Origin of the sequence: Vibrio crassostreae 9ZC13 (assembly GCF_000272045.2) — a bacterium.
Lineage (GTDB): Bacteria > Pseudomonadota > Gammaproteobacteria > Enterobacterales > Vibrionaceae > Vibrio > Vibrio crassostreae_C.
This window is the reverse complement of record NZ_AJYZ02000019.1, coordinates 1-115,343: the sequence shown is the minus strand read 5'-3', so window position 1 is coordinate 115,343 and position 115,343 is coordinate 1. Positions and strand designations below refer to the sequence as shown.

Here is a 115,343-nt window from a genome sequence, read left to right as displayed (position 1 = left end):
TTAGTGATCACTAACCTGACCCACTTTCCACCTTTCCCTTCACAAAAATGAATCAAAAAAAAGCCGCGCTATAAAAGCGCGGCACCTTGGGCTCGGTTAAAGGGGGGGTTCTTTTTTTAGTATTTTACATTCTCTATTTTTGTTATTCGGTTGCTTCGCTATTCCTGTGCTTTCAGTTTTAGACGCATCGCGTGCAGTACTGGCTCGGTGTAACCGCTCGGCTGAGCACAGCCTTCGAATACCAACTGACACGCCGCTGAAAATGCAATGCTGTTTTCAAAGTCAGGCGCCATATTACGGTAGCTCGGGTCGCCAGCGTTTTGCTCATCCACCACTGCGGCCATGCGCTTCATGGTTTTCATTACTTGGGCTTCATTACAAATCCCATGACGTAACCAGTTCGCAATGTGTTGGCTCGAAATACGCAGCGTCGCTCGGTCTTCCATTAACCCTACATCGTTAATATCAGGTACCTTCGAACAACCAACGCCTTGGTCAATCCAACGAACCACATAACCCAAAATACCTTGGGTGTTGTTATCCAGTTCACTTTGAATATCTTGCGCGGTAAGCTTTTGATCGCCCAGTAACGGGATAGTAAGAATATCATCGACATTGGCTCTCACTCGCTCACGAAGCTCTTTCTGACGGCTTGGTACACTCACCTTATGATAGTGCAGCGCGTGCAAAGTCGCGGCGGTTGGAGAAGGAACCCAAGCGGTATTGGCACCCGCTTGTGGATGTCCGATTTTCGCGTCCATCATCTTCGCCATATTATCCGGCTCTGGCCACATACCTTTACCAATCTGGGCTTTACCTTGCAGGCCACAAGCTAAGCCAAGATCAACGTTTTGATCTTCGTATGCGCCAATCCAAGTCATGGTTTTCAGCTGTGTTTTAGGAGCAAAAGGCCCCGCTTCCATACTGGTGTGAATCTCATCACCCGTTCGGTCTAAGAAACCTGTGTTGATAAACACAACACGATCTTTAGCTGCACGAATACATTCTTTAAGGTTAACCGAAGTACGACGCTCTTCGTCCATGATGCCGACTTTTATCGTGAATCGATCTAGCCCTAATGCATCTTCAATACGGCCAAACAATTCATTAGTAAAGGCGACTTCTTCAGGGCCATGCATCTTAGGTTTTACGATGTTGATACTGTTCGCAGTCGAGTTTTGGTACGCGCTGTTGCCTTTTAAATCATGCATCGCAATTAACGAAGTGATCATGCCATCCATAATGCCTTCAGGCACTTCATTACCTTCGGCATCAATAATCGCAGGGTTAGTCATCAAGTGGCCGACATTACGGATGAACAACATGCTGCGGCCTTTTAGTGAAATCTCACCACCCGTCACGCTGGTGTATTGGCGATCGGGATTAAGGTTACGAACAATGGTTTTGCCGTTTTTCTCTAGTGATTCTTGTAGATCACCTTTCATCAAACCTAACCAGTTACGGTAAGCCAATGCTTTGTCTTCACCATCAACTGCAGCAACCGAGTCTTCGCAATCCATAATGGTTGTTAGAGCGGCTTCGACTAATACATCTTTAATTCCCGCCACATCGACGCTACCAATCGGTGCGCTCGGGTCAATTTGAATTTCGATGTGCAGATTATTGTGTTTAAGAAGAATGCACGAAGGGGAACTTGCGTCACCTTGATAGCCAATGAACTGGTCGCTATCAATGAGAGTGACTTCTTCGCCGTTATCGAGTGTCGCTATTAATTTATTGCCGATGCTAGCGTTACTGATGCTGTATTTGGTGACGTCTTTATGGGAGACGCCGTTTAATGGCGCTGCGTCATCAAGGAACTCGCGAGCATAAGTCACTACTTTAGCGCCACGGGCTGGGTTAAAGCTTCCGCCCTTTTCCGCGCCATCACTTTCACTGATCACGTCCGTTCCGTAGAGCGCATCATATAGGCTGCCCCAACGCGCATTGGCTGCGTTAAGTGCAAAACGTGCGTTCATGATTGGCACCACAAGCTGCGGCCCTGCTTGTGTTGCGATCTCAGGCTCTACGCTCGCTGTCGTCACTTGAAAGTCATCGCCTTCAGGAACCAAATAACCGATCTGCTGTAAGAACTGTTTGTACTCCACAGGATCTAGCGTTTGCCCAGCACGCTCTTGGTGCCAAACGTCAATTTGATGTTGAAGATCTTCACGCTTGATAAGCAATGCGCGATTTTTTGGAGCCAAATCTTCAAGGATGGTTGCAAATGATTGCCAAAAGTCTTCAGCGACAATGCCTGTTCCAGGAATCACCTGCTCATTAATTAATTGGTAGAGGGTGCTATCAATGTTCAAGCTTCCCTGTTGAATACGACTGCTCATAAAATCTCTCTCAAACTAATTTATGGCTACTCAATAAATTTTCGTGACTAGCTCAAATTTACTTTACTGACTTAAACTTACTTAACGGACATGAATTTAGCTAATTTATGCCGGTTATATTGGATATTCATATAAAAAATACCCTAAAAACTGTGTTATTCCGTTACTCCACTCTCGATTTCGTTAGCGACACTTTTAATCAAACGACGCATCCACTGGTGGTCTGGATTGGTTTGTAACAATGGACTCCACGCCATCTTCACCTCAAAGGGTTCAATCGCAAATGGCGCAGGCTTGATCAACAATCTAGGGTTATTGCGCTGCAGTTGAGCGGCTTTGGTAGGAATAGTCAGGATCAGGTTCTTCTGTTGTGCGAAGAGAATCGCCGACAAGTAGTGTCGCGTAAACACCGTGATGTTACGGGTTTTACCAATGCGCATTAGTGCTTCATCTATCCAACCAAGCTTTTGTGCTTCGCTTGGGTTTATCCCGACTCCCGTTCCCATACCAGTCTTACTTACCCAAATATGTTGCGCCTTTAAATAAGACAAAATATCGAAATTGTCGGCTATCGGGTTGTCACAACTAAATAGACAAGAAAACCCGTCGTGCCAAAGGCTCATCTGGTGAAACGACTGAGGAATATCGTCAAATCGGTTGATAATTATATCAACGGTACCTTGCTCTACATCCTGATAGCTCACATCACTTGGCGTCATTATATCCAGTCGTATTTTCGGTGCTATCTCGCTCAGTTTTTTTAATAGCGGCTGAATAATGGTCGACTCTGCATAGTCACTCGCCATGATACGAAACACGCGTTCACTGTCTTCTGCATTAAACTCTGTGGTCGGCTGCAGTGTCTTCTCTACATTCGCCAAGATGTTTCGAATCAGTGGCTGCAACTTATGCGCGCGTTCGGTCGGTATCATCCCTTCACTTGTTCTTACTAATAGCGGGTCTTCAAACAGATCACGCAATCGGCGAAGGCCATTACTCATGGCTGGTTGAGTAATACCCAATTGATTTGCTGCTCGTGTAACGTTTCTTTCACGTAGCAACATGTCTAAATACACAAGCAAATTAAGGTCTATACGAGCAATATTCATAAGAAAAATACCGAATATAATAACTATAAATTAACAAAATTATCACATGAGTGGTTATTCTTTGTCCATAGCAAAGTTTTAATCCAAGTCAATTTGGCAACCATACCCCACGTGAAACTAAGGAATAGTTATGTCGCAAATTACACAAGATATCGAAATGATAGAAGTTGCAAAAAGCGCTGCTGGTGCTCCATGGGATGCAATTAACCCTGAATCTGCTGCTCGTATGCGAGCTCAAAACAAATTCAAAACAGGTCTGGATATTGCGCAATACACGGCAGATATCATGCGTGCAGACATGGCGGCTTACGACGAAGACAGCTCTCAATACACTCAGTCTCTGGGTTGCTGGCATGGTTTCATCGGCCAACAAAAGCTGATTTCTATTAAGAAGCACTTTGATGGCAAGACTGACCGTCGTTACCTATACCTTTCTGGTTGGATGGTTGCTGCACTTCGCTCTGACTTTGGTCCACTTCCAGACCAATCTATGCATGAGAAAACATCCGTTGCTGGCCTAGTAGAAGAGCTATACACATTCCTACGCCAAGCCGATGCTCGTGAACTGGGTGGTTTATTCCGTGAGCTAGACGCTGCGCGTGAAGCAGGCGATGTGAACCTACAAGACCGTATTCAAGACAAAATAGACAACCACGTGACACACGTAGTGCCAATCATTGCCGATATCGATGCTGGTTTCGGTAACGCAGAAGCGACTTACCTAATGGCTAAGCAGATGATTGAAGCGGGAGCTTGTTGTCTACAAATCGAAAACCAAGTAGCCGATGAGAAACAATGTGGTCACCAAGACGGCAAAGTAACGGTTCCACACGCTGACTTCCACGCAAAACTTCGTGCGCTTCGTTACGCTTTCCTTGAGCTAGGCATCGACAACGGCATCATCGTTGCTCGTACCGATTCACAAGGTGCTGGCCTAACAAAAGAAATCGCCGTAGTGAAAGAGCCGGGCGACCAAGGTGACATCTACAACTCATACCTAGATGTTGAAGAGATTGATGTTGCTGATATGGCTGAAGGCGATGTTTGTTTCAACCGTGACGGCAAGCTAGTTCGACCTAAGCGTCTACCTTCAGGTTTATACCAATTCCGCCAAGGTACTGGTGAAGATCGTTGTGTATTTGACTGTATCGAAGCAATCAATGCAGGTGCTGACCTACTTTGGATTGAGACTGAGAAACCACACATCGGTCAAATCAAAGAGATGATGGACGGCGTACGTGAAGTTCACCCTAATGCGAAGCTGGTTTACAACAACTCTCCATCATTCAACTGGACGCTAAACTTCCGCCAACAAGCATACGATGCGATGGTAGCAGAAGGTAAAGATGTTTCAGCTTACGACCGTGCTAGCCTAATGAGTGCTGAATATGACGAAACTGAATTGTCTAAACGAGCTGATGACAAGATTCGCACATTCCAAGCGGATGCATCTCGTGAAGCGGGTATCTTCCACCACTTGATTACGCTACCGACTTACCACACTGCTGCGCTGTCTACTGACAACCTAGCGAAAGAGTACTTCGGCGACCAAGGCATGTTAGGTTACGTTGCGAATGTTCAGCGTAAAGAAATCCGCCAAGGCATCGCATGTGTTAAACACCAAAACATGTCTGGTTCTGACATGGGTGATGACCACAAAGAGTACTTTGCTGGTGAGAACGCACTAAAAGCTGCAGGTGAAGCGAATACATCGAACCAATTTGATTAATCGCTAACGCTAAAGCCTCCCCCGTCCTTCTCTCTTACTTAGGTAAGATCCGGGGGAAGGCTTTGAGATAAAGCTTGTACTGCCAGCTTTATCTCAAAGCCTCAGATTTGTGTTCCACACCACGGTTAACCGAACAACTTCTGTTTAAGCTAACTGTATACGTATTTGTTCAGATTCCTATTTGTTGAGATTTTTATTTGTTGAGAGTGCCTATGACTTCAATACCTACACACCTACAAGATGCAAAAACACTGTTATCAGAGAATGGTTTCGCGACGGGTGATACTTGGTATCACGGCACATCTTCAGCTTTATTGGCTTCGATTCAAGGCCAAGGTTTAAAACGTTCTGGAGACAAAGCGCTCAACGAAGCAGCTTCAAAAACTATGGCAACCATCGGCAACAACTATACCGAATCGGTTGAGCCAGTGTTTCTCACTCAGAGTAAAGAACTGGCGTACTACTGGGCTCAACAAACCGTTCGTGAGCGAGGCGTTCGATTCGAAGGTGAAGAACAACCTATCGTATTAGCGGTAAACCTATCTGAAAAGCAACGCACCAAAGTAAGACCGGACGTAGGCGCAATGAGTCTATTGATGATGAGTGTGGGCGAGCAATTCATGTCTCATCTCACTGAAATTTATCAAGCCAACAACATTGCAGGCCCCGACATCGAGCTTCGCACTGCCGATCGCATGGACTACCTCAATAAACTCGGTATGGCCTACATTGATGAAGACATCAGCCGTGCTTGTGTTCAGGAGTTAGCTGAGCCCGAGTTGGCCGACTGAAAACGTTCAACAAATCAGTCTTCTTAAAAACAAAAATGGCTCCCAATACGGAGCCATTTTTATTTGCTATAAGCCTATCTCACAAGATACAGACGCATCTAGATTATGAGCACAGAAGACCTTTCTGTGCAGGTTGCGTCATTTCGATGTCACCTTGTAGAGAACGGTAAACGATGGTGTTCCACACTTCACCATTATCCATTTCAAACTCAATAGCGTAATTCAAACCCGCGACAACCTGAGTTCGAACACTCAAGATCTGCTTGAGCTCAGCTGAAGTGTTCATTTGGCTAAGAACTGCGTTTAAAGCTTGCTTGGCTTCTGGTGTTATCTCACTTTTCGACCAACCACCCGTCAGGTTTTTAGTGCTGCAGATGGGGTTCGCATTCTCTTGCGGTTGAGTTGGTACTTCTGATTTCTGACTACACCCAGCTAACGCCACGACACTAAACAAGGTTGCTGTTCCAAGTAATGATGTTAATCGTACGTTCTTCATAAATTCTCTCTACCTCAATCATTTACGAGGGATTACTCGCAATAATGTTTCATATGCAGGCAAGCTTAAACCTCGAATGTCATCACTTCATCAGAGATTATGGTGTAACTACTCTATAAACACAGGAGATTGTCAGGAAAACAAGACGAGCACTGGAGCTCTGCTTTTATCCACCTGATATTTAAATCATTAAAATGAGTAGCGAGAGAATAAGCGAGTAATAATACAGACATAATTAATCAGATAATTACATACTTCACACCAAAAACATTCCTATCACGATTAATAAGATGAGCTCATCTTGATGTGGATTGTGATATTGGTTCAAAAAATAGATATTTGAAATTATTTTATAAATCCAAAAGTTTATGCTCGACTTAATCATGTCTAATTTTAAAACTGTGATCCAACCCTACAAGTTGTTGATAATAATGTATTTTGTTCATCTTTGAATTCATTCAAATATGGAAAATCTTTATTGTTGAGGGTGAGTGCAAGTAGTAAAATCTCGCCCGATTATGCAACTTACTTCTCACACCATGGACACAAGTAAAGTTACGATTGGCTCTCTCAAAGTAACGTAACTTCAAACACATACCTAAAATCAGAGTCCTATAGATAGTGCAGATCAAATAAAAACAATTATATAAACCTAGGCTAGGTTAAACATGAAATTAACGTCGTCTTTAGGCTCACTGTTGGCTAGCAGTCTGTCTATCGAAATAAAACAGCGAGCGCTGATAGAGCTCGTCATCAGCACTTATCAGCCACATGAGCGCACTGAGCTTTTTCAAAGCGTGACTGAATATCGTAGAAGCCAATTAGAATTACTTTTCCCAGAGCATCAAAACAAAAGCTACTCTGTATTGTTTGAGGTGATGGACTACCGCGATCTGATTCTGCGCTATCCAAATACACTATCTGCAGAGATTGCTCTTCTAGAGCAGGCTGTAGGGCAGTGCTATATGCATTGGCTAGATTTCTGGTGTGAGTGTGAAATTGCTGCGATCAAAGCAAAATCTCCATTAAATCCAAGCTCCATTTCTCATGTCGACCTCCCTATCAATGACAGTGCTTATTACGGTGCGATCATCGAACAGATAGAACATGAGCCACTTTTGGTACAAACACCGAGTCACCCACAAGGAATGCCAATCAGCGATGCCATTGCTTTAAGCAATCTCGAGGTGTTCATCAAGGGCGAGAAATGGTTTGAGATGCTGCCTTTATTACACCTTTCTCAGGCAGGTAAGCATTTTATTCTGCTCAAGCATCCAGTCGATGAAGCCTTTCCAACACTGGTTTCCTCTGCGCTGATTCAAGACTGGTCTAAGAATGACACTTGGCTAAGTTACGCACCGCCGTTCAGCAATGAGCAATGGCAATACTGTTTACCCAATTACGGCTACGATGAACTCGCAGGGTTACAACTTTTCACACCGCCTACACTGTCAAAGTGTTACTCTCTGCCAGAATTTGACCAACAATTCCAGTTACAATTGTCCGACAAAGATGCCCTGTGTGAGGTGTTACGTCTGACAGTCAGTGGCAATACCCAACAAAAGCTCTATTTCCTCTACCTTTCTCAAAAAGAGCTGATGAGTGTGTTACACCAAATAGGCTATAAGATTGGCTTCACTATTATCGAGCAACCTTTCATGCTTCAGTTTTATCAAACCATTGATTCCAATGCATACTTCCATTCTGGATATTGCGAATTAAATGACGATGGCACGACAATTTATCGTGGATTCTGGAATTTTGAGATGATGGTAAAAGCGTTCAATAATGTCGATTTTCGAAGCTACAAACGCGCAGTGCGAGAAAGCAGAAAGTCATTAGAAAAGTCGCGCTCGGCAGGAAAAACTAGCTCGGTGAAAAAGGATGAACATGTTTGATTTCGGCCTAGAGGCGATCATCTATGCAAAAGCAATCACACTGCTTGCAACCGTGGCTGTGGTTGTCATGTGGTTGTTCTATTACTGCTATCGCCTGAAACAGAAGAACGAAGTGATCGCAGGGACACACCATGCCCCTTACATCGCGTATTCGATCTGCATTGTTGCGTGGATCAGCAGTAACGCTTATTTCCATACCGACTTATTACCGGAACTTGGGGCCTCGGCCGCCGTGTTCGCCGCAAAGTTTGCCAACCTCGCCTCGTTCTTTGCGTTTGCCTTTGCCTATTACTTCTCGTGCAAACTCGCCGCTGAACAACGTAATGGTAAGGTTCATGTGTGGCAGCAAGCCATTTTCGTCACCCTGACCGTCTACTCCTTCTTTATCAATTTAAGTCCGGGGTTAACCGTTGAACACGTCACTATTGCAGGCCCAAGCCAGTTCGTGATTGAGTTTGGCCCGCATACGCCGTACTTCTTTATTGGGATTATTAGCTTTGTAGTGCTAACACTACTCAACCTGGTGGCCATGCGCGCCAACAGCAGCAAGCTAACTTTAGCCAAAACCAACTATATGATCGCCGGCATTTTAGTCTTCATGCTGTCTACTGCGACAATCCATCTAGGTATGACCTACTTCTTGCGTGACTTCTCACTCACTTGGCTGCCACCAGCCTTATCGATCAGTGAGATGTTGTTCGTTGGCTATGCTCTACTGACCTCTCGCTTCTATAGCGTGAAATACCTTGCGTACATGAGCTTAAATACGTTGTTGGTGTGTGCAATTTTGGTGATACCTTTTGGCGCGATATTTATCCCACTGACAGACGATAACCAATGGCTCATTGCTATCCCTATCTGCGCGGTTATCGGCATCACTTGGCATTTACTCTACAAACGTGTGAGCGACTACGCCTCCTTCTTTATCTACGGAAACAAGAAAACGCCAGTACAACAGATCCTCGCGCTAGAAGAGGATTTCAAGCTTTCAATTGATGATGCAATGCGTCGTTTGGGTAGCCTACTGCAAATTCCAGAAGATAAGCTACGTCTAGTTAACAGCAACTACAACGAAACCTTCTACGAAGATTATCTGTCTACTAACAAGTCCGTTTTAGTGTTCGATGAGTTGTCTCAGGAGCTTGATTACACCGCACCAGCCAAGCGCTCAATCAAAGCCCTGTATGACAAAATGAGCTCCAACGATACCGCTTTGGTGATGCCTCTATTCGGCCAGGGGAAATCGGTCACGCACTTGTTAGTATCGTCACACAAGAGCAACGATCAGATGTTCTCTAACGAAGAGATCTCTGCCCTGCAAACCTTGTTAACTCGAGTACAAAGCACTATCGAAGCCGATAGACGCATCCGCCAAAGTCGTGCCCTTGCTAACTCAATCGCTCATGAAATGCGTAATCCACTGGCTCAAGTGCAATTACAATTTGAACTACTAAAACAGCACATTGATAATCAAGCACCAGCGAAACAGATCTTACTTGATATTGAGAACGGCCAAGCTGCGATTCAACGTGGTCGACAGCTGATTGATATCATCTTGCGAGAAGTCAGTGACAGCTCACCCGAGCATGGACCAATCACCATGACCTCTATCCACAAGGCCGTGGATCAAGCCGTCAGCCATTATGGCTTTGAGAACGAGAAGATCATTGAGCGAATTCGTTTACCACAACATGCTGATTTTGTGGCAAAGCTCAATGAAACCTTATTCAATTTCGTTATTTTCAACCTGATACGTAATGCAATCTATTACTTTGATTCTTATCCAGAAAGCCAAATTGAGATCAGCACCAACACAGGGCCTTACGAGAACGTTCTGATATTCCGAGATACCGGCCCTGGCATTGACGAAGCCATTGCACATAAGATCTTTGATGACTTCTTCTCTTACCAAAAAAGCGGTGGTAGCGGCCTAGGGCTTGGCTATTGCCAACGTGTGATGCGTTCATTTGGCGGCCGAGTTGAGTGCCACTCTAAACTTGGGGAGTTTACTGAGTTCCACCTGTACTTCCCGGTAGTACCCAATGCACCCAAAGCAGACGCACTTCGTACGCCTTACTTCAATGATTGGAAAAGTAATCAAACCACAACTGAAAACAAACCCAACGCAGAAGTTAAGCCAGATAACCAAGCGGAAACGCAAAGTTCAGAGCCAACAAGTACGCTAACCCCAGAGAACCATTTGGCTCCAACCGTGCTTATCGTCGATGATAAAGAAGTGCAACGCACGCTTGTTCAGATGTACCTGAGTCGACTTGGCGTAAATAGCTTACAAGCTAAAAACGGCGAGAATGCCGTCGAGCTGTTCAAAACACACAAGGTCGATTTGATCTTAATGGACGTACAAATGCCGATAATGAATGGTTTTGACGCAAGCCAAATCATCAAGGCACGCTCTCCTCAAACGCCAATCATTGCTTTGTCTGGCGAATCAGGACAACACGAGTTAGATATGATCAGCAAACTGATGGATGGTCGCCTAGAGAAGCCAACCTCTTTGAAGGCACTGCAACGCGTGCTCGATAACTGGCTAGAGAAAGGCTGTGCCTCGAATGCTTCCAAAGAAACCGAAGATGAAGAGTAGATGCAGGAAAACACGAATCGCAATTTAGCCAGTTGATTACTGTTTGTCTCATTACATTGCTTTAATTATTCATCAAAAAGCCAGCCGAACAAGGCTGGCTCTATCAGAACTAAACGCTCTAATTAATCTAAAAGTGAACGAACATAATCAGCGATTTCTTGGTTTTGGCAATGCTCAAAGAAGCATTGTTGGAAACGCTCGCTGCCAACCGCTGTTTTCACTAGATCTTGGTCGATAGCTCTCAGAGAATCAATAAAGTTATCTTTCACTACCGCCGCTTTCACCTCATTTAACAGTGCTGCGTTACGCTGTTGTGGTTCTGCTCGCTCTAGCGGATACCCGTTACCACGCTCGCCTGTAAACGCTTTTTCAAAGATATAACGAATGTTGAGTTCACCTGCCCAGCCAAAGCCTTTAGCAAAAGCGAGAGCGAGAGCATTGCCGTTGTTGATTTGGTTAAACAAGAAAGCATCTGATGGCTCTAGGCAGTAACCACAAACCACACCCGGGTGCAGGTTCAGTGACATCAAAGCACCTTGGCCAGTGCCACATCCTGTCACAACAAAGTCAACAGCCTTTGAGTTAATCAGAATGCTCGCCATAATACCTAGATGAATATACGTTAAGTGGTGATCGTTCTCGTCTGTCATTCCTAGGTTGAAGACATCGTGACCAAAACCACCAGCAACTGACTCTAGTTCAGCTGATACCATAGCATTTTTGCCTGCTTGACTGTTTTCCATCATTAAAGCGATTTTCATTTATCTTCTCCTGCAAGATTGCTGCAAACTCAAAATTTAGAATAAAAAACTAATTAGCGTGCTAACCAACCACCGTCAACAGCAATGGTATAGCCATTAATGTAATCCGATGCTGATGATGCTAAGAACACACAAGGACCTGCGATATCTTGCGGTTTACCCCAACGTTCAGCCGGAATACGCTCAAGAATCGCTTGATTACGCTCAGCATCTTCACGCAGAGCTTGAGTATTGTTCGTTTCCATATAACCGGGGGCTATCGCATTCACGTTGATATTATCGCGCGCCCATTCGTTCGCCATCGCACGTGTCACGCCCATCACTGCACTTTTTGAAGCCGTATAGGAAGGAACTCGAATGCCACCTTGGAATGAGAGCATCGATGCAATGTTAATGATCTTTCCGCCAGTACCTTGAGCCTTAAATTGCTTTGCAACAGCCTGAGACATAAAGAACACCGTCTTGGTGTTCACGTTCATTACGTCATCCCAATCTTGCTCTGAGAACTCAATAGCATCTTGGCGGCGAATAATTCCTGCATTGTTCACGAGAATGTCGACTTTGCCAAACTCAGCCAAAGTGCGCTCTATAACCCCTGGAATGCACGCTTGCTCGAGAAGATCAGCACTCACGTTTAGGAACGAATGACCTGCTGCACTCATTTTCTCAATAGTCTCTTCAGGCTCTGTTCGGTTAACACCGACAACCTTACAACCGGCTTCCGCTAGGCCTAATGCAATACCTTGCCCAAGCCCCGTGTTACAGCCCGTCACTATCGCTACTTTACCTTCCAGACTGAATGACTCTAAGATCATGCTCGCTTCCTCAATTACATTGGATTCATTGCGTATCGTTATTACCAATAATTAAATCATACAATAAGATGTAAATACGAGGGCGACGTTGTAGAAGTTCGATCTTGCACCAAAATCAGTCGAACAAGTGAAACGGCACCACAAACTAAATGAATAGGGGAAAGTGATTTGAAGACGAGAAACCTATAACCCACTATGAACAATGAGTTCGAAGATCACCCAAACCAGATATTTTAGGGATTTGGCAACAATTCCATGATTTAAAAGAGTAAAAGGGTTATACATAATAATGTGTTATCTAAATTACTGAAATTATCATGACGCTCAAAGAGATCCTTAAAATTCCCAATGTCCGCTACTTCTTGATGTTTAGAAGCAGCTACTTTGCGCGTTTTTACTACCCTATATTCACCCTACTTTATTTAGATTACGGGTTAACCCTGTCTCAATTCGCGATGCTCAATGTAGTTTGGGCGGCCACCATTGTGCTTGCTGAAGTACCGTCGGGTGCATTCGCCGATACCTTAGGCCGCAAGAAACTGGTGGTGCTGTCTTCGATTGTGATGTTTGTTGAGATCGCAATGATCGCCTTAGTGCCAACCGGAAACCCCGACTTGGTGTTCATAGTCTTTCTGATTAACCGGATTCTCAGTGGCTTAGCGATGGCACTGGCCAGCGGCGCCGACGAGGCATTGGCTTACGACACCTTAAAAGAACAAGGTAATGAAGAGTTGTGGCCGCGAGTGCTGCAAATCCAGCTTCGTGTCGCCTCAACGGTCGGTATCTTTGTCACGCTGATTGGTGCGGCGATGTACGACGTGAACTTTATGACGAACATCTTTCATTTCCTTGGACTAGCCGAACCAGAAAGCACTAAAGACCTGATGCGTATTCCTGTGTTCGCCACCCTATTTGTAGCGATGATCGCCATCTATGCCGCGATTAATATGCGCGAAGAGAAAAAGCTGATGCCAAGCGACCAAACCAAATTGGCAACCACCATCTCAAGTCTTAAATTGACGATCGATACGGGTAAATGGGTATTCGCTACACCTTACGTGCTGTTCATCTTGCTCTACTACAGCCTATTCGAACACACCTCACGCATGTTCCTAACCATGAACAGCCAATACTATCTGGCGATTGATATTCCAATTATCTACTTTGGTTTTATTGGTGCGGGTATAAGTTTGCTTAAGATTATATTGGCAGGACAAAGCCGAAGATTAGCAGAGAGTATTGAGCCTAAAACCTTCATTGTGGTCATGGGTTTAGCAAGCATGGCGACTTATTACTGGATCAGTTTAGGTTGGTCGATTTACGGGGTCATTCCGGCGTTGGTGTTAATCTTTATCATCATGACGATGAACATTTTCATCAGCTACCACCTGAATAAAAAGACCGAATCGCACAACCGAGCCACCGTTCTTAGTTTCAAAGGTTTAATGTTTAACCTCGGATACGGGCTGATCGGGATCTTGTACGCTTACTACTATAAGTTGGTGTCTCAGGGCTTCACCGAACAAGAAATAGAACAGAACCTTGCCTTCTTGGCCTCACTGTCTTCGTTTTTCTATTACTTCACCTTACTGTTCGTTTTGATCAGCGCGCTGTTCTACTTCAAGAACAGAAAAGAAGCGATTTTCTAAACAATCGATTGATGTCGAGTGACAAGTAAATGAAGCCGTTAAGGTTTACAGCGCAAGTTTTAAAGACCGAATATTCTTCAAAACCGAGCGATTCACGCAACTGACTATTGCTTATTAAAAGAACAAGTCGCTTCTTATATTGGTTTTATTTGTTAATATAATCAGCAAATTACATAACACATGGACGCGTCATGTCTTTTAGTTGGATAGCCTTTACTCTCCTTGCTGCCTTTAGCCAATCTTGGCGCAATGCCTTTCAAAGTAAATTAAGTGGCACCATGAGCGTGGCTGGCGTGACGTTGGCGCGTTTTATTTGGGCTGGCCCAATCGCCCTTATTTACCTCTACACCCTCTATCAATGGCAGCCAGTCTCCGCACCGGATTTTTCGGGTGAGTTTGTTTTCTATATTGTTGCTGCCGCCATCATGCAGATCCTCGCGACCGGCTTAATGGTGATGCTGTTCAAGCTAGAAAACTATGCGATAGGCGCAGGATTAGCCAAGTGTGAAGCCCCCGTATCTGCTGTGCTATCCGTATTGTTTTTTGGTACTGCTTTGACACTAACAGGTTGGGTCGGCGTACTTATTGGTACTTTAGGCGTGCTAATCATGAGTAGCGCTTCTGGCTGGCGAAGCTTGTCCCCGAAAGTGTTCTTATTAGGTATGGCGTGTAGCACCGCCTTTGCTTTAACGTCTCTTTGGGTACGGGAAGCAAGTTTGAGCATAGGGTTACCCTTCCCTCATAGCGCTGCTTGGGTACTGTTCCTCGTCATTTCCCTTCAGACAGTGATTATCTGTACGTATCTCTTTTTCAGAGAACGCGACACGCTGCGCCTGATATTCAAGAAGTCGAAACTAGTCATCATGACAAGCTTAGCGAGTGTTATCGGTTCTCTGGGTTGGTTTAGCGCGATGTCGCTTCAAGCCGTGCCGTACGTAAAGACACTCGGGCAAGTCGAAGTGATCTTCATGGTGTTGATATCCTATTTCTGGTTAGGGCAAAGCATCGCGCGCAAAGACATTCTTGCGCTCATCTTGCTTTCTATCGCAGCAGTATTGGTTATGTGGCAGTGACGAGCTCGTTAATATGACTAGGACAAATTGAAGTCATATTGCGACCGTTTGTTTTCGCTTGATATAACGCTTTGTCGGCTCGGCTAATAAACCCATTCCAACTCTCATGCGGGTGAAGCTGAGCGACACCGAAACTCGACGTCAGAAACATCTCATTCCCTTGTACGGCTGAGATCTCTGAAATAGATAATCGCAGCTTACAAGCAATAGCCTGTGCTTGTAGGAAATTAACATTGGGCAATAAAATCATTATCTCGTCTCCGCCAAAACGAAACGCACTGGCTGTTGGCGATGTTTTGATTGCACTTTGAACCATTTCAGCAAAAGACTTGATCACGAGATCACCCACAATGTGTCCGTGTTGGTCATTGATCGACTTAAAGTTATCAATATCCATCATAATGGCACTAACAGGTGCAGTCCCCGCCTGCTTCATGACGACTGAAACCATTTCATCTAAAGCTCTGCGGTTTCCAAGTGCCGTTAAAGGGTCGCTGTAAGACAGGTCATGAATAGACCTAAGCAACCTTGCATTAATCAACCAGAGCATTGTGAAGCTCATCGACACGATAAGAACAATACTCATTAAAAAGGCAAGTTGATGAATGAGTGCGGCTGCCATGAAATCCTGAAGCTCAGTTGAAAATAGCGTCACCAGTACTCGGAAAACCATAAACCCACCATATATCAAAAATGATAAGGCCATCATTCGAGTTGCTAGGGTCAAGTCATCACGTTGACCCTTTAACACCACAAAGGCAGTGCAAAGAGTAACAAAGGCCAAATATAAACTAATGAGAATAATTCGAGCTTTGATGGAAGGTTCATAGTACGTGAAGTGAATAAAACCTAGCAAAAGAGCCAACATCATCAGACTGCTGAGGTAGGTGCATTTTAGGGAATATTCTCGAAACAGGCACAAGCTATACAAAGCGAGATGAAAGCCAAGCGCAATGACCATGTTGGCGCCAATAACAGTGATCCAATCAGGGAGTTCCCCTCTTAGGCTCAACATCAACGGCCCACTTCCGATAACAAATATTGAAATCGAAAAAATTGAAAGCCCTTTAATGGACTGTTGGGTAAATTGGAACAGCAACAAGCCAATGCAGTAAATGAAAGAGAACAAAATAATAATAAAATTAAGTGTTCTCATATCCAGCGAAAAACCATCCATGATTTTCTATCTTCCATACGCCAATTAAATCACAATATGGTCAATAATTATCTAAACCATAAATTTATTCACTATATGAATCATTACACTTTGTAAAATAGGGGATGTGTCACATATGGGGAGATCGGTATCGCATGAGTCCATGACATGGATAGGCATGTAACACTCGCCCTCAATATTGCTTCATAACATCACCGAATCTACAGGCTTCTTCACTCGTTACTTGGTTGAATGACAACTGTCTGGCATTATGCGCCCAAGAAATCTCTAGGGGCTGTTGACCTTAGTTATTATACAGCAAAGAATGAACGAAGGTAGTCAGTGGTAGAAAACAGCCAACAATTAAGTGACCGTTACGACGAACATGGTTACTTTGTTATCAGAAATTATTTCAATGAAGCTCAAATTGCATCGCTTAGAAAAGTCGTGCTGAAATTTCATGAATCATGGAAAGCAGACAACGAAGAATTCTATAAAGAAGAAGCATTTAACTCGTCTTTAATTACGGGAAGCGAGTATTTGCCTGCCGACGATAGAAGCGTGCTTTTCGACTTCATCAGCTCGAAACAAGTGATGGATGTGGTTGATGCGGTGATTCCGAACAAGCCGGCATTCATGAATACACAGCTGTTCTTCAACCCAGTAAACCCGCAGCAAAAAGACTTCTGGCATCGTGACTGTCAATACGACTACGACATTGATGACCAGATGAAAGTCATCATGGAAACCCAAGTATTGCATCTGCGAGTGCCCCTTTTTGATGAGCCCGGCATGGAACTTATCCCCGGCACGCACAAACGTTGGGATAACGAAGAAGAGTACAATGTTCGCCAAGAAGAAAACGGCAAAGTGAGCAGCGATGACATCTCTGGTGGTAAGCAGATACCGTTAGCCGCAGGTGACTTATTGGTGTTTTCAGCGGATATGATCCACCGAGGCCGATATGGCTTGGATCGTTTGGCTTTGGATATTTTGATCTTCGATTCGGCGGCAGACTATGTCGACTACGTTGATGACGACTGTTTACCGACGCCAGCTATGTTAAGCAATATTAGCGACCCAAGGTTGTTTATGAACACGCTACACTTAAAATCAATGCAGTACTCATAATCCATAAAGGTGCCCAAACTATGACTGACACTAAGCAAAATACCCGAATTAGCCAGTTCCGTTTCGGTCAGCCAAAAGAATCTCTCAAGTTAGAACATGTCGCTTTAGGGGTACTAGACAAAGATAAAGTTCGCGTACAAATTGAAGCGACTAACATCAACCCTAGTGATCTGTTGTCGATTTATGGTGTGGGCCAATACAAACATAGCCATCAGCCGCCGAGAGTACCGGGATTTGAAGCGGTAGGAAGGATTGTAGAATCCAGCAGTGCTGAGTTTATAGTGAATCAACGAGTGCTTGTGGCAACCAGTGGAACATGGCAGAACTATGTCGATGTATCACCAGATGATCTGTTCCAAATTCCTCAACATTTAGACAATGGCTACGCCTGTCAGTTGTACATTAATGCGCTAACCGCATGGGTGCTAACGACAGAAATAGCCAAGCTGACCCAAGAGGATGTGTTGATCATCAACGCGGGCAGTTCAGCCATCGGTAAGATCTTCTCCCAGTTATCAGCATCACTCGGCTTCAACATCATTGTCGTTACATCACAGCAGACACAATACCCTGCCACTTCCTGTTGGGTGATAGATGCGAACGCTGATCTAGTTTCTCAAATTAAGGCATTAGGCTTGCCTATGCCAACCGTTGCCTTTGATGCGATTGGCGGCTCACCCGGAACCGATCTTGTTCACACCCTTGGCAACAACGGGCGCTTTATCAACTATGGGACGCTGTCGTTGGATTTTTACGAGCCACGCTTCTTTGAGTACGCGAAAAACCAACACATCGATTTCAGCACCTTCTTCTTGCGTTATTGGGAGGAAGCAGAAGGTAAAGATGTTCGCCGTGATAAGTTCACGACCATGCTAGATCACTTCATCACAAACGACATTCAGCTCGACGTTGACCGCTATCTACCATTCGATGAAGTGCAAACCGCGATTGATCTCATTGAATCGAAAACCACACGCCTAGAGGGCAAGATCATCTTACTGCCACAGTAAGTGAGAGTTGGACGATATATACCTTGTTTATTTCAACAGGCAAGACGTTCAACAGCTTACAAGCGTGCTTGTTAATACACCATCGCTTAGGAAGTTTGATTAAAGAAATCGAAGATTGAAAAGATAGCGAAGAGTTGTGGTGCATTTCTCCATAACTTAAGTGGTTACGAGATGGTCATGAATCACATTTATTTGAAACATCAATTAGTTATATCATTAGAAATATGACACTGATCACCCATAAGATAACCTCGATTCTATATGGTAGCGTCATACTTAAAACCACGATGTGAACATACTTATGAAAAGACACATACTATCAAGCGCCATCCTACTCTCTCTAGCCTTTCCCACCTTTGCAGCTGATGGCGATATACACGATGTCACGATACTGGGTACTTCAGATATCCACGGTCATTTTATGGCGTGGGATTACGCGGCAGATAAACTCAACACTCGTGGTAGCTTGAGCCAAATCGCGACCAAAGTTGGTGAGATCCGCAAAGAGCAATCTAACATTATCCTTGTCGACGCTGGCGATACCATCCAAGGCAACTTCGTAGAAACCTTCAAAGACGAGCCCGTTGATCCAATGATGCTTGGCTTTAATCACATGAAATACGATGTGTGGGTTTTAGGTAACCACGAATTCGACTTTGGCCTCAAAACCCTCAACAGGGCCGTTACCCAATTTAAAGGGCAGTCTCTCGGTGGCAACATCAAGAACAAAAACGGAAACCCATTCCTGCCTGGTTACACCATCCTAGAACGCGGTGGCATTAAGATCGGCGTGATCGGAATGGATACCCCAATGACGGAGGTCTTTGCGCAAGGTACCAACCGTTTAGAAGGCGTCACTTTCACTAATCCAACCTTGGAAGTGAAGAAAATCGTCAAAGAGATTGATGATAAAGTGGATGCCATCATATTGGTTGCCCATATGGGAATTGAGAACGAGAATGACATTGCCGACACCGGTGTCACCGACATTGCCAATGCAAACCCAGAGCTTGATGCCATCGTCGCTGGCCACATGCACACTCGCATCGATAAAGCCGTTGTAAATGGCGTTATTATTACTGAACCCGACAGATATGGCCGCGCCCTATCTCGTATAGATCTTCAATTTGAAGAGCGCGATGGCACATTCACTCTCGTCAACAAAGACAGCTTCACCTATAAAATTAAAGGTATCGACTCTGATGAGAATATGGACGAGTTATACCAGCCTTACCACAAACAACTCCGAGAAATGGCGAACAGACCTGTCGCTCAACTTACCGGCGTTGATTTAGTCCCAGAAAACGAAATCCGCGGTATCCCTCAAGTCCATGTTCAAGACACAGGCATCAGTGCGCTATTCCAAGAAGCGAGCTTCTTCTATGCACCTAAAGCCAATGTCATCGCACTTCAAATAGACAACGACAATGCCGAGCTCGATGTTGGCCCAATCAAAGCCAAAGACATCGCGTACAACTACCAATACGCAGGTGGCGAAATCACTGTCTACCAGATGACAGGCAAAGAGCTGAGAACCTACATGGAATGGTCTGCGGGCTACTTCAACTCAGTACAACCTGGCGATGTAACCTACAGCTTTAACCCTGAACGCAGAGCATCAAAATACTCGACCAATGACTTCTTCGCGGGCGTGGCTTATACCATCGACCTTACTCAGCCTGCAGGTACACGCATTACCAACCTCGCGTTTGCAGATGGCACTCCGGTTACTGATCAAACAGAGATCCGTATTGGTATGAATAGCTATCGAATGGGTCATCTAACCAAGAAAGGCGGCGTGCTAGAAGGTGAATCATTCCCTGTACTCTTTGATACGGAAGCAGAGTATGGAGAAGAAGCAGGCACGATTCGTAACATGACTATCAAGTATCTTAAAGAAGAAAAGAACGGCCAGTATGAGGGTAAGCCTCAACAACGATGGGCACTTTCTGGTTTAGAGAGTCGTTACAATGAACAGCGTGAGATCGTAAAATCATTGATTAATGATAAAACCATATCAATCCCAACCAGTGACGATGGCCGCTACACAAACATCGCTTCTATCAACGTAAAAGAACTGATGTTCAAATCTGACGAAGCCAAACAAGCAGCCATAACCACACGCGAAAAGAAACTGGCGCAGGCGACTGAGCAAGAGAGTAAGCAAATCAAACGCGAAATCACTCTGATTGAAGCGCTCAATTAACCCCTGACCTCAAACCAATAACGACTTAACGACGCATAGAGCGTGGTTAGGTCGTTGATTACGGAAAGTTGAGTACGATCCATATTAAGTGACGTTGAAAAATAGAAGTAAAAGCAGACTCTTTGACACACTCATTACTATTGTAAGCAAGTACTTTGCAACTTGAAGGCTACACCGCCTCCCCCCCCCTTTTAGTAAAACCTAATAAATCAGATAGTTATCCACAGGTAGCCCCATTTCTTTATCTTGCCTTCCATCACATGCATGTTGATAATACGAAGAATCTCTCACATAAGGCGAGAGCTTCTTTATAGTTAATAATATGAATAACCCTGAATTGGTTTTCGCTATCGCTGCTTTGTTAGGTGCCTTAGCAAAATTAATCCTCGCAATAAAGTCCAAGTAACTAGATTTTCTTGGGCCTTACTAACCCTGATTGGCTTCAACCAATCGGGGGCGTTTTCTTTTAAAACGAATTGGAATTGGGACAATTTTTAACATAGATATTTATTATCTATAAACAGCCCCAAAAGCCTCCTAGGTGACTCTAAGCTCCCACTTACACCTGTATTCCATCTCACACTGATCTATTTCCCTCTTTTCACAGTACAAGTTATTAATAATTCGATATAAATCGCTCTATTGTTTGAAATTGTTGTCTACAGTTTTGTAGAGCTTGTCGCTTCGATAATTACCACAAGTAACGACACCTTTTGATGGTAAGTTTTGGTTATAAGGAAAGGAAATGGAAAGCCCAATTGTCACACTTACACATGCCAGCAAAAGCTTTGTTGATGGCAACGATACCCATCACGTGTTGGACAATGTCGACTTCGCTTTGGCGACAGGGGCAAGCGTGGCTTTGACTGGGGCGAGTGGTAGTGGAAAGAGTACTCTGCTTAACATCATTGCGGGGTTTGAGCCTCTATCCGGTGGCGAGTTGTGGCTTGATGGCGAGAACACATCAAATTGGAAAGATCCACAGTGGAGCCGATTCCGTCATCAAAAACTAGGCGTTATCTTTCAGCAGTTCAACTTGTTAACCCCACTCAACGTAAAACAAAACATCGCCTTCCCTCTTCATTTAAATCAACAGAAGTGGAGCGACTGGTGCGATTATTTAGTTGACGCATTGGGTATCAGCGAGCTACTCGAAAGACATGTATCCGCACTCTCTGGCGGTCAGCAACAACGAGTCGCAATAGCGCGCGCGCTAGCCCATAAACCCAAACTATTGCTTGCCGACGAACCCACTGGCAACCTCGACCAAAAAGCAGGGTTAGAGGTTATGAAGCTGCTGAGTGAAATCACTACACAAGGCAACACTGCCGTGCTTTTGGTTACGCACAGCCCAGAATGCGCCAGCTTTATGCAGACAAAATTGGTGCTAGATGATGGTTGTTTAAGGAACATAGATCTAACCCCAAGAGCAGCAGCGTTGTGAGTAATCCAATGAAGCAAACTGGCTTTGCTCAGAACCAGCTCACCCATACCAAACTGACTCTGAATCTATTCGCGGCGCACTATCGTCAATCACCATTGCAAGCCGCAGCGATTCTGATCGGCATTGTGTTAGCGGTCACCTTGTTTGTCGCAGTGCAAGCCATCAACCTCAATGCCAAGCGCAGTTATGCAGAATCGACCGAGCAACTTAGCACTCAAGCGCAGAACCTTATCATTCCACCAGCAGGGCAAAACTATTTGCCGGAATCGCTCTACTTCAGCTTAAGACAAAGTGGATTAAGCGCAGCGCTACCTGTTATAGAAGGGCGAGTAAGAGACGAGCAAGGTCGACGTTGGTCAGTTCAAGGCAGTGAGTTGATCGCCGCCCTCACTTCAAGATCTCGTCACGCTCGCGTCGACGAACAAAGCAACACTCAAACCAAAGAACCAAACATTTCCCTGTTCGACAATGCCTTACCTTTGCCGCAACTCTTAGCGGGTGAACCCATTGTGATGATGAGCCAGTCGCAACACCAGAACTTGGGAGGAGTAGACACACTTACTTTGGATGAAGTGCTCACTCAAGTGGTAGTGCTACCAGATGAATGGCAGCTAGGTAGCCGAATGTTGATGGATATTGGGTTCGCTCAGCAACTGCTTAACAAGCAAGGGCAACTGAGCTACATCGCTATTTTTGACACTAAGAGCGACACTAACAGCAATGCTCAGGATAAATGGCAAAGCCTTATTGGCGAGCAAGGGCAATGGATATCCAACAACCAAAGCACGGATCTCGGTTCAATTACCGATAGCTTTCACCTTAACCTCACCGCCATGAGTTTGTTGGCGTTTTTGGTTGGCCTATTCATCGCTTACAACGGTGTGAAATATAGTCTGCTGAAACGTAATCGGCTGTTGGTGCAAATTCAACAAGCCGGCATTGCGCCAAGCATCGTATTTTCAGCTCTGTTAGTCGAGCTGACTCTTTTAGTCACACTAGGCGCGTCGCTTGGTTTCATTTTCGGCATTCAACTCAGCCATTGGCTACACCCAACCGTCGCGATAACACTTGAGCAACTTTATGGTGCAACACTGCTTCCCGGTACATGGCAGTGGCAATGGTTAGTGCGGGCACTGCTACTCACGCTGGCCGCAACGCTTGTCGCTTGTTGGCAACACTTTAAACAGCGAGTGCGACAACCCCTCTCTTCCCATGGCGGTTTCTATCAAGCGCCGGAAACGTCTAACGAAAATCAGCTGTTTGTTATCGGGTCAGTATTAACTATTCTCGCGTTAGCAGGTTTATGGATGAGCGAACATCATCGCTTCACCATGGCATGGCTCGGTGTGTTAGTGGTATCGATTCCTTTGTACCTGCCCAAAACGCTAAGCGTGCTAGCGAACTGGAGCGAAAAACGCACCCAATCGGGGTTAATACAATATCTGTTTGCTGAGCTACGTGAACTTATTTCCCCTCTCTCCCTTGCCATGATGGCGTTGCTTCTCGCTGTCACCGCCAATATCGGAATGAATACCTTAGTCGGCAGCTTTGAATCCACGTTAAAGCAATGGCTTGAACAGCGCTTACATGCCGATATTTACGTTAGCCCTGCCCAAGGTGAAATCGCGAATGTGGAACGTGCGTTAGAGCAGTTTGAAAATGTTGAAACCGTTTATAAGCAATATTATGTCGATGATAACTTGCAGGGCTTACCTACTTTGCTCGGCACCAAAGACAAAGACACACTTGAGCAAACCATGGTATTTCAATCCCACCTTGATGATTTCTGGACGCGCTTTTACCAAGGTGAATTCGTGGCGATCAGCGAACCTACGGCAGTGAAGCTCGGCTTGCCGCTTGGAAGCCGACTCAAGCTCGACGCGATCCAAGACAAAGCGCTCATCGTCGGGGCGATTTTCCACGATTACGGCTCACCGAATGGCGAAGTGTTACTTGCACCTAATTTGTGGATCGAAAGCGGATTTACTGACTTACCCACCAGCTTGGGAATCAAAGTCTCTGGCGACCCACAAGTGGTGTACGAACAGTTACGCCAACAACTCAATCTGCACCCAGGTCAGCTTTACAATCAAGCACAGATCAAATCGATCGCGTTGGATATATTCTCACAAACTTTTGCCATCACGCGGGCGCTTAATGGCGTCACATTAATGGTGGCGGTGATTGGGTTGTTCTGCGCCTGTTTCATGTTGCTCGATGCACGTAAAGCCGCCATTGCAAGGCTGTATGCACTCGGTGTTAGTCAGAAAAAATTGATGGCAATGGTGGTCGGGCAAATCGTTGTTCTGGTCGCCTTCACTCTGGTTATCGCTTTACCACTCGGCGCTATGGTCGGTTATGTGTTGACGGACATCGTTACCCTACGCGCCTTTGGTTGGAGCTTAAATTACGTATGGAATTGGAGTGATGCACTCAGCATCGCAACCATCACCATTTTAGTGGCAGTGATTGCGACCTTGATTCCACTGTGGCGTTTGGTCAGCAAACCCGTGGTATCCAGTTTACAGAGTGAGGTGTTGTGATGAATCGAACAATGAGAGTTTTCGTTCTCACACTTGGCATCTTGCTCCTTTTAGGGTGCGATGAATCCACTCAACCATCAGCTCAAAATATGGGCTCAATACTCGGCACTGGAAAACAAACCGACGATGAAACACAAAAAGAGACTGATCAATTCACACCGGTAGTAAAAGGTATCGACATCACTTTCCCTGCCGACCATCAAGCACACCCTGATTTTCGTCATGAATGGTGGTATTTAACCGCAAACTTAATTGATGAAGAAGGCAATGCGTTAGGCCTGCAGTGGACACAGTTCCGCTTCGCCTCTGCCCCACAAGAAAACGACAATCAAGCCAAGCAGCCTAAGAAAACCACGTGGCAAAGCAAGCAAATCTACATGGCGCACAGTGCTGTCACCACTAAAGACAAACACTATGCCGATGAAAAATGGTCACGTGACCAAGCAGAACTGGCAGGCGTCGATGCTTCCCCATTACGTGTCTACCTTGATGATTGGCAATGGAACTCTTCAAGCGATGATCTATTCCCCGCAACCTTGAACGCTAATTCTGAACAGTTTGGCTACTCGCTTAAGTTAACCAGCAACGCGCCTTATCAAAAACAAGGCGAACAAGGCTACAGCACTAAAAGTAGCGATGGCAAAGTGGCTTCCTACTACTACAGCCAACCATTCATTAATGTATCGGGCGAGGTAACTATTGATGGAGTAACCCATCTGGTTTCTGGCAAAGGTTGGATAGACAGAGAATGGAGCTCTCAGTTTTTACTCGACTCGCAACAAGGTTGGGATTGGTTTGCGCTAAGGCTGAGTGATGAAACCAGCTTGGTGGTATTTCAACTTCGAAACTCAACAACAGGCAAAGCCAATTATTCCCATGCAAGGTTGATGAATCAAGATGGCTCCGGCATCACGATTAAGCAGCAAGACATCAGCTTAACAGCCATCATGCAAACGGAAATCGATGGACGTGACTACCCAACAGAGTGGCAAGTTTCGATTCCAATTCAACAAATCGAACTGACCGTCTCGGCACTCAACCCAGAAGCAAAAATGCCACTGTCTGTACCCTATTGGGAAGGGCCAATCGTGATTAAAGGTTCTCATTCCGGAGCTGGCTATATGGAATTGACTGGGTATTAAGTCCTGTATTAATAAAGGTGAAATCTGACAACAAATACATCCGTTCTGTTAGGAACAACAACGAACTACAACAAACGGTTCTTATACTGCTCTGGCGTTTGGTTCGCGTAACGTTTGAACATGGTGATAAATGGGCTTGCTTGGTTATAACCCAATGTAAGAGCGACCTCTTTAACCGATTGGCCGTTTCTCAACAAGTCCATTGAGTATAGGTAGCGCACTCGCAGTCGCCACTCGGTAAAGCTCATTCCAAGCTCGGTCTGGCAGTGGCGAGAAAGGGTTCTTTCCGTGGTGTGGACACGTTCAGCCCAATCTTTCAGCGTCACTTCATCGGTTGGGTTCTCTTCAACAGAAGCCAATATAGGCGCTAGATACTTATTATCGGTTGAAGGCAAGAAGTGGTGTTCAACCTCACGCTGCGCAAGTTGGTCAAGCAGTACCTGAACGAGCCTTTGATCTTGTTCTTTTTCCGCAACATTGATTCCACGCTCGCGAAAGTCATCGATAATAGAAGACACAATCGGCGTGATCTTTATAAGGCTGGTTTTATCTGGCAGGTGTTGCGTTAGCTCTGGGGCGATATTTAGCGAACAGTAGTCCAAAGGCTTACGGTTATAACTGCAATGCATCACCCCGGCCGGTACCCAAATCGCTAGATGTGGTGGCGCCAGAAATCGGGTGCTTTCCGCTTCCATCTCTAATATACCGCCACTGATCAATTGAACCTGTCCCCATGAGTGGCTATGAACTCGGGTTTCAGTGTTCGAAAGAAACGCTTCAAAATTCATAAATACGTTGGATGGTGCCTTATCAATTGATAAGGATGGATGAAGGTTTCTGGACTGTTTTTTCAAACTTGTCTTCCTATCGCGCCTGATGTCTTTCTAAAGATACTTGTAAGTATAACGACCTGTCAAACTAGCCGCATCAACTCATTCGCCATGGAATTCACATGCATTATCTCTTACCATTTTTTACAGTCTGTATCTGGGGCGCCAATGCAATCGTCAACAAGCTTGCTGCAAGCACCATAGAACCTAGCGCGATGAGTTTTTACCGCTGGTTTTTTGCGATGTTAATTCTCACGCCTTTCTGCATTCGCCCAGTGATGAAACAGTGGGCTGTCATTAAGCCAAACTTATCTAAATTAGCATTCCTCGGCTTTTTGGGCATGGTGTTGAACCAATCTCTAGGTTACTACGCAGGCTTAACCACAACCGCTTCCAACATGGCCTTGATCACGTCTTTAGTCCCATTGATCAGCGTGTTTCTAAGCGTTCCTTTGTTGCACAAGTCGATTTCTAGTTTGAGTATTGTTGGCGGTGTGTTGTCACTGTCAGGCTTAGCTCTGATGTTAGGTAAAGGCGACCCTTTGTTCTTCATGCATCAAGAATTGACTCAAGGTGATGGTTATATGCTAATTGCAGCCTTTGTTTATGCGTCTTACTGTGTGCTCTTGAAACGCTGGAAAATGCCCATCAGTAGCTGGGTGGTGATTTACATTCAGGGTCTGTTTGCTGTCGCGATGCTTACGCCACTTTGGCTTACCAGCGAACAACTTTTACCACCGCAACAAGCGCTCCCATTGATAGCTTACGCAGCGGTTGCCGCTTCGATTTTAGCGCCTTGGATGTGGGTGAAAGCGATTGACACCATTGGTGCTGACTCAAGCGCGATGTTCATGAACTTGCTTCCGGTTGTAGCGATCGTATTAGCCGCGACATGGCTTGGCGAAGAGATTAACCAGTTCCACATCATTGGTGGTGTGATGGTGATTTCAGGTGTCATCCTTGCTCAAATCAGAAGAAAACCAAGGCTTGAGGCTCCTCTCCCTCAACAAAGCTAAACGCATTACCCAACGCTCACATTAGGGTAAAAATTCAAACTCACGTTTCACACAGCAAATGAGAGTGGCTACTGTAATCCATACTATGATGAGCCCTTACAGCAAGCGAGTAAAACGGAAGGTTAGTCTAAACGCTTTACTTTATATCAGCACGATGAGTCGTTACTCAACTATTCTTCAGCAGTTATACCTTTATATAATTAAAATCACACACGATTAGTGCGAAATACACTAAAAGGCTTCCCAAACAATAATCCGAAAGGAAATATCTACGCGAAGGATCTATACTTTTTAAAACAGTAAAAGTGAGCTGATAAGAAAACAATAATCACTACCACTTTAGTGGTATCTGAGATACAGCCACTTTAACTAAACCAAATCAACAGCGGTTGGTTGGCTAACACAAAAAAGTACCGACATGAGTACCACACGGCTTAGAAACACCTAGCATTACGCTAGGTGTTTTTTTTGCAATCGACCTATCTAGTGACTTAATCAGTATTTCTATTCTCTTGCTTGATATCACTTCATCCATGTTTGCCATTCGCCTGATACGCCTTTAAGCACCAATATTCATCAACTGATCATCTGTTTGAAAAAAATAGTCTTAACCATGAGATTATCCGCTTTAACTTATGTCATCTTAAGTATATTGTTACTAGCAAGTAACAAGCATGTTACGCAGCAAAATAATAATGAAGGAAGATAGATGAGCAGTAGCAATAGCCGACAAAATGGTAAACGAGACGTTACTCTGCGTTTTTTAGCTGAACCCGGGGATGTGAACTTTGGTGGTAAAGTTCATGGTGGTGCAGCAATGAAGTGGATCGATTTAGCAGCCTACGCTTGTTCCGCAGGTTGGAGCGGTAAATACTGTATAACAGCCTATGCAGGCGGAATTCGATTCGTTGCCCCAATTCATGTAGGCAACCTTGTGGAAGTAAGTGCAAAGGTCATTTACACAGGTTCATCTTCAATGCATATCGCTATCGACGTGCAAGCAAGCGACCCTAAAGAGCTCAATAACCGCCTAACAACTCACTGTATCGTTATTATGGTCGCTGTCGATGAGAATGGTAATCCGACTAAAGTGCCAGAGTGGATACCAGAGACGCCAGAAGACATCGAATTACGAGATTCGGCTATTCGCCTAATGAACATGCGAAAACAGATTGGTGAAGAGATGGAAGCTCACGTGAAGTACCTTAAGTAAGGTCCACCAGCTGCCCTCCCCCTACAAAACCTTATTACAATGCCAAGCGCCTGCTTGGCATTGATCTATTTGATACCTTCGTGCTCTACACAGCCAAATCCGCTGCACACCCAATACAGACGATAAGAGCGTGATACCCAGCCAAAGGTTGAAATGAATCGGCACTTGTTCACTGATTTATTTTGACTGTAATAAAGTCGTCATTTTGCTCTGATTAAATACCGCCAATCATAATAGATGCATTTGAATTTCTTGGAGCCACTCTTGAGCGTCATACGCCCCACTCTTAGCGAGTCTACACTGAACAATTTAAAGGCTGTTGAGTACCAATGGGTTAGAACTTTGTACGTCGAAGGCTACGACAGCAATGAAATCAACCACTATATCCAAACGTGTTTCGGTGGAGATCCGACATTTGCCGATCTATTTCGTCGCGTGGCACTCGATCAAGAAAGTATCTATGTGTTGTTGCAACACTTAGGTTGTGCTCCTTCTAGTAAAGAGTTCTAACTTCTAAGTCCAACCAAAAACCAGAAGCATAAATAAACCTACCTCCATAATTCTCATGAATGTCACTTGAATATTTTGTAACTACCTCTCGCTTACCCATACATTTTCAGTGCAATTTCAGGTTTTGTTGCATACAAATCATTGAAGTATCACGCATTGGAATATTCACAACATATCAATAGTACAACAGCCACTTATACTGAGTGTCTGATTTGTGAGACTAGTTCATTTCTACAAGTAACCAAAATGAAGTGGTCGGTATTTAGGAGAGAAGTAACTCGAAACTTTGGGTTTTAAAGTAGATATGAGCGCGATAGTTAACGAGTAACGCTGACACAAAAAACAAAAAGTAGCAGGCATAAAAAAACCCAAGTAAATACCTGGGTTAGAGTTACAAAAACCACTAATCATTAATAGCGTAAGGAACCTGATTAGTAGCCAGCTATGCGTAACCTGAGGGTTATTTTTATTACTGATCGGCGGCCAAACCAAATGATGTAATAAAAATGCCAATATAGAGCGACCTAACGGTCGCTCTTTTTCTTTCTTATAGAGTACAGCTTATCCTTTTACACCACCTGCCGTCAAACCACCAACTAACCAACGTTGAGCAAGTAAGAACACGATAGTAATCGGAAGTGCTGATAGTACAGCCGCTGCCGCAAAGTCACCCCATAGGTAGTTCTGAGGGTATAGGTACTGCTGCATACCTACTGCTAGCGTGTAAGAGTTCACATCTGTAAGTAGGATAGACGCTACTGGCACCTCACCCACTGTCGCGATGAAAGATAGGATAAACACAACCGCTAGGATTGGCACAGACAGCGGTAGTAGAACCAGTCTGAATGCTTGCCAAGGCGTTGCACCATCAAGGGCTGCTGCCTCTTCCAGAGAGTTATCAATCGTCTCAAAGTAACCCTTAATCGTCCATACGTGCAGTGCAATACCACCTAGGTAAGAGAAGATTAGACCACCGTGTGTGTTCAAGCCTAAGAACGGAATGTATTGACCAAGTTTGTCAAACAGCGCGTAGATTGCTACTAGAGCCAATACTGCTGGGAACATTTGGAAAATCATCATCGCTTTCAGGATTGTGTTCTTACCTTTAAAGCGCATACGAGCAAACGCGTAAGCCGATGTCGTAGACAGTGTCACAATCAGAATCGATGTGATACCTGCAACCTTCACTGAGTTCCATAACCAAGTTAGCACAGGGAACGGAGGTGACGTTACCGAGCCATCTGCGTTCGTTACTGACATACCCAATGCTAACTTCCAGTGTTCCAATGATGGGTTATCTGGAATCAAACTACCGGTTGCGAAGTTACCTTCACGGAACGAGATCGCGATGATCATCAGTAGTGGGAAGATAATCATTGCCAAGAAGCACCACAACACTGCATGCGTTGCCCACACTCGGTATTTAAGGCCTTTACCTTGTACCATAGCCATTGTCGTGCTCCTTAATCTTGAGACAGTTTAGTGAAACGAAGGTTTAGTAACGCTAGTGCACCAACCAATAGGAAGATAAGCGTTGCGATAGCACTTGCTAGACCGAAGTCTTGACCGCCGCCGCCTTCGAATGCAATTCGGTACGTGTAGCTTACAAGCAAGTCTGTGTAACCCGCTGGCTCAGAAGTACCAATCATGTTCGGGCCACCGTTCGTCAATAGTTGAATCATTACGAAGTTGTTGAAGTTAAAGGCAAACGCTGCAATCAATAGCGGTGTAAGCGGTTTAATCATCAATGGGAACGTAATGCGCTTGAAGTTATCAAGGAAGTTCGCACCATCGATTGCTGACGCTTCGTATAAATCATCAGGAATCGCTTTAAGCAGACCCATACATAGAATCATCATGTAAGGGAAACCTAGCCATGTGTTAACCATCAACACCATGGTTTTCGCTAAGATAGGGTCTGAGAACCAGTTCGGGCTTAAGCCGAAGATATTCTCGAGCACCATGTTGATCTCACCAAAGCTTTGGTTGAATAGACCCTTAAAGATAAGAATCGAGATAAACGCGGGTACGGCGTAAGGCAGAATCAGTAGAACACGATAAATAGAACGACCTTTCAACTCTTCCCATTGCACGATGTTAGCCAATACAAGGCCGATAACTAGCGTGAACGCTACGGTACATACCGAGAAGATAACCGTCCAAATAAAGATGCTGATAAACGGTTCTTTAATGCCGTCATCTTTCCATACACGCTCAAAGTTATGCGTACCAATGCTAACCACGAAACCTGGAGAGATGGTATTACCCGTAAACTCACCATTTGCATCAACAGGCTGGTAGAAACCCACATCCATATTTGGCTTGAGAACTTCACCCGTTTCATTGTTGATTAACGTTTCTTCATCGTCTTGTAGCGTGTAAAGCGGAGCAACAGAAGCAAACTTACGTAAGCCACTCATGCGGATGTCACCACCGTCAGGTAGATTGAAATCAACACCACTGATTGCTGCTCGGTTTTGAATGATCGCTTTGATCTTCTCTTTTTCACCTTGCGCAGACTCAATAACAGATAGGTCCATCTCTGTTTCTGTCATATTGTCTAGAGAAAATACGTCAGTCGCTAACAGTTGATCGCCATCTTTTACAACGATCTGGTGACCGTCATCTGTCTTGTACAAAGTAAATGGGTAGCTCTCACCGCTTTGGAAAGAACGGTCTAAAAGAACGGTTTGAGTGCGCTCTAGAGAAAGTTGGTTTTTCGCGCTGTAGTTAGTAAACGCAAGCCCTACGGTGTATGCCAATGGGAAAAGAATGAACAAGATCATTCCGGCAATACCTGGGTAAATATAACGGTGGGCGTAAGTTTTTTTACTACCAAAAATGTAAAGTGCCAAAGCCGTTAAGATCACTGTAAGCAGCGCAAAAGCGAGCTCACCGCGAGAATACATTAGAATTGTAGCGTAGCCGTTTATTAAGCCAACGCTACCAAGCAACCCCCATTTAATGAAGACGCTTTTACTGCCTGGAAGGCTTGATGGTGCTGGGATAGCATCTGTACCTTGAACTGACTGCATAGAGGAACCTGCTAGCGATATAGATAAAAAATAGAAAAGTAAGGAGAGGTTACCCTCTCCTTAAAAGGTAGTGCCTGGGTGTTACTTAACCATACGACCTTCAGCAGCTTTTAGTGCTTGGTCTACTGATTGACGGCCGTCAACTACGTTGCCGATCGCTTCTTCCATGCTGTACCAGAATGTTGTGAACTGAGGGATGTTAGGCATGATTTCACCGTTCATCGCGTTGTCCATTGTTGCTGCAATACGAGTATCGCTGTCTAGTTGACGTTGGAAAGAGTTAAGAGCAACAGCGCCTAGTGGCTTGTCGTCGTTCAGGCTCTTCATACCTTCATCTGTTAGTAGGTAGTTTTCCATGAACTCAACAGCTAGGTCGCGGTTTGGAGACGCAGTGCTGATACCACCTGCCCATACACCAACGAAAGGTTTAGACGCTTTACCGTTGAACTTAGGTAAAGTTGTTACGCCGTAATCTACGCCAGCTTTCTTGATGTTTTCCCAACCCCAAGGGCCGTTGATTGTCATTGCAACGTTACCTGCAACGAATTCAGACTCAGCTACTGAGTAATCCATGTCTGCAGAGATAACTTTGTCTTGTACCATCTTCTCGATGAAACCTAGAGACTTCTGAACACCGTCAGTCGCTACGCCCGCATCTTTAATGTCGTAACCTTCTGCAGTCTGTTTGAATGCGTAACCGCCGTCAGCTGCAAGTAAAGGCCATGTGAAGTAAGCGCCGCCACGTAGAGGCCACATGATTGCTTTCTTGCCGTCTTTTTTAAGTTCAGCATCAAGTGCTGGGATTTCTTCCCAAGACTTAGGTGGGTTAGGAACAAGCGCTTTGTTATAAATTAGAGAAACTGACTCAACAGCAACAGGGTATGCGATTGTTTTACCTTCGTATGAAACAGCATCCCATGCGAAGTCTACGATACCTTCTTTAGTTTCTTTAGAAGGTTTGATATCAACAAGAAGTCCCGCTTCTGCATAGCCGCCAAAACGGTCATGTGCGTAGAAGATCATGTCTGGGCCATCGCCAGCTGCTGCTACTTGAGGGAATTTTTCTTCTAGCTTGTCAGGGAAAGCGACGGTTACTTTAACACCAGTATCTTCTTCGAAGCGTTTACCTACTTCAGCCATGCCTTCATAAGCTTTGTCACCACCTACCCAGATTGTTAGTTGTCCTTCTTCGATAGCAGCATTTGCACCAAAAGAACCCAGAGCAACTATTGTACCTAGAGCTACAGCGCTTAGAGCGTTTTTCATGTGAATATCCTTTTTATATTTATACGTAGGGCACATCTACCAAGACGAGCCAGTTTTCGGAGGTTATGATCTGAGAAAACAGACCCTAGCTCATCATCCTAGCCACTACGCCCTAGCTATTATGGCTTAAATTCGTGATCGCCATCCGGTCAGATTAGAGACTGCAATCACAAAACGTATACTCATCGTGATCAACATCACCGTTACGCGGTGGATTTATTTGAACTGGATCGCCAATTATTAATAACCCCATTTATCTACTCCTCCCCTCCTACTCCCCCTAGTTAATTTTCCATTAGGAGGATGTACCCTTACGCCAATTCACCGAAACTGCATTCATCCAAGAGTGGATAGTAAGAACCCTTTACCAGCGAATGTCATGTGTAACCGCACTGTTCATTTAGTTGGCTTCACTGCCCGCTGGTGTCTTATATTAGCATCGAGCTAAATCTGTGATTGAATCACGGGGGAGGTTTAGCTGGATGTGGGGGAAATGGGCATCAGTTTGGCTATGACGGGTGGGCTTGGTTAAAGAAGCCAAGTCTCACCCACTTTTTTCTTACTCACTCAATACTTACCAATTCCTACAGTTACTGCTGACCCAAAAATTTCTTATAATGATAAGCAGTAAAACTTAAAATTTGATCGATCGAGGACAAGCTAGATGGCGAGTGTCACGTTAAAAAACGTTTATAAATCATATGGTGATGTACAGATTTCTAAGGACGTAACCTTAGACATCAACGAAGGTGAATTCGTAGTATTCGTTGGACCATCAGGTTGTGGTAAATCGACGCTATTACGTTGTATCGCAGGTCTAGAAGACATTACGTCTGGTGATTTGTACATTGGCGACCAACGCATGAATGACGTTGAACCGTCAAAGCGTGGCGTAGGTATGGTATTCCAGTCTTATGCGCTTTACCCTCACCTTAACCTATACGACAACATGTCTTTCGGTCTTAAGCTAGCAAACGCAAATAAAGCTGAGATCGACAAACGCGTTGAACATGCGGCAGAAATCCTTCAGCTTGGTCACCTTCTTGAGCGCCAACCTAAAGCGCTTTCTGGTGGTCAACGTCAACGTGTTGCGATTGGTCGTACTCTGGTTTCTCAACCAAACGTATTCCTACTTGATGAGCCTTTATCAAACCTAGATGCCGCGCTACGTGTTCAAATGCGTTCGCAAATCACCAAGCTACAGCGTCAACTGGGTTGTACCATGATCTACGTTACCCACGACCAAGTGGAAGCGATGACAATGGCGGATAAGATCGTTGTTCTTGATGGTGGTTATGTATCTCAAGTCGGTAAGCCGCTTGACCTTTACCACTACCCTCAAAACCGTTTCGTTGCTGGCTTTATTGGCTCACCGAAGATGAACTTCATGTCGGTACACATTGAACAAGCTGAAGCAGAACGCGTATTGGTACAACTTTCTAATGGCATGACTTTCTGGATCCCTGTTGATGGTACGACTGTCAATGCTGGCGATCGTATGTCTCTGGGTATTCGCCCTGAACACTTGATGTCTGCTGAATCAGGTGACGCGACGATTGAAGCTGACGTGATGATGGTAGAGAAACTAGGTAACGAAACTCAGGTTTACCTAAACCTTGAAAGTGCCGATGCTGATGTTATCTATCGCCAGCCAGACACGTTGAAAATCGAATCAGGTGACAAGTTGGCGATTGGTATTCCAGCGCACCGTTGTCACCTGTTCCACAGCGATGGCCGCGCATGTCGTCGTTTGTACAAAGAATACGGCACAGACTAATCGCTTAGCCTTTTAGGATATAACTTGCCCATATCAAATCCCTCTTACTCAGTAAGGGGGATTTTTTTATGTGCTGGATATTTTTATGTGTTGGATACGAGTTTCACTTACATTGAATAGTTCATGAGTCAGCCACTCGGTCTTTCGCTAGCGGCAATAAAAAAGGTCTAGCAAGCGCTAGACCTTTATCTGTTAGTTAGGCTATGAACCCAACCGCTAATATCACTTCTTTCAGACATGAAACCTGTCTAAATCAACTTAGTGAATTGGCGTATCATTCTGTTTGTTGAACTGGCCAAAATGCTTCTCTAACACTTCAGGAGTCAGTTTGCCTTCCGCCTCTAGTCGCTTGAACTCAGCAACAATTGCTTTTTGCTCTTCAAGTGATGGCAGTTTCACCTCAGGCTCATCGCCCATCTCTTGAGTCATCTGCTCTAGTTCTTTTTCAAAATCGCTCATGATACTTACCTAAATATTAAACCTAACGAGATTTTACTCATTTACGCCCTATGATGCTAGGGCGATTGAGTGCAAAGCCCGAAACCAGATCAAGCGAACGTCAGTTAGAAGAAAACAAGCACGTAAATAAAAAGAGCTGAATTCACGATTAAATGAATCCAGCTCTTAGTTTATGTATCTTTGTAAGCCATGCTACAGCTTAAAGGGATTAAAGCTTAAATGAACCAACCATCTTATCTAGACGAGACGATAGATCACGAAGCTCTTGGCTCGCTTCAGCAAGTTGCTCAGCCGTGCCCGTTGTCACTTCGTTGATTGCGTTAATCTCTTCAATATTCTGGTTGATGGTGTGAACTACGGTTGATTGCTCTTCCGTTGCCGTTGCCACTTGAGTGTTACGGTCTGTGATATCAACGATACGGTCTGAAATGCCACTCAGCACGTCTACCGCTTCATCCGAAGCCGATACACCTTCAAGGGTAATCACCTTACCCGCACTCATTGCCGTTACCGCATCTTTAGCATCGCTTTGCAGTTGGTTGATCATCTTTTGAATCTCTTCCGTTGAATCTGCGGTACGGCTTGCTAGGTTACGTACTTCATCCGCTACAACCGCAAAACCACGACCTTGCTCACCAGCACGGGCGGCTTCAATTGCAGCGTTCAGTGCAAGTAAGTTAGTTTGCTCTGAAATATCACGAATAACACCCAGAATAGAACCGATGTCTTGAGTTGTAGAAGCCAGTTGCTCTACTACCTGACCCGTGCTTTCAATATCTTGCGCCAAACGACTGATCGCGTCTTTTGCTTTGTTCACCACAGAGCGGCCTACTTCCGTATTGCCTGAAGCTTGAGTTGCCGTTTCTGCTGCGGTTGCCGCGTTCGATGCAATCTCGCTGATGGTCATACCCATTTGGTTAATTGCAGCCACCACTTGAAGCGTTTGGTCGCGCTGTTCTTGGCTGTTGTCGTGGGTGATGTGGGCTTTGCTAGAAACACTCTCTGCCGCCACTTGAAGCGCTTGGCTTGTCGAACACACCTCTTTCATCGACTCGTGAATCTTTTCAATGAATCCGTTGAAGCCTTTTGAAAGCTGTGCAATTTCATCGTTGCCTTTCACTTCGATACGCTGTGCAAGGTCACCGTCGCCTTCACCTAAGTCGCCGAAACGCTTAGCCAAAAGCTTGATCGGTTGAGTAATGCTGTTCGCCAGAACTACGCCCATTAGGATAAAGACTAACGCCACAACCGCAGTCATGATCAGCATCTTCTGCGCAGTCGCATCAAGCTCAGCAAACACTTCACCGGTTGGTACCACACCAATAACGAACCAGTCCATTGAAGACACATACAAGCTCGCCACGAACAGCTCTTGGCCTTGGCTTTCTGTAGTAATCAGGTTGAAGCCCGACTTGTTCAGTAGTTGGCTTGCTTGAGGACCGTAAAGTTGTTGAAGTGAAGAGTCACTGCGAGAACGCTCACGGTGAATTTGAACATCACCTTGGCTATCGGTTAAGAAGACAAAACCGGTATTTTCAATCTTGAAACCGTTCAGCAGGTTAACCATGTCATCCATCGACTTTGATAGACCAGACATAGCCAAACCAGAAGGCTGTTGGTAGTTAGCAAACATCTTCACTTCGCCATTGGCTTCTTGGAACATGCTCACCATGGTCGGCTGTCCAGATTGCGTAAAGCCAAAGAACCAACCATCTTGCTGTTGGTTTAACTGACGCAGGAAACCATTTTGGTTCCAGTAGTAAGCAGTTTGACGGTTCGCCACTGAGGCATCGTTCAACTGATACTGGTTACGAACATTGTTCAGCTGTTTCACCAGTTTATTTTCTAGTGCCGGATCGCGATCGGTCGATTCGATAGCATCAGAAATAAATTCATTTGAAGCAATTTGCTCCGCCGCTAGTAATAGCTGAGAGACTTCTCGGTCAATTTCACCATTGATTCGCTCTAGCATTCCTGGAAGTTCAATATCGATCAATCGATGACTTAATACATCTCTTGCTTGTTGTTGTGCCATTGCGCCGACAATCACTGTCGATGCAAGAACCGCAAAGGTAATTCCAAGTACAACTTTTTGCTTGATACTCAGAGAGTTAGTTTTAAACATATTTGGACCTTTAAAAAGAATCGCTCGTTATTGGTATACCCTGAACAGGACTTTTTTAGTGCACTCCAACAAGCAATGCACAATCTGAGTGATGTATCGGCCACAACCAATAAAACTAGAGACTTTCTTCTCAAAAAACTGCAAATATGATGTAACAATTAGAAATATTCACCTTGAGCATGAATTAACTAAGCAAATACCGCATTGTCGAGAGTCAATTTTAGTTCTCACCCCCTGAGACCCAACCGAACTCAAACCACTCCCCACCGCCGAGCTTTTGTATATAAAAACCAATTGATATAGTAATAATCACAACCTAACGATTTTTTTAGCTAACCACTTGTAAATATTTCCAATTTTGAAAAAATAAATTACGCAAATGTACTGGAACTTTTTCCTCGAAATCAGTGACCAATACTCAAAATAAAAATCAAATGGATACCCAGAGAGTCCAAAATGCACAAAACAAATTTCGAAGTCCTTCAAAACTATCTAGAGTCTCAAATCATTGGTCAAAAAGAGCTAGTTAAGCAACTGATGATCGCCCTTTTAGCGGATGGTCATATCCTCGTTGAAGGACCTCCCGGCTTAGCAAAAACTCGCGCAGTAAAATCATTGGCTGATTGTGTTGAGGGTCACTTCCACCGCATTCAATTCACTCCCGATCTGTTACCTGCTGATTTGACGGGTACCGACATCTTCCGTCCTGAGACTGGGGAGTTCACTTTCCAATCAGGCCCGATTTTCAACTCGCTGATTCTAGCGGATGAGATCAACCGAGCTCCGGCGAAAGTTCAAGCGGCAATGCTGGAAGCAATGGCAGAGAAACAAGTAACTGCCGGTCGAAAAACCTATGCGCTGCCTGAGTTGTTCTTGGTAATGGCAACACAGAACCCAATTGAACAAGAAGGGACTTACCCGCTACCGGAAGCTCAGTTAGACCGATTCTTGCTTCACCTAGAGGTTGAATACCCAGATATGGAAAGCGAGCTTGAGATCTTACGACTCAACCGTGGTGAGGCTCAAGGTAACGAATCAGCTCAGCCACAACAGATATCTCAGCAAACGATCTTTGAAGCGCGCCAAGAAGTGCTCAACATTCACATGGCAGACACCATTGAGCAGTACATCATCAGACTGGTTATGGCGACTCGCCAACCTAAGCAATACAGTGACCAACTTGATCAATGGTTAGACATGGGTGTCAGCCCGCGTGCAACCATTGCGTTAGACCGTTGTGCCCGCGCTCACGCTTGGCTTGCAGGACGAGATTACGTCACGCCACAAGACGTTCAAGCGATGGCATTCCCTGTGTTACGCCACCGTCTACTGCGCAGCTACCACGCACAAGCTGAAGGTGTCACCGCAAACCAAGTGATCGCACACCTTATTTCATTGGTTGGCAGCGCATAGGGATACGCGCATGAATAATCAACTACCCAACCATAGTGACGGCGTCACGTTAAATCTGGATGAGCTGCTGCAATACAAAGCGCAGTCTGTTCGCTGGTTGCCTCCCGCCAAGAGCCTTTGGTCACAGCTTAACGGCCAACACGAGAGCAACCGTAAAGGTCGCGGGATGAATTTCTCTGAAGTTCGTCAATATCAAGCGGGAGATGACATTCGCAGCATTGATTGGCGTGTAACAGCCAGAACGGGCAAAGCGCATACCAAACTTTTCTCTGAAGAACGAGAACAGCCTGTCATTTTATTCTTGGATCTATCAAGCAGTATGATTTTCGGCTCAACCTTGTTGCTGAAATCGGTTCAACTTGCACACTTTGCTAGCCAACTGTGCTGGCTTACTGTGGCTCAAAAAGATCGAATTGGCGCGGTGATCGATACTGGCAAAGAGGTCATTGAGATTAAGCCAAGTGCAAGCAACCATGCTCCACTGCGTATTTTGCAAAAAGTCATAGAAATCAATAATGCAGCGCTGACTCATCACGACAATCATAATGACACAACCTTAGAGCATGGGCTGAAATCTCTGCACCAGCTTTGCCCTAAAGGAAGCGATATTATTATGCTCAGTGACTTTGTGCGCTACCAAGAAAGTGACTACTCACTTATCAGTCAAATTCGCCGACACAACAGAGTACGTCTGGTGCATTTCTACGACCCGCTAGAGCAAGGTGAAACCACCTATAAAGGCTCTAAACAGGTCACCGATGGCAGCAAAACTCAATGGTTTAATTTCTCTTCTAATAAAGAAAAGCAAAAGCTTAACCATGCTTTTTCGCTTAAGAAACAGCAGCTGCAACAGATGGGGTTATCTCTCGCGATACCTTATAGCTCGCTGTCGAGTGCGCAGTCACTCATGAGCCAGATATCAGGAGTTCAGTCATGAAACAGCCCTTAGATTTAAGTCCGGTGATTGCGCCAGACGCCCCGACTTGGTGGCCTTTGGCGTGGGGTTGGTGGGCAGTCATTATCACAGCCATTTTCCTGATTGCCTTGGTGTTTTTCATTCTAAAACGTAGAAAAAACAATCAACAGGCGAAACAAGAAGCGCTGTCTTACTTTAGTAATAGTCAGTCCCAAGATGGCTTGTCTCCGAGCAAAGCACAACGCATCCTTCGTCAAGCAGCACTGAGCTATTTCCCTCGTGAAAAAATTGCAGGTTTGTCTGGTGATGATTGGTTGAAGTTCTTAGATGCGCAATTGGCGAAGCCGTTATTTGTAGCAAAACAATCCCAGTGGCAACAAGCGCTCTATCAAGATGTAGCCCTAATGAACGACGAACAGAAAAAGGCTCAACAACAATTAGTTAATGATTGCGAAACTTGGCTTCGTAAAGCCCTTCCTCCTAAGCGAGGTCTTTATGAGTGATTTTCTAAGCCCTATGTTTCTAAGCGGGGACTTGCTAAACATCGAGTTCGTTTGGTGGTGGATGTTCTTCATCGCGCCACTGCCGTTGCTCGTTTACTTGTTCTCACCAAAGTCAGAATCAAGCCATGTCCTAAGACTTCCATTTCTGCCAGAAGACAGCAATACCAAAACACCGAGCAGTCGCTTACCAAAGGCGTTGTCCGTGATTATCTGGCTTCTGCTGGTTACGGCGAGCGCACGCCCTGTATGGTATGGCGAACCGGTGGAGTTTCAACCGAAACATCGTGATTTAATGTTAGTTGTCGACCTCTCCTATTCGATGAGCCAAGAAGACATGCAGTTCAATGGCGAATACATCGACCGCTTGTCGGCGGTGAAACGCGTGTTGAGTGACTTTATTGAGCGTCGTAAAGGTGACCGAGTCGGATTGGTACTATTTGCTGATCACGCCTACTTGCAGACCCCGCTTACGCTAGATAGAGATACGCTTTCACAACAGCTCAATCAAGCGGTGTTAAAACTGATTGGTACTCAAACCGCGATTGGTGATGGTATTGGTCTTGCCACCAAAACCTTTGTCGATAGCGATGCGCCCCAACGTGTAATGATTCTACTCAGCGACGGCAGTAATACCGCCGGGGTATTAGACCCATTAGAAGCGGCGGATATTGCACAGAAATACGACGCGACGATTTACACCGTGGGTGTCGGTGCAGGCGAGATGATGGTCAAAGAGTTCTTCATGACGCGCAAAGTCAATACTGCTCAAGACTTGGATGAACGTACACTAATAGAAATTGCCAAACGCACCGGCGGTCAGTACTTCCGAGCGCGTGACAGCAAAGAGTTAGCGACGATTTACGACACCATTAACCAGTTAGAGCCCGTGACGAACGCCACTAAGATCTGGCGACCGCAACAAGAGTGGTTTGTATGGCCACTGTCGGCGGCAATGTTCTTCGCATTTATGCTGTTAGCCATTAGGAGAAACAATGTCTAACTTTACTTTTATCTACCCATATTGGTTCTTGGCGCTTGTCGTGCTGCCCGCTATTTGGTGGCTGAGCAAGACACAATCTAAGCAAGGATTACTCGCGTCACACATCGCGCGATACTTGGCACCAGAATCGAGTAAGCCATCGAAAAATCGCAGTACTTACTTCGGAATTTGGTGGCTGGTCGGCGTTATTGCATTAGCTGGACCAAGCTTCGAGAAAAACGAACAGCCGAGCTTTGAAAAAACGCAGGCACGAGTTGTGATCATGGACATGTCGATGTCTATGTATGCCACCGACATTAAGCCGAATCGCTTAACTCAAGCGCGATACAAGGCTCTGGATCTGCTTTCATTGTGGAAAGAAGGGCTAACAGGCATGGTGGCGTATGCTGGGGATGCTTACACCATTAGCCCGCTAACGTCAGACATCAACACCATCAAAAACCTAGTGCCTAACCTATCGCCAGATATCATGCCTTATCAAGGTGGTGATGCCGCATCAGCCGTTAAGCTTGCGATTGATATGATGACTCGCGCGAAGATCTACCAAGGTGATTTGGTATTGATTGCTGATGACATCGATGACCAAGAGAAGAAGCAGATCGACTCCCTACTCTCTGGCAACGATTGGACATTGTCGATTCTAGCTGTAGGGAGTGAAAACGGTGCGCCAATCTCGTTACCTACGGGGTCGATGCTGCAAAGCGACTCAGGACAAACCGTGGTGGCAAGAACCAACTTGAAGAACATGCGCGAGCTTACACGCAGCTATGGTGGCACGTTCACTGAAGTTCAATTTGATAACTCAGATGTTGAACACATCGCGAGCTACCTCGACCGCGTTGCAACAACATCGGAAGTAACCAAGACCAAGAACTCACTCAACACCAGAGTGAACAACGGTTTCTGGTTACTGCCTTTGCTATTACTTCCGGCACTTGGATTATTCAGGAAAGGGGTTATTTGGTGTGCCTTAGCTGGAGTTATCTCTTTTAGCCAACCAAATACTGCGTTTGCGAACCCGTGGAAAACCAATGATCAAGTAGGCTATCAGCTGTATCAGGACGAGGACTTCCAACAAGCTGCTGAACAGTTCACCCAACAAGAGTGGAAAGGCATTGCTCAATACAAAGCCGGTGATTTCGAAGCCGCAGAGCAGACGCTGCAAGAGCTTTCTAGTGAAGATGCTCGCTACAACCTTGCTAACGCTCAAGCCCAACAAGGTAAGTACGACCAAGCGATCCAAGAGTATCAACGTATTCTTGAAAGCAACCCTGAACATGCTTATGCGAAGAAGAACCTAGAGATTGTCGAACAGGCTCAGAAGCAACAGCAACAGCAACAGCAACAGCAACAGCAACAGCAACAGCAACAGCAACAGCAAGGCGATTCTGACTCCAAAGACCAGAAAGACCAAAATCAGCAAGGTCAGCAAGGTCAGCAAGGTCAGCAAGGTCAGCAAGGTCAGCAAGGTCAGCAAGGTCAGCAAAATGATTCTTCGCAAAGCTCTCAGGATCAACAACAAAGCTCCGCTGACAATGGCAAGTCGCAAGATCAAAGCAGTAACCAAGATCAACGCGGTAGCCAAGACCAAAACTCATCTCAAGGCCAACCTGAAAATCACTCTGACTCTGAAAAGTCTAAACAAGACGACAAGCAAGCCACGCAACAAAGTAACAGTGATCAGCCGAAACAGAGTGACCAAGAAGGCGCTACACCTCAAAGTGCTAGCGCACAGCAAGCTTCAAAAGAAGATGGTGAGCAAAGTAGTCAGCAAGCTGTAGCACAAACCTCAGATCAACCTCTGTCGAGCGACCCTGACATGCGAAAACTTGAGCAAGTAGAAAGCGCCCGTGACCCGAGCCAACTGCTTAAAGCGCAAATGATTTTACAAGCACGACAAAAAAGTGCTCCTAACAACCAGAACAAAAAGTGGTAACCATGCGATTTTTAAACAAGCCATTTTTATCCGTACTCCTAACATTGTTGTTGGGAGCTTTCTCGTCCTTCTCAGTATTGGCTGCAAACGCCGTGGCGAGCGTTTCACATAACAGTGTCACCAAAGATGAAGTGTTCCTTCTTAGAGTTGCAACCGATGAAAAGGTCTCCTCTGATGCTCTAGATCTAACAGCGCTCCAGCAGGACTTCTATGTCGGTACACCAAGCTTTGGCTCGTCGATGCGAATCGTCAATGGCAGCCGTTCGGTGTCAAGCGAGTGGAACATCACCCTTGCTCCACTGCGCTTAGGCCGGATACAGATCCCTAGCTTTGACATTGAAGGGGCTAAAACCAAGCCTATCACCATCAATGTCGCCGTTAATAAAGCGGCGCCAACTCAACATGACATGGCTGAGTTTCAACTTAATCTCAGCAAGAACTCACTATACCCACAAGAGACCGCAGAGCTTGATGTAAAGCTGATCATTAAAGCGGATCCAAGAAGGCTTCAAGATCCGAAAATCGCGCCACCGAGCTCTTCAGGCTTAGATGTGGAACCTATTGGGGAATCGAAGCAATTTCAAGACGTTCTTAATGGAAAGGAGGTGACGGTAGTTCAACAGTCATTCCGTATCTCGTCACAAAAAGCAGGTCAATTTAAGCTGAACGGGCCGAAGCTAACAGGAGCTGTTGTCTACTCAACCAATAACTCTAGTACAACACGTTTGTTCCAACTCGACACACCCGTTGAAACCTTAGATGTCACCGTAAAGGATGTGCCAAAAGGCTACAAGGGTGAGTGGTTACCAACATCAAACTTCAAATTGATACAGCAATGGTCGGATAGCCAAGGTAACGAATTAACCAGTACCAATGGATTAGAAGGCGACAAGCAAGCCATCGAAATAGAAGCGGGGGATTCTTTAACTCGTACTATTACCATGACGGCGAGTAACTTAACGCAGCACCAACTACCAAAACTGAATATCACCTACCCTAAATCGGTTCGTGTTTATGAAGAAAAACCGCAATTTGGCACAACACAGTCCGGCGATGCGGTGGTGGTGCATAAACAGGTTCTAATCCCAAAAGAGGCAGGAAACATCTCACTTCCGGATGTTTCCCAAGCTTGGTTCAATACTGATGCCCAATCAGAACAAACAAGCAAAGCGCAGGGGCTAGAGTTAGCGGTAAAAGCAAGTGATCGCGCAACGTCAAGCACTCCACCAGTAACTGCTACGCCCGCCCAACAAGTAAGCCCGACGGTTGTTACTGTGGATAGCCCTGGGATCTGGCCTTATCTCACCGCCCTATTTGCAGCTTTGTGGCTAATCAGCTCAGCATTGGCATTCTACTTCTGGTCACGCCGCGGTGTAACGACAAAACCAACACACACTGTTGAACGTCAATCAGATACCGCAGAAGCGCTTATTGAAGCTCTAAGAACGAAAGATGGCGTGATGACCAGAACCTTATTTGAGCAATGGAAATATGAAAATACAGATCTAAGTGATGAGACGTTACAAACCGTTGAAGCCGAACTCACCAAGCTAAACCAAAGCCTTTATGGTGAAGCCGGTTCACCAGCCCAAACATGGAGCCCTGAGCTGGCAATCAAAACGGTGAAGAAGCCCAAGAGAGTTGCGAGTAAAAAGCATAATAGTTCGCTAGAAAATCTTTAGTCGACGCTGTTCATCAAGAACAGTAAAGCACAAAGGCCGTTGATCATCTTGAGATCAACGGCCTTTATTTTAAGAAAGAGAGGCTGTGACTTTTTTACGTTTTAAGGCAGAAACAATTCGATTTCGCCCAGAGTCTTTGGCTTGATACAAGGCTTTATCTGCCTTGCCATACAGTAGGTCGAAGTCAAACTGGTGCTGATCAGAAGTTATCGAGGCATAGCCAACGGATGCCGTTAAATATGGGCTGGTACTACTTTCACAATGCAGGATTTTTGCCTCTTCAATGCATTTTCTAATCGACTCTGCACGTTGCTTTGTCTCTGAGTGATTCGTGCCAATCATCAACAACATAAACTCCTCTCCGCCAATCCGGCAGAAGGTTTCTTTATCATTGTGAACATGGGCATTCAGTATCTCACCTACCGTCCTCAGAGCCGCATCCCCTTCAGTATGACCATAGACACTGTTGTACAAACCAAAGTGGTCGAGGTCGACAAGAATCAAGCCAAATGTAATTTCGTTCTGTAAGGCAAAGGCACCTTGATCGTCACCGTTCAAGTCTTCTAGAACCTGCGACAACATACGGCGGTTTCCAAGGCGCGTAAGAGGATCTAGCTTAGAAATGATATCCAATTGCTCATTCGCCAACTCTAGCTCTTGGGTACGCTTACTGACTTCTTGCTCCAATGTTTCATTGAGCTTTTTCAGTTCTTCTTGAGCCATGGTTCTTTGCAGCACCTCAGCAAGGCTCGAAGCAAAGATACGTATTACCTCACGAAGCTGTGAGGTTAAAGGACTGCGAGTTAATAGGTTATCAGCAGCGATAAACGCAATCGGCTCACCCGTATTGGTGGTGAGCATGGTCATTGCCGTCCAACCGACTCCCACAATATTGAAATCGTGATAGATAGGAACTGATTCTTCAAAGGCAACTTGATTAGGGCAAGCACGAGCTGCGGCTACAATGTCACGTTCCACCAGCTCAGAGCGATAATAGGACTCATCGACAATATCGCCTTTGATGTCAGTGCCCCAAGTACCTTGCATGTAACTGCACTTTTTGTCTGTTAGGAAAACAGCCAGTCGATCGATACCTAGATGTTGAATCGCAAAACTAACCGCGGACTTACAGACTTCACTGACGCTATCGCATCGAGACAGCTCAACCATACTCGAGTGCAACATACGTATGTTCTGCTCTTGGCGCTTGCGAATATAGATTTGAGAAAGCAAAGAGCCAAAAGACTCAAGCATCTGCTTTTGATAGTTAGTAATCGGTGAGCGATGAATGTAGTTATCCATGGCGATCCAGCCGACAGGTTTGTCGCCTTCACGCAAGATAAGCATGCCATTCCACCCCTGCCCGACCACCTTACCTTCTGTATACAGGGGCGCATTATCGATGATGACTAGATTAGTATGGTTATCAGACAGCGCTTCAATGTATTCCGCTTCAAGTTGGTGCAAATCGTATTGAGTGTGGTGTTCACTGTTGGTTTTACCCGCTTCGTCAGTGCCATAAGTGCCGCTGAAACAACGCTTTTTCATATCAAGCAACATGAAGATCGCACGATCAAACCCTAACCTGTCTCGCACAGCCTCAACCGATGCTTTATACAAAGCATCGAGTGACTCAGGGTTAGAAAGCTCAAGCGCGACCTGATGAACCAGCTTCATGTTCTCTACAAACAGCTCACGTAACTTTATCTCATCTAAGTATTGAGCTTCACGTGTGTCTCTGTGTTTGATTTCTAGCGCCGCGTTCTTTTCGGCACGAATACATTGCCAACGGGCAGCCGCGAGCTGTAACACATCAAGATCTTGGTCAAAGGTTTGATTAACCTTCTCAGCATTGCAATTTTGAACAATTAAATAAGTTCTGGAGGCAGGTGCGTTGTCGAGCATCATGATAAACGACTCCCCACCAAGCACTTTCATGTGTTCCCACTTGCAGGTGTTGATAGCCATTGGCAAAACCCCGTCTGCGGTATCAAACTGTGAGACCCACGGCCAAAATGTAGAGGGGTAGCTCGCCAATGAGGTTAGGTCGCCATAAGAAAAAAGCGGTAATGCGTCGCTCTCCGGCGTCGGTTCAGCAAATATTCCTATCCCTTTTGGAGTAAGTACCTTAACCAGATAGTCAAAAAGAGACTCAGCCAACAGACGATGGTCGCGTGTCGCAGATATTTGTTTTGCAAAGGCTTTAACAGGCACAGCTTCCTTCCATTGGCGATTAAGAATAAAGCAAAAATACAGAAGGCTTGATATGCAATCAATGTAAGTGAAAATGAGATGTTAAGCGGGTCGCAGTTTCACCTTTAACATTATCACAAGCATGAGAAGGACGACAAAAATGGGATTCTCTGCCCAAAATCACATCGACATTGGGGATTTTTTAGACACATAAAAAAGCCCCACCTATAGTGGGGCAAAACTTCCATCGCTTATAGTTATAGTGATAATTCTGTTGTTCTATTCGATTATCTAACCTGCGTTTCAGTTAGTGTGTAAAGGTATCTAATCGCTTAAATACCACACGTAAATCGTCGATTAACCGAAGTCACCGTTTACGTAACCTTTAGTACGATCATCTTTTGGTTCACTGAAGATAACGCTGGTTTCGTTATGCTCTACAAGCTCTCCCATTAGGAAGAAAGCCGTGCGGTCTGAGATACGACGCGCTTGCTGCATTGAGTGCGTTACGATAACGATAGTGAAGTCTTTCTTCAGATCTTCCATCAATTCTTCAATCTTGTGTGTCGCGATTGGGTCTAGAGCCGATGTTGGTTCATCCATCAGGATTACATCTGGTTCCATTGCAATGGTACGTGCGATACATAGACGCTGTTGTTGACCACCAGACAGACCAAATGCATGCGCTTTAAGACGGTCTTTTACTTCATCCCACAGTGCAGCACTGCGTAGCGAGCGCTCAACCACTTCATCGATGTGTTTTTTGTCTTTGATACCTTGAGCACGTAGGCCGTATGCCACGTTCTCGTAGATGCTCATTGGGAACGGGTTTGGCTTTTGGAATACCATGCCTACGCGGATACGTAGGTCAGCGACATCGATATTACCGTAGATGTCAGTGCCATCCATATCCAGCTTACCCTTAATCGTAACGCCTTCAATTAGGTCATTCATGCGGTTCAAACAACGCAATAGTGTTGATTTACCACAGCCAGACGGGCCAATCAGAGCAGTAACCTGGCGAGTTGGAATTGGCAGGTTGATAGATTTAAGCGCTTGGTTGTCGCCGTAAAACAGATCTAGGTTCTCAATATCAAATTTATTCATGTTCGTAATCTCTAAATTCTTAAATTCGTGTCTAACTTGATGCTTTCTTTATCACGGGGGCTCGCTTTATTTATGAGCCAGCTAATGAGCTTAGTAAGTTGCCGTGTTGAAGCGTCTCGCAATCAGTTTTGTAACCATGTTGATCAAGAGAACCAGTACGATTAGGACTGTCGCCGTGCCGTAGGCTTGGTTCCACTCATCGATAGTAAATAGCTCTGTTGTCAGCTTATATAGGTGAACCGTTAGTGTACGGCCAGAATCGAATACCGACTCAGGAACACGTGCCACCATACCTGCTGTTAAAAATACAGGTGCTGATTCGCCAATTACACGACCAATACTAAGAATGACCGAAGTTAAGATACCTGGCATTGCGCTTGGTAAGATCAAACGCCAGATAGTGTAGATTTTTGAAGCGCCAAGGCCGTATGAGCCTTCGCGGTAAGTTTGTGGCACTGCCATCAATGCTTCTTCTGTAGTACGAATGATTACAGGAAGAATCAGGATACTTAGCGTTAGTGCACCCGACAGAATCGAGAAGCCAAGACCAAGAATCGAAACAAAGAAGGTCATACCGAACAGACCAAAGATGATCGATGGGATACCAGCTAACGACTCAGTACAGAATCGAATCACTTTCACCAATCGGCTACCTACTTTCGCATATTCAGTTAAGTATATCGCCGTCATGATGCCCAGTGGCGCGGCTACCGCAATCGATGCGATTACCATGTAGATCGTGGCAATGATCATTGGGAAAATACCACGTTCTTCACCAGTACGAGTGTAATCGTCAGTGATGAAGTTCCAATCTACGTATTGCAGACCGTTCGATAGGATGTACCAAATAATCCAGAATAAGAAACCAACGGTTACAGCTGCAGCTGCCCAGATAAAACCTTTTAGGATGTTATCTTTGGTTTGACGTGCTTGTTTTAGTTTTACGCGATCCATATTACTTATCCTCGCCTACTTCGCTTTTTCACGGTTAAGATAAAGTAGAGCACCATTTAACATCATGATGAACACTAGAAGTACAACACCTGTTGCGTACAGTGCGTTAGCGTGAACGCCACTTGCGTAAGACATTTCAATTGCAATGTTTGCTGTTAGCGTACGAGCAGAGTCCAAAATGCCTTCTGGCATTGCTGGCGCGTTACCCATAACCATGATGATTGCCATCGTTTCGCCAAGTGCGCGGCCGATACCCAAAATCACACCAGTCATAATGCCTGAACGTGCAGCAGGAACGAGTAGCTTAAAAATCGTGTAGATTTTCGAAGCACCCAGTGCAAGTGAACCTTCTTTGTATGTACGAGGTACCGCACGAATCGAAGTTTCAGAAACCGTGATAACGGTAGGAAGAATCATGATACCCAGAACAATGATACCCGCCAGGATAGTGTTACCCGCTGGTACTTGGAAAACGTTTTGAATCATTGGAACGATAATTACTAGACCGAAGAAGCCGTAAACTACCGACGGGATACCCGCTAGAAGCTCAACTGCTGGTCGAATAATATCTGCAAGACGCTTTGGAGCAATCTCAGCAATAAAAATAGCGGTTAATACACCAACTGGCACACCAACAACTACAGCTCCAAGTGTCGAAACAATCGATGCAACAATCATGGTTGCAACACCGAATAGAGCTGGAGGTAACCAGTCAACACCCAGAACGATGCCAGAAACACCGGCCTCTTGGAATGCAGGGATACTCTCTGCAACGATAAAGTAAGCGATAACGGCTAGTGATACGATGCCGATTACAGCACTCGATAAGAACAAGCCGTGGAAGATTCTTTCTCTCCAGTCGATGCGCTTCTTAGCACGTAGACTTGGCTTGTTGATTTGAGTCGCTTCAGTATTCATAAGCTTTTCACTATTTGCGATGGTCATATATAAAATCTCAAACTTTGTGGCTCAATAAGAGCTCGAAATAAACAAAGTTGAAAGAAAAGGCTCAGCCTAAAGCAGGCTGAGCAATAATTAAGATTGAGTCAGTTAAGATTAGTTAACTGTGATGTAGCCTTTCTTACCAGCGATAGCTTGAGCTTCATCTGCAACCATCCAATCTAGGAATTGTTGAGTTTCAGCTGTTGGAGCGCCTGCTTTGTAAAGAACTAGGAATGGACGAGCAACTTTGTAAGAACCGTTCTTAACGTTGTCTACAGTCGCAGCAGCGCCGTCAATAGTTAGAGCTTGAACAGATTCGTCAACTGTACCTAGAGAGATAAAGCCGATAGCGTATGGGTTGCTTGCTACAGAAACTTTAAGTGCGCCGTTACCGTTTGCAACTTGTGCACGTTGAGAGATAGCCGATACTTTCTTATCGCCAATCTTCTTCTTAAGCTTCATGATGTCTTCGAATGCACCACGTGTACCTGATGCAGTATCACGAGTGATTGCTACGATTGGTTTATCAGCGCCGCCAACATCTTTCCAGTTAGTGATGTCGCCTTTGTAGATTGAAGTGATTTGCTCAGCAGTAAGAGCAGATACTTCGTTGTTCGGGTTAACAACAACTGCGATACCGTCACGAGCGATAACTAGCTCTTTCAGGTCAGCTGTTTTCTCTTCTTCTTTTAGGTCACGAGAAGAGATACCAAGGTCAGCACTTCCATTTTTTGCTGCTTTGATGCCTGCAGAAGAACCTGGTGCTTGAATTTCGATGAACACTGGTTCGCCTTTATTCATGTAGGTTTCTGCAAAAACTTCAACCAGTGGAGAAGCACTGTTAGAGCCAACTACAGAGATAGTTTCTTTAGCTGAAGCTGTATTCACTGTTAGAGCGCCTAGTAGTGCGATTGCACCGATAACTGTCTTTTTCATCACAAATTTCCTTTAGTGGCGTTATTGCCGTAATGTTTTGCTTGAACGAGGCCTACTTTAGAATCCGAATGTGACAGTTGTGTTTCACTTAATTGAAGCCTATATGACAACTACAAATTAATGGCTAATTTCTCTCCTACTCGATGAATTGATAGTCGCGCCCCCATCAGATGCAGTTAGTGAATGCAGGTCTCACCATCGTTTGAGCACCAAAAAGCTAGATTTCCTTCCCTATTTATATCGAATACTAACCAATATATTTCTCTATTTATCAATCAATTAGCCCTAACACGATGGATAAAAAGATCCACCTTTATCGCCATTTAGAACAATAAATAACCATCTATATCAAATACCTATCGCATATAACGAAATCAAAGCCTTTACTGATTGAATTGTCAGTCTCATTAGTTAGAATCGCCAACTAATTCTAATAATAATAATTCTCATCTTTTTATTTTATTCAAAGAAGGACATTACATGCGCCAACTTCTCAGTGGCTTATCAATCAAAATACAAATTCTTATACCCGTACTATTTTCCGTTGTCTTACTTTTAGCCGGTGTCATTATCGGTGGTGAAAAACTAGAAAGTGCATTCAAAGATGTGTCAGTAGCAACCGACCAGTTAATCTTACATAAAGAAGAACTTAGCGAAATCGTCGACAACAGCTATGGCATGCGCATCAAAGCGATTTACAGTCTATTCAATGCTGATGACGTAAAAACATTGGTTGAAACACTAAACCAAAAACGCGATCAGAATACTCGCCTACTGAATTCATTAGACACAGTGCCAGGCATGCAAGATGAAGTGGCCGCGATGAACAAAGCGATGAATCACTATGTCGATTTTTCTCGTACCACCATGCTTCCGCTATTAAGAGCGAAACACGGCGATGCATCACTATCTTCAGATTTTGAAAACCGCTACCAGATCGCAATCGACCAATACCGACATGCGGGTAATGAAATGGTGCAAGCGATCAATACTCTGTCTAAAAAGCTGAACTTGCTTGCCACTCAAGAGGTCGACATCAACGGCCAGCAACACGCTAGCACGCTGACTACTGCGACCATTGCACTGTTGGTGATCCTGTCTGTAGCTCTAATTATCAGTTGGACGCTGGCTGGTATCATTGTTAAGCCGATCAGCAACATTCAAGAAACGATGCGGGAAGTAGCAAAAGGTAACTTGTTAGTTAAAGCAGAAGAGTATGGCGACAACGAAATCTCACGCCTAGCGCAAGACGTAAACCAGTCTGTTGAACAGCTGCGTGACACGGTAAGCTCGCTGTCTCGAATCAGTATCGAAGTGGCTTCTGCGTCGACAGAGCTAGCGGCTGTAATGACACAGTCCAGCGTTAACTCAGACCAAGAGAAGCAAGAGGTGGAGCAAGTTGCTTCTGCTGTGAACCAATTGGAAAGCACAGCAGCACACGTTAATGAGAACGCAGTACAAGCCGACTCAGCGTCTAAGCAAGCTGACGAAATGGCGACACACAGCATGAGCTTGTTTAATGAAAGCAACAAAGCTAACGAACAGATGGCGATTCAGCTAAGCGAAGCCGCAAATGTTGTGGGCACGCTAAAAGAGCACTCTGAACAGATTGGTAAAGTGATTGAGGTAATTCAAAGTATCTCTGAACAAACTAACCTGCTGGCGCTTAACGCAGCAATCGAAGCCGCTCGTGCAGGTGAAAGCGGTCGTGGTTTCGCAGTGGTTGCTGATGAAGTTCGAATGCTAGCGGCACGTACACAAGATTCAACCAAAGAGATCCAAACCATCATAGAAGGTTTGCAGGTTCAATCCGGTAACGCGAATGAAAGCATGAGCAGCTCATTATCTATGCTGGAACACAACCAAACTCTTGCAGGTGAAGTAAGCGCGGCGCTTTCAGGCATTGCTAACTCGGTAACGGACATGACTGAGATTAACACTCAGGTTGCCTCTGCCGCCGAAGAGCAAAGCCAAGTAACCTCAGACATCAACCGTAACATCTCAAACATCTACAGCCTAGTAAGCCAAAACGTTACCGGCATTACTCAAGCCGCTGCAGCAAGCCACGAGCTTTCTAACCTAGCAGAACAACAGAAGCAGCAGTTGGATTACTTTAAGGTATAGGCTTCAAGGTACGAAGTTCAAGGCAAACAGATTCAGGCTGTATGCTCTTTAGAACTCGCCGATAAACAAAAAGCCAGCCATCATGGCTGGTTTTTCGCTTTTAGACACTACTGACGAGATTCAGCCGCTCGAATTCTTTCAATCGCTTCTACCCTTCTAAGCTGTTCTGGTAGGAAATGTTCAGTCCTAAGTTGCGCAATCTTCTCTTGTTGTTCGGTTTTTGATAGGAATGAATCTTTCAAGACATCATTTCGTTCTGCGAAGTAGACCTCTAACGAGTCTTCAAAGGCCGCTCTTTGTTTATCAAGTGCTTCAAGTCTCTGGGTTACTTCTTCACCGACAAGTTCGCTTCTCTTTAAGTATTTACCCTGTTCATCGAGACCTTCAGAGCTAGAGAGCTGTTGGAGTAACACCTGATTCTGGTGACTCGACTGAACATAATCAGGTTGCTCAGATAGATAGGATTCGAGTCTTTGTTGGTATTCTTCATCCTCTAATCCCTCCTGTTTCAGAAGTAACTTTTCTAAGGCGATTTCTCTCATTCTGTTGTCGTGCGTAAACAGAATACTTATCTCGCTCTCACTGAAAAACTGAGCTTGGAGGTCAAGGAGCGCTTGATTGAGTGCACGTAGATCATCAGCGGAAATGGATGTGGTACCGAACTGCACGTCCAACGATGTCAGTGCCGACTTATACTCAAGATATTTGGCAAACAGTGCTTCATCAACCACGGTTGTTGATGATTGTTCGTGGTGTTTCGCCACGTTGTCTCGAATATCTTCAAGGGTTAATTCTGTATTACCTGACACGAAATATTCCATCATGTCTTTTGCTGATGCGTTATCGATGTCGGTATCTTGCTGAGAGGTGACTTTCAATGAGGAGACGCGTTGTTCGTCGTCAGTATGTGTATCTTGATTATTTAGATATAAAAAGACCGCCGCTGTGCTCATCAGGGCTATCGTGGTTATCGACAAAATGGCGGTCTTTTTCATCATACTTCCCTTGTTTTCTTATTAAACGGCTTTGCAGACTACAAGCCAGCCAACTTCAATCGATTGGCATGCTGACGATATAGTGTTACAGGATCTGTCTCAAACAAGTGGTGAATTCCCAATAACCCATTAATCTCATCTAGGTGGTTCATTTTGTAATCATCACCAATCACTTTGCCCAAATGCGCGCTGCATGCTCCTACTAAGCCATCATTAGGTTCGTTGAAGGCTAAGCCTAGGATTGTCATCGCTCCGTCGGTAGGATCAAGAAGGTTGGTAAAAGTGGAAGACCCTGTCCATGAATAGTAATAAACGCCGTTACTTGCTTGCCACTCACCATCGCCACACTCAGACGTCGGAACGCCCTCAGGGTAAAACTGGTTGAAGGCTAGCGAGCCTTCTGTGGTCAATGCTTCAAGAGAAGCGAGGCCGTCTTGGTCGAGATCCGTTCCACCAGATAAAAGGTTAATCAGTGTCGTTAATCCACCTGCTAATTTAACCGCGATACCTTCTGTGACAGAGCCTTCAGATACGTTCCCTCGAACGAGATCAGCGACCTTAGAACCTTTATGCACACCGCCAATACTGGTCACTGAAGCAACAAGATCAGGTCGAACTGACGCAACATAACGAGCCGTAGGCCCACCGTGGCTATGACCAACCAGATTCACCTTACTTGCTCCTGTTGCAGCTAACAGCGTTTCAACTTGGCTAAGTAACTGTTCACCACGGACCTCTGAACTGTTGGTTGCAGAGACCTGAGCGACATATACGTTCGCGCCATCTTTGGTTAGGGATTCAGGTACGCCATAGAAATAGTCAACGCCCGCTAATGTATCGAAACCAAACAGACCATGTACCAACATAATGGGGTATTTCGTTTCAGTGTATCCGCTGGCTTCTAATGCTGACGCGCTCGTTCCGGCATATACGCCAAAACTGGATAGGCAGGCTATCGTCCAAATTAATATCTTTTTCAATGCTCTTTCCTTAAACAGATTAGACCTCTGATGAGTAAAAGAACCGTAGATGATGATTTTATAAAACAGAAAGTAACGACTTCATATTTGTGATGGCGAACTTGAATTAAACAGGTGCGATGAACATCAGGCAAACAGAATCAGGAGAACAAAACATAAGCAATTGATTAAATTAACATTTAACTAAGGTTGATGAGATTGTTCTTTCAATATCCCGACTCAAATATCAATTCAACATTCTCAATAAACCAAAATTATTCGACAAATAACCGTTTGGAAACAGGTATTTTTCAACCAAAAACTCGTTGATAACTTGAGGCTTATTCCATTAACGACACACCATAACCCTGAATACATTGACGCTAATTATTAATTTTAGATATAGGTCGTACCAGTTATTTACTTATCCACTTATCAAGAAACAAGCAACAAGCAACAAGCAACAAGCAACAGCGTTTCTGTTTGGCTCATCTAAATATAAAAGAGAATACAGTGATGAAAAATACGGCTTTAATACTCACGTTAGCCCTGCCTTTTGCCGCTTATGCCGCTGAAGACTCAATACCAACACCTGAATCGATTACATCTGCACAAGTACTCAGTGCACAAGGCTCAGAGACCTATTCATATGTTAGATGTTGGTATCGAACCGATGCCTCTCATGATTCCCCAGCCACCGACTGGAAGTGGGCAAAGAAAGAGAGTGGTGATTACTACACGATCAACGGATATTGGTGGTCTTCTGTTTCTTTCAAAAACATGTTCTACAGTGATGCGCCTCAATCTGAAATCAAACAGCGTTGCGAACAGACGCTCGACATCCAACATGACGCCGCTGACATCACCTACTTTGCCGCAGATAATCGCTTCTCTTACAACCACTCCATCTGGACCAACGATAACGCGTTCCAGGCCAATAGCATCAATCGTATTGTCACCTTTGGTGATAGCCTGTCCGACACTGGTAATCTATTTAATGGCTCACAATGGTTTTTTCCGAACGCAGATTCGTGGTTTTTAGGGCACTTTTCGAATGGTTTAGTCTGGACGGAGTATTTAGCAAAAGCGAAAGATGTCCCTCTGTATAACTGGGCTGTGGGTGGCGCCGCAGGTACCAACCAATACGTGGCATTGACTGGTGTTTATGATCAAGTCACCTCTTATCTGACCTACATGAAAGTCGCCAAAAACTATCGTCCGGAAAACTCACTGTTTACTTTAGAGTTTGGCCTCAATGACTTCATGAATTACAACCGAGAAGTCGCCGATGTAAAGGCTGACTTTAGCAGCGCGCTGATCCGCTTAACAGAATCTGGTGCGAACAATATCCTGCTGTTCACCTTACCCGATGCAACCAAAGCCCCTCAATTCAAATACTCTACCGAACAAGAGATAATAAAAGTTCGTGGCAAGATCTTAGAATTCAACCAGTTCATCAAAGCTCAAGCCGAGTATTACCAAGGTATAGGGAAAAACGTGGTGTTGTTCGATGCAAGTGCGTTGTTCGCCAGCATTACCGATAACCCAGAACAACATGGCTTTCGAAACGCGAGTGATGCTTGTCTTAATATCAATCGAAGCTCAGCCGCGGACTATTTAAGAAGCCACAGCTTAACTAATGATTGTGCGACCTATGGTTCAGACAGTTATGTATTCTGGGGCGTGACGCACCCAACCACCGCCACACACAAATACATTGCCGACCACATCTTGGCGTATTCGTTCTCGACGTTCAATTTCTAACTAAATATCGAAAAGTAATGGCTGAGCCAAGGTCGAGATACAAAAAAACCGCCTAATATTGGCGGTTTTTATTTATGTCAGTTTTACTAGCAAACGCTTTAAAACTGGCTGGTGATTACTCGTCGTCCACTTTTGGTGCGACTTTTTTCTTAGGGATAAACACGGTATCACCCACTGCCACATTCTGGTGGAAGCTCTTATCGCGCTTAACTGGTTTCTTCGGCGTTTTCTTCGCTTGAGTGTTGGTCTTCTTCTTAGCAGGACCGCCTTTAGCAAACGCAGGTTTACGTGGCTTAATGCCTTTGAATTTACCTTTTAGGCCTTCAAGTACAGAGAAGGTCAAATCTTGTTGAAGGTAAAGTTCAACACGCTTGAAGCTGTCCCAGTCTTTTGGACCAACCAAAGAAATCGCATCGCCTTTGTTACCCGCACGGCCAGTACGACCTACACGGTGCACGTACTCTTCCGTATGCTTAGGCATATCAAAGTTGATAACGTGGCTCACGTTTGGAATATCAATACCACGTGAAGCAACATCGGTAGTTACCAAGATCTTGTAAACCGCACGCTCGAACTGGCTCATAATAGCATTACGTTGCGTTTGGTTTAGGTTACCACTCAGTGCTACCGCTTTAAGCTTCTTCTCGTTCAACTTATCTGTTAAACGGTCAGTATCAGCGCGTGTTGCTGTGAAGATCATTACCTGACGGTATTCAGCTTCTTCCAGTACACGGTCTAAAATCGCTTCTTTGTGATCTAGGTGATCACATAAGTAGAATTTCTGTGTGATATCTAAGTGTTGCTCGTTAGAAACACCAACAGAGATACGCTTAGGTGCGTCTAGCATTTCATTTGCAATGCCATTTACTTCAGCGTGATCTAACGTTGCAGAGAACATCAACGTTTGACGACGACGGTGTTTAGCTGCATTGGCAATGCGACGAAGTTCTGGAGCGAAACCCAGATCAAGCATACGGTCCGCTTCATCAAGGATTAGCGTTTCAACACCATCTAGGAACAATGAACGATGTTCTAGGTGGTCAGCAAGACGGCCTGGAGTCGCAACGATAAAACGAGGGTACTTACGCAGTGCTTTAACTTGGTCGTTAAAGTTCTCACCACCTAAGATAAGCGCCGCTTCATAAGACAGACCACCAAGCATGCTACGCAGTTCGCCGTAAACTTGCTTCGCTAGCTCACGAGTAGGAGCCAAAATTACACCACGAGGATCTTTAGCAGAAAACGCTTTTGTTTTTAATGCTTTATGTATCATTGGCAACACAAACGCCAATGTTTTTCCTGATCCCGTTTTTGATGAAGCCAATAGATCCTTACCAGCAATAGCAACAGGGATCGCTTTTGATTGGATCTCTGTCGCCTTCTTGAAGTCGTAATGTTTTAAGTTCTTCAGTAAGCGGTTGTCTAAGCCTAAATCTTTAAAGTGCAAAGGACTCTCCAGTCATGATGGTATTGAATAAAATTAATTTAACGTGACATGATACCGCGAAAGTACTTTATAAGGATAGAGATCACAGTAAATTTATCCCTTTATCTATCTTTAGCTAGAACAACGTATGCATTGCTAGCAAAGGGATAGCTCTCCAAAAACACCTTCAAGTCGTCTCTAAATCCTTCATCTCATAAATGAGACACAACGTGATACTTAGCTAATTACCTCAAAATTTAGCAATTTCTTTAGTTATTGTTTTTGCAGTTAAAAAATTAGTCGCTACAATCATTAATGAAGCGACTATATGATAAAGAATGTATAGCGCATCTTTTGATGATAAATAAGCAAGGAGTTCTTATGAATAAGACGTTAATCGCAGCTGCAGCCTCAGTTTTCATTTTAGCCGGTTGTTCTTCAGAGCCAGAAGAAGCTGCAGTGTCAGAAATGGATCAACTAACTAACCAAGTCGCTCAACTAACAAGCGAAGTTGAAGCACTTAAGAGTGACAAAGCAGCCGCTGAAATGAAGGCTCAAGAAGCAGAAGCAGCCGCAATGGCAGCGAAAGAAGAAGCGGACCGTGCTAACGACCGTATCGACAACATCGCTGAGTCTTACACTAAGTAGTTTGAGATCTAATCGCGATTAAGCTGTAGATTAAATAAGTCGCAAAAAGCAGTATATAGACAGCACCACTTCTTATCGGATGTGGTGCTTTTTTTGGGTGACACTAATGCGAGTAAACAAGATAAAACCGCCCCTTGTTGCAGAAGAGGCAATCGAATTAAAACTCAATCACAGGTGGTGCTATCTCTACAGGTACGCCGTTTTGAGCAAAGATAACCGCTTTCGCCTTTGAATTTGGCAGTTCTGCGTCTTCAAGCCACCATTTTAGTTCCACAGGGATCTGTAATGATTTCTTTGAACCATCACTTCGAGTTAATGGCTCGTGCGCTTCTACAAACACACTTCTATCAGGCTCTAATGACACCTTAATCGGCTCATTGATAATGGTGACCTGTTCACCACGGTTCACTTGCTCAAACAGCCACTCAATGTCTTTAGGTTCCATTCGGATACAACCAGAGCTAACTCGTAAACCTATCCCGAAATCTTTGTTTGTACCATGGATCAAATAGTCGCCAGCGCCATAAGCAAGCCTCAAAGCGTACTCTCCCAATGGATTTTCCGGCCCGGCAGGAACCACTCTCGGTAATTCAATGCCCTTTTCAAGATACTCGTTGCGGATTGAATTTGGTGGCGTCCATGTTGGATTCGGTCTTTTTTGGCTTATCTTGGTGATCATCTCGGGAGTATCACGCCCCACTCGACCGATGCCGACAGGGAAAACATGCACCTGATTTTTCTCAGGCTCAAAGTAATACAACCTTAACTCAGCAAGATTGATGACAATCCCCTTTCTTGGGGTGTCAGGCAAAATCAAGCGGCTTGGAATGCTTAACACATAGCCTTCCGCGGGAAGAAAAGGATCCACCCCTTTGTTGGCTGCCATTAAAGAGAGAAAACCAATATCGTATTGCTTGGCAATGATGGCCAAGGTTTCGCCCGCCGCCACTTCATGCTGCTGGATTCTGCCCACAATGCGGCTTTCCGTTGGTGGCAATTCAAAGGTTGCAGCAGACACCCACGATGAAGCTATCCCGCTGGCAAGCAAAGTAGTTCTTACAACAAGCGACGCCGCCCTGTGGAGTCGTGTTTTCATTGACTGCAAAGGCGTCGAGTTAACGCAATACGACATACAAATCCTTGGTTTGTCTTTTATCAAAGTTTAGATTATCTCTGATCAAACGTCTCTACAACGTATTGTTGTCTCGAAACTAATAGGCAACAAGTTTATATGTAAGCCTTTTCTTCTCATTCACTTGCAATTTACCCATACAAAATCGATTGCCTTTACGCTTTCAACATATTTGGTTATCAATATTAATAAAACTATAATGGCAGACCTATTTTGTGACTAAAGTCTCATGGAGCCACGTTCTAACTCGTTAATATTGCCTCAACAAAACGAATTCAATTCAACAGAATCGGTAATTGATTAAATCCTGTTCCTATAATTACCGTTTAAACTTTGGAGAACGACCATGGCTACACCTCATATTAATGCTCAAGCTGGTGATTTCGCAGAAACAGTACTTATGCCGGGCGACCCGCTTCGCGCAAAATACATTGCAGAAACATTCCTTGATGACGTGAAGCAAGTTTGTGACGTTCGCAACATGTTTGGCTACACAGGCACTTACAAGGGTAAGAAAGTTTCTGTAATGGGCCACGGTATGGGTATCCCATCATGCTGCATCTACGTACACGAGCTAATCGCTGAGTTCGGCGTGAAAAACGTAATTCGCGTTGGTAGCTGTGGCGCAGTACGTGACGACGTTAAACTAATGGACGTTGTTATCGGTATGGGTGCATCTACTGACTCAAAAGTAAACCGCATTCGTTTCAACAACCACGACTTCGCTGCTATCGCTGATTTCGGTCTTCTAGAAGAAGCAGTAAACCAAGCTCGTGCACAAGAAGTTCCAGTTAAAGTTGGTAACGTATTCTCTGCAGACCTTTTCTACACTCCAGAAGCTGACCTTTTCGAAAAAATGGAAAAGCTAGGCATCCTAGGTGTTGATATGGAAGCGGCTGGTATCTACGGCGTTGCTGCAGACCTTGGTGCTAAAGCACTAACTATCCTAACAGTATCTGACCACATCATCCGTGGTGAAAAACTAAGTTCTGAAGAGCGTCAAAAGTCTTTCAACGACATGATGAAAGTTGCTCTAGAGACAGCAATCAACATCTAACGATTTGATAAAAGATACATTGAAAAGCGTTACCCCGCAGCCAGGCTCGCTTGGCTGCTCAAATAATCCCGAGGGGGAGATCGTGTCTAACGACAAGCTGCCAAAAGATGCGGATGGTTTGCAACTCAACTTTTGTAAAACATTGGCGTGTGACAACTTTGGCTTGAGCGATGCAAAACGGTATGTTTTGCAACACGCGAACCCTAAGCGTCCAGCGATGGTTTGTCGTGAATGTGGAGCTTTCCCCCCCTTACTTAACAATCGTGAAGTGTTAAGCGAACTTCATCGCCTAAGACAACTTCACAGCGACGGGCTCCCTGCTTGTCGTAATGATGATTGCGATAACTTCGGCTTATCGGTTCATACCCATAAACATCTTTATCATGCCTTCGGCTACAGTGGCGACAGGCAGCGTTATCGATGCAAAGACTGCCAAACAACCTTCGTTGATAAATGGTCTGGGTCCAACAAAAAACTCCAATTTCAAGAGAACCTCATGGGCTTACTGTTCATGGGCTATTCTGTACGTGAAATCTGCCGAAAATTAGAAATCAACCCAAAGACTTTCTATGATCATGTTGACCATATCGCGAGCCGTTGTCGTCGTAAATTAGCGATGATCGATGCACGATGGGTTAACCATGCAAAAGATTACGAATTCGCATCTCACTACCAGCGTCTGCAACCACAAAGTAACAACGGTGTGGTATGGATAGCGACGGGCGAGGCGCATTCTGGTTATATCCTTTGCCAGCACGTCAACTACTCTCAAAATGAAGAACCATCAGGGAACGTCGACCACAACCCTTATGATGATGTGGCACGCTTTGTATCCAAGGAGCACTCTTCAGAAGCAAATCTCGAACTGCCTCAGCCCTCAGACAAACTAAAAGAGCGCATTGAACAGCAATACCAAGTGATTCTTGCGAGAGGTAACGTTGAGGACCCTATGGGTAACCTCACCACATTTAGCTACCCTTCAAAAGGCGCACTCATTCGACCGCCTTATACCTCTTATGCTCACTTCTTACATGTGTTGGATATGTGTAACGAAGACAAGCATGTCGCCATCTATATGCCACAAGATCCATTACTAAGATCTGCCGCTTTAAGCGTATGTTTGCCGCGTATTCAGAGTCAAAATATTGACCTTATGTACGTCGAGGAAGATTCAGGCTGGCAAGACGATCAAAGTTTTGAAAAGATCGACATCGTTCACATGAGTTGGTGGCGCGATCGCTGGGCTATTGCGAATCAAGGTGATAACCAGAAAGGTATCTGCTACCTAACCGGTAACAATCCAGAACCAAAACAGTGGTTTAACACGGCCTCAATTCAACAAACTAAGTTCTATCAACAACGCTTTCAGCTGTTATTTGATAGCTTTATTAATGAGCCCAGACGTAAGCTTCGTCCTGGGGGCATTCTTCCATTGCTCGACATATTTAGAGCTTGGCACAATCTGTGCTACCAAGATAAGCAAGGGCTCACGGCAGCACAGCGCTTAGGCGTAGCAGAGCTGCCATTAACTCTAAAGCAACTACTTTCATAGCAACAAAGCCTCTAGGTAATTATTCGGGAACTCATTGATTTTAAAGCAACAACATGAGGTAACACCCATAATTAGAAAAGATCGATGTTCCTTTGACGCTCTAGGAAAGATAATTGGTGCTTATCTCAAATCACACTCTTATAATGATTGTGTTATCAATATGTTCGATAAACATGGATGTAAGTCTTGGACAAAAATCAGTACCTTCTTGAAACAGAATTAGAAAAACTTAAAACTCGTGTCGACTCTGAGCCATCGGTGATCCTAGAGGTTGCCCAGCAGTGCCTAGTCCGATCAGAGCAAGTTCTGTTTGAAGAGGGCGCCATCCAGTCATTAATGTTAATGGCAAGATGTAGCTGGAACCTGATGGATTACCAAAAAGGTTTAAAGTACATCAAGGAAGCCTACAAGCGCCAAAGCCGACTAGATACCGACCTTTTTCTCCCTGAAATCCTCCATTTACACGCGCTCCAGTTCTGGGGACAAGCCAAGTATTACTCCGCCCAACAGTTTTGGATCAATGCCTTAGAGCAGTCCGCATTGGTTGATGAAGTCGAAATTCAAATTGAATGCCTCATTGGCCTTGGTAATATATGGCGGATGACCCACGAATATAAACTTGCACGTTCAACCCACCAACTTGCCGTGAAAGTGGCTAACAACAGCCGTATTGGTTGGTTAGAGGGTAAAGCCAGAATACTGCTCGCGTGGGATTACTACCTGCTCAACAACTATGTTGAAATGCTGTCGGTATTAGACGGTGCAGAAGAAGCATTAAAAGACCATAAAGATAACACTTGGCATGCTGAGGTGTGGGACTTCCGAGGCTTAGCACTTCTTGGTCTTGAACGCTTAGATGACGCAGAGCGCGCCACGGCCAAAGCGCACAATCTGGCAGTTGAACACAACCTAGTTTGGATGAAAGCGCACTCATACATCAGCCGAGCTAGATTGGAGCTCCTGAGAAAAAGACCAGAACAAGCGGCGGAATTACTGAGGCTCGCTGAGCAATCCGCAAACGAGTTCGATAATGGGGAGTTGCTAAGCCAAATCTGTTACCAACAATCTTTGGTAGCGGAAGAAAACCAAGACTTCCAAGCCGCGCTCGTCGCCTTTAAAAAGTACCGTCAATATTCTATCGGCATGCTCAAAGAGCAAACGACACGTGTTGGGTTAGATAAAGCGCGCAGTTCAAAACGCCAGCTTGAACAGAGAGCACGAAAACTGATTAACCGTATTCGCGGTCAGCACGAGTACGATCCTGAAAAGCACCTCTCTTACGTTGTCTCTGAAACCTTTTGGTGGGAAAAGTTGGTGCTGTTCAAGACAGAGCTTAAACGCTCGAACCACAGCATCATTATGTTCCATCATGTCGATACTGATTACTTAGATGTTTGCACCGAGATTGCTCATGCTTTATGTAACCAGAATGACTTCATTGCAAGACTAAGTTCTGAACGTGTGGCCCTTATGCTTTCCGAAAAAGGCGAAGCCGCAGAGCAAACCTTCCAAACTCTCAGCACCATGCTCGATATCTATCCATGGCATAGAAAAGGATTAAAAGGTTCGAAACCAAGCGTCAGCCTCAATGATATTTTGACGTTCCCGTTCACGCTTGAACAACTCGAAGAAGACGATGCTGAGGTAATAGAATAATGGAAACTCTATTAAGCAAGATCACAGACGCCGGTTTAGACCCTTCATCAGTATCAGGTGAAGAAGCGATCATCTTCTGGAACCACATTCGTCAGCACGTTTCGACAACGCAAACAGAGCAAGCGCACTGCTATATCATTAGCTCTGAATACCGTGCCGAGTTACAACAAAATCAAACCAGTATCGAAGAGTTGAGACGAGCACTCGATCTGCTCCACCTTCCTGCCGATATCGAAGATATTCTGACAGTCAAAACCAGTTTAAGTGACCGCTTAGTTGAAACTGGTGATTACACCTCAGCACTCAATGAATTCGTCAGTTCGTCGACTATCGCGGTTGAACACGGTCATATCGATGAGTATGTATTAGCTATTTTAGGCATGGGCAACCTGTGTGATTCCTATGGCGATCACAACAGAGCACTTCGTTACTACCAAAAAATCAGCAGCATAGACCATGCGATAAGCAGTCGCTCACTTCGTCTCAAATTCAAGCTGCATATGGTAGCAAGCCTACTTCTACTCAATCGCATTACAGCAGCCAGCGATTTACTGAATGAGTGCGAAGAACTGAGTATTTTGGTCAGTGACAAGTTGCTCACAGCTCAAATACTGCTTTACCAAGCAAAGGTGCTGCGCGCTAAGAAAAAACACCATGAAGCGCTACGCTGTCTGTCTAAGGTTCAATACCCAGCCAACAGCACTCAAGCAAGCTGGCTTGCAACCATGACTCGTCTAGAGCTCTCACATTGCCTAAGTGCAACCGGCAAGCAAGACTACGCGAGCATGATTTTGTCGAGCACAGACAAACGCGTGAAAGCCTACTCGTCGCCAGTACTTGCAAAACGATTCTACGATTCGCTGAGTGATGTGTGTATGAATCAAGGGCGTTTTCAAGAAGCGCTAAGCTATGAGAAAAAAGGCTACCGAATTGAAACCGATCTGATGAAGCAGATCCCGATCAGTGAACTCGGTGCAAGCCAACTACGCCGCCTGTCCCGTTTTGAATTACAACTCAAACTCATTCTCTCTGAACAAGAAAACAAAGAGCTGAAAGAGACAACGGAACAACACAAGAATGCGGTTGCTCAGCTTCAACAAGACGTATTCACCGATCCATTGACAGGGTTACACAACCGTCGCTGGTTAGATGTGAAATTGAAAGACATGCTGTTGCACGATACCTCTTTCGCACTGATGGTTATTGATATTGACCACTTCAAGTCTATCAATGATGAACTGAGTCACTTAGTGGGTGATAAAGCGATTGTTAGTGTGTCTCAAGAGCTACGTTTATACTTTAAGTTTAGAGGCGCGTCATGTGTCAGATTTGGTGGAGAAGAGTTCCTCGTCATTCTAGAGAACACTGATCTTCCGAAGGCAGAAATGCACTCTGAAAATTATCGAGAGCGCATCTTCCAATTTGGATGGCATGAAATACTTGGGGAGCGTGGTTTGACCGTGAGTATTGGTATCACTTTGCATCGTGACGGAGAGAATACTCAACGCACCTTCTACCGTGCGGATAAAGCGCTATACCGAGCTAAAGCCAACGGCCGTAATCAAGTGTGTACAGAGTAGTGGCATATAGCTCTGTAGCTTAGGCCAACTGCTTATTGATAAAAGAACAGAGAAATACCAGCAAGGGCGGCAAGTGTGCCTATGATACTTTGCTTTGACACCTTCTCCCCTTTCAGCGCATAAATCACCAAAATAAAGACCGGGCTGGTCGCTATCAACGTTTGTGCAATCGCAGGGTTAGCATTCTTCAACGCCACTTGTTGAAGCCATAGAGCGAGAAACGTCCCGACAAAGATTGCTCCTAGTAACCACAGTTTATCGAGCTTGGTCATTTCCCATAAATCTCTTTTTATCGATGAATACGGCTTCTTTTCAACGAAAGGGATAATCAGCATCACAGCAAACACGCCAATCGTCAGGCGAATCAAAGCACCTAACAATGGTGGGATATCACCCGCCACTAACGCGTAATGAGAAATAACCACACCAGATGCCTGACAGACACTCGCCACAAGCCCATAACCAATGCCACCCCACTGCGCTTTGTTATTCGATTCACCGCTCACCGATTTTGATGGCTGGAAGACAACGAAGGTCACCGCTAGTGTTGTAATCACGACACCGAGCCAACTTTGCACTGTCAATACAGCGCCCAGGAACATTAATGCCAGCACACCAGAAAGAGGCGGGGCTAAAGATTCCAGTAACAGCGTCTTATTGGCACCGATTCTTTTCAACGCCGCAAAATAGGCGCTATCTCCAATCGCAATGCCAATCACACCTGAAATTGCCAATATCAGAAAATGGTTGGTACTCAGTTCAAACTCCGGCATCGGAATAAGAGGCATCACCAGCAACATCATCCCTGACGCCACTATACCCTTAACAATGTTCAATTGCATCGCAGAGAAGCGATGACCAAACTGTCCATAAATCCATGTCGCACACGCCCACACAATTGCAGCGCCAATGGCCGCCAATTCACCTATATACATCCGTATTTATCCCTTGTGGTTATGCACGTCATTTAGAATCGTAGCTGTCATCATTTCAGCTGAAATACCAACCAGAAAGCCGAAATAGCCTCTTCAAACGCGATGAAATTTTATAAGATTCATCAATGCTTTTATTCGCATTAGAAGCGACAACACATTATTTTCAACTCGGTAAATCATTTTTATAACAATTACTTGGATGATAGCGTAGTATATTTATAACTAATATCTAACATTACAAGGATCTGTTATGTTTTTAGACTACTTTGCGCTCGGCTTACTTATTTTCGTAGCATTAGTAATCTTTTACGGCATCATCGTTATTCACGATATTCCCTATGAAATTGCGAAAGAACGCAATCACCCTCATCAAGATGCTATTCACGTCTCAGGCTGGGTTAGCCTATTCACTTTACATACTATTTGGCCATTTCTTTGGATTTGGGCAACATTATGGCGCAAAGATCGTGGTTGGGGCTTCGCTAAATTAGAAGAAGAACAACACGATATTCATCATCGCGTCGATATTCTCATCGATCAAGTGAGTACTCTTCAGGAAGAAATCGCACAGCTCAAGCAAGCAGGTGCTGAACAAAGCAGTCCAGAGAAAGAGACAAACAACGTTCAAGATCAGGAGGCTAAGTAATGGATTTACTGCTGATAATGACCTATGCGGCACTTTGTATCACCATTTTCAAGGTGTTCAATATACCGCTAAATAAATGGACAGTACCTACTGCCGTACTTGGAGGTGTGATCATAGTAGGTACCCTAATTCTACTAATGAACTACAACCATCCATTTACACAAATCGGTAACCAAGTTTACTCAACAACGCCAGTCGTTTCAGGCGTTAGGGGTAAAGTTATCGAAGTGCCTGTAGAAGCAAACAAACCACTGAAGCAAGGGGATATTCTTTTCAAAATCGACCCAGTTCCATTCGAAGCTGAAGTCGCAAGGTTAGAAGCTAAGGTAAAAGAAGCAAGCCAAGGTGCGCTTGGAATGGAATCTGAAGTGGTTGAAGCAGAGGCTGCAAAAATCAAAGCCATCGCGGAAAGAGATAAAGCTCAACGTGAGTTTTCTCGTTACAAGCGCGGTTACGACAGTGGCGCTTTTACCGAGCAGCAATTGGATACTCGCAGACAAGCTTACAAAGCATCGGAAGCGGCCGTGAAAGTTGCAGATGCAAACCTAGAACAAACAAAGATCGCCTTGGACTCTGAAATAGGTGGCGAGAATACAGCGGTTTTAAGCTTATTAGCTGAATTACGTAAAGCTCAGTTTGATTTAGAACAAACCGTGGTTCGAGCTCCCACTGACGGATACGTTACGCAACTAGCATTACGCCCAGGTGTAATGGCAGTACCACTTCCTTTAGCTCCCGTGATGACGTTTGTTCACACTGAAGCTCAGTTCTATACCGCTGCATTTAGACAGAACTCCTTACAACGCCTACAACCGGGTTACGAAGCTGAGTTCCTGTTTAGAGCATTGCCAGGAAAAATATTTAAAGGACGTATTGATGAAGTGATTCCAGCTATTGGTGAGAGCCAATTCCAAGCTAGAGGCGCGCTTCTAGGTACTGATGCGTTGCGTACTAGTGGTCGTGTGTTTGTTAAATTGAGCATCACTGATGACCTGTCTGACTACCATTTACCTATGGGTACCGCGGTTGAAGTTGCCGTTTATTCTGACAGCTTCACCCACGTTTCAATCATGCGCAAGGTCCTTATTCGCATGAAGAGTTGGCAAAACTATCTATACCTAGACCACTAAACGATCAAAGGTACGTGACGAACCCGCTTAACACATTGTTAAGACGAATGAAAAAGTCAGACTCGCTCTGGCTTTTTTGTTGCTGGATTAACCGTAAAATTACGCTTTTTACACGATATTTAGGTGTTCAGATGGAATTTTAGACATCTAGACACTTACCTTCCCTCATGGAAGGGTTCTACTGTATAATGCGCGCCTTATTTTTTATATTTGCCCAAAAAACGTTCTCATTGAGACGCATATTAATAATGGCGAATATTTATTCTTTATTTTGCTTTATTTTTCAGAATTCGAGGTTATCTATGAACTTTTCAGCTAAAACAGTGGTCGTTATCGCCATTGGCGCGGCACTGTACGGCATTGGTGGTTTACCTATGTTTGGTGTCCCAGTGTTTGCTAACACGACATTGAAACCAGCAATGGCAGTTCTAGCACTGTTTTCTGTTTTGTTCGGCCCTATTGTTGGCTTCTTAGTTGGCTTTATCGGTCACTGGGTAACGGATCTGTTCGCAGGCTGGGGTGTGTGGTTAACTTGGGTTTTAGGCTCAGGTATCGTAGGCATGGTTATCGGCTTATTCCCGATGTTGACCAAGAACCGCCTTCAGCAAGGTGAGTTGCCTATGAAGGACTTCGCGCTGTTTGTGGTACTTGCCCTTGCCGGTAATGTGGTTGGTTACGGCTGCTCTGCATTCCTAGATACCATCCTATACGCAGAACCGTTTACTAAAGTCTTCACTCAGCTGTCTATCATCGCAGCGGGTAACACCGTTCTGATCGCTGTTGTGGGCTTCCTGATCCTAAAATCAGTCGCTAAACGCAACAAACAAAGCCGCAACCTGACTGAGGCATAAGCGATAATGACTATAGCATTTTCGAACTTCTCTTTTAGATATGAGTCGCTGGATAAACCGACGCTAAAAAATATCAATCTAAGGATAGAGAAAGGAGAGAAAATCGTCATTATTGGACCAAGTGGTAGTGGTAAATCTACCCTAGGTCAATGCCTTAACGGTCTGATTCCTCATGCTATCAAAGGTGAGGTGACTGGCTCTCTAGAGATCAACGGTAAGAACATTTCTGATTTTTCTATGCACGACTATACCGAGCAGGTTGGCACAGTATTACAAGATACTGATAGCCAATTTGTCGGTTTGAGTATTGGCGAAGACATCGCATTCGCACTGGAAAATCAGTTAGTGTCGAACATTGATATGTACCCTCTGGTTAAGTCGACAGCAAAAATGGTCGACTTAGCTGATATGCTTGATCGCTCGCCACATGATTTATCCGGCGGCCAGAAACAACGCGTGTCATTAGCGGGCATCTTAGTTGATGACGTTGACATCCTGTTGTTTGATGAACCTTTGGCTAGCCTTGACCCGAAAACGGGTAAAGCGACTATCGAAATCATCGACCAACTTCATAAAGAAACCAACAAGACTATAGTCATCATCGAGCATCGCCTTGAAGATGTACTACATCGCGATATCGATCGAGTGATCTTGATGGAGCGCGGTGAAATTGTCGCGGACATGACACCCGATGAAATCTTAGCTTCTGAACTGCTTGAAACACACGGTATTCGTGAACCACTTTATTTATCTGCTCTGAAGGCAGCGAAAGCACCTTTGACCAGTGAAGATAAGCTATCAAACCTCAAAGCTCTCGATTACAAAAGATTCCGCCCTGCGGTTCAGGCTTGGTTTGCAGAGCGCCCGACTCCAGTTGCCGAGAAGCAGTACCAACCTTTGCTTGAGGTCCACGGCCTGACTTACTCTTACGATGGTGAAAAGAACGCTCTCGAAGATGTCAGCTTTAAGATTGGTAAGGGTGAGTTCGTTTCAATCTTAGGCAAAAACGGTTCAGGCAAATCTACCATCACTAAACTCATCATGGGTGTGATCGATGCCGATTCAGGCTCTTCCTATCTAAATGGTGAAGACCTATCTGAGCTTTCTATCTTTGAAAGAAGCCAGAAAGTCGGTGTCGTGATGCAGAACCCAAATCATATGATCTCTCATCATATGATTTTTGATGAAGTTGCATTCGGTCTGCGTAATCGTGGGGTTGCAGAGCAGGAAATCAAAGAGAAGGTGGAAAACGTTCTTGAGCTGTGTGGCTTGAGCAAGTTCCGCCACTGGCCAATCGAAGCGCTAAGCTACGGTCAGAAAAAACGCGTAACGATCGCTTCTATCTTAGTATTGGAGCCAGAGCTTCTGATCTTGGATGAACCAACAGCGGGTCAAGATTACCGCAACTACACCTCAATGCTGGCGTTTATCCAAAAGCTTAACCGCGAGTTAGGTATCACCGTCGTGATCATTTCACACGACATGCACCTTGTTCTAGAGTACACCACACGCTCAATTGTCATTGCTGACAGCAAGCTGATTGCCAATGCCGCGATGACGGAAGTATTCAGTCAGCCATCGCTGTTAGAACGCGCAAATCTTTGTACCACCAGCATTTATGAACTCGCGACTATGATGAAAATCGACGACACCAACGCATTCATGCAGTACTTCATCGACTACGAGAGAAGCGCTCAATGAACGTATCAAAAGTAAAATTCGGCATCAATTACATTGATACAAAATCACCGCTTCATGCACTTAACGGCATCACCAAATTTGCGCTCTTCTTAGCTTGGGTAACCGTGGTCTTAACTACGTTCGACCTAAGATTGATTGCACTGCTTATTGTGACTGGTTTATACCTGCTAAAGCTGACCAATGTGCCTGTACGCGTATATAAGCCTCTGTTATTGGGTACGGCGAGTGTATTGAGCCTAAATGCTTTGTTCATGTATCTGCTGGCTCCACAGCAAGGTACTGAGCTCATCGGCAGCAAAACCTTATTGCTGACATTGCCGGGTAACTACTCGTTGAGCCAAGAGACTCTGTTTTACTTGGTTACTGTGACGCTCAAATACATGAGCATGTTCCCGATAGCGTTGATTTTTGTCTTCACAACGCATCCGACTGAGTTTGCAGCTAGCCTCAACCGTATCGGTGTTCCTTACAAGATCGCATATGCGGTCAGCTTAACACTGCGTTACTTGCCAGAAGTTAAGAAAGACTTCATCAATATCATGCATGCTCAACAGGCTCGTGGTGTAGAGCTCTCAAAGAAAGCGCCTCTAATTACTCGAATCAAAAATGTGGCTAAGGTTCTAGGCCCGCTCATTTTCTCTAGCTTGGACCGAGCAGACGAGATCTCTAACGCAATGACGTTACGAGGTTTTGGCCGACACAAAGCTCGCACTTGGTATAGCTATGCACCTTTGAAACGTATCGACTTTGTTTGTTTAGGTGTCATCGCTTTTATCGTGGTGTTAGCCATTGCGAAACGCATTCTAGAGCCGCAGTTATTTTGGTATCCGTTCTAGTCATCTGAATTAGCATAGATAAACAAAGACTTTAAATAACACACCGCTCAATAGGGCGGTGTTTTTGTTTATGCCAAAATCTGATTGATAATTGAACCAATGACACAATACTGACTATATTTAACGATAAATTGACCAGTTATTTACCCTTGGAGTTTGAGATTTAATTCAGAAGCTCTTAATATACTCGTTTACAGAATGTTACACTCAATAGAGATTTGTAATGGCTCGAATTACTCAAGTACAGAAACTAGAAAATCAAAAAAACTACGATGAGATCGTACTAAACCTTTTTCTGGCTGAAGGACATGAAGCACTAACTTATGCAAGGATTGCTCAAGAGATTGGCATTAGTTTAACGACGCTTCAGGGCTATTATCCGTCGACCCGCGCTATTCGCTCAGTACTTCACGAACACATGCTATCGATCGTTATAGACAGTCTAGACTTTTCATCGGAAGCGCTTTTTATCCAATCTTGGCAAGCCGCTCTAGATAATGAGCAGTTTCGATACGTGATTAAATTGATGTTTTTCCATGCTTCGCAAATCAAGAATCCTGAGCAATTTAACCTCAGCTCGAACGGCGAATTTCGTGAAAAGATGTTGGACAGTTTCGGCAACAACTCAGTTCGAATCCTTGAAATGGTAGTCGGACGCTCAATGTTCTATCTCACCAACTTCAAGTAACGCTAACCAGCTTACTGAAATAGAAAAAGGGAACCCTAGGGTTCCCTTTTTTAGACTTTCAGAAAAGTGAGCAGCGATGACCTGCTCAACTTATAGACCTAATTTAGCTTGTAAAAAACGGTCGATAACGGCGGCAAACGCAGCTCAATCGATGTGTCTAGCCCTTCGCTCTCTACAGATTCAATCTCAGCAGTCTGCTTCACTTCAAAACCGCTGCCTGCATAGTCGACAGAGTCTGTATTCAACAACAATGCGTATTCACCTTTTGCAGGAACACCTAAGCGGAAATGCTCGTGAGGCACTGGCGTAAAGTTAGACACTATCAATACTCGCTCACCAGATTCACTGATGCGCTCGTGCGCAAGAATGCTCGCTTCAGCAGAGTCCTGTAGACGCCATTCAAAGCCTTTCGGATCAAAATCAAGATCGTGCATTGCAGCTTCAGAGCGGTACAGATTGTTCAGGTCTTTCGTTAAACGCTGAACACCTTGATGACGCTCGTAATCCAGCAAAAACCATTGCAGCTGGTCGTCATGGTTCCATTCAGCCGTCTGACCAAATTCTGCACCCATGAAGTTCAGCTTCTTACCTGGTTGCGCATACATGTAACCCATATAAGCACGTAGGTTTGCCGTTTGCTGCCATTCATCACCAGGCATCTTGTTGTGGATAGAACCTTTACCGTAAACCACCTCATCGTGAGATAGAGACAATACATAATTCTCACTGTGTGCGTAAACCAGTGGGAAGGTAATCGTATCGTGGTGATATTTACGGTTGATTGGGTCTTCTTGAATGTAAGACAAGCTGTCGTGCATCCAACCCATGTTCCACTTAAAGCCAAAACCTAAGCCGCCCATAAAAGTCGGTGCTGAAACACCAGGGAAAGCCGTTGATTCTTCAGCAATCGTCATCGCATTCGGAAAGTGTTTATACACTTCTTCGTTCATCCACTTAAGGGTTGCGATAGCGTCGTAGTTTTCGTTGCCGCCATCCGCATTCGGGATCCATTGGTCATGGCTACGCGAATAGTCGAGGTACAACATCGAAGCAACCGCATCAACACGGATGCCATCAATGTGGAATTGCTCGAACCAGTACAGTGCATTAGAAACTAAGAAACGACGAACATGCTCTTTGCCTAAATCGTAAATGTACGAGTTCCAATCTTGATGCCAACCACGACGTGGATCTGGATCATGGAATAATGGCGTACCATCGAAGTTTGCTAGGCCGTGATCATCACTTGGGAAGTGAGCAGGAACCCAGTCCAGAACAACGCCAAGACCCGCTTGGTGACATTGATCGACGAAGTATTTGAAATCATCTGGAGAGCCAAAACGGCTAGTCGGTGCAAATAGACCTACAGGCTGATAGCCCCAAGAACCGTAGAATGGATGTTCTGAAACTGGCATTAGTTCAACGTGCGTGTAGCCAAGATCCGTTAGGTATGGGATCAGCTCTGCCGCAAGCTCGCGATAATTTAAGAATTCACCTTCAGCGTTACGCTTCCAAGAACCTGCATGCAATTCATAGAACGAAAGCGCTTCTTTGCGCTTTTGCGTTACCGGGCGATTTTGCCATTGAGTATCTTGCCACTGGTAACGAGCGTGATCGTAAGTTACAGATGAGAACGATGGGTATTGCTCAGAGTAGAAACCCCATGGGTCAGCTTTGTGTGGTAAGCCTTCGCCATTTGGTCCTTTTAATTCAAACTTGTATTGAGCGCCTTCTTCCAGTTCAGGAATGAATAAGCCCCACATACCGTAATCTAGGCGTTGCATTGGGTGGCGGCGACCATCCCAAGCGTTGAAGTTACCCACCAAGCTTACCGCAGTTGCATGCGGTGCGTACACCAAGAAACGCGTACCTGAAATCGTCTGTCCATCACGCTCTAGCGTAATAAACTGAGCCCCCATGTGATGATACATATCTTTCGGTGTATGAAGATCTTCATAACTCGCGTACAGATCGTGGTACTGGTAAGGATCATCGATGATCTGTTCTACGCCAGCCCAATCAACCGCAAGCTTATAGTGAGTAAAACGTAAGTCTCTCTCTTGCTTAAGAATGAAACCACTTTCACCCTCTCGCGCTAACTCAATACGAGGTTCCTTTCCAACAATCAACTCGACTTTATCTGCCCCAGGAATCCACACACGTAATGCACCTTGCTCAGAAGGTAGGTATGGCCCTAAAAACGCGAATGGGTCTGTGAAACAAGCCTGTGATAGTTGGGTATATATTTGTTTTTGCTTTGAAATCGAACTTAGTTCCAAAACGTTTCTCCCTAACCAAACATCCAAAAAACATAATACAAAAATGCCCGCTATTAGTGCGGGCAATATAACGACGGTTTATTCTACCAGATGAGCATTCATTATTGAGTGACCGAGGTTGTAGTTTCGTACGGCGTAAGCAAAAAACCACCTAATTTCAAGTCACTCACGTCATTACTTAGCGGCTTTTTCTCGAACGTCAGTCAGCTTAGAAGCGATACGATTAACGCCTTCGTGAGCAAATATTTCGTCCAAGTTCATTGATAGTTTACGACGCCAGTTAGGGTATTCATCAACCGTGCCAGGAATGTTTACTGGCTTGTCCATCTCTAGCCAATCTTCTAGCTGAACGCTCAGTAGTGTTGAACCACCAGCCGCTACGTGCAGTTGAAGTGCCTCAGCAAGGTAAGAGTCCATCGGTACTTGGCTCGCATCGCGGCCCACACCTTCTGGTAGGAAACCATGCCATGCTACTGAATCTAAGATACCTTGCTTGCACTCTAGGCGGTCATCGAACAAGGTTTCTAATTGTTCTGCATCTGGGTATAAGCCAATCTCTTGGCCCATTTTCAGGTCATCACAGTGCCAGAAGCCACGAAGCGTTGGCATATCGTGAGTACACAGTGCCGCCATCGATTGTGATGCGTAGTGTTTTGGTGAGATGAAACCACCGTCATCTTCTGATGTTTCGAAGAAGAACACTTTGTAAGAGTGCACGCCAGCATCTGCAAGGATGTCGACAATCTCATCCGGTACCGTTCCTAAATCTTCACCGATAACGCTACATTGGTAACGGTGAGATTCAAGCGCCAGAATAGACAGCATATCTTGTACTGGGTAGTAGATGTACGCGCCCTTAGTTGCGTTCTCACCCTTTGGAATCCACCACAAGCGCAGTAGACCTAAAACGTGGTCGATACGCAGTGCACCACAGTGCTTCATGTTCGCACGAAGTAGCTTGATGTAAGCGTCGTAGCTTGTTTCTTGAAGCACTTCTGGGTTTAACGGAGGTAGACCCCAGTTCTGACCCAAAGGACCAAGAATATCAGGTGGAGCACCAATGCTCGCATCCATCACTAGGTTGCCTTCGTCAGCCCAAGTCTCGCTGCCTGAATCTGCAACACCTACCGCTAAGTCACGGTACAGGCCAACAGCCATGCCCTTCTCTTCTGCAAGAGACTGTGCATCGTTGATCTGGCAATCTGCTAGCCATTGCAGGTACATGTACAGATGAACGTTTTCTAAGTTCTCTTTGATGTATTTCTGTGTCGCTGGGCTGTCGAATGTACGGTACTTCTCAGGGAATACCGGCCATCCCCACATGCCAGAATCTTCTGCATGCAGTTCACCATGTAGAGCATCAAACGCCGCTTGATGCATCAGGCTATCGCCACCCTCTTCTACGAAGGCTAAGAACGCTTGTGCACGGTCGCTGTTTTTGTCTAGATGACGAGTCTTAAATTCTGCGAATAGCAGAGGCAAGATGCTCATCTTAAGCTCAGACACTTCGGTGTAGTTTACCCAGTGTGCTTCACGCGCTTTTTGTAGACGCTGTTGGAACTCTGCGCTGCCGACTGTTTGTTGTGCTTCTGCACTTAGTGCAAATTCAGGAACTGAACTCACATCAATGTATAAGATGTTCAACCAGCGACGAGAAGATGGGCTATATGGGCTCGCACCTTCAGGGTTCGCAGGGAACAATGAGTGAATTGGGTTTAGACCAACGAAGTCACCACCACGAGAAGCGATATCCGCAACAAGCTGTTTTAGGTCTCCGAAATCACCAATACCCCAGTTATGCTGAGTTCTTAGGGTATAAAGTTGAACACTGGGTCCCCAAAGCTTTTTGCCTTGCTCGATTGGTGACTGCTTGAAACACGCTTTTGGCGTAATAATCAGTGTCATCTCGTAAGGCTTCTTACGGCGCTTACGGCTCACAATGAGCTTGTGATAACCCCATGCCAAATCACTTGGCAATGCAAACACTAAAGGGCCACCCTCGGCACGCTCGTCACGAATGACTTGAGATTGAAGATAGCCTTCAAGTACCTCTCCTTGCTCGGTTTCTAAGCGCCAGCTGAACTCACTTTCACGAGCACTTACACCTAGATTAAGCGCCACTTCTACTGGCTCACCGTCACGCAAGACAAGAACTGGGTCTAGTACATCTTTTTTGTGTTTTCTTTCTGCTGACTTAAGCAGTGCATCATCGCTGCTTGTATCGTAGCCCAACGAAGCCAATAGAGACGTGATCGTCTCGTCTGATACTTGTGCTTCATCGCCCCACGCACTAACGTAACTGTCGGCAATGTTTGCCATTTCTGCGACTTGTTTTAATACGGTCTGTTCTTTCATCGCTCTCTCCGAAAACGTTCTGACGCTTTCTATTTTGTAGGGTTGTTAATTTAATTTTTACTAATCAATTAGCTTGTGACAATCGGTTTGTAAGCAGCTTGTTTATAAACGAAACCTTTAAGCCTTTCGTTTGCTCACAAGCTAATTGAGCCAAGGCAGAAACTGCCTTGGCTACTTTGGAAGTATTAACGGTTAACCGCTTCAAGTTTCCAGATGTTGTTCACGTAGTCGCGGATAGAGCGGTCTGATGTGAACTTACCAACCAATGCTGTGTTAAGAATTGCTTTCTTAGCCCAACCTGCTTGGTCTTTGTATTGCGTGCCCATGTCTTCGTGCGCTTTCACGTAAGATGCGAAGTCAGCAAGACATAGGTAAGGGTCACCACCGTCTAGCAGGCTATCAAACGTTGCACGTAGAAGGCCTGGTTGACCTGGAGTGAACTCATCGCCAGTCAGTAGGTCTAGAGATGCTTTCAGTAGTGGGTCTGCATTGTAGTAGTCGTATGGGTTGTAGCCTTGAGCTTTCAGAGCTTGAACACCATCAACGTCTAGGCCGAAGATGTAGATGTTTTCATCACCCACTTCTTCACGAATCTCAACGTTTGCACCATCCATCGTACCGATAGTTAGCGCGCCGTTTAGAGCCATCTTCATGTTGCCCGTACCAGATGCTTCTTTACCCGCTAGTGAGATTTGCTGAGAAACGTCTGCTGCAGGGATGATGATTTCAGCCATGCTTACACGGTAGTCAGGAATGAATACCACTTTCAGTTTGTTACCGATGCGAGGGTCGTTGTTGATCTTCTCTGCAATCTTGTTAACCGCGAAGATGATCTCTTTCGCTAGGTGGTAACCCGGTGCTGCTTTCGCTGCGAAGAAACATACGCGTGGCTCACACTCGAAACCAGGTTCGTTAAGAATACGGTGGTACAGAGATAGAATGTGTAGCAAATCTAGGTGCTGACGCTTGTATTCGTGAAGACGTTTGATTTGAACGTCAAAGATAGCGTTAGTATCTAGCTCGATACCCATGTTCTCTTGAACCCAATCAGCTAGGCGCTGTTTGTTTTCTTTCTTAACAGCCATGAATTCTTTTTGGAATTTCGCGTCTGTTGCAAACTTAGCGATGCCTTCTAGCTGCTCAAGTTTTGCTGGCCATTCAGTGCCGATCTTACCCGTGATTAGCGCAGATAGACCTGGGTTACAGAACTTCAACCAACGACGTGGCGTGATGCCGTTCGTTACGTTAGTCAGTTTACCTGGGAAGATTTCGTTGAATTCAGGGAACAAGTCTTTCTTAACCAGTTGAGAGTGAAGCGCAGCTACACCGTTTACTTTGTAAGAACCAATCACACATAGGTTTGCCATGCGAACCATACGGTGGAAACCTTCTTGGATGATAGAAAGCTTCGCTTGCTTCTCACCATCACCAGGCCACATCTTGCGAACTTCTTGCATGAAGCGGTGGTTGATTTCAAAGATGATTTCCATGTGACGTGGAAGAAGACGGTTGATCAGTGATTCAGACCAAGTCTCTAGTGCTTCAGGAAGTAGTGTGTGGTTCGTGTATGCGAACGTATGAGCACTGATTTCCCATGCTTGGTCCCAAGATAGACCTTTCTCGTCAATCAAGATGCGCATTAGCTCAGGAATCGCAATCGTTGGGTGCGTATCGTTAAGCTGAATCGTTTCTTGCTTAGGCAGATCTTCTAGAGAGAAACCTGCTGCTTCGTGACGACGTAGAATATCGCGAACAGACGCTGCTGAGTGGAAGTACTGCTGCATTAGGCGCAGAGTCTTGCCTTTCTCGTGGTTATCGTTCGGGTAAAGAACCTTAGTGATGTTACCTGCATCGATTAGCGAGTGTTGCGCTTCGAAGTAATCACCGTTGTTGAAGCTTGCTAGTGAGAATGGTGCAATTGCCTGACATTCCCAAAGACGCAGCGGGTAAACTGTGTTTGACTCGTAACCTACGATAGGTAGATCCCAAGGCATTGCTTTCACTTCCATACCTGGAACCCAAGTACGTACTTCTTTACCGTCGATGAATTCAACTTCTACATGACCGTAAAAACCAATGTGTTGTGCTAGTTCTGGACGAGCCACTTCCCATGGGTAACCTTCAACACCACGCCATGCGTCAGGTGCTTCTTGTTGGCGACCGTCTTGGAAAGACTGCTTGAATAAACCGTATTCGTAGTGAAGACCGTAGCCTACTGTTGGGTATTCTTGAGCGGCACAAGAATCCATGAAACAAGCAGCTAGACGACCAAGACCACCATTACCTAGTGATGGGTCACGTTCTTCTTCTAGAAGGTCAGTTAGGTTTTGACCTAGCTCTTCCATTGCATGAGTGATCTGTTCGTATAGACCCATGCTGATCAGGTTGTTACCTGTTAGACGGCCAATCAAAAACTCAAGTGATAGGTAGTTAACGCTCTTCGCGTTCTTAATTTTTTCGTCATTTTCAGTTTCTAACAGATCAAATGTTGTGAGTTCTGCTAGCGCACGCCCCATTGCTAGGTACCATGCGCGGCTATCTGCGTTTTCAATCGTTGTTGCGTAGGTTGCAGATAAATGTTTCTTAACACTCTCTTGGAATGACACTTTATCGAAAGTTTTTTGCTGAGTTGGTTTCATTTCAGAAATCTCGCTTTTAATAGTTCTAATTCATCTGTGACATATCGTGCATGGTCACCATAAACTAAACATCCTCCCGCTAATGCAACTGACTAGGAGTAGATGGGAGGGCGTAGGGGGCGTACCGACTTAGGGTTAGTGATCTGACTCTCATGTTCTGACTGCGAACAAAAACTTGGAGTGACTAAGATCACAAGCTCCCGTTCGATAACTTAACTTCAATTGATGTGACTTTTATTTAACCCATTTAAAGTCATTGCCAAATCTGAGTTTCAGATCACGAAAATAATTTCCAACTCTCATCTTTTGCATTGATTCCCGTGTAGGGATGAACGAAGTCACATTCACAAACCAACCCACAACGTGAGCAAAGTCTCAAATAAAGGGCGTAGACACCCAAAAACATGCAGGAGTGCAAGGTTTCTGAGGAGGATCGTAGTCGGTAACGTTTGGCTTCACGTAATATGAGTAAAGACTTAAGTAATTAGGCTCATGTCATTGGAGTGCACTCAACGATAGATTGGGATATTCCAGAACATAGCCACGGAATAGGTGTAAAACTTCGATATGTGGATCCCTTCGAAACTGACTCGTCCCGGCCGCTTACATAATGCAATCCTACGACCTAGGGTTCTCGATCTGCTTCACAATGCAGATTGCTATAAGCTTGTGTTGTTCCGCTCTCCAGCGGGCTACGGCAAAACCACCATGGCTGCACAATGGTTGGTAGATAAACCTAATGTGGGTTGGTACAGCATTGATGATAGCGACAATGATGCCTTCCGCTTTATCAACTACCTACTTCAATCACTTAATAAAGCGACTCAAAATGCCTGTCCGAATGCCCAAAAACTGGCAGAAAAGCGACAGTTTTCATCGCTGCATTCTTTATTAAGTGAAGTATTTGCCGAGATGTCGGAATTCCATCACGAGTGCTTTCTGGTGTTGGATGACTATCACTTGGTCAACAATGACGACATCCACGAAGCCATGCGCTTCTTCCTCAAACACATGCCCGATAACCTAACGTTGGTTGTCACCAGTCGTGGTACGCCACCACTTGGTACAGCAAACCTGCGCGTTCGTGACTTAATGATCGAATTAGGTAATGACTCGTTGGCGTTTGATACCGAAGAAACCACACGCTTTTTCAACCAACGCGTAGCCGACGGCATTGATGACACCACGGCAGATAGCATTTGTAGTTATGTAGAAGGTTGGCCTTCTGCACTACAACTTATCGCGCTACAAGCACAACACCAAAAACGCACTCTTGCACAGTCCGCAGAGTCATTCTCTCACTTTAACCACGCCCATCTTTGGGACTACTTGGTTGAAGAAGTATTCGACCTGCTAGACAAAGAAACCCGACAGTTCTTGATGCAATGTTCTGTGCTTGATCACTTCAACGATGAGCTTGTGTGTGCACTTACACAGCGTGAAGATGCGTTAGGTATGATCGAATCACTCAACCGTTTTGGTTTGTTCATCTACCCGCTTGAAGGTGAAAAGAACTGGTATCGCTTCCATAACTTGTTTGGTGAATTCCTCGCACATGAGCGCCAAGCTCGAATTCCTCAGCAAGAAGCTGAACTGCATCGAAGTGCTGCAAAAGCGTGGATCAAGCAAAACACACCACACCAAGCACTACGTCACGCACAGCGCGCTGAAGATCCAGAACTGATCATTCAAATCCTGACTGAGCACGGTTGGCCGATGTTCAACCAAGGTGAGCTTTCGTCATTAGAAATGGCGATCAAACAGCTAACCACAGATCAACTATACAGTGAGCCAAAGCTTTCGATGTTGCGTGCTTGGCTTGCACAAAGTCAGCACCGTTATGACCAAGTGGGTACTTTGTTGGAAGAGGCTGAGACTCAATATCAAGCTCGAAACATTGAACTCGATACTCAGCAGCAAGGCCAATACAACGCCTTACGCGCACAAGTTGCCATCAACAGCAATGAGCCTGAGAAAGCATTGGAATTGGCTGAGCTTTCGTTGAGTCAGTTGAACACCACCGTTTATCGTAGCCGCATTGTCGCAACCTCGGTTGTAGGCGAAGTGAATCACGTAATGGGTAACCTAAGCCGTGCGCTACCGATGATGCAACAAACAGAAAAACTGGCACGTCAGTATCAGGTTTACCATCAGGCCCTGTGGGCGATTCTGCAACAAAGCGAAATCTTGATTGCTCAAGGTTATGTTCAAGCTGCATTTGAGCTACAAGACAGTGCATTCAAATTGATTGAAGAACATCAGCTGCAATACGTACCTCTGCACGAATTCTTGCTGCGTGTTCGCGCTCAGATCTTCTGGTGTTGGAACCGACTAGATGAAGCGGAAGAGTGTTGCTACAAAGGCTTAGATATCCTTGGTCACCACTCTCCGAGTAAACACCTGCACAGCTATTCTATGTTGGCTCGTATTTCATTGAGCCGTGGTGAGATTGATAAAGCGTCGAAATTTATCGACCAGATTCAGCACCTATTGCGTCAATCGACTTACCACGTAGATTGGACGGCAAATGCTTCTCTTTCTTTGATTCTGTTCTGGCAAGTAAAAGGCGATAAAGAAGCTATCCGTGATTGGCTGAGTGTGGCTGTTCGACCTGAATCGGCAAGTAACCACTTCTGCCAACTTCAGTGGCGAAACATCGTTCGTGCTCACATCATCCTTGAGCAGTATGAAGACGCAGAAGAAGCGCTGACCTTCCTTAAGAGTGAAGCCCAGCGTTCGCACCTGATTACAGACACCAACCGCAACTTGATCGTTGAAGCCGTGTTACGTACACAAATTAACGATGAAGACAGCGCACGAATACTACTCGAAGAAGCGCTTCATATGACTAACCAAACCGGTATGGTCGGTAACTTCTTAGTCGACGGTGGGACTATCGGGCATATCTTGGATAAGTTGAGCAACAAGCCTGGCTTAGGTGATTTAGAACGTCACCGCGCGCAACAAATCATGAAGGATATCTCCACGACCCAACGCAGTCGTTCGGTGCATTTCGATGAAGACTTTGTTGAGAACTTGGTTAATCACCCGAATATCCCTGAGTTGGTGCGCACTAGCCCACTCACTCAGCGTGAATGGCAAGTGCTTGGTCTGATCTATTCAGGATTCAGTAATGAGCAGATCGCTCAAGAACTCGATGTAGCGGGTACCACGATCAAGACTCACATCCGTAACCTTTACCAAAAACTCAATATTGCTAACCGTAAAGAAGCAATCAGCACAGCGGAAAACTTGCTGCAGTTGATGGGGTACTAAAACGGATTCGAGATTGATTCGAGATTGATTCGAGATTGATTCGAGATTGATTCGAGAAAACATAAGCTAGTCACCGATGGTGGCTGGCTTTTTTTTCATCTGAAGTTTAGAACCTAAAAATGTAGGAATGGGAAAAGTAAAAAGACGATCACCAAACGACAGGCAAAAAAATAGCCAACCGCAATAATCGCGATTGGCTCTATATATTTGTGAACAAATCATAAGTTCACTAACAACGTCAGTTGGCTAGGTGACCCTCGGCTTAAGAAGGGTCAATGTATATAATGCAGTTAGCGTGCCAACTTTTATTCGACGTTTTATAAGCCCTGCATCGCATAAAAACCATGAATTTGTCATGCGAATTGCAAAGTGCATTTGCATAATGCAACCAAGATGCAATATCGATAAGAGATCAGTTTCATCGCTGCTCTTAATGACAAATCACTAAGTGGTTGTTATCTAAATGTTAGGCAAATATTCAATTCAACTTATTGCTTTACAATTAATAGAGTAATAAAAGCCCTTCCCCAAAAGCATATTCATACTTTTTTTACACTAAAGTTTGTATACTGCACAAAATCATCCTCAACTCTATGAAGCAATGAACTACTTAAGTACTTTTTTCAAAGGCATGGCAATGGGCGCAGCAGACGTTGTTCCTGGCGTGTCGGGCGGAACCATCGCATTCATCACTGGTATCTACGATACGCTGCTAGAAAGCATTCGCAGAATTAACCCTAGCGTACTTGGCTTATGGAAACGCGAAGGCTTCAAAGCCGCGTTTAATCACATCAATGGTTTCTTCCTAATTTCACTGTTCGCGGGCGTATTCACGAGCATTGCGACATTCGCAAAATTGATTTCTTGGTTATTAGTCACCCACCCTGTTCCACTGTGGTCTTTCTTCTTCGGCCTGATCTTGGTCTCGGTTTTCCATATTCTTAAGCAAGTAGAGAAACGCGATATGATTCGCTTCGTGTTTTTGCTGCTTGGCGTTGCTTTCGCTTATAGCATTACCGTGCTTAAACCGCTGCAAATGGAACCAACCAGCATCAACGTATTGATTGCGGGTGCGATTGCTATCTGCGCGATGATTTTACCCGGTATTTCAGGCAGCTTTATTCTGCTCCTGATTGGCATGTATGGCCCCGTGCTTGGCGCCGTTAAATCATTTCAAGTCGATGTACTTGCGCTATTCCTTGCGGGCTGTGTGATCGGACTGCTGACTTTCTCACATGTACTGTCTTGGCTATTGCGTTCATTCCGCGACTTCACATTGGTATTCTTAACCGGTTTGATGATCGGTACGCTGCCTAAGATCTGGCCTTGGAAAGAGACCATCAGCTGGCGCACAAACTCAAAAGGTGAACAAGTTCCTCTGATTCAAGAAAACCTATCACCGTTTGATTTTGAAGCGGTAACCTCTCAGCCTTCTCAGTTGGTCATGGCGATTGTGATGATGTTTGCTGCGATTGCATTGGTTTTAGGCCTGGAGAAGTTCGCAGAGCGTAACGCTGACTAATCATTCAACGTATTTCTGGAACATGTTCAGAATGGATAGAACTTAGAAATACTAAGCTCACATATCTATTAAACAGACAAAAGCGAAGCCAATGGCTTCGCTTTTTTAGTTCTACCATACGCACAAAATTGCTTTTTGATACAAGCACGTATTGAGTGGTGTGATACCATCGCCGTTCTTATAAAATCAAATGAGAACACGACATGCACCCAGCATTAAAGGTTGCTGCGCTCGGTATTGCGCTGGTCGCTGGCTTTTATGGACCACAGGCAGTCGAGCAATTTAAATCGGTAGTAGAGAGCCACTCTCCTGACGTCAACTTAGATGACTACTGCATGCTTTCAACAACATGGTGTGAGCAAGACAGCGTTGCTATGACCCTTGAGCATGAAACAGCTCAACCTCTAGTCCCAACAAAAATCAAAGTGGTGTGGGAAGGCGCGGCCTCTGAAACCTTGATGCTATCGCTGACCGGTTTAGAGATGGAAATGGGCTCAGCACGTTTCCAATTAAAAAATACTGGTAACAACATCTATGAAGGTGATGTCATTTTACCCGTGTGTACCATGGATCACATGACTTGGCTTGGTGAGCTCACCGATGGTGTTGAAACCGTAAAACCTGCAATAAGGATGGCAAGATGAGTAGAAATTGGTCGTTAGCATTGGTTGTCGCTTTTGTACTTGGCTTTGGTGTCAAAAGCTATCTTGATGGGCAAAACGAAGTTCAAGAACAACACGCTGCAAAACAAGAGTTCTCCGCAACGACTCTTTTCGGCAAAGACAACCAACCAACGGAAATCTTTGACCAAACCGATGACAGAATTCGTATCGTTTACTTCGGTTTCACACGCTGCCCAGATGTGTGCCCCACTTCTTTGGCTATGTTGGCCGGAGCACTTAACCAAGTCTCTGATGAAGCAAAAGCCAAGATTCGCCCGATGTTTGTCTCTCTCGACCCTGAGCGTGATGCAGCAGAGGCCTCATACGAATACGCACAATACTTCCACCCAATGATGGAAGGATTAAGTGGTCCTTTGGATGTGACAACCACGCTTGCACACAACTACGGTGTTATTTTCAGAAAGACCAAGCTGGAAGGTTCAGAGTTGGAATACACCCTTGACCACAGCTCATATTTTTATTTTTTAAAGCCCGACGGTACCTTGATTACCAAAGTGCCGCATACGTTAACGCCAGCACCAATTGTTGAGGCTATCAACAAGCTGACGCAGTAAAACGTAAAAACAAAGAACTTAACTAATAAAGTTCGAACAAAAAGTCAGGTCCCAGACCAAAAACATAAAAATTAAGGACAACAACATGAAGTTAAAAGCACTTGCTCTAGCAGGCTTATTGCTCACCCCTTTTGCTCAGGCTAGTAGCGATATTATGGTTCATGACGCGTACGCTCGTGCAACCCCGCCTTCAGCAGTGAACAGCGCGGTGTTCACGACTCTGATAAACCACAGCGATAAAGATCGCGCTATTGTTTCTGCAACAACACCTGCAGCAGGTAAAGTAGAACTTCATGATGTAATCATTGATGGCGATGTTATGAAAATGCGCCAAGTTCAAGAAATCACCATCCCTGCAAACGGTGAAGCGGTACTTAAACCTGGCAGCCTACACATCATGTTGTTCGACCTAAAAAGTAGCCTAAAAGAAGGTGAGCAAATCGAGATGATACTGACCTTTGCCAATGGTGAAACACAGACCTTCGACGCACCAGTGAAGAAAGTGATGAGCGGCATGAAAAAGATGAATCACGACCATCATTAATCGTATTCACAATTGATAAAATAATTTAAGCCACGATGACTTCTCGCCATCGTGGCTTTTTGTTAAACTGAGCGCGCTTTTTATTCAAAGCCTGAACACATTAATAAACCAAGGAGAATAGAAGATGATTGTAATGAAAACACTAAAACTGGCAGTAAAAGTAACGCGTTAATTTGTTTGGTTAATCAAACTTTAATCTCGAACTACCAACATTAAGCCATCAGCTGGCTACCGCACACTTTTACCCGGTTTACTGTTGATCGTAAGTGATCAATATCTGCATGCCTGTAAAGCATGACTCAAATCCGGGGTCCTATCGATTTTGAATTCGACCCAAGCTCAAACATTTTTGACGTCTCGACGCTTTTTGAACTGACCAACGCTTTTCGATCTCATCGACAACCTGAGATCTTACAAGACGTTAATGCTCTCATAAGACTTTAATGCACTGATAAGACTTTAATGCTCTCACAAGAAAAGAAAGCTCGCACGTCTGGGTAAATAGACATGAATTCACAAAACGCATTTTCTCATCCAATGTCACTTCAACAACTTGGATGGCAACCTGTATTCCAACAACAACTGACACTCGAAGACTATGATCACTCCGTCATTGCTCGTATCGTCGCACATCACCGCAATGGCTATACATTAGCGTCAGAGCAAGGTGAAATTGTTCTACCCATCCACCAAAACCAACCGGCAATGACCGTTGGCGACTGGGTAATATTGAACTCTGAACTGCAATTCGATCGCTTACTAGAACGCCAATCGCTCTTTAGCCGAAAAGCTGCGGGCAGTCGTGTGGCTGAACAATATATTTCAGCCAATATCGACACAGTGTTTATCGTGGTTTCATTGAACAACGACTTTAATCTGAGTCGCATTGAACGCTACCTGGCACTCGCAAATGAAGCACAAGTTGAAGCGGTTATCGTCCTGACGAAGAAAGACTTGTGTGACGACTACGAAGACAAAGTACAACAGGTACAAAGCTTAGACCCGATGCTGATGATCGAAGCGGTCAACAGCCTAGATCAAGACTCAACCCAAGTACTTTCACCTTGGTGTAAAATCGGCAAGACCGTCGCGCTAATGGGCTCTTCTGGTGTGGGTAAGTCGACTTTGGTTAACTCATTGCTAGGTGAAGCATCGCAGGCAACTGGTGGTATTCGTGAAGACGACAGTAAAGGTCGTCATACAACCACATCACGATCACTCCACTTGCTCGCATCAGGTGGCTTGCTTCTCGACACTCCAGGAATGCGAGAGCTCCAACTTGCAGACTGCGCTGAAGGCGTGAGTGAAACTTTTTCAGACGTTGAAGAGTTAGCAATGCACTGCCGCTTTTCTGATTGCAGCCATGAGTCAGAACCAGGATGCACAATACGCAAGGCCATTGAAAGCGGTGAGCTTTCTGAAAGACGATTCTCTAACTATGAGAAGTTACTCAGAGAGCAAGCAAGAAATGGAGCCTCATTGGCAGAGCAGAGAGCGAACAGTAAACAGCTTTCTAAAATGTACAAAACCGTGCAGTCAGAGAGCCGTAATATCAAGAAATCGTCTAAATAGCCGATTATTGGATTAGGTTTACAACACGTAAATAAGCCCCATGTCCCTATCGCGTATTAGCTCAATAATTCCTGAGCTCTTTAATGCATTGGGCTGGGGCTTTTTTGTATCAGCGAGGCTTCTTTGTATTAACAGGTCTTCTTTATATCAACAGGAACCCAATGGGATCATTTCTGCACACAATGATCTTGCTAATCGACTCTGACGGCACCAGAACCAGAACATTGACCCGAATGAGTATTATCATGCAGATTTATATCTCAACAAGAGTACAAAAATTTAACATTTAGCTCTAAAAACACCACGTAGCGCAAACAATCACCCTAAAAGTAAACTATTCCTAGACACCCTCTTAGATCCCGCTAATATGACCGCCCATTCCACTAGTGTATAGTTGGATTTGGTACAACTTTATAAAAAAATACATCACTATAATAAATTAACAATTGCAGGTATTTTATGCAAAATCACAACATGCTCGCCCGCATCGCTCGTGGAAATCTCGTTCTACAGATCCTTGCTGGTATTGTTTTCGGTGTCGTTCTCGCCATGGTTTCTCCTTCAGCAGCTCAAGATGCAGGCCTATTAGGTAGTCTGTTTGTTGGTGCTCTGAAAGCTGTTGCCCCAATTTTAGTATTCATTCTTGTTGCAGCTTCTATCGCAAACCAAAAGAAAGGTCAGCATACTCATATGCGTCCAATCATTGTGCTTTACCTGATTGGTACGTTCTCTGCAGCACTAACTGCTGTAGTACTGAGCTTCATGTTCCCAACCACTTTGACACTGGTTGCTGGCGCTGAAGGTGCTAACCCTCCTCAAGGTATTGCAGAAGTTCTTCATACGCTTCTATTCAAGCTTGTAGATAACCCAGTTAGCGCACTAATGAACGCTAACTACATCGGTATTCTTGCTTGGGCTATCGGTCTTGGTCTTGCACTGCACCACGCATCTGCAACAACCAAAGCGGTTTTCGAAGACCTTAGCCACAGTGTTTCACACATTGTTCGCTTCATTATTCGTCTTGCGCCATTCGGTATCTTCGGCCTTGTTTCGACTACATTCGCAACAACGGGCTTCGATGCACTAGCAAGCTACGGTCAACTACTAGCGGTTCTACTAAGCTCAATGCTGATCATTGCTCTTGTCGTTAACCCACTGCTTGTCTTTGTAAAGACAAAACAGAACCCATACCCACTTGTACTGCAATGTATTCGTGAATCTGGTGTAACGGCATTCTTCACTCGTTCAAGCGCTGCAAACATCCCAGTGAACATGAACCTTTGTAAGAAGCTAGAGCTAGATGAAGATACTTACTCTGTATCAATCCCTCTAGGCGCAACCATCAACATGGCGGGTGCTGCAATCACCATCACTGTGTTAACGCTTGCCGCTGTACACACAATGGGTATTGAGATTGATATCTTCACTGCGATTCTACTAAGCCTTGTTGCTGCAATTTCAGCATGTGGCGCATCAGGCGTTGCCGGTGGTTCACTGCTACTGATTCCTCTAGCTTGTGGCCTATTCGGTATCTCAAACGATGTAGCGATGCAGGTTGTAGCGGTTGGTTTCATCATTGGTGTGATTCAAGATTCTGCTGAAACAGCGCTTAACAGCTCAACTGACGTAGTGTTCACTGCGGCTGTATGTAAAGCTGAGCAAAACAAAGCTTAACAGCTCTTGGTATTAGGCTTTAGCTCTAAGCTCTAAGCTCTAAGCTCTAAAAGCAAATAGCACACAAATAAAAAGGGAAGCATTCGCTTCCCTTTTTTGTTGTCTTGGTTTTCTAGATTACGGTTAGAAGCTATATAGATTTATAGATTTATAGATTTATAGATTTATAGCTTCAGTCATTTTTGTCTAACTCATCAAAGCTAACCAACACGTTTTAGTGGTTGCTTTTCCAGCTTGGATCCAAGGCTGCCTGACTGAAGTCTAGAGGGTCACTATTTGGGGTCGCTTGTCTCTCTGTTGATGCTTGCTCGGAATTAGGTTGTTGGCTGTAATCAACATTCGTATCTTGAGCACTCGCCGTTTGAGTATCTAGATGGCTCGCATCTACTTTTAATGCCTCACCTTCTTCATCAGACGCTTCTTTCACTTTCTTAGGGATCGGTATATTGCGCTTGTAGAGCTTATTGAGCGCTTTAATGATTGAATGCTTAGTGATCGCTTCTTGAGTCAACTTAGTCATGATCGGCTTAGTCAGAGCTTGTAAGCCCACGACGGCATCGACACCCAGTTCACCACCAACTTTATCCCGCAAATGCTTCGCTTCTGAGTAGCCAAAATGAGCAGACAAAAATAGCCAGATATAAGCAATCGCGTTGCCGTGTTCACCATGGTCAATCCAAGCTTCGCCTGCTCTAAACATCGCTTCTGCACTGTTCTTTTCTGCGGCCGTCTCAAACCAGTAAACAGCCTCGCCATGGTTAGGCTCAACACCCACACCGTTCAAATAACTCATACCGAGTTTGATCTTGCCATCTAGGTTATTTTTTTCAGCAGCCTTTTGGTACCACTCGACAGAGCTTTCAGCTGAGTAGTCTGGGTTTTCTTTATCGAGACACCAGTCACCGATAAACAGCATCGCTTCGGTATTACCACCAGCCGCAGACTCTTCAATATAGGTATAACCCTTAGGGATGTTCTTATCGGTTCCACGACCAAAGACGAGCGCTTTGCCCATCTCGAATTTCGCCGATACGTCATTGTCTAAAGCAGAGATTGCTAACTGCCAAAAGTTGGCTTTCTCTCTTAAAATCAGGTCTTCTTTACGCTTCATACTTAGGCGCACAATGCCGTACATGCCATTGATATTATCGAGTTGCGCCGCTTTGTCGTACCAATACAGAGCTTCCTTAATATTGTTACGTTCCGCTTCTTTTGCCAAATACAGAATCGACGGTACATGGCCGGTTTCGGCTTTGAAGTGACGCTCTTTTTGCTCTTGTATGCGCGCTTTTTCAATCGCTTTTCGGTAAGCGACAGCACGAGCCTTACGTTCTTGTTCCAAGCGCTGCTTTCTTAGCGATAAAGAGATCAGCCACACGGCGACAAGTATTAACGAAAGAGCCGTCGCACCAATTGCGATTCCCATTGTACTCATAAAATATTTTAACCTAACTCGGCTGATACTAGCCCCGATATCGGGAAAGTGATCAACCCATAGTGAATGGTATGTTTCTAATTACAGGGAAAAGTGCAGTTACTGGCACGTTCCGCCTTAAAATGAACTTAGTTCAGTATCTCAGGATTACATTGCGATAAGAAGCCTAGGAGGTTCAATCCGTATGCAGTCCATAGACGATGTGATCTTGCTTCAATATAGATAAATTATGAAGGCTGCCTTTCATCAGGAAAGTCCTAAAGCTTGGTGACGAAATTGATGTTTTTCCCATCAACAATTTCGTGCAACTGCCGTACAACTCTCTTACAGGAATAGCTCTATACCTAGGTCAATTGACCGTATATGTAAGCCAACTCGGCAACCGTCTTCGCTGAGAATTTCTTCATCAAGCTTGCTCGGTGTACTTCCACTGTTCTCATGGCAATGCACAATTCATCGGCTATTTTCTGGTTACGCTTACCGTCGATAATTTGTTTGAGGATGTCTATCTCACGCTCGGTTAACGACGCGTACGCTTGGCGATACACATTCATGTGTAAGTGCTTTTCTGAAGCCTTTAATCCTTGCTTGATTGCCTCGGCCAATTCCCCTCCTTTAACCGGCTTTTGGAAGAAGTTCATCGCACCTGCTTGCAAAGCTTCCACCGCCATTGGCACATCGCCATGCCCTGTGAGATAGATAACCGACAGCGGACTCTGCGCTTTCACCATTAACTCATGAACTTGTTGCCCTCTCATCTCTGGCATTCTGCTGTCTAGCACTACACAGCCCGACTTTGTGAGATCCACAGAGTCTAAAAAGCTTGGACCATCTTCATAAGCTGACACCGTGAAATCATGCTCTTCCAATAAGAACACCAGCGAGTCACGCATCGACTCATCGTCATCAACCACATAAACCGGCAACGTTTGATGAAGTTCAGGCATAACAAGATTCCTTATGAATCATTTGAAAGAGAAAAAGGTAACGTCACTGCAACGTGACAGCCATGAGGAATCAGTGACTTAATGGTCATTTGACCGCTGTGGTCTTCAATCACGTCCTGGCAAATCGCAAGCCCTAACCCCAAACCGTTTTCTTTGCTACTCACAAAGGCTTGAGTGACTTGCTGCTCAGTGAAATCTAAGCCCGTGCCGTTATCGATAACCGACAGCATCATTTTATCCGGTTGATACTCGGTAATCACTTTAATTGTTGGTGGTTCGCTGTTTTTGTTATCAATATCAGACGCAGCGCTTTGTTCGCGATGCTGTTGTGCGTTACACGCGTCCGTCGCATTGTTGATCAAATTTACAACCACCTGCTGCAATCCGACAGGGTCAACATGTAGCGTGATAGGTTTACCCACGACATAACGTTCAATGGTTATCTTGTGTTTCTCTAATCGAAATTGCAGTAGCTCGATGGTATCTGTAAGAAGAGCTTCTATATCAGTTTGAGATTTATCTGATGAGCGTTTTTTGATCATGTTTCTTAAGCGCTGGATGATCGCATCAGCACGGTCCACTTGCGACTGGATCTTCTCAAATACAGGCTCTATGTCAGTCAGCGGTTTGTTCTTCGAAATCCGCAGTAAACCACCTTCGCTATAATTCCGAATAGCTGCCAAAGGCTGATTAATCTCGTGTGCCAAGCTACTTCCCAGTTCACCAACTACCGCGATTCGTTGTGAGTGCTCTAGCTGTTCACTCTTACTTTTCAGCTTATAAAGCGTCGCTTCTAGTTGCTTTTTGCTGCGACTGAATTTGTATTCTAGCCAGAAGTGGTAAGCATTCAGAGACACGACAAGAATAAAGAACGCCCATGCCCACTGTTGATTGTACTTGAGCCAGATTAACGCTTCTTTCCACCAAGGTTGTTGCAGTGGATGCATGTCGAGTTGTTGATATAGCTTGTCGATCGCCAGCAAGCTTGTCGGTGACGTCCAACCCGATGCATTCGCTGCAATGGCCGGTGCGCTGCTCTTAGGCATCGCAAATAATACCTGACTCATCTGTTTGGCCAGTGCCGAAGAAGCCCGCTCTGTTTTGGCGAACGACCAGTTGGGGTACAACGGCGTAGACACTTGGCATCGGAATCCTTCTGGCGCTTGATTCTCGATAATTCGATATTGCCCCGCCACCAGCAAACCTTCACTGATCATGTTCTCAACTAAACAGCTTGGTACGACAGCCGCTTCAATGTGCCCTTCACGTAGTTGATACAAGCTGGCGTCGATCGGGAAACCTAAAAATTGGGTGTTAGAGAAAAAGTGGTTGGGATTAAGCCCTTGTTGCATCACTTGGTAACGCATAGTGAGGTAACCACCAAAAGCATTTTCAGATACTGCCGCAATCGGCTTACCGCTGAGTTGTTCGAGAGAGATATAAGGCGACATTCTTCTCACCACCAAGGCGGAACCAATGCTGCGTGTATTACTAGTGTCTTGAGCTTCAAAGTTATGACTGGTCATGGTTGCCATCCAAGAAAGCGCATACTGGCGTCCTAATCGAACCGCCTGACCGGGGTTGGTGATGACAAAGTCGACCTCAACACCTTTTACCGCATCAGCCATCTCTTCTAAGTTGAAAGGCTTGAGAACAAAGTGTTTGCCGGGAATGCGCTCCGACAACCAATCCATCGTCGGCTGCCAACGCTGCTGCGCGGAAAGCTTGCCTCGAATAGCCAGCACACCGACCTCAATCACCTGTTCCGACTCAACAGTGTTTGATGTTGTAATCTCTTGCTCCGCTTGAGCGGCTAAACAGATTCCTGCAGTTAGACTCAACCAACAAAGGCTAACGATTGATATTAGGTTTCGGACTGTCACTAAAATCTCTTTCTCCACACTGATGGCATGTTCACACTCGAATAACGCATTGACGACACGTTAAATAGAGCCTTTAAACAAAGCATAACAGCTAGATTGGTAAAACCACATTTGTTCTAGATCAACTTTGATCTGGGTATGTGGAAATCCACAATACCTCGTGAACGGTCAAAAACTGACAATGAGCCTAACAGATCGAATACCCATTTATAGGTACCTCTATGGACTCATTGAAAAGACGGTTTCTCAGCCAATTCGGTAAAGTTTCCGCCGGCGCTGCGCTCATTCCCATTGCCGGAATCAACACCGCAGTCGCCAGCACAGCCATTCGCAATAACAACCAGCCTGACCGCAAGGGCGAAGTAGGTAAACGCTACGCCATGGCGATTGATTTGCGTAAGTGCGTTGGCTGTCAGGCATGCACTGTTGGCTGCAGCGTTGAAAACCAAGCACCAATTGGCCAATTCAGAACCACCGTAAAACAGTATGAAGTCTCCCTTGATGATGGTTCGACTGCTCAACAAGACGTGAAATCTTTCATGTTACCTCGTCTCTGTAATCACTGTGACAACGCTCCCTGCATCAAGGTTTGTCCAGTTCAAGCGACCTTCCAACGCGAAGACGGTATTGTCATGGTCGACAACGAACGCTGCGTAGCCTGTGCTTACTGTGTTCAAGCTTGTCCTTACGATGCTCGTTTCATTAATAACGACACCCTTACCGCAGACAAATGCACCTTCTGTGCACACCGCCTTGAAGACGGCTTACTGCCTGCTTGTGTAGAAACCTGTGTCGGTGGCGCGCGTGTCATTGGCGACCTTAAAGATCCAAACAGCGAGATCAACCGTCTGCTCAATGAAAACCAAGACGACATCAAGGTGCTTAAGCCAGAGCAGAATACCAACCCCCATGTTTTCTATATCGGCATGAACGAGCGATTCGTTAGTCACATTGAAGGCCAACCTGCGATTTATGATCCAGCCGCCATCGATAACTCATCCTCTAGCAAACAAGAATTGGCAATCGCGACACAAGGCAAACAAGGAGAGACAGCATGAATATCACTGAGGTGTTAGTCCCCGCTCAAGAGATCGCTTGGCTACCGTGGGCGGTTCAATATTTCTTCTACATAGGTTCAGCCTACGCGGCCGCTATTTTGTTCTTGATTGCACTGATCTTTAAAAACTCAACCAGTCACCAATTCCGTTCTGCCCTTGTGCTTGTGATGGCCATTGGCGCGATTGTTGGACCATTAGCATTAACCGGTGACTTGCACCAACCCGGACGTGCGTGGCACTTCTATGCTCATATTACGCCTTGGTCATGGATGTCATTGGGCTCTTTGTTTCTACCTTTATTTTCTGGTCTGGCTGTCACGACGGCTTGGGTTTACCTGCGTGACGACATCGCACAGCTTAAACAAAGTGAAAACCCATTTCTAAAACGTTTGTCTTGGCTGACGCTAGGTAAATGGCAAATATCATCAAAGCTGATGATTGCACTCGCTGCTGTGACGGCTATTTCGGGCCTAAGCATCGCGCTTTATACAGGCGCAGAGATTGCGATTTTGGCGAGCCGACCGCTTTGGCATCAACCGGCTTCTCCACTACTTTGGTTCACTACCGCATTCTTTGCTGCAACGGGTTTAACGCTGTTGATTTGGGCTCTTCTGCCTTCAAGCAAGCCAAGCTTAAAACCAACAGACCTAGCTCTGATACAAAGAACCATTACCTTAACGGGTGGCCTTGCCATCATTCTCACGTCGATTTGGGCATCTAACCATGGTCACTTCAGCCTGTATGAGAATGACGCTTGGGGCATCAATTTAGGCATCATGACCACCAGCATTTTGCTGTGCATGATCTTGGTTCTACCACTGCAACGCCTATCGCAAAGTAAGCTAGGAATTATCTGTGTTGCGCTTGCGACCATAGTTTCTGCATGGGCGGTACGTTGGGTCACCATGATGGAAGTTCAAACCATTCCACGTTTCGATGTTGGCCCATTCCCTTATGAACTGCCGATGGGTAGCGCAGGATTACTCGGCATTGTTGGTATGTGTGGTCTTTGGTTAGCACTTGCGTTGTTCGCCTCTGAGATCGTGTCTACTGGTTCTACACGAACAACTGGTTCTGCACCAAAGACAACATCGAAGCCAAACCAAAATACACCTTCACCACTTAACCGCTCACATAGCTTGTAGTCTGAGGAATCATCATGGATAACAAACGTCGTCAATTTTTGAAAACAGGCCTTGCTGCCGGTGGTGTTGGAGCTTTTGCTGCAGGTTATGCGACAACCACAAAACACATGGTTCACGGTGCTATCGATGGCACCGCGGGTAAGAAAACCAACCACATCCATCACGGTAATTCGCTAGAGACAGAATACAGTGTCGATGAGCAAGGTAAGATCTCGCCGAATCCAAACCAACGCGTTGCACCATCAATGTGTTTTGGTTGCTGGACACTGTGTGGCTTGCGTGTACGTATCGATAATCGCAATGACGAGATCTTGCGTATCTCAGGTAATCCGTATCACCCACTATCAAGTGATCAGCAGATCCCGTTCAAAACACCGGTAAAAGACGCCTACATTGGCTTGTCTGGTGAGTCAGGCATCAATAACCGCTCGACAGCCTGTGCCCGTGGTAACGGCATGTTGGAGATTCAAAACAGCCCATACCGAATCACTCAACCGTTAAAACGTGTTGGTAAACGAGGTGAAGGCAAGTGGGAGCCGATCAGCTACGAACAACTTATCTCTGAGATCACCGAGGGTGGTGACTTATTCGGTGAAGGTAAAGTTGAGGGCTTACGATCGATTCGCGATATCGAAACACCACTTGATCCAAACAACCCTGAATACGGTCCCAAAGCCAACCAATTGTTGGTGACGAATGCTGGTAATGAAGGCCGTGATGACATCTTGAAGCGCTTTGCATTCAACAGCTATGGTACACGAAACTTCGGTCACCACGGCTCTTACTGTGGCTACGCATTCCGTGCAGGTTCTGGCGCGATCATGAACGATCTAGACAAGTTCTCGCACCTAAAACCCGACTTCAACAACGCAGAGTTCATTCTTTTCATCGGCATGTCTCCAGCTCAAGCGGGTAACCCGTTTAAGCGCCAAGCGAGACAATTGGCTGAGGCTCGTACCAACGGAAAACTGAGCTACACCATTGTGACTCCAAGCCTTCCGGCAGGATCGTCAAGCCTTGCGGCGGGCGATCGCAATAACTGGCTACCGATCAAACCGGGCACCGATTCAGCATTAGTTCTTGGCATGATCCAATGGATCATCGACAACCAGCGCTACAATCACGACTTCTTGTCTCGCCCAAGTGCGCAAGCGATGAAGCAAGCAGGCACCACACACTGGTGTAATGCATCTCACCTTGTGATCAGTGACGAGTCGCACCCACAAAATGGGCGTATGCTTCGTGCATCGGATATAGGGTTGCTAGAAACAGGCGAACCGATGTCTGACGATGACGGATTCATCGCACTCAATATGACAACGTCACTATTATCATCGCATATTCAGGTGAATGAAGCGGCTCTGTTCGTCGATCAAGATGTAGAAATCGATGGTCAGACTGTTCGCGTTAAATCTTCTCTGCAAAGATTGAAAGAAGAAGCCTTCAAATACGACCTTGCTTACTACAGTGAGCAGTGTGAGATCCCACAAGACCAGATTATTGCACTGGCAAAACGCTTCACCAGTTACGGTACAAAAGCAGTCGTGGATACTCACGGTGGAAACATGCACACCAACGGCTTCTACAACTCGTTCTCTATTCTGATGCTGAACGCGCTGATCGGTAACATCAACGCGAAAGGCGGTGCGATGGCGAAAGCGGGCGGCTACCCGACTTCGGTTGCTGGTCCACGTTACGACTTTACCAAGTTTAAAGGTAAGACTAAGCCTCAAGGTGTATTCTTGTCCCGCAGCAAGTTCCCGTATCAAAAAACTAGCGAATACAAACGTCGCGTTGCCGCAGGCGAGTCACCTTACCCGACCCGCGCGCCGTGGTACCCAATATCAGCTCCGCTTTTAACTGAGCACTTATCAGCTGCGATTGACGGTTACCCTTACCGTGCAAAAGCGTGGATCAACCACATGGCGAACCCACTATATGGTGTCCCAGGCTTAGACAACCTGCTAGGCGAGAAGCTTAAAGATCCCAAACAGCTTGGCTTGATCGTGTCTATCGATGCCTTTATCAATGAAACGACTGCCTTATCGGATTACCTAGTGCCAGACACAGTGACCTACGAGAGCTGGGGCATGGCAACACCTTGGCATGGTGTCGCGACCAAAGCGATCACCGCTCGTTGGCCGATTGTTGAGCCTAAAACTTCCCGCACTCAAGACGGACGTGCCATCAACCTAGAGAACTTCTTTATTGATCTAGCGAAAACGCTTGGCCTAGGTGGCTTCGGCGACAACGTAATCAAAGACAATCAAGGTAACTGGCACGGTATTCATAGCGCTGAAGACTTCTACCTGCGCTCGGCTGCTAACTTAGCGTTCGTAAAAGGTGGCGTGCCGAATGTGGATGCGGAAGATATTGTTTGGTCTGGTCTTGAGCGCCTAGTGCCTGTGATGAACAAAACGCTCAAGCCTGAAGAGATGCTCAAAGTAGCGTACATTTTTGCGCGTGGCGGTCGTTTTGAAGACGCAACCAATGCCTACACCAATGAAACCATGAAGTACAAATGGACCAAACCTTTGGCAATCTGGAATGAAAAGCTCGGTACTTCTCGCAACACCATCAGTGGTGAGCAGTACATGGGTTGCCCGACATGGTATCCACAAAAGCTTGCAGACGGCACACCTTTGGCAGAGCAGTTCCCAGCAAAAGAGTGGCCGTTCACCCTAACCAACTTTAAGTCCAACATTCACAGTGCGGTATCGAATTTGTCACCACGCTTGGAATCTATCAAGGGGGTAAATCCGGTTTACATCCACCCGCAAGACGCCTCTTCTGCGGGTATCAAAACAGGTGACGTATTTGCGATTGAAACACCGAGCTCAACCACACATGCGTTGGCGATGGTGATTGATGGCATCAAACCGGGAACATTAGGCTTTGAACACGGCTTTGGACACAAAGAGCTCGGTGAACGCGCACACTGGATTGGTGACGCACAACAACCAGTGAAGATGAAGTCGAACGATGGCGTTAACATCAATGATATAGGCTTGATTGACCCGACGAGAGAAGGCAAAGGCGTCATGTTAGATTGGGTTGTAGGAGCAGCAGCCAGACAAGCGCTTCCGGCTAAGATCTACAAGGTCTAGCTTAAACTCAGCAAGCTATAACTTAATCACTGATTCAAAACACTTCCTTATCTGATTTGCAGATTAGAACACAACAGGGCAACTTCGTCATTCGAGGTTGCTCTGCTTTTTCGTCCCCTTGATCTAGAAAAGCAGCCTATTTGGATAAACGTCCAATCTACATAAAGTACCCAATCTAGATAAAGCATCCGCTCTAGATAGAGTAATCAACCCAAAGCCATTAGGTAATCTTCATTTCACCACAACTTTTTTAGCCCGCATCCATAAAGCAGCTATGCTTATACAATCGGTGCCATAAAAGAGCCTTAACAAGCAGTTATACCGAGGCGAACATGGCAGTTCCCTTGCATTTCATAAACGGCAGTTGGATCAACCTATAGAAGTTCACATCAATACCATTATGGTAACTGAGGTTATTAATGTGAGACTCACCTCAAGTTCCAAGTGAATTAATGTGGAAATCCACAATAGCGCGAACAACCAATTATGTCGAAAATGCGTGCATTACAACCAATAGCGACGCCTCATGACTAAGCTGACAATTAAAACTCAAACTCTAACGCTTTGCATCGCTGCTCTAGGAAGCCTTTCTTTATCCGCTTTTGCACAAGCAGCACCCAATCCAATGCCAGAAGCCGCAGAAACTTGTAGCGGCTGCCATCAAGCCGACGGTAAAGGCATGCCCAACATTGCCCCTATGCTTGCAGGGCTCAATGCTGACTATCTAGAACATCAACTGGTTCTGTTCTCAAGTGGTGAGCGTCAAAGCGCGATCATGAAGGGAATGGCTGACGGTGTATCTGATCCCGCTGTTCGTCGTGAGGTCGCAGAATACTTTGCATCACTACCTTCATACGAATTTACCGATTTAGAGCAGCGCGGCTCACAGGCTGATATCGATAACCCCTATCGTAAACTTGTATTCCAAGGCGATTGGGATAGAAACATTCCAGCCTGTGCAACCTGTCATGGGCCAAGCGGTATGGGCGTGGACAAATTCCCGCGCCTAGCAAGCCAGCATGCCGACTACATTCAAACTCAGCTCAACGCCTGGAAAAATGGCACTCGTAAGGGTGATGATTTGAACATGATGGGTAATATCGCGGGCAAGTTAACCGACGATGAGATCAAAAACCTGTCTTACTACTTCGCCTCTTTCCGATACTAAAGGGCTCGCATGAAAACATTACTTCTAATTACCGCAACCCTTGCCTCTGGAATCGCTTATGCCGAAGCAGAGTTGCCAGATCGCCAAACCGAACTGCCCGCCGTTGAAAAACCACAAGATAATAAATATCTGGTGCCACGCGACTTGGTAGATATTCCTGATGGGGAATTTGGTGACAAAGTAAAACTGGGCTATTCCCTGTTTGTCGATTCACAACAGATGCGTGGTACGTTCGTCGGCAATGAACAAAACTGTGTCAACTGCCACATGCAAGCGGGCATGAAGCCTAACGCTGCCCCTCTTTGGGGTGCGTACATGGCCTACCCTGCGTATCGTTCTAAGAATGACAAGGTAAACAGCTACGCAGAACGTATCCAAGGTTGCTTCACCTACTCAATGAATGGTCTGCCACCGGCTGAGGGTTCAAAAGAGATGGTCGCACTGACGGCGTATTCATACTGGCTGGCGATGGGCGGCATCTTAGACAAGAACGGCATGCAAGATACACCCGTTCCTGAGATTAGCGATGCCGACTTACAAGTCGGTGGTAAAGCGGAAAGCTTCCCTCTCCCTGAAGAGCTGTTAAGCAAATACCCAATCGATGGCCGCAGTAAGTTGGCAGGGCGTGGCTATCCTAAGATTGATAATCCTGAACAAGAGCCATCGATAGCGCGTGGTGAAAAGGTTTACCAAACCAACTGCCAAACCTGTCATGGTCAAAATGGTGAAGGTATTAAAGGGGCTGACGGACGTTCATACTTTCCACCATTGTGGGGCGAAAACGCGTATAACTGGGGCGCGGGTATGCACCGGGTGAACACCGCTGCCTATTTCATCTATGAAAACATGCCGCTTGGAAAGAGCCAGCAACTTTCGATTCAAGATGCATGGGATGTGGCTGCATTTGTGAATAGTCATGAACGCCCACAAGATCCTCGATACAAAGGTGATGTTGCTAGCAATGCTAAGCGCTACCACAACCACCAAGGTTACTATGGTAAAGAAGTCGACGGTAATGTACTGGGTTCAAAAGCCTACCCAAGTGGTAAAGAAGTGATTCATGAGCATTGATAGACATTAGTAAAAGAGCCATTCACGCCAGATATAGCTAAGCTTTACATTGTAAATCAGCTATAGCCGGAGGAATAAAAAGGAGCCAGATCGTTCGACGTTCTGGCTCCTTTTTTATGTTTGAACGATTAGAGATTCAGCTAATCTTGCTGCATCTTTTCCCAAATGGTCGGAGAGCCAATATAGTCTTGAACCGTAGTGATGAATTCTTTGACTAGTTTGGTTTGCTTACGGTGCGGATACACAGCGTAGATTGCGGTATCAATCGTAGAGATCGGATAATCCGGCAGTAAAGTGACCAAGCCAAGTTCTTTCATTGAGGCATACAGGTTTGATTGATCAAGGAAGCCATAACCTAGACCATCTTTCACACAAGACACCATAGTACGAACATCACTCACCTTATAGTTGCCACGAATCGTTAGGCTCTGGAAGGTATTACCTCCCGGCTCTTCACTAATGCGCAGATGGTCGACCGTCATATCACCATTGGTATAAATCACCGCAGGTAGAGCGAGTAGATCTTGTGGCGTTTTCGGTTCACCGTGCTGCTTCACAAAATCGTTTGACGCGACCAACATGAAATTACTGTCGGCAATCTTCTTCGCAATCAAATTCGATTCAACAAGCTTACTGAAGCGAAACGCGATATCAAACTGCCCTGCAATGATATTGGCGATCTTATCGTCTAGTGAAAGTACGATCTGAACATCTGGGTACTTTCTCATGAACTGAGTGATGATAGGTTGCAAATATTGCTGCCCAAAATAGATCGGTGAAGTAATTCGTAGCACGCCTTTTGGCTCTGACTGGTATGAATCTGCAATGCCTTGAATCTGATTGATGGTGTCTTTCAGTACATAGGTTTGTGCGAGAATATCTTCCCCTGCCGACGTCAACGAAAACGAGCGTGTAGAGCGGTTCAGCAGCTGAACACCTAAATCTTGCTCGAGCTTTTTGATCTGTTTAGAGAGTGATGAGTTGTCCATATCATGTAAGGTTGCCGCTTTGGTAAACGACCCTTGTTGAACCACATCTAAGAACAATAACAACTGATTAGTATTTGGCACTGCGCCTCTCCTGAAATAAAACTCGACTAGCGTTCGTCTTTAGGGGTATCCATCACAACCATAGTCGTAATAGATTGCACCTGAGCACATTCCCCAAGCACATCGGCATGAAACTTCTTATAGCCCGGTAGATCTTTGGTTTCTACCCTTAGCAAGTACTCGTTGGCACCGGTAATGTTGTGGCACTCCACCACCTCTTTTTCCATACTGACATGCTGTTCAAACTCTAGTTGAGCCGCTTTGCTGTGGCTCGATAAACCAATCGAAACGTAAGCAATAAAGCCAACGCCCATCAGGCCATTATCCAGAACTGCACGGTAACCTTGAATGATCCCTTTACGCTCGAGATCTTGTACTCGCCTTAAGGTCGCAGAAGCCGACAAGCCAATCCGTTCTGAAAGCTCAATGTTGGAGATTCTGCCGTCCAATTTAAGCTCTTGCAATATCCTTTCGTCAAACCTATCCATAAGTACTTATTATTGTGCATTTAGTGATAATAGAGGAAATAAAAGCACATAATTGCCTCACTTTCCACCTACTATGTTTCTCAACACGTGAAAGTCATGACCGGTCAGTCACTTCGTTCATTTTTTGCTGGAGAACCATAATGCCTTTAGAACAACTTAGCGCACTTGCCTTGTTTGCGTTCGTCTCGACCTTCACACCAGGTCCAAATAACATCATGCTCATGACATCAGGAGCAAATGTTGGCTTTGCCCGTACTATTCCACACATGCTTGGCATTGCTCTAGGGTTTGCAGCCATGTTGCTGCTGGTTGGCTTCGGTTTAATGGGCATTTTCAACGCGTACCCAGTTACTCACCAAATACTGAAATACCTGAGCCTTGCTTACCTCGTGTACCTTGCAATCAAGATAGCATTGAGCGGCAAAGCGAAAAGTACTGAAGCTTTTAAACCAATGACCTTCCTCGGCGCTGCCAGTTTTCAGTGGGTGAACCCTAAAGGTTGGTCAATGGCGCTGACTGCGATTTCAGTTTATAGCAGCGGCAGTTCATGGTGGGAGCTTGCAATCATCGCAGGTATCTTCACGCTAGCCAACTTGCCTTCTGTGACCTTCTGGACGGCAGCAGGCAAGCAACTACAACACTGGTTAACAACACCAGTCCGCATTAAAAGCTTCAACTACGGTATGGCTGGCTTGCTTCTAGCATCGACCATTCCGATGCTCTAGTCGAATAACTTCTGTATTTTAACGGTTGGTACTCCTGTGCTAACCGTTATTCTCTTTATAAATAACCCACAAGTTCACTAAGCCAACGACCAAACATCGTCTGCCCGCTCGGCGTTAACGTCCACACAAACGCCGCAACATTCACTGCCACTGTCACCCAATATATGGCTCTGAACGGCTGCTTCTGCGTTTTATGACGCAGCTTATCTTGAGCAATCAACGCCCCTAGCCAGCCACCAGCAACAGAAAAAATATGCAGAGTTTTCTCTGGCACACGCCAATTGCCATTGATCGCTGCTCGCTTGTCCTTCGCGTACACAAAAAACGTCACGAAACCGATAACCAAATACCACACCAACAGCGCTTTAGAACTTTCCGCAAACAACACAGACACCGCCACCAGAACCAAATAAGTGATAACGATTTGAATAGATGAAGACAACATGACTCCTTTTGAGCAACAGCTCACATACTGTAGCAATTACGCCCTGTAGATTTTGATAAGGATGAGTAAGGCATATTGTAATTCGGTTAGCCTGCAAAGAATAAACAAGCCCTTTCATCCCTACATAACATGATGGAAGTTAAAGGAATTATAAATATGTACAACCAAAAGTACGCCATCTACCAAGTTTTTACGCGTTTATTTGGCAATAAAAACACCCAACATGTTCCATGGGGCACAATCGAGCAAAATGGCGTCGGTAAGTTCAGTGATTTTACCGACAAAGCGCTGTCTGAAATCCGCAAACTCGGTATGACTCATATTTGGTATACCGGAGTGCCACATCATGCGCTCATCAATGACTACAAGCACCTTGGTATTTCAGACGATCACCCTAGCGTGGTAAAAGGCCGTGCGGGATCACCATATGCCGTCAAAGACTACTATTCCGTAAACCCAGATCTCGCAGACAACCCTGAATGCCGACTAGAGGAGTTCGAGGCACTAATCAAAAGAAGTCACGACAATGGTTTAAAAGTGATTATCGATATCGTACCGAATCACGTTGCGCGTCATTATAAAGGCTTAAACAACCCAGAAGGTGTCAGTGACTTCGGCGCTCAAGATGACACAACGCTGGAATACCACAAAGACAATAACTTCTACTACATTCCCAACAGCACCTTTGAATTGCCAGACATAGAGCCCGCCTTTACGCCGCTAGGTGGTGAACAGCATCCCAACCTAAACTCCCCGTTTATAGAGACGCCCGCCAAATGGACAGGTAACGGCTCACGTTTAGCCAAGCCTAGTTTCGATGATTGGTATGAAACGGTGAAAATCAATTATGGCATGCGACCAGACGGTTCAAAAGACTTCCCTGAACTACCGAGTGACTATGCTCAACGCAATTACATGGATCATTTCCGTTTCTGGGAATCTGTTTATGTGCCTAACTCTTGGGCTAAATTCCGAGATATCGCCTTGTTTTGGTTGAATAAAGGTGTTGATGGGTTTCGCTACGATATGGCTGAGATGGTTCCAGTCGAATTTTGGAGCTACCTTAATTCATCTATAAAGATGAAAAACCAAGATGCCTTTTTAATGGCTGAGGTGTACCAACCGGACTTATATCGCGACTATATCCACTTAGGCAAAATGGACTACCTCTATGACAAAGTAGATCTGTACGACGGTCTAAAAGACATCATGCTAGGCAATACTTCCACGGCTATCATCCCCAAAATCCAACATCAAATGATGGATATTGAACATCACATGCTGCACTTCTTGGATAACCATGACGAGCAACGCATCGCGTCTCCTGAATTTGTAGGTGACCCAAATATAGCGAAGCCTGCAATGCTAGTCAGCGCGTTATTGAGTAGTTCTCCAACCATGATCTACTTTGGGCAAGAAGTCGGCGAACCGGGCGCGGAGAATGCAGGCTTTGGACAGCCCTCACGAACTTCCATATTTGACTACATCGGAGTCCCACAACACCAAAAGTGGATGAACCACGGCGCATTCGATGGCGGGCTATTAGACGAAAACGAAAAGCAGCTGCGTCACTTCTATCAAAAGGTAATGAACTTTTCGCTAGAGCACTCATCGATAACAGGTGATTACCAAGACTTACACCAGTGCTGTAACTTAAGTGATTCAGTCTACGCATTTCTGCGCTCTGACCACCAAGAGCTAACCATTGTTGCAGCTAATTTCAGCCAACATACCACTGAAAATATTCACTTAAAGATTCCAAGTGATGTAATCCAAAAACTCAAATTAGTTGATGGTCGTTACATACTCAATGAATATATTGAAGGCATAGCGCAACAAGTGCTCGACATTGAGAACAGTGTTGGCAGTTTTAATATTGAATTGAAACCGCTGGCGTCTTTGGCTTGGGTGTTATCCTTAAATGGATGATATACCTATCAATATAAATTACCGAACAGCTCGCTTTTAGCTAATTGATAAATAACTTAATTCCCACATTAAATTAACGTCACCTCAATTCGATACCTTCCTCACATTAATAAGGATGAGCTCTCATCCTTATTATCTACTCCCATCCTCTACGCCTTCTACTATTGATATTAAACATATGAGTTATTGATCCAATAAATTTAACTTAAACCAAATACAAAGCGTGATATTGACACTATGTTTCCTATTTTTATATATTAAAAATAACTTTATACATAGCCATCACAAATAGTTGACCATCGTTAAGACTAGGATATTCATCTTCATAAAAAGTGAAATATGGATATTAAAACGTGAACAACATAAATATTAATAAAATTATCTCTCTACGAAATACCTTCAACAATACCAAAAAGAAGAGCTTCAAACGCTCTACATTGGCCAAAGCAATGTTACCGCTCTTCACCGCTACTTTGATCGCGGGTTGTGGTAGTGATAATGATAGCGACAACGGTACAGCCCCTGGCAACAGTGGTTTATACCCTGCAGCTGAAAACGAAGTCGTTATTTACTACAAACGCGATGTTGCCGCTGCCAGCTCATCTGGCTCTACTTACGACGGTTGGGGACTTCACCTGTGGAATGGCGAAGGCTGTACTAGCACAGACTTAGTCGGCATGGGGTTGAGTGAAACCGGAACCGATTGGAACAGCCCTTACGAATACGATGGTATCAGCGATACTTACGGTGCCTATTATGTGTTGAAAGTTGACCCAGATGCCTCTGACCCACACAAATGCATGAACTTCATCTTGCACAATGGTGATGAGAAAGCATTTGGCAGTGCGAACTCAAAAGTCGAGTTAACTAAGCTTGGCGATTCACAAGGCGTATTTGGTTTCCATGGCAGCAGCGAGTTGTACTACGACCCAATTTCAGAGCGCCCAGTCAATATTGATGGTCAAAAAGCACACTGGCTAGATGCAACCACAATTGGTTGGGAAGCGGCTAGCAATGCAGACTCTGTGAAGCTTTTCTATGCACTAGACAACAGCATCACAATGAACGATGACAAAGAGATTGTCGGTGGAACTGCAATTGAACTAAGCAAAGACGGAGAACTATCTTCTGAATTGAAAGAGCGTTTCCGACACCTTGCAAGCTTACCTGCCCTAGCTATCGATGTTGACGACAGCACACTTCGCACTATTTTAAAATCTCAGATAATTTTTGTTGCCTACAATGCCAATGGCGATGTTATCTCTTCAACTGAGGTTCAAAAACCTGGTGTGCTTGATGCGGTATTTGCTAGCGAAGATGCTGGTAATGCAATGGCTGAAGAACTAGGCGCAATTGTTGAAGGCAGTGCGGCGACCTTCAAGCTTTGGGCACCAACCGCGCAAGATGTAGAGCTAGTTCTTTACAGCGAAGACCTGAAAAGCTCACAAGTTTTTCCAATGACAGAAAGCACTGAGACGGGTATTTGGGCGACTGACGCGGTACCTAACGCTGTCAACAGTTACTATCGCTACCAAGTGAAGGTTTACCACCCAACCACAGGCAACATTGAGACTCGCCTAGTGACAGACCCATATTCTCTCAGCTTATCGAAGAATTCGGCATACTCTCAAGTGATTGACCTAAATGATTCAACCTTGAAACCAGCGAACTGGGACAACTACCAACGACCAACCGTAGAAAAAGACGAAGACCACGTACTTTACGAATCACACCTACGTGACTTTAGCTTCAGCGATAAGCTCGGCACAGCTAGCCTAAATGGCAAGTACCTCGCTCTTACAGAAGCCGATCGTGAGTCGGTCAAACACCTACAAGCTCTCCAAGAAGCAGGTTTAACTACGCTGCATATCTTACCAGCATTTGATATCGCTACCGTCGATGAAGATGCCGCGAGCCGTGTTGATATCACCGACACCGTAGGAAAACTGTGTGATGTAAAACCGACAGCTACCTTATGTGGAAGCGAAGACGAAAACAAAGTCATCGAAGACGTACTCGATGGTTATGACCCTTCAACGGGTGACGCACAAGCATTAATGAATGACCTTCGTATGCTTGATAGCTTCAACTGGGGCTACGACCCATTCCATTACACAGTTCCTGAGGGAAGTTACGCGACCGATCCTAATGGTTCTCAGCGTATTCTCGAATTCCGTCAGATGGTCAAAGCTACGCACGACATGGATCTTAAGCTGATCATGGACGTGGTATACAACCACACCAATGCGTCTGGTGTGAACGATAAGTCGGTACTGGATAAGATTGTCCCTGGGTACTACCACCGTCTTAACGTCAACACTGGTGGCGTAGAAAACTCGACTTGTTGTGACAACACTGCGACCGAAAACCTGATGATGGGTAAATTGATGGTCGACTCACTTAAGGTGTGGGCTGACGACTACAAAGTGGATGGTTTCCGTTTTGACTTGATGGGCCACCAGCCAAAAGATGTAATGGTCGAAGCATTGGAAGAAGTGCGCAAAATCGACCCGAATACTCTGTTCTACGGGGAAGGCTGGGACTTTGGTGAAGTCGCCAACAACGCCCGCTTCGATCAAGCGAACCAAATCAACATGGCAGGTACAGAAATCGGTACCTTCTCAGACCGTTTGCGTGACGCCGTTCGTGGTGGTAGCCCATTCGATGGTGGTGTCGACTCAGAAGGGAACCACCCACTTCGCTTTAACCAAGGCTTTGGTAACGCAGCGATTGCCAACGAAGAAACCAAAGTTGATCAAGATTCGATCAATGGTCGTTTACATAACCAAGACCTTGTTCGTTTAGGTATGGCAGGTAACCTCGCAGAATACGTACTGATTGATTACAAAGGCGATACCAAACTGGGTAAAAACGTTGATTACAACGGCGCGCCAGCTGGTTACACCAAGATGCCTTCCGAGAACATCTCTTACGTTTCCAAACACGATAACCAAACACTTTGGGATAACAACGCTTACAAGATCGCCACTGGTACTAGCTCTGCAGAGCGTGCTCGCATGCAGTCTGTATCACTCTCTACCGTGATGTTAGGCCAAGGCATACCATTCATCCATATGGGTTCTGAACTGCTACGATCTAAGTCTATGCAGCGCGATTCTTACGATTCTGGTGACTGGTACAACCGCGTCATGTTTGATGGGACGGACAACAACTGGAATGTTGGCTTACCTCGTGAAGATAAAGATGGTGCAAACTGGGATCTGATCAAAACAATCATTGCTGACAGCGCGGCTAAACCAGACTCAGACGACATTGAGCTGACTAAGCAGCAATTCCTAGAGCTATTAAAGATCCGTAGCTCAAGCGAACTGTTCCGCTTAGATACAGCTGACGAAGTTATGAAGCGTGTCGACTTCCGTAACGTTGGCGAAGATCAAGTCGAAGGCCTGATTGTCATGTCGATCGATGATGGCGTGTCTGCGGGCGACGATCTTGACCCTGCAAATGATGCGATTGTGGCAGTTGTAAACTCAACTAATAAATCTCAATCATTCAAAATCACAGGAGCAACCGGCTTTACACTTCATGACGTTCAACAAAACTCGGCTGACGACACAGTAAAAGGTGCAAGCTTTGCTAATGAATCATTCACAGTTCCGGCACTAACGACAGCTGTGTTTGTACAAGCACAAAACGGTGCTCAAGGCGCTGGTTTGCCGGTTGATAACTCTGGCAAGGATGTATCGAGCATTCCGCCATACGGCCAAACAACCGTGTATGTTCGTGGGGATATGAATGGTTGGAACCCTGTTGATGATTGGGCGATGAGCTTTGTTGCTAATGGGGTTTATTCTGTAACAGGCAATTTGGAAGCAGGTAACTATGGCTTCAAGTTTGCAGATGCTGATTGGAAAACACCTAACTTTGGTTGCGATTCTGTAGAGCTTGCAAGCGGGTCAATCGATATTGGCACAGGTGGCAATTGCCAATTGAGCGTAACGGAAGCGGGCAGCTACACCTTCACCTTGAATGCCATTCACGAGCTTGACGACAATGTAGACAAAGCTGTGGTATCTGTCACTAAGAATTAAGCTCCAAGCTTAGGTTCAAGTAACAGATAATAAAACAAGCGAAAGCTAGCCTTTGGGAGACGTCAGTCTCCCTTTTTTACAACTATTGAACCCAGCAGATTTAAGCAAATAATAAACAACTGCATCGCCCATTAAAATTCGGGGCATTTCCAACCATACTTTATAGCCCCTACATTCGATTACATGGCTGAAAACTTAGAACTAAAGGGAAAGGATATTCCTTAGAACCGTTAAAACCAAATCTTAACGATATATCATAGTAGGAATGCCGCTCTCCCTTAAGTGAACAGAATTAATCCTGGCAGCCTTTTTTGAAGGGTTACGCCCTACAATTACGATTAAAATACATTCAATTCTCGATGTAATATTCTATCAACAGCAAAACACCGCAGTTGTTTGCGGTGTCGTTAAATTTTGATTAGGAAAACTTCCATGAACCGTAAACATATCATCAAAACCATCCAAATGGGCATCGTGACTACAGCATTGATGGGCGGGATGGCTTTGGCTAATACCACTGATCTTGTAGAATCTACCGACGCTGCTCGCGCCCTGGCACATACTCCTAGCACTGCAACAACGCAACAAATACAAGCTGAAAATGCCGCGCACAAACAGGCACTGCAAACACTTGAAAGCAACGGTAATGTTGATCAATATATGGAAACGGATAAAGCAGGGGAAACGACTACTGGTCACGTATCAAAATGCGAAAATACAGAAGTCCCTTTAGGCGAGAAAGTTGCTGAACATTGCAAATAAAAAGCATATACATTAAAGCGGTATTCGATAGGGTTCCTTAGAAGATGCTAACCGATGCTTAACTTACAAGCATTGCACTTTTAAAGGAACCCTTTATCTATATTACTTGGCGTTGACGGCTCGCACAAAGGCTTCTTGTGCACCTTCAATACCAAGGGCTTTTGCTTCATCTAATAAGCTAAGTGCTTTGGGAATATTGTCTGCGTCTACTGCTGCTTGAATGGCATTATGGTAGTAAGTTTGTGTTTCTGGTTGAATAGTCTCAACCTTAGCTGCTGCCGCTGGTTTAGCGTTAGATTCACTGCTAGAGCCAAATGAGAAGAAGCCCACTCTATCAATAGTCACTTCAATCTTACCGACATTCGCGTTTGGAACGGGGATGTCTTTTACTTCTGGCAGGTAGTTACCGCGGCCTTCCGCATCTAAACGTGCAGGGTGAATGACATCAGTAAAACCACCAAGATCTTCTTGCTCTGTATAGATAACTAAGTAAACAGATTCAGCAGTTGTCGGTGGGTAAAAATCATTTTCTGCAACAAGACGGTTGCCCAAATGCAACCTAGGCTTCGCGTATTCGAAGCTCTCTTTGCCATAACGCTCTAACTCGCGACCGTTTTTATCGTAAATCACGGCATTCGGCACAAATGCTGTATCACCGATCATGCTGGTGATCTTAATAGAGTATTCACCGCGATCCGCTGGTAGCTCGATCGCTACTACAGGGCTGTTTATACCCTGATAGTTTAAAATTTGACTGTCTGGTGTTACATCGAAAATTGCCGAGCTTGGAAGCTTCATCGGGGCAAATTGAAGACCAGCAATAGAGTTAACTTGTTCAGCCTGTGCCACTTGCACTTGCTCGACTACTTGTGCAGATTGACAACCGGCCAACGCAACACAACCACTCAACATTAGAGCTTTAAAATACATAACCCTTCCTTCTTGTTATTTTTTTAAGAAATTTACTAACTTTAATTACCACAAAGAGAACTATTCACCTAGGGAACGATCAACTTAATCGTACATTCCTTAAAAAAATAGCCGACGCGAGCCGGCTATGAATTAGGACAGTTTAGGATTTGTTAAGCTAAGTGTTTACCACCAAGCTTCAGCTTGGATACCGAACACGTACTCAGTATCGTCGCCGTTGAATGCATCTTTGTTTTCAGTATCTAGGATGTAAGAACCGTAAACACGAATTTCAGGACGAGCCCAGAAGCTGTCACCCATAGCCCAAGCTTGAGCTACTGTGAACTTAGCGTTACCGAAATCTTCTTTAGCTAAACCGCTGTCTGAAATTTTCTCACCAGCATTGTAACCTGCTTCGAAGATAGTACGCATAGTGTCGTTCCACTTAAACATTGGACGAGCAACTACAGAGTACTGGTCGATATCAAAGTTTTTGTTTGTGTAAACGCCTGCAGCTTGACCACCGATGTCGCTACCAGATAGGTATGCTAGTTGGTGACCCATTTCCCAAGATTCGCCTAGGTTCATTACACCCCAGTTGATCAAACGGAAACCAGATGCATCGTTGAATGCTTCAGTACCACGAGCGTAGTATGTACCTGAACCCCAGAAGTTAGCCGCCTGAACACCGTAACCGTTAGTACCGTATTGAAGGATAGTTTGGTGGAAACCGTTATCCATACCTTGGTGAATGATCGCAGAAGCTAGTAGGCCATCATCCGCTTCTTCACTCTTATCATCAGAGTCAGTTGCAAAGTTGTACGCTAATGCTAGCTCTAGAGATGCATCTTGCCATAGGCCAATGTTCGCTAGACGAGCATCAAAAATGTAACCTGTAGACTCGTCGTGGTCACCGTCTTGAATCAGCGCAACAGAAAGCTTCTGGTCACCAATAGATAAGTTTTCAATACCACCACCGGTACCTGACGTGTTTAGGAAGTAAAAGTCAGTGATGTGGATATCTTTACGTTGGTAGTATGTTTTACCAGCCCAAAGCGTTGCTTCTTTGTCTGAAGCGATCACGCCTTTAGCTTTAACAGCAAATTGTGCAACGTTGAAATCACCGTCTTCCCAACCATTAGAACCGTTGTTGCCTTGAGCAATCATAGATTCTACGCGCCACGTTTGCTCGCCAGTTTTTAGTTCTTCAGCTAGACCAAACTCGTAGTAGTTGTCATTTTCGTTACCTAGACGACCAATACCGTTTTTATTTACTGATACGTCGCCGTTACCGTTACCGCTAATACCAGTACCAGCACGCATGTAGCCATTAAAATCTACAGCGAACGCAGAGCCAGCAGCTAATGTAGTTGCCACTGCAACAGCAATCAAACTTACTTTTTTCATTCTTAACTCCATTAAGGACGATTTATTTTAGGTTTTTATATTTTTGCTCTCTTGCGGCAACCAAAGGCAGTAATGGTAGTCGTAAGATAGAGAGGTTTAGGGTTTCCCCTGATTCGTTTCAACGGGGTCAATATTAAGAGGGGATGACAAGTTTGACTTCCTCCGCCCCTAAGTTAATTAAGGGGGACTAGAGGGGAGTAGGAAATATACAGAATGGTGTTTTAAAGAGGTAGATCACTTAATATAGGAGGAGTAGACAGCACACAGATCTAATTATTCAACATAAGTGAGATCTAGCTCAAATATATAATTTGAACTTCATCGATGAATTATTTTTTTACCGTAATTAATCTGTGAAGTTGCTTGACCTTACTGTGACAAAGCCTTTTACTAATAGTTCACTGATGTTGATAAACGAACAAGAAATCAAGCAATGACTAGAACGCTCGCTCGCCCTTATCCGCTAGGCGCAACGCTAGGTAACACTGGCTGCAACTTCTCTATTTATTCTCCTGACTGTAAATCTCTTTCACTCGCTCTTTTTGACGAGAACGACGAATTCACCACTTATAAATTGGAAAATGAATACGCTGATATCAGATATGTCTTTATTGATGGTATTAAAGCGGGGCAAAAATACGGCTTCATTGCCGAAACGGACAATGGCCCTATCCTGCTTTCAGACCCGTATGCCAAAGCAATAAGCGAACCGCTCGATTACGTCACGCCATATACCAATGAAAAAAGCTTTGCTATGGCGAAATGTGTCGTTGTTGATGACACCTTCGATTGGCAAGATGTAGAAAAGCCACGCATTAGCCGCGAAGATACCGTTCTTTTTGAAACGCATGTAAAAGGTCTATCTCAACTGCACCCAGAAGTGGCTGCCAATACTAAAGGACGCTACTTAGGGTTAGTGAGCCCTGAAATGCTTGCGTTCTACAAACAGCAAAATATCAACTCTCTACAGCTTTTGCCCATTGCCGCATGCATGCATGAACCACACCTATTAGACATGGGTAAAGTGAACTATTGGGGCTACAACCCATACTTGTTTATGGTGCCTGACCCTCGCTACGCAGAGAAAGATGCCGTAAACGAGTTAAAGACTGCGATTCGCGAACTGCACCGCAATGGCATCGAAGTCATTCTAGACGTGGTGTACAACCACACAGCAGAAGGTGGGGAAGGCGGAACCACCTTCAACCTAAAAGCACTCGATAGCCGCTACTACATTAAACATGGCTGCCATTACGCGAACTTCACTGGCTGGGG

Annotated in this window: 85 protein-coding genes and 1 pseudogene; 53 read left to right on the top strand and 33 right to left on the bottom strand. The window is 45.1% G+C overall.

From position 1 onward, the window contains the following. Positions 1-158: 158 nt before the first annotated feature. Entirely contained in the window at positions 159-2,342 is a 2,184-nt protein-coding gene (locus tag A136_RS02005; protein WP_017064279.1) for a malate synthase G, read from the bottom strand. Positions 2,343-2,497: 155 nt separating this feature from the next. Next, positions 2,498-3,451, bottom strand: a complete 954-nt coding sequence (locus tag A136_RS02000) for a LysR family transcriptional regulator (RefSeq protein ID WP_009845781.1) — start codon at positions 3,449-3,451, stop codon at positions 2,498-2,500. Positions 3,452-3,581: 130 nt separating this feature from the next. On the opposite strand from A136_RS02000, the gene A136_RS01995 reads away from it, so the two are divergent. Together A136_RS01995 and A136_RS01990 are read left to right on the top strand one after the other, a co-directional pair. Continuing rightward, on the top strand, positions 3,582-5,180 hold the full coding sequence (locus A136_RS01995; protein ID WP_017064278.1) for an isocitrate lyase: 1,599 nt from the start codon (positions 3,582-3,584) through the stop codon (positions 5,178-5,180). Positions 5,181-5,392: 212 nt separating this feature from the next. After that, positions 5,393-5,971, top strand: a complete 579-nt coding sequence (locus tag A136_RS01990; RefSeq protein WP_017059982.1) for a hypothetical protein — start codon at positions 5,393-5,395, stop codon at positions 5,969-5,971. A 103-nt stretch (positions 5,972-6,074) separates the two neighbouring features. Here the strand turns inward: A136_RS01990 and A136_RS01985 are convergent, their stop codons facing one another. After that, positions 6,075-6,467, bottom strand: coding sequence for a cystatin domain-containing protein (locus tag A136_RS01985; protein ID WP_017064277.1), 393 nt, complete (start codon positions 6,465-6,467; stop codon positions 6,075-6,077). A gap of 668 nt (positions 6,468-7,135) precedes the next feature. Here A136_RS01985 and A136_RS01980 point away from each other — a divergent pair. Together A136_RS01980 and luxN are read left to right on the top strand one after the other, a co-directional pair. Then, positions 7,136-8,365: an acyl-homoserine-lactone synthase gene (locus tag A136_RS01980; protein ID WP_017064276.1), complete on the top strand. Its 1,230-nt coding sequence runs from the start codon at positions 7,136-7,138 to the stop codon at positions 8,363-8,365. Beyond that, entirely contained in the window at positions 8,358-10,967 is a 2,610-nt protein-coding gene (gene luxN / locus A136_RS01975) for a quorum-sensing autoinducer 1 sensor kinase/phosphatase LuxN (protein WP_017064275.1), read from the top strand. Before A136_RS01980 ends, luxN begins: the two co-directional genes overlap by 8 nt. Positions 10,968-11,089: 122 nt before the next feature. Here the strand turns inward: luxN and A136_RS01970 are convergent, their stop codons facing one another. Next, the gene (locus A136_RS01970) at positions 11,090-11,728 is read right to left on the bottom strand and encodes an RpiB/LacA/LacB family sugar-phosphate isomerase (RefSeq protein ID WP_017064274.1); all 639 of its coding nucleotides are present in this window, start codon (positions 11,726-11,728) and stop codon (positions 11,090-11,092) included. 53 nt (positions 11,729-11,781) lie between these two features. Next, positions 11,782-12,543, bottom strand: coding sequence for a 2-dehydro-3-deoxy-D-gluconate 5-dehydrogenase KduD (kduD, locus tag A136_RS01965; RefSeq protein ID WP_017064273.1), 762 nt, complete (start codon positions 12,541-12,543; stop codon positions 11,782-11,784). 317 nt (positions 12,544-12,860) lie between these two features. Here kduD and A136_RS01960 point away from each other — a divergent pair, with 317 nt between their 5' ends. Continuing rightward, the gene (locus A136_RS01960; RefSeq protein WP_017064272.1) at positions 12,861-14,192 is read left to right on the top strand and encodes an MFS transporter; all 1,332 of its coding nucleotides are present in this window, start codon (positions 12,861-12,863) and stop codon (positions 14,190-14,192) included. Between the two features lie 191 nt (positions 14,193-14,383). Then, positions 14,384-15,265 (top strand): DMT family transporter, encoded by an 882-nt coding sequence (locus A136_RS01955; protein ID WP_017064271.1) that lies wholly within the window; start codon positions 14,384-14,386, stop codon positions 15,263-15,265. Here the strand turns inward: A136_RS01955 and A136_RS01950 are convergent. Next, positions 15,252-16,442, bottom strand: coding sequence for a GGDEF domain-containing protein (locus A136_RS01950; RefSeq protein ID WP_017064270.1), 1,191 nt, complete (start codon positions 16,440-16,442; stop codon positions 15,252-15,254). The two genes, A136_RS01955 and A136_RS01950, sit on opposite strands and share 14 nt — an antisense overlap. 321 nt (positions 16,443-16,763) lie before the next feature. Between A136_RS01950 and A136_RS01945 the strand changes: the two genes are divergently transcribed. The 6 genes from A136_RS01945 (at position 16,764) to A136_RS01920 (ending at position 25,897) form a co-directional block, all read left to right on the top strand. Beyond that, the gene (locus A136_RS01945; protein WP_017059991.1) at positions 16,764-17,552 is read left to right on the top strand and encodes a phytanoyl-CoA dioxygenase family protein; all 789 of its coding nucleotides are present in this window, start codon (positions 16,764-16,766) and stop codon (positions 17,550-17,552) included. Between the two features lie 20 nt (positions 17,553-17,572). Further along, positions 17,573-18,562 carry a zinc-dependent alcohol dehydrogenase family protein gene (locus A136_RS01940; RefSeq protein WP_017059992.1) on the top strand — a complete coding sequence of 330 codons (990 nt, stop codon included), beginning with the start codon at positions 17,573-17,575 and terminating at the stop codon, positions 18,560-18,562. A 301-nt stretch (positions 18,563-18,863) separates the two neighbouring features. After that, positions 18,864-20,768 (top strand): bifunctional metallophosphatase/5'-nucleotidase, encoded by a 1,905-nt coding sequence (locus A136_RS01935; RefSeq protein WP_029235202.1) that lies wholly within the window; start codon positions 18,864-18,866, stop codon positions 20,766-20,768. Between the two features lie 745 nt (positions 20,769-21,513). Then, a complete protein-coding gene (locus A136_RS01930) occupies positions 21,514-22,212 on the top strand; it encodes an ABC transporter ATP-binding protein (RefSeq protein ID WP_017064268.1) in 699 nt (232 codons plus the stop codon). A gap of 8 nt (positions 22,213-22,220) precedes the next feature. Continuing rightward, a complete protein-coding gene (locus A136_RS01925) occupies positions 22,221-24,755 on the top strand; it encodes an ABC transporter permease (protein ID WP_029235201.1) in 2,535 nt (844 codons plus the stop codon). Positions 24,756-24,766: 11 nt separating this feature from the next. Further along, complete coding sequence (locus A136_RS01920) at positions 24,767-25,897, top strand: lipocalin-like domain-containing protein (RefSeq protein WP_431305965.1); 1,131 nt, start codon at positions 24,767-24,769, stop codon at positions 25,895-25,897. 65 nt (positions 25,898-25,962) lie between these two features. Here the strand turns inward: A136_RS01920 and A136_RS01915 are convergent, their stop codons facing one another. Further along, entirely contained in the window at positions 25,963-26,751 is a 789-nt protein-coding gene (locus tag A136_RS01915; RefSeq protein WP_032546831.1) for an AraC family transcriptional regulator, read from the bottom strand. Between the two features lie 98 nt (positions 26,752-26,849). Here A136_RS01915 and A136_RS01910 point away from each other — a divergent pair, with 98 nt between their 5' ends. The 4 genes and pseudogenes from A136_RS01910 (at position 26,850) to A136_RS01900 (ending at position 29,466) form a co-directional block, all read left to right on the top strand. Further along, on the top strand, positions 26,850-27,743 hold the full coding sequence (locus A136_RS01910) for a DMT family transporter (RefSeq protein ID WP_017064264.1): 894 nt from the start codon (positions 26,850-26,852) through the stop codon (positions 27,741-27,743). A gap of 48 nt (positions 27,744-27,791) precedes the next feature. Beyond that, positions 27,792-28,046: pseudogene (locus A136_RS23150) on the top strand (peptide ABC transporter substrate-binding protein); the annotation flags it as partial. A 406-nt stretch (positions 28,047-28,452) separates the two neighbouring features. Next, positions 28,453-28,956 carry an acyl-CoA thioesterase gene (locus A136_RS01905; protein ID WP_017064263.1) on the top strand — a complete coding sequence of 168 codons (504 nt, stop codon included), beginning with the start codon at positions 28,453-28,455 and terminating at the stop codon, positions 28,954-28,956. Between the two features lie 237 nt (positions 28,957-29,193). Continuing rightward, positions 29,194-29,466, top strand: coding sequence for a hypothetical protein (locus tag A136_RS01900; RefSeq protein WP_019822928.1), 273 nt, complete (start codon positions 29,194-29,196; stop codon positions 29,464-29,466). 561 nt (positions 29,467-30,027) lie between these two features. Here A136_RS01900 and malG read toward each other — a convergent pair. The 3 genes from malG to malE all read right to left on the bottom strand — a co-directional run bounded on the left by malG (position 30,028) and on the right by malE (position 33,767). Further along, complete coding sequence (malG, locus tag A136_RS01895) at positions 30,028-30,918, bottom strand: maltose ABC transporter permease MalG (protein ID WP_017060050.1); 891 nt, start codon at positions 30,916-30,918, stop codon at positions 30,028-30,030. An 11-nt stretch (positions 30,919-30,929) separates the two neighbouring features. Beyond that, the gene (gene malF / locus A136_RS01890) at positions 30,930-32,501 is read right to left on the bottom strand and encodes a maltose ABC transporter permease MalF (RefSeq protein ID WP_017060049.1); all 1,572 of its coding nucleotides are present in this window, start codon (positions 32,499-32,501) and stop codon (positions 30,930-30,932) included. An 81-nt stretch (positions 32,502-32,582) separates the two neighbouring features. After that, positions 32,583-33,767, bottom strand: a complete 1,185-nt coding sequence (gene malE / locus A136_RS01885) for a maltose/maltodextrin ABC transporter substrate-binding protein MalE (protein WP_017060048.1) — start codon at positions 33,765-33,767, stop codon at positions 32,583-32,585. A gap of 664 nt (positions 33,768-34,431) precedes the next feature. Between malE and malK the strand changes: the two genes are divergently transcribed. Continuing rightward, positions 34,432-35,544 (top strand): maltose/maltodextrin ABC transporter ATP-binding protein MalK, encoded by a 1,113-nt coding sequence (gene malK, locus A136_RS01880; protein ID WP_017060047.1) that lies wholly within the window; start codon positions 34,432-34,434, stop codon positions 35,542-35,544. A gap of 258 nt (positions 35,545-35,802) precedes the next feature. Here the strand turns inward: malK and A136_RS01875 are convergent, their stop codons facing one another. Together A136_RS01875 and A136_RS01870 are read right to left on the bottom strand one after the other, a co-directional pair. Next, positions 35,803-36,003 (bottom strand): hypothetical protein, encoded by a 201-nt coding sequence (locus tag A136_RS01875; protein ID WP_010431457.1) that lies wholly within the window; start codon positions 36,001-36,003, stop codon positions 35,803-35,805. A 208-nt stretch (positions 36,004-36,211) separates the two neighbouring features. Then, positions 36,212-38,128: a methyl-accepting chemotaxis protein gene (locus A136_RS01870; protein WP_017060046.1), complete on the bottom strand. Its 1,917-nt coding sequence runs from the start codon at positions 38,126-38,128 to the stop codon at positions 36,212-36,214. Positions 38,129-38,584: 456 nt separating this feature from the next. Here A136_RS01870 and A136_RS01865 point away from each other — a divergent pair, with 456 nt between their 5' ends. Genes A136_RS01865 through A136_RS01840 form a run of 6 tightly spaced genes read left to right on the top strand, consistent with a single transcriptional unit; the run spans position 38,585 to position 45,578 of the window. Continuing rightward, positions 38,585-39,541 (top strand): AAA family ATPase, encoded by a 957-nt coding sequence (locus A136_RS01865; RefSeq protein ID WP_017064262.1) that lies wholly within the window; start codon positions 38,585-38,587, stop codon positions 39,539-39,541. A gap of 10 nt (positions 39,542-39,551) precedes the next feature. Continuing rightward, on the top strand, positions 39,552-40,478 hold the full coding sequence (locus tag A136_RS01860; RefSeq protein WP_017064261.1) for a DUF58 domain-containing protein: 927 nt from the start codon (positions 39,552-39,554) through the stop codon (positions 40,476-40,478). Next, the gene (locus tag A136_RS01855; RefSeq protein WP_017060043.1) at positions 40,475-40,960 is read left to right on the top strand and encodes a DUF4381 domain-containing protein; all 486 of its coding nucleotides are present in this window, start codon (positions 40,475-40,477) and stop codon (positions 40,958-40,960) included. The genes A136_RS01860 and A136_RS01855 overlap by 4 nt, the downstream gene beginning before the upstream one ends. Continuing rightward, positions 40,953-41,960, top strand: coding sequence for a vWA domain-containing protein (locus A136_RS01850; protein ID WP_017064260.1), 1,008 nt, complete (start codon positions 40,953-40,955; stop codon positions 41,958-41,960). Before A136_RS01855 ends, A136_RS01850 begins: the two co-directional genes overlap by 8 nt. Next, complete coding sequence (locus A136_RS01845; protein WP_017064259.1) at positions 41,953-43,896, top strand: VWA domain-containing protein; 1,944 nt, start codon at positions 41,953-41,955, stop codon at positions 43,894-43,896. Before A136_RS01850 ends, A136_RS01845 begins: the two co-directional genes overlap by 8 nt. Before the next feature lie 2 nt (positions 43,897-43,898). Further along, positions 43,899-45,578: a BatD family protein gene (locus tag A136_RS01840; protein ID WP_029235200.1), complete on the top strand. Its 1,680-nt coding sequence runs from the start codon at positions 43,899-43,901 to the stop codon at positions 45,576-45,578. A 69-nt stretch (positions 45,579-45,647) separates the two neighbouring features. Here the strand turns inward: A136_RS01840 and A136_RS01835 are convergent, their stop codons facing one another. The 5 genes from A136_RS01835 to A136_RS01815 form a co-directional block, all read right to left on the bottom strand. After that, the gene (locus A136_RS01835) at positions 45,648-47,792 is read right to left on the bottom strand and encodes a sensor domain-containing diguanylate cyclase (protein ID WP_017064257.1); all 2,145 of its coding nucleotides are present in this window, start codon (positions 47,790-47,792) and stop codon (positions 45,648-45,650) included. Between the two features lie 336 nt (positions 47,793-48,128). Beyond that, positions 48,129-48,878 carry a phosphate ABC transporter ATP-binding protein PstB gene (gene pstB / locus A136_RS01830; RefSeq protein WP_004737715.1) on the bottom strand — a complete coding sequence of 250 codons (750 nt, stop codon included), beginning with the start codon at positions 48,876-48,878 and terminating at the stop codon, positions 48,129-48,131. 90 nt (positions 48,879-48,968) lie between these two features. Beyond that, positions 48,969-49,832, bottom strand: coding sequence for a phosphate ABC transporter permease PstA (gene pstA, locus A136_RS01825; RefSeq protein WP_017064256.1), 864 nt, complete (start codon positions 49,830-49,832; stop codon positions 48,969-48,971). A 15-nt stretch (positions 49,833-49,847) separates the two neighbouring features. Then, a complete protein-coding gene (pstC, locus tag A136_RS01820) occupies positions 49,848-50,777 on the bottom strand; it encodes a phosphate ABC transporter permease subunit PstC (protein WP_017064255.1) in 930 nt (309 codons plus the stop codon). A 111-nt stretch (positions 50,778-50,888) separates the two neighbouring features. Further along, positions 50,889-51,710 carry a phosphate ABC transporter substrate-binding protein gene (locus tag A136_RS01815; RefSeq protein ID WP_017064254.1) on the bottom strand — a complete coding sequence of 274 codons (822 nt, stop codon included), beginning with the start codon at positions 51,708-51,710 and terminating at the stop codon, positions 50,889-50,891. A gap of 480 nt (positions 51,711-52,190) precedes the next feature. On the opposite strand from A136_RS01815, the gene A136_RS01810 reads away from it, so the two are divergent. After that, the gene (locus A136_RS01810; RefSeq protein WP_017064253.1) at positions 52,191-53,834 is read left to right on the top strand and encodes a methyl-accepting chemotaxis protein; all 1,644 of its coding nucleotides are present in this window, start codon (positions 52,191-52,193) and stop codon (positions 53,832-53,834) included. A 107-nt stretch (positions 53,835-53,941) separates the two neighbouring features. Here the strand turns inward: A136_RS01810 and A136_RS01805 are convergent, their stop codons facing one another. Next, positions 53,942-54,829, bottom strand: coding sequence for a lipase secretion chaperone (locus tag A136_RS01805; RefSeq protein ID WP_017064252.1), 888 nt, complete (start codon positions 54,827-54,829; stop codon positions 53,942-53,944). 38 nt (positions 54,830-54,867) lie between these two features. After that, a complete protein-coding gene (locus tag A136_RS01800) occupies positions 54,868-55,809 on the bottom strand; it encodes a lipase family alpha/beta hydrolase (protein WP_050547032.1) in 942 nt (313 codons plus the stop codon). 495 nt (positions 55,810-56,304) lie between these two features. Here A136_RS01800 and A136_RS01795 point away from each other — a divergent pair, with 495 nt between their 5' ends. Continuing rightward, on the top strand, positions 56,305-57,552 hold the full coding sequence (locus tag A136_RS01795; RefSeq protein ID WP_017064251.1) for an SGNH/GDSL hydrolase family protein: 1,248 nt from the start codon (positions 56,305-56,307) through the stop codon (positions 57,550-57,552). Positions 57,553-57,667: 115 nt separating this feature from the next. Here the strand turns inward: A136_RS01795 and A136_RS01790 are convergent, their stop codons facing one another. Next, positions 57,668-58,999 (bottom strand): DEAD/DEAH box helicase, encoded by a 1,332-nt coding sequence (locus A136_RS01790; protein ID WP_017061883.1) that lies wholly within the window; start codon positions 58,997-58,999, stop codon positions 57,668-57,670. Between the two features lie 360 nt (positions 59,000-59,359). Here A136_RS01790 and A136_RS01785 point away from each other — a divergent pair, with 360 nt between their 5' ends. Continuing rightward, positions 59,360-59,626, top strand: a complete 267-nt coding sequence (locus A136_RS01785) for an Lpp/OprI family alanine-zipper lipoprotein (RefSeq protein WP_017064250.1) — start codon at positions 59,360-59,362, stop codon at positions 59,624-59,626. Positions 59,627-59,783: 157 nt separating this feature from the next. Here the strand turns inward: A136_RS01785 and A136_RS01780 are convergent, their stop codons facing one another. Beyond that, a complete protein-coding gene (locus tag A136_RS01780) occupies positions 59,784-60,758 on the bottom strand; it encodes a L,D-transpeptidase family protein (RefSeq protein ID WP_029235199.1) in 975 nt (324 codons plus the stop codon). 346 nt (positions 60,759-61,104) lie between these two features. On the opposite strand from A136_RS01780, the gene deoD reads away from it, so the two are divergent. The 4 genes from deoD (at position 61,105) to A136_RS01760 (ending at position 66,603) form a co-directional block, all read left to right on the top strand. Then, complete coding sequence (gene deoD / locus A136_RS01775) at positions 61,105-61,815, top strand: purine-nucleoside phosphorylase (RefSeq protein ID WP_017061880.1); 711 nt, start codon at positions 61,105-61,107, stop codon at positions 61,813-61,815. Positions 61,816-61,897: 82 nt separating this feature from the next. Next, the gene (locus tag A136_RS01770; protein ID WP_017064249.1) at positions 61,898-63,367 is read left to right on the top strand and encodes a lactate dehydrogenase; all 1,470 of its coding nucleotides are present in this window, start codon (positions 61,898-61,900) and stop codon (positions 63,365-63,367) included. A 186-nt stretch (positions 63,368-63,553) separates the two neighbouring features. Then, entirely contained in the window at positions 63,554-65,023 is a 1,470-nt protein-coding gene (locus A136_RS01765) for a hypothetical protein (RefSeq protein WP_017064248.1), read from the top strand. Continuing rightward, complete coding sequence (locus A136_RS01760) at positions 65,023-66,603, top strand: GGDEF domain-containing protein (RefSeq protein WP_017064247.1); 1,581 nt, start codon at positions 65,023-65,025, stop codon at positions 66,601-66,603. Before A136_RS01765 ends, A136_RS01760 begins: the two co-directional genes overlap by 1 nt. Before the next feature lie 32 nt (positions 66,604-66,635). Here A136_RS01760 and A136_RS01755 read toward each other — a convergent pair whose 3' ends face one another. Then, on the bottom strand, positions 66,636-67,538 hold the full coding sequence (locus tag A136_RS01755) for a DMT family transporter (RefSeq protein ID WP_017064246.1): 903 nt from the start codon (positions 67,536-67,538) through the stop codon (positions 66,636-66,638). Between the two features lie 250 nt (positions 67,539-67,788). On the opposite strand from A136_RS01755, the gene A136_RS01750 reads away from it, so the two are divergent. The 6 genes from A136_RS01750 (at position 67,789) to A136_RS01725 (ending at position 73,390) form a co-directional block, all read left to right on the top strand. Then, complete coding sequence (locus A136_RS01750; RefSeq protein WP_017064245.1) at positions 67,789-68,184, top strand: DUF3302 domain-containing protein; 396 nt, start codon at positions 67,789-67,791, stop codon at positions 68,182-68,184. Continuing rightward, positions 68,184-69,314 (top strand): HlyD family secretion protein, encoded by a 1,131-nt coding sequence (locus A136_RS01745; protein WP_017064244.1) that lies wholly within the window; start codon positions 68,184-68,186, stop codon positions 69,312-69,314. Before A136_RS01750 ends, A136_RS01745 begins: the two co-directional genes overlap by 1 nt. Before the next feature lie 302 nt (positions 69,315-69,616). Continuing rightward, positions 69,617-70,165 carry an ECF-type riboflavin transporter substrate-binding protein gene (locus A136_RS01740; protein WP_017064243.1) on the top strand — a complete coding sequence of 183 codons (549 nt, stop codon included), beginning with the start codon at positions 69,617-69,619 and terminating at the stop codon, positions 70,163-70,165. Between the two features lie 6 nt (positions 70,166-70,171). After that, complete coding sequence (locus A136_RS01735; protein WP_017064242.1) at positions 70,172-71,866, top strand: ABC transporter ATP-binding protein; 1,695 nt, start codon at positions 70,172-70,174, stop codon at positions 71,864-71,866. Next, positions 71,863-72,702 carry an energy-coupling factor transporter transmembrane component T family protein gene (locus tag A136_RS01730; RefSeq protein ID WP_017064241.1) on the top strand — a complete coding sequence of 280 codons (840 nt, stop codon included), beginning with the start codon at positions 71,863-71,865 and terminating at the stop codon, positions 72,700-72,702. Before A136_RS01735 ends, A136_RS01730 begins: the two co-directional genes overlap by 4 nt. 223 nt (positions 72,703-72,925) lie before the next feature. After that, entirely contained in the window at positions 72,926-73,390 is a 465-nt protein-coding gene (locus A136_RS01725) for a TetR/AcrR family transcriptional regulator (RefSeq protein ID WP_017061871.1), read from the top strand. Positions 73,391-73,488: 98 nt separating this feature from the next. Here A136_RS01725 and glgB read toward each other — a convergent pair whose 3' ends face one another. The 3 genes from glgB to A136_RS01710 form a co-directional block, all read right to left on the bottom strand. Further along, the gene (glgB, locus tag A136_RS01720) at positions 73,489-75,669 is read right to left on the bottom strand and encodes a 1,4-alpha-glucan branching protein GlgB (protein ID WP_017064240.1); all 2,181 of its coding nucleotides are present in this window, start codon (positions 75,667-75,669) and stop codon (positions 73,489-73,491) included. A 174-nt stretch (positions 75,670-75,843) separates the two neighbouring features. Beyond that, positions 75,844-78,024: a 4-alpha-glucanotransferase gene (gene malQ, locus A136_RS01715; protein WP_017064239.1), complete on the bottom strand. Its 2,181-nt coding sequence runs from the start codon at positions 78,022-78,024 to the stop codon at positions 75,844-75,846. A 185-nt stretch (positions 78,025-78,209) separates the two neighbouring features. Continuing rightward, positions 78,210-80,663 (bottom strand): glycogen/starch/alpha-glucan phosphorylase, encoded by a 2,454-nt coding sequence (locus tag A136_RS01710; RefSeq protein ID WP_017064238.1) that lies wholly within the window; start codon positions 80,661-80,663, stop codon positions 78,210-78,212. A 567-nt stretch (positions 80,664-81,230) separates the two neighbouring features. Here A136_RS01710 and malT point away from each other — a divergent pair. From malT to sstT, 7 genes are all read left to right on the top strand, one after another. Beyond that, entirely contained in the window at positions 81,231-83,939 is a 2,709-nt protein-coding gene (malT, locus tag A136_RS01705; RefSeq protein ID WP_017064237.1) for an HTH-type transcriptional regulator MalT, read from the top strand. 601 nt (positions 83,940-84,540) lie between these two features. Beyond that, positions 84,541-85,461: a DUF368 domain-containing protein gene (locus tag A136_RS01700; protein ID WP_017064236.1), complete on the top strand. Its 921-nt coding sequence runs from the start codon at positions 84,541-84,543 to the stop codon at positions 85,459-85,461. Between the two features lie 203 nt (positions 85,462-85,664). Continuing rightward, positions 85,665-86,105: a hypothetical protein gene (locus A136_RS01695; protein ID WP_017064235.1), complete on the top strand. Its 441-nt coding sequence runs from the start codon at positions 85,665-85,667 to the stop codon at positions 86,103-86,105. Then, positions 86,102-86,698 (top strand): SCO family protein, encoded by a 597-nt coding sequence (locus A136_RS01690; RefSeq protein WP_004732104.1) that lies wholly within the window; start codon positions 86,102-86,104, stop codon positions 86,696-86,698. The genes A136_RS01695 and A136_RS01690 overlap by 4 nt, the downstream gene beginning before the upstream one ends. An 85-nt stretch (positions 86,699-86,783) precedes the next feature. Further along, positions 86,784-87,242 carry a copper chaperone PCu(A)C gene (locus tag A136_RS01685; RefSeq protein ID WP_017064234.1) on the top strand — a complete coding sequence of 153 codons (459 nt, stop codon included), beginning with the start codon at positions 86,784-86,786 and terminating at the stop codon, positions 87,240-87,242. A 507-nt stretch (positions 87,243-87,749) separates the two neighbouring features. Further along, positions 87,750-88,814, top strand: a complete 1,065-nt coding sequence (gene rsgA, locus A136_RS01680) for a ribosome small subunit-dependent GTPase A (RefSeq protein ID WP_017064233.1) — start codon at positions 87,750-87,752, stop codon at positions 88,812-88,814. 459 nt (positions 88,815-89,273) lie between these two features. Continuing rightward, positions 89,274-90,488 carry a serine/threonine transporter SstT gene (gene sstT / locus A136_RS01675; RefSeq protein WP_004732110.1) on the top strand — a complete coding sequence of 405 codons (1,215 nt, stop codon included), beginning with the start codon at positions 89,274-89,276 and terminating at the stop codon, positions 90,486-90,488. Positions 90,489-90,702: 214 nt separating this feature from the next. Here sstT and A136_RS01670 read toward each other — a convergent pair whose 3' ends face one another. The 3 genes from A136_RS01670 to A136_RS01660 form a co-directional block, all read right to left on the bottom strand. Continuing rightward, the gene (locus A136_RS01670; protein ID WP_081326279.1) at positions 90,703-91,923 is read right to left on the bottom strand and encodes a tetratricopeptide repeat protein; all 1,221 of its coding nucleotides are present in this window, start codon (positions 91,921-91,923) and stop codon (positions 90,703-90,705) included. 344 nt (positions 91,924-92,267) lie between these two features. Continuing rightward, positions 92,268-92,870, bottom strand: a complete 603-nt coding sequence (locus A136_RS01665) for a response regulator transcription factor (RefSeq protein WP_017064231.1) — start codon at positions 92,868-92,870, stop codon at positions 92,268-92,270. An 11-nt stretch (positions 92,871-92,881) separates the two neighbouring features. Next, positions 92,882-94,753 carry a sensor histidine kinase gene (locus A136_RS01660; RefSeq protein ID WP_017064230.1) on the bottom strand — a complete coding sequence of 624 codons (1,872 nt, stop codon included), beginning with the start codon at positions 94,751-94,753 and terminating at the stop codon, positions 92,882-92,884. Between the two features lie 221 nt (positions 94,754-94,974). Here A136_RS01660 and dsrO point away from each other — a divergent pair, with 221 nt between their 5' ends. The 5 genes from dsrO to A136_RS01635 all read left to right on the top strand — a co-directional run bounded on the left by dsrO (position 94,975) and on the right by A136_RS01635 (position 102,302). Next, the gene (dsrO, locus tag A136_RS01655) at positions 94,975-95,811 is read left to right on the top strand and encodes a sulfate reduction electron transfer complex DsrMKJOP subunit DsrO (protein WP_017064229.1); all 837 of its coding nucleotides are present in this window, start codon (positions 94,975-94,977) and stop codon (positions 95,809-95,811) included. Further along, positions 95,808-96,956 carry an NrfD/PsrC family molybdoenzyme membrane anchor subunit gene (gene nrfD, locus A136_RS01650; RefSeq protein ID WP_017064228.1) on the top strand — a complete coding sequence of 383 codons (1,149 nt, stop codon included), beginning with the start codon at positions 95,808-95,810 and terminating at the stop codon, positions 96,954-96,956. The genes dsrO and nrfD overlap by 4 nt, the downstream gene beginning before the upstream one ends. 14 nt (positions 96,957-96,970) lie before the next feature. Continuing rightward, on the top strand, positions 96,971-100,063 hold the full coding sequence (locus tag A136_RS01645; protein ID WP_017064227.1) for a tetrathionate reductase subunit A: 3,093 nt from the start codon (positions 96,971-96,973) through the stop codon (positions 100,061-100,063). A gap of 526 nt (positions 100,064-100,589) precedes the next feature. Beyond that, a complete protein-coding gene (locus tag A136_RS01640) occupies positions 100,590-101,231 on the top strand; it encodes a c-type cytochrome (protein ID WP_017064226.1) in 642 nt (213 codons plus the stop codon). A gap of 9 nt (positions 101,232-101,240) precedes the next feature. Further along, on the top strand, positions 101,241-102,302 hold the full coding sequence (locus tag A136_RS01635; protein WP_017064225.1) for a c-type cytochrome: 1,062 nt from the start codon (positions 101,241-101,243) through the stop codon (positions 102,300-102,302). Between the two features lie 140 nt (positions 102,303-102,442). Here A136_RS01635 and A136_RS01630 read toward each other — a convergent pair whose 3' ends face one another. Together A136_RS01630 and A136_RS01625 are read right to left on the bottom strand one after the other, a co-directional pair. Beyond that, positions 102,443-103,372 carry a LysR family transcriptional regulator gene (locus A136_RS01630; RefSeq protein ID WP_017064224.1) on the bottom strand — a complete coding sequence of 310 codons (930 nt, stop codon included), beginning with the start codon at positions 103,370-103,372 and terminating at the stop codon, positions 102,443-102,445. A gap of 26 nt (positions 103,373-103,398) precedes the next feature. Continuing rightward, positions 103,399-103,839, bottom strand: coding sequence for an Lrp/AsnC family transcriptional regulator (locus A136_RS01625; protein ID WP_009845852.1), 441 nt, complete (start codon positions 103,837-103,839; stop codon positions 103,399-103,401). Positions 103,840-103,979: 140 nt separating this feature from the next. Between A136_RS01625 and A136_RS01620 the strand changes: the two genes are divergently transcribed. After that, positions 103,980-104,564, top strand: a complete 585-nt coding sequence (locus tag A136_RS01620) for a LysE family translocator (protein ID WP_017064223.1) — start codon at positions 103,980-103,982, stop codon at positions 104,562-104,564. 55 nt (positions 104,565-104,619) lie between these two features. Here the strand turns inward: A136_RS01620 and A136_RS01615 are convergent, their stop codons facing one another. Next, positions 104,620-105,009, bottom strand: coding sequence for a DUF1294 domain-containing protein (locus A136_RS01615; RefSeq protein ID WP_017064222.1), 390 nt, complete (start codon positions 105,007-105,009; stop codon positions 104,620-104,622). A gap of 156 nt (positions 105,010-105,165) precedes the next feature. Between A136_RS01615 and A136_RS01610 the strand changes: the two genes are divergently transcribed. The 3 genes from A136_RS01610 to A136_RS01600 all read left to right on the top strand — a co-directional run bounded on the left by A136_RS01610 (position 105,166) and on the right by A136_RS01600 (position 111,752). Next, positions 105,166-106,938, top strand: a complete 1,773-nt coding sequence (locus A136_RS01610; protein WP_017064221.1) for an alpha-amylase family glycosyl hydrolase — start codon at positions 105,166-105,168, stop codon at positions 106,936-106,938. A 353-nt stretch (positions 106,939-107,291) separates the two neighbouring features. After that, complete coding sequence (gene pulA / locus A136_RS01605; protein WP_017064220.1) at positions 107,292-110,990, top strand: pullulanase-type alpha-1,6-glucosidase; 3,699 nt, start codon at positions 107,292-107,294, stop codon at positions 110,988-110,990. 432 nt (positions 110,991-111,422) lie between these two features. Continuing rightward, positions 111,423-111,752 carry a hypothetical protein gene (locus A136_RS01600; protein WP_017058851.1) on the top strand — a complete coding sequence of 110 codons (330 nt, stop codon included), beginning with the start codon at positions 111,423-111,425 and terminating at the stop codon, positions 111,750-111,752. A gap of 102 nt (positions 111,753-111,854) precedes the next feature. Here the strand turns inward: A136_RS01600 and A136_RS01595 are convergent, their stop codons facing one another. Next, positions 111,855-112,682: a MalM family protein gene (locus A136_RS01595; protein ID WP_017064219.1), complete on the bottom strand. Its 828-nt coding sequence runs from the start codon at positions 112,680-112,682 to the stop codon at positions 111,855-111,857. Between the two features lie 165 nt (positions 112,683-112,847). Next, positions 112,848-114,068, bottom strand: a complete 1,221-nt coding sequence (lamB, locus tag A136_RS01590) for a maltoporin LamB (RefSeq protein WP_017058853.1) — start codon at positions 114,066-114,068, stop codon at positions 112,848-112,850. A gap of 433 nt (positions 114,069-114,501) precedes the next feature. Here lamB and A136_RS01585 point away from each other — a divergent pair. Beyond that, on the top strand, positions 114,502-115,343 hold an 842-nt coding region (locus A136_RS01585; RefSeq protein ID WP_017064218.1), incomplete at its 3' end, for an alpha-amylase family glycosyl hydrolase.

Bases quoted from the DNA above. Each gene is read 5' to 3' on its own strand.
- A136_RS02005 (WP_017064279.1), bottom strand. From the start codon at position 2,342: ATGAGCAGTCGTATTCAACAGGGAAGCTTGAACATTGATAGCACCCTC.
- A136_RS02000 (WP_009845781.1), bottom strand. From the start codon at position 3,451: ATGAATATTGCTCGTATAGACCTTAATTTGCTTGTGTATTTAGACATG.
- A136_RS01995 (WP_017064278.1), top strand. From the start codon at position 3,582: ATGTCGCAAATTACACAAGATATCGAAATGATAGAAGTTGCAAAAAGC.
- A136_RS01990 (WP_017059982.1), top strand. From the start codon at position 5,393: ATGACTTCAATACCTACACACCTACAAGATGCAAAAACACTGTTATCA.
- A136_RS01985 (WP_017064277.1), bottom strand. From the start codon at position 6,467: ATGAAGAACGTACGATTAACATCATTACTTGGAACAGCAACCTTGTTT.
- A136_RS01980 (WP_017064276.1), top strand. From the start codon at position 7,136: ATGAAATTAACGTCGTCTTTAGGCTCACTGTTGGCTAGCAGTCTGTCT.
- luxN (WP_017064275.1), top strand. From the start codon at position 8,358: ATGTTTGATTTCGGCCTAGAGGCGATCATCTATGCAAAAGCAATCACA.
- A136_RS01970 (WP_017064274.1), bottom strand. From the start codon at position 11,728: ATGAAAATCGCTTTAATGATGGAAAACAGTCAAGCAGGCAAAAATGCT.
- kduD (WP_017064273.1), bottom strand. From the start codon at position 12,543: ATGATCTTAGAGTCATTCAGTCTGGAAGGTAAAGTAGCGATAGTGACG.
- A136_RS01960 (WP_017064272.1), top strand. From the start codon at position 12,861: ATGACGCTCAAAGAGATCCTTAAAATTCCCAATGTCCGCTACTTCTTG.
- A136_RS01955 (WP_017064271.1), top strand. From the start codon at position 14,384: ATGTCTTTTAGTTGGATAGCCTTTACTCTCCTTGCTGCCTTTAGCCAA.
- A136_RS01950 (WP_017064270.1), bottom strand. From the start codon at position 16,442: ATGGATGGTTTTTCGCTGGATATGAGAACACTTAATTTTATTATTATT.
- A136_RS01940 (WP_017059992.1), top strand. From the start codon at position 17,573: ATGACTGACACTAAGCAAAATACCCGAATTAGCCAGTTCCGTTTCGGT.
- A136_RS01935 (WP_029235202.1), top strand. From the start codon at position 18,864: ATGAAAAGACACATACTATCAAGCGCCATCCTACTCTCTCTAGCCTTT.
- A136_RS01930 (WP_017064268.1), top strand. From the start codon at position 21,514: ATGGAAAGCCCAATTGTCACACTTACACATGCCAGCAAAAGCTTTGTT.
- A136_RS01925 (WP_029235201.1), top strand. From the start codon at position 22,221: ATGAAGCAAACTGGCTTTGCTCAGAACCAGCTCACCCATACCAAACTG.
- A136_RS01920 (WP_431305965.1), top strand. From the start codon at position 24,767: ATGAGAGTTTTCGTTCTCACACTTGGCATCTTGCTCCTTTTAGGGTGC.
- A136_RS01910 (WP_017064264.1), top strand. From the start codon at position 26,850: ATGCATTATCTCTTACCATTTTTTACAGTCTGTATCTGGGGCGCCAAT.
- A136_RS01905 (WP_017064263.1), top strand. From the start codon at position 28,453: ATGAGCAGTAGCAATAGCCGACAAAATGGTAAACGAGACGTTACTCTG.
- A136_RS01900 (WP_019822928.1), top strand. From the start codon at position 29,194: ATGCATTTGAATTTCTTGGAGCCACTCTTGAGCGTCATACGCCCCACT.
- malG (WP_017060050.1), bottom strand. From the start codon at position 30,918: ATGGCTATGGTACAAGGTAAAGGCCTTAAATACCGAGTGTGGGCAACG.
- malF (WP_017060049.1), bottom strand. From the start codon at position 32,501: ATGCAGTCAGTTCAAGGTACAGATGCTATCCCAGCACCATCAAGCCTT.
- malE (WP_017060048.1), bottom strand. From the start codon at position 33,767: ATGAAAAACGCTCTAAGCGCTGTAGCTCTAGGTACAATAGTTGCTCTG.
- malK (WP_017060047.1), top strand. From the start codon at position 34,432: ATGGCGAGTGTCACGTTAAAAAACGTTTATAAATCATATGGTGATGTA.
- A136_RS01875 (WP_010431457.1), bottom strand. From the start codon at position 36,003: ATGAGCGATTTTGAAAAAGAACTAGAGCAGATGACTCAAGAGATGGGC.
- A136_RS01870 (WP_017060046.1), bottom strand. From the start codon at position 38,128: ATGTTTAAAACTAACTCTCTGAGTATCAAGCAAAAAGTTGTACTTGGA.
- A136_RS01865 (WP_017064262.1), top strand. From the start codon at position 38,585: ATGCACAAAACAAATTTCGAAGTCCTTCAAAACTATCTAGAGTCTCAA.
- A136_RS01860 (WP_017064261.1), top strand. From the start codon at position 39,552: ATGAATAATCAACTACCCAACCATAGTGACGGCGTCACGTTAAATCTG.
- A136_RS01855 (WP_017060043.1), top strand. From the start codon at position 40,475: ATGAAACAGCCCTTAGATTTAAGTCCGGTGATTGCGCCAGACGCCCCG.
- A136_RS01850 (WP_017064260.1), top strand. From the start codon at position 40,953: ATGAGTGATTTTCTAAGCCCTATGTTTCTAAGCGGGGACTTGCTAAAC.
- A136_RS01845 (WP_017064259.1), top strand. From the start codon at position 41,953: ATGTCTAACTTTACTTTTATCTACCCATATTGGTTCTTGGCGCTTGTC.
- A136_RS01840 (WP_029235200.1), top strand. From the start codon at position 43,899: ATGCGATTTTTAAACAAGCCATTTTTATCCGTACTCCTAACATTGTTG.
- pstB (WP_004737715.1), bottom strand. From the start codon at position 48,878: ATGAATAAATTTGATATTGAGAACCTAGATCTGTTTTACGGCGACAAC.
- pstA (WP_017064256.1), bottom strand. From the start codon at position 49,832: ATGGATCGCGTAAAACTAAAACAAGCACGTCAAACCAAAGATAACATC.
- pstC (WP_017064255.1), bottom strand. From the start codon at position 50,777: ATGACCATCGCAAATAGTGAAAAGCTTATGAATACTGAAGCGACTCAA.
- A136_RS01815 (WP_017064254.1), bottom strand. From the start codon at position 51,710: ATGAAAAAGACAGTTATCGGTGCAATCGCACTACTAGGCGCTCTAACA.
- A136_RS01810 (WP_017064253.1), top strand. From the start codon at position 52,191: ATGCGCCAACTTCTCAGTGGCTTATCAATCAAAATACAAATTCTTATA.
- A136_RS01805 (WP_017064252.1), bottom strand. From the start codon at position 54,829: ATGAAAAAGACCGCCATTTTGTCGATAACCACGATAGCCCTGATGAGC.
- A136_RS01795 (WP_017064251.1), top strand. From the start codon at position 56,305: ATGAAAAATACGGCTTTAATACTCACGTTAGCCCTGCCTTTTGCCGCT.
- A136_RS01785 (WP_017064250.1), top strand. From the start codon at position 59,360: ATGAATAAGACGTTAATCGCAGCTGCAGCCTCAGTTTTCATTTTAGCC.
- A136_RS01780 (WP_029235199.1), bottom strand. From the start codon at position 60,758: ATGTCGTATTGCGTTAACTCGACGCCTTTGCAGTCAATGAAAACACGA.
- deoD (WP_017061880.1), top strand. From the start codon at position 61,105: ATGGCTACACCTCATATTAATGCTCAAGCTGGTGATTTCGCAGAAACA.
- A136_RS01760 (WP_017064247.1), top strand. From the start codon at position 65,023: ATGGAAACTCTATTAAGCAAGATCACAGACGCCGGTTTAGACCCTTCA.
- A136_RS01755 (WP_017064246.1), bottom strand. From the start codon at position 67,538: ATGTATATAGGTGAATTGGCGGCCATTGGCGCTGCAATTGTGTGGGCG.
- A136_RS01750 (WP_017064245.1), top strand. From the start codon at position 67,789: ATGTTTTTAGACTACTTTGCGCTCGGCTTACTTATTTTCGTAGCATTA.
- A136_RS01745 (WP_017064244.1), top strand. From the start codon at position 68,184: ATGGATTTACTGCTGATAATGACCTATGCGGCACTTTGTATCACCATT.
- A136_RS01740 (WP_017064243.1), top strand. From the start codon at position 69,617: ATGAACTTTTCAGCTAAAACAGTGGTCGTTATCGCCATTGGCGCGGCA.
- A136_RS01735 (WP_017064242.1), top strand. From the start codon at position 70,172: ATGACTATAGCATTTTCGAACTTCTCTTTTAGATATGAGTCGCTGGAT.
- A136_RS01730 (WP_017064241.1), top strand. From the start codon at position 71,863: ATGAACGTATCAAAAGTAAAATTCGGCATCAATTACATTGATACAAAA.
- A136_RS01725 (WP_017061871.1), top strand. From the start codon at position 72,926: ATGGCTCGAATTACTCAAGTACAGAAACTAGAAAATCAAAAAAACTAC.
- malQ (WP_017064239.1), bottom strand. From the start codon at position 78,024: ATGAAAGAACAGACCGTATTAAAACAAGTCGCAGAAATGGCAAACATT.
- A136_RS01710 (WP_017064238.1), bottom strand. From the start codon at position 80,663: ATGAAACCAACTCAGCAAAAAACTTTCGATAAAGTGTCATTCCAAGAG.
- malT (WP_017064237.1), top strand. From the start codon at position 81,231: ATGTGGATCCCTTCGAAACTGACTCGTCCCGGCCGCTTACATAATGCA.
- A136_RS01700 (WP_017064236.1), top strand. From the start codon at position 84,541: ATGAACTACTTAAGTACTTTTTTCAAAGGCATGGCAATGGGCGCAGCA.
- A136_RS01695 (WP_017064235.1), top strand. From the start codon at position 85,665: ATGCACCCAGCATTAAAGGTTGCTGCGCTCGGTATTGCGCTGGTCGCT.
- A136_RS01690 (WP_004732104.1), top strand. From the start codon at position 86,102: ATGAGTAGAAATTGGTCGTTAGCATTGGTTGTCGCTTTTGTACTTGGC.
- A136_RS01685 (WP_017064234.1), top strand. From the start codon at position 86,784: ATGAAGTTAAAAGCACTTGCTCTAGCAGGCTTATTGCTCACCCCTTTT.
- rsgA (WP_017064233.1), top strand. From the start codon at position 87,750: ATGAATTCACAAAACGCATTTTCTCATCCAATGTCACTTCAACAACTT.
- sstT (WP_004732110.1), top strand. From the start codon at position 89,274: ATGCAAAATCACAACATGCTCGCCCGCATCGCTCGTGGAAATCTCGTT.
- A136_RS01670 (WP_081326279.1), bottom strand. From the start codon at position 91,923: ATGAGTACAATGGGAATCGCAATTGGTGCGACGGCTCTTTCGTTAATA.
- A136_RS01665 (WP_017064231.1), bottom strand. From the start codon at position 92,870: ATGCCTGAACTTCATCAAACGTTGCCGGTTTATGTGGTTGATGACGAT.
- dsrO (WP_017064229.1), top strand. From the start codon at position 94,975: ATGGACTCATTGAAAAGACGGTTTCTCAGCCAATTCGGTAAAGTTTCC.
- nrfD (WP_017064228.1), top strand. From the start codon at position 95,808: ATGAATATCACTGAGGTGTTAGTCCCCGCTCAAGAGATCGCTTGGCTA.
- A136_RS01645 (WP_017064227.1), top strand. From the start codon at position 96,971: ATGGATAACAAACGTCGTCAATTTTTGAAAACAGGCCTTGCTGCCGGT.
- A136_RS01640 (WP_017064226.1), top strand. From the start codon at position 100,590: ATGACTAAGCTGACAATTAAAACTCAAACTCTAACGCTTTGCATCGCT.
- A136_RS01635 (WP_017064225.1), top strand. From the start codon at position 101,241: ATGAAAACATTACTTCTAATTACCGCAACCCTTGCCTCTGGAATCGCT.
- A136_RS01625 (WP_009845852.1), bottom strand. From the start codon at position 103,839: ATGGATAGGTTTGACGAAAGGATATTGCAAGAGCTTAAATTGGACGGC.
- A136_RS01620 (WP_017064223.1), top strand. From the start codon at position 103,980: ATGCCTTTAGAACAACTTAGCGCACTTGCCTTGTTTGCGTTCGTCTCG.
- A136_RS01615 (WP_017064222.1), bottom strand. From the start codon at position 105,009: ATGTTGTCTTCATCTATTCAAATCGTTATCACTTATTTGGTTCTGGTG.
- A136_RS01610 (WP_017064221.1), top strand. From the start codon at position 105,166: ATGTACAACCAAAAGTACGCCATCTACCAAGTTTTTACGCGTTTATTT.
- A136_RS01600 (WP_017058851.1), top strand. From the start codon at position 111,423: ATGAACCGTAAACATATCATCAAAACCATCCAAATGGGCATCGTGACT.
- A136_RS01595 (WP_017064219.1), bottom strand. From the start codon at position 112,682: ATGTATTTTAAAGCTCTAATGTTGAGTGGTTGTGTTGCGTTGGCCGGT.
- lamB (WP_017058853.1), bottom strand. From the start codon at position 114,068: ATGAAAAAAGTAAGTTTGATTGCTGTTGCAGTGGCAACTACATTAGCT.